The organism is Pseudoalteromonas xiamenensis, from assembly GCF_017638925.1.
GTDB classification, from domain to species: domain Bacteria; phylum Pseudomonadota; class Gammaproteobacteria; order Enterobacterales; family Alteromonadaceae; genus Pseudoalteromonas; species Pseudoalteromonas xiamenensis.
Genome location: NZ_CP072133.1, coordinates 576,712 through 692,054, shown reverse-complemented (window position 1 = coordinate 692,054; position 115,343 = coordinate 576,712). Strand labels below are relative to the sequence as shown.

The 115,343-nt window shown below is 42.3% G+C and carries 102 protein-coding genes, 9 tRNA genes and 11 pseudogenes (2 of these 122 only partly in view); 79 read left to right on the top strand and 43 right to left on the bottom strand.

The features are described 5' to 3' along the window. From J5O05_RS03445 to J5O05_RS03425, 5 genes and pseudogenes are all read right to left on the bottom strand, one after another. A protein-coding gene (locus J5O05_RS03445) for a DUF2069 domain-containing protein (RefSeq protein ID WP_208843608.1) crosses the window boundary here: on the bottom strand, positions 1 to 229 show its 5' portion. The gene continues 212 nt to the left of window position 1, outside the view; the window shows 229 of its 441 coding nt (coding positions 1-229); the start codon lies at positions 227 to 229; its stop codon lies off the left edge, out of view. Beyond that, entirely contained in the window at positions 226 to 777 is a 552-nt protein-coding gene (locus J5O05_RS03440) for an NADPH-dependent FMN reductase family protein (protein ID WP_208843607.1), read from the bottom strand. Before J5O05_RS03440 ends, J5O05_RS03445 begins: the two co-directional genes overlap by 4 nt. A gap of 3 nt (positions 778 to 780) precedes the next feature. Continuing rightward, on the bottom strand, positions 781 to 1,128 hold the full coding sequence (arsC, locus tag J5O05_RS03435) for an arsenate reductase (glutaredoxin) (protein ID WP_208843606.1): 348 nt from the start codon (positions 1,126 to 1,128) through the stop codon (positions 781 to 783). Between the two features lie 58 nt (positions 1,129 to 1,186). After that, positions 1,187 to 2,637 (bottom strand): annotated as a pseudogene (gene bepA, locus J5O05_RS03430) (beta-barrel assembly-enhancing protease). Position 2,638: 1 nt separating this feature from the next. Then, positions 2,639 to 3,304 carry a hypothetical protein gene (locus J5O05_RS03425; RefSeq protein ID WP_208843605.1) on the bottom strand — a complete coding sequence of 222 codons (666 nt, stop codon included), beginning with the start codon at positions 3,302 to 3,304 and terminating at the stop codon, positions 2,639 to 2,641. 91 nt (positions 3,305 to 3,395) lie between these two features. Between J5O05_RS03425 and J5O05_RS03420 the strand changes: the two genes are divergently transcribed. The 7 genes from J5O05_RS03420 (at position 3,396) to tyrA (ending at position 8,332) form a co-directional block, all read left to right on the top strand. Then, complete coding sequence (locus J5O05_RS03420) at positions 3,396 to 3,629, top strand: hypothetical protein (protein WP_208843604.1); 234 nt, start codon at positions 3,396 to 3,398, stop codon at positions 3,627 to 3,629. Beyond that, positions 3,622 to 4,698: an AI-2E family transporter gene (locus J5O05_RS03415; RefSeq protein ID WP_208843603.1), complete on the top strand. Its 1,077-nt coding sequence runs from the start codon at positions 3,622 to 3,624 to the stop codon at positions 4,696 to 4,698. The genes J5O05_RS03420 and J5O05_RS03415 overlap by 8 nt, the downstream gene beginning before the upstream one ends. Before the next feature lie 155 nt (positions 4,699 to 4,853). Beyond that, a complete protein-coding gene (gene rpsP / locus J5O05_RS03410; RefSeq protein ID WP_208843602.1) occupies positions 4,854 to 5,102 on the top strand; it encodes a 30S ribosomal protein S16 in 249 nt (82 codons plus the stop codon). Between the two features lie 17 nt (positions 5,103 to 5,119). After that, positions 5,120 to 5,653, top strand: coding sequence for a ribosome maturation factor RimM (rimM, locus tag J5O05_RS03405; protein WP_208843601.1), 534 nt, complete (start codon positions 5,120 to 5,122; stop codon positions 5,651 to 5,653). Continuing rightward, entirely contained in the window at positions 5,653 to 6,420 is a 768-nt protein-coding gene (trmD, locus tag J5O05_RS03400) for a tRNA (guanosine(37)-N1)-methyltransferase TrmD (protein WP_208843600.1), read from the top strand. The genes rimM and trmD overlap by 1 nt, the downstream gene beginning before the upstream one ends. Positions 6,421 to 6,453: 33 nt before the next feature. Beyond that, complete coding sequence (gene rplS / locus J5O05_RS03395; protein WP_208843599.1) at positions 6,454 to 6,813, top strand: 50S ribosomal protein L19; 360 nt, start codon at positions 6,454 to 6,456, stop codon at positions 6,811 to 6,813. 388 nt (positions 6,814 to 7,201) lie between these two features. Next, positions 7,202 to 8,332: a bifunctional chorismate mutase/prephenate dehydrogenase gene (tyrA, locus tag J5O05_RS03390; protein ID WP_208843598.1), complete on the top strand. Its 1,131-nt coding sequence runs from the start codon at positions 7,202 to 7,204 to the stop codon at positions 8,330 to 8,332. A gap of 27 nt (positions 8,333 to 8,359) precedes the next feature. On the opposite strand, the gene J5O05_RS03385 is transcribed toward tyrA, so the two are convergent. After that, complete coding sequence (locus J5O05_RS03385; RefSeq protein WP_208843597.1) at positions 8,360 to 9,514, bottom strand: chorismate mutase; 1,155 nt, start codon at positions 9,512 to 9,514, stop codon at positions 8,360 to 8,362. A 331-nt stretch (positions 9,515 to 9,845) separates the two neighbouring features. Here J5O05_RS03385 and J5O05_RS03380 point away from each other — a divergent pair, with 331 nt between their 5' ends. Then, the gene (locus tag J5O05_RS03380) at positions 9,846 to 12,818 is read left to right on the top strand and encodes a bifunctional diguanylate cyclase/phosphodiesterase (protein WP_208843596.1); all 2,973 of its coding nucleotides are present in this window, start codon (positions 9,846 to 9,848) and stop codon (positions 12,816 to 12,818) included. Here J5O05_RS03380 and J5O05_RS03375 read toward each other — a convergent pair. After that, on the bottom strand, positions 12,815 to 13,144 hold the full coding sequence (locus J5O05_RS03375; protein ID WP_208843595.1) for an SUI1 family translation initiation factor: 330 nt from the start codon (positions 13,142 to 13,144) through the stop codon (positions 12,815 to 12,817). The two genes, J5O05_RS03380 and J5O05_RS03375, sit on opposite strands and share 4 nt — an antisense overlap. Positions 13,145 to 13,284: 140 nt before the next feature. Here J5O05_RS03375 and J5O05_RS03370 point away from each other — a divergent pair. From J5O05_RS03370 to J5O05_RS03355, 4 genes and pseudogenes are all read left to right on the top strand, one after another. Then, positions 13,285 to 13,591, top strand: a pseudogene (locus J5O05_RS03370) (STAS domain-containing protein). A gap of 2 nt (positions 13,592 to 13,593) precedes the next feature. Further along, positions 13,594 to 15,240: an ATP-binding SpoIIE family protein phosphatase gene (locus J5O05_RS03365; RefSeq protein ID WP_208843594.1), complete on the top strand. Its 1,647-nt coding sequence runs from the start codon at positions 13,594 to 13,596 to the stop codon at positions 15,238 to 15,240. Positions 15,241 to 15,300: 60 nt separating this feature from the next. Then, positions 15,301 to 15,966 carry a GAF domain-containing protein gene (locus J5O05_RS03360; protein ID WP_208843593.1) on the top strand — a complete coding sequence of 222 codons (666 nt, stop codon included), beginning with the start codon at positions 15,301 to 15,303 and terminating at the stop codon, positions 15,964 to 15,966. 70 nt (positions 15,967 to 16,036) lie between these two features. Next, the gene (locus J5O05_RS03355; protein ID WP_208843592.1) at positions 16,037 to 17,227 is read left to right on the top strand and encodes an amino acid aminotransferase; all 1,191 of its coding nucleotides are present in this window, start codon (positions 16,037 to 16,039) and stop codon (positions 17,225 to 17,227) included. Positions 17,228 to 17,496: 269 nt separating this feature from the next. Here J5O05_RS03355 and J5O05_RS03350 read toward each other — a convergent pair whose 3' ends face one another. Continuing rightward, positions 17,497 to 17,790, bottom strand: coding sequence for a YebG family protein (locus J5O05_RS03350; RefSeq protein ID WP_208843591.1), 294 nt, complete (start codon positions 17,788 to 17,790; stop codon positions 17,497 to 17,499). A 182-nt stretch (positions 17,791 to 17,972) separates the two neighbouring features. On the opposite strand from J5O05_RS03350, the gene J5O05_RS03345 reads away from it, so the two are divergent. After that, positions 17,973 to 18,278, top strand: coding sequence for a ComEA family DNA-binding protein (locus J5O05_RS03345; protein ID WP_208843590.1), 306 nt, complete (start codon positions 17,973 to 17,975; stop codon positions 18,276 to 18,278). Positions 18,279 to 18,295: 17 nt separating this feature from the next. Here the strand turns inward: J5O05_RS03345 and J5O05_RS03340 are convergent, their stop codons facing one another. Then, positions 18,296 to 18,592: a DUF6170 family protein gene (locus J5O05_RS03340; protein WP_208843589.1), complete on the bottom strand. Its 297-nt coding sequence runs from the start codon at positions 18,590 to 18,592 to the stop codon at positions 18,296 to 18,298. Further along, the gene (gene dsbB, locus J5O05_RS03335) at positions 18,593 to 19,114 is read right to left on the bottom strand and encodes a disulfide bond formation protein DsbB (protein WP_208843588.1); all 522 of its coding nucleotides are present in this window, start codon (positions 19,112 to 19,114) and stop codon (positions 18,593 to 18,595) included. 216 nt (positions 19,115 to 19,330) lie between these two features. Between dsbB and fadR the strand changes: the two genes are divergently transcribed. Both fadR and J5O05_RS03325 read left to right on the top strand, forming a co-directional pair. Continuing rightward, positions 19,331 to 20,047, top strand: coding sequence for a fatty acid metabolism transcriptional regulator FadR (gene fadR, locus J5O05_RS03330; RefSeq protein ID WP_208843587.1), 717 nt, complete (start codon positions 19,331 to 19,333; stop codon positions 20,045 to 20,047). 293 nt (positions 20,048 to 20,340) lie between these two features. Then, complete coding sequence (locus J5O05_RS03325; protein WP_208843586.1) at positions 20,341 to 20,946, top strand: peroxiredoxin C; 606 nt, start codon at positions 20,341 to 20,343, stop codon at positions 20,944 to 20,946. A 254-nt stretch (positions 20,947 to 21,200) separates the two neighbouring features. On the opposite strand, the gene J5O05_RS03320 is transcribed toward J5O05_RS03325, so the two are convergent. The 3 genes from J5O05_RS03320 to smrB all read right to left on the bottom strand — a co-directional run bounded on the left by J5O05_RS03320 (position 21,201) and on the right by smrB (position 23,111). Further along, a complete protein-coding gene (locus J5O05_RS03320) occupies positions 21,201 to 21,452 on the bottom strand; it encodes a hypothetical protein (RefSeq protein WP_208843585.1) in 252 nt (83 codons plus the stop codon). A gap of 229 nt (positions 21,453 to 21,681) precedes the next feature. Continuing rightward, the gene (locus J5O05_RS03315; protein ID WP_208843584.1) at positions 21,682 to 22,479 is read right to left on the bottom strand and encodes a response regulator; all 798 of its coding nucleotides are present in this window, start codon (positions 22,477 to 22,479) and stop codon (positions 21,682 to 21,684) included. Positions 22,480 to 22,562: 83 nt separating this feature from the next. Further along, complete coding sequence (smrB, locus tag J5O05_RS03310) at positions 22,563 to 23,111, bottom strand: endonuclease SmrB (protein ID WP_208843583.1); 549 nt, start codon at positions 23,109 to 23,111, stop codon at positions 22,563 to 22,565. Positions 23,112 to 23,199: 88 nt separating this feature from the next. Here smrB and prmB point away from each other — a divergent pair, with 88 nt between their 5' ends. The 8 genes from prmB (at position 23,200) to J5O05_RS03270 (ending at position 32,981) form a co-directional block, all read left to right on the top strand. Further along, positions 23,200 to 24,135, top strand: a complete 936-nt coding sequence (gene prmB / locus J5O05_RS03305) for a 50S ribosomal protein L3 N(5)-glutamine methyltransferase (RefSeq protein WP_208843582.1) — start codon at positions 23,200 to 23,202, stop codon at positions 24,133 to 24,135. A 76-nt stretch (positions 24,136 to 24,211) separates the two neighbouring features. Next, the gene (aroC, locus tag J5O05_RS03300; RefSeq protein ID WP_208843581.1) at positions 24,212 to 25,309 is read left to right on the top strand and encodes a chorismate synthase; all 1,098 of its coding nucleotides are present in this window, start codon (positions 24,212 to 24,214) and stop codon (positions 25,307 to 25,309) included. A gap of 307 nt (positions 25,310 to 25,616) precedes the next feature. Then, entirely contained in the window at positions 25,617 to 26,318 is a 702-nt protein-coding gene (locus J5O05_RS03295) for a SapC family protein (protein ID WP_208843580.1), read from the top strand. Between the two features lie 202 nt (positions 26,319 to 26,520). After that, positions 26,521 to 27,540, top strand: a complete 1,020-nt coding sequence (locus J5O05_RS03290) for an isoaspartyl peptidase/L-asparaginase family protein (RefSeq protein ID WP_208843579.1) — start codon at positions 26,521 to 26,523, stop codon at positions 27,538 to 27,540. An 82-nt stretch (positions 27,541 to 27,622) separates the two neighbouring features. After that, entirely contained in the window at positions 27,623 to 28,051 is a 429-nt protein-coding gene (locus J5O05_RS03285; RefSeq protein WP_208843578.1) for a CBS domain-containing protein, read from the top strand. 88 nt (positions 28,052 to 28,139) lie between these two features. Then, a complete protein-coding gene (hrpA, locus tag J5O05_RS03280; protein WP_208843577.1) occupies positions 28,140 to 32,027 on the top strand; it encodes an ATP-dependent RNA helicase HrpA in 3,888 nt (1,295 codons plus the stop codon). A 258-nt stretch (positions 32,028 to 32,285) separates the two neighbouring features. Then, positions 32,286 to 32,681, top strand: coding sequence for a response regulator (locus J5O05_RS03275; RefSeq protein ID WP_372588612.1), 396 nt, complete (start codon positions 32,286 to 32,288; stop codon positions 32,679 to 32,681). A gap of 9 nt (positions 32,682 to 32,690) precedes the next feature. Continuing rightward, complete coding sequence (locus tag J5O05_RS03270; protein ID WP_208843576.1) at positions 32,691 to 32,981, top strand: PilZ domain-containing protein; 291 nt, start codon at positions 32,691 to 32,693, stop codon at positions 32,979 to 32,981. A 50-nt stretch (positions 32,982 to 33,031) separates the two neighbouring features. Here J5O05_RS03270 and J5O05_RS03265 read toward each other — a convergent pair whose 3' ends face one another. Then, positions 33,032 to 34,222: a class I SAM-dependent methyltransferase gene (locus J5O05_RS03265; protein WP_208843575.1), complete on the bottom strand. Its 1,191-nt coding sequence runs from the start codon at positions 34,220 to 34,222 to the stop codon at positions 33,032 to 33,034. A gap of 120 nt (positions 34,223 to 34,342) precedes the next feature. Between J5O05_RS03265 and J5O05_RS03260 the strand changes: the two genes are divergently transcribed. Next, a complete protein-coding gene (locus J5O05_RS03260) occupies positions 34,343 to 34,969 on the top strand; it encodes an HD domain-containing protein (protein WP_208843574.1) in 627 nt (208 codons plus the stop codon). 44 nt (positions 34,970 to 35,013) lie between these two features. Here J5O05_RS03260 and J5O05_RS03255 read toward each other — a convergent pair whose 3' ends face one another. Beyond that, a complete protein-coding gene (locus tag J5O05_RS03255; RefSeq protein ID WP_208843573.1) occupies positions 35,014 to 35,994 on the bottom strand; it encodes an ion channel in 981 nt (326 codons plus the stop codon). An 88-nt stretch (positions 35,995 to 36,082) separates the two neighbouring features. On the opposite strand from J5O05_RS03255, the gene J5O05_RS03250 reads away from it, so the two are divergent. Beyond that, positions 36,083 to 36,742, top strand: a complete 660-nt coding sequence (locus J5O05_RS03250; RefSeq protein WP_208843572.1) for a M48 family metallopeptidase — start codon at positions 36,083 to 36,085, stop codon at positions 36,740 to 36,742. A gap of 44 nt (positions 36,743 to 36,786) precedes the next feature. Here the strand turns inward: J5O05_RS03250 and J5O05_RS03245 are convergent. Continuing rightward, positions 36,787 to 36,871, bottom strand: a tRNA-Tyr gene (locus tag J5O05_RS03245). A 25-nt stretch (positions 36,872 to 36,896) separates the two neighbouring features. Beyond that, a tRNA-Tyr gene (locus J5O05_RS03240) sits at positions 36,897 to 36,981 on the bottom strand. A 112-nt stretch (positions 36,982 to 37,093) separates the two neighbouring features. Here J5O05_RS03240 and J5O05_RS03235 point away from each other — a divergent pair. Next, on the top strand, positions 37,094 to 37,606 hold the full coding sequence (locus J5O05_RS03235) for a VC2046/SO_2500 family protein (RefSeq protein ID WP_208843571.1): 513 nt from the start codon (positions 37,094 to 37,096) through the stop codon (positions 37,604 to 37,606). 280 nt (positions 37,607 to 37,886) lie between these two features. Here J5O05_RS03235 and J5O05_RS03230 read toward each other — a convergent pair whose 3' ends face one another. The 3 genes from J5O05_RS03230 to J5O05_RS03220 form a co-directional block, all read right to left on the bottom strand. Then, complete coding sequence (locus tag J5O05_RS03230; protein WP_208843570.1) at positions 37,887 to 38,339, bottom strand: YchJ family protein; 453 nt, start codon at positions 38,337 to 38,339, stop codon at positions 37,887 to 37,889. Between the two features lies 1 nt (position 38,340). Continuing rightward, positions 38,341 to 38,775 carry a SulA-like leucine-rich domain-containing protein gene (locus J5O05_RS03225; protein ID WP_208843569.1) on the bottom strand — a complete coding sequence of 145 codons (435 nt, stop codon included), beginning with the start codon at positions 38,773 to 38,775 and terminating at the stop codon, positions 38,341 to 38,343. A gap of 121 nt (positions 38,776 to 38,896) precedes the next feature. Next, positions 38,897 to 39,364 (bottom strand): sel1 repeat family protein, encoded by a 468-nt coding sequence (locus J5O05_RS03220; RefSeq protein ID WP_208843568.1) that lies wholly within the window; start codon positions 39,362 to 39,364, stop codon positions 38,897 to 38,899. 120 nt (positions 39,365 to 39,484) lie between these two features. Between J5O05_RS03220 and J5O05_RS03215 the strand changes: the two genes are divergently transcribed. Continuing rightward, positions 39,485 to 40,777 (top strand): NCS2 family permease, encoded by a 1,293-nt coding sequence (locus tag J5O05_RS03215; protein WP_208843567.1) that lies wholly within the window; start codon positions 39,485 to 39,487, stop codon positions 40,775 to 40,777. A 26-nt stretch (positions 40,778 to 40,803) separates the two neighbouring features. On the opposite strand, the pseudogene J5O05_RS03210 reads toward J5O05_RS03215, so the two are convergent. Beyond that, a pseudogene (locus tag J5O05_RS03210) lies at positions 40,804 to 41,561 on the bottom strand (hypothetical protein). Between the two features lie 309 nt (positions 41,562 to 41,870). On the opposite strand from J5O05_RS03210, the gene cysB reads away from it, so the two are divergent. Further along, positions 41,871 to 42,848 (top strand): HTH-type transcriptional regulator CysB, encoded by a 978-nt coding sequence (gene cysB / locus J5O05_RS03205; RefSeq protein ID WP_208843566.1) that lies wholly within the window; start codon positions 41,871 to 41,873, stop codon positions 42,846 to 42,848. Between the two features lie 40 nt (positions 42,849 to 42,888). Here the strand turns inward: cysB and J5O05_RS03200 are convergent, their stop codons facing one another. The 3 genes from J5O05_RS03200 to pabB form a co-directional block, all read right to left on the bottom strand. After that, complete coding sequence (locus J5O05_RS03200; protein ID WP_208843565.1) at positions 42,889 to 44,265, bottom strand: L-serine ammonia-lyase; 1,377 nt, start codon at positions 44,263 to 44,265, stop codon at positions 42,889 to 42,891. Positions 44,266 to 44,344: 79 nt separating this feature from the next. After that, positions 44,345 to 44,908, bottom strand: coding sequence for a CoA pyrophosphatase (locus tag J5O05_RS03195; protein ID WP_208843564.1), 564 nt, complete (start codon positions 44,906 to 44,908; stop codon positions 44,345 to 44,347). A gap of 25 nt (positions 44,909 to 44,933) precedes the next feature. Beyond that, a complete protein-coding gene (pabB, locus tag J5O05_RS03190) occupies positions 44,934 to 46,271 on the bottom strand; it encodes an aminodeoxychorismate synthase component I (RefSeq protein WP_208843563.1) in 1,338 nt (445 codons plus the stop codon). A gap of 165 nt (positions 46,272 to 46,436) precedes the next feature. Here pabB and J5O05_RS03185 point away from each other — a divergent pair, with 165 nt between their 5' ends. The 11 genes from J5O05_RS03185 (at position 46,437) to J5O05_RS03135 (ending at position 56,455) form a co-directional block, all read left to right on the top strand. Continuing rightward, on the top strand, positions 46,437 to 47,963 hold the full coding sequence (locus tag J5O05_RS03185) for a fumarate hydratase (RefSeq protein WP_208843562.1): 1,527 nt from the start codon (positions 46,437 to 46,439) through the stop codon (positions 47,961 to 47,963). 308 nt (positions 47,964 to 48,271) lie between these two features. Further along, complete coding sequence (locus tag J5O05_RS03180) at positions 48,272 to 49,312, top strand: Leu/Phe/Val dehydrogenase (protein ID WP_208843561.1); 1,041 nt, start codon at positions 48,272 to 48,274, stop codon at positions 49,310 to 49,312. A 57-nt stretch (positions 49,313 to 49,369) separates the two neighbouring features. Then, positions 49,370 to 49,597: a CatA-like O-acetyltransferase gene (locus J5O05_RS22835; RefSeq protein WP_425281516.1), complete on the top strand. Its 228-nt coding sequence runs from the start codon at positions 49,370 to 49,372 to the stop codon at positions 49,595 to 49,597. Then, on the top strand, positions 49,581 to 50,021 hold the full coding sequence (locus J5O05_RS03170) for a CatA-like O-acetyltransferase (RefSeq protein ID WP_244369757.1): 441 nt from the start codon (positions 49,581 to 49,583) through the stop codon (positions 50,019 to 50,021). The genes J5O05_RS22835 and J5O05_RS03170 overlap by 17 nt, the downstream gene beginning before the upstream one ends. 414 nt (positions 50,022 to 50,435) lie before the next feature. Continuing rightward, positions 50,436 to 51,206 carry a DUF3450 domain-containing protein gene (locus J5O05_RS03165; RefSeq protein ID WP_208843558.1) on the top strand — a complete coding sequence of 257 codons (771 nt, stop codon included), beginning with the start codon at positions 50,436 to 50,438 and terminating at the stop codon, positions 51,204 to 51,206. Between the two features lie 6 nt (positions 51,207 to 51,212). Further along, positions 51,213 to 52,577 carry a MotA/TolQ/ExbB proton channel family protein gene (locus J5O05_RS03160; protein ID WP_208843557.1) on the top strand — a complete coding sequence of 455 codons (1,365 nt, stop codon included), beginning with the start codon at positions 51,213 to 51,215 and terminating at the stop codon, positions 52,575 to 52,577. Then, entirely contained in the window at positions 52,577 to 53,101 is a 525-nt protein-coding gene (locus tag J5O05_RS03155; protein WP_208843556.1) for a MotA/TolQ/ExbB proton channel family protein, read from the top strand. The genes J5O05_RS03160 and J5O05_RS03155 overlap by 1 nt, the downstream gene beginning before the upstream one ends. A gap of 14 nt (positions 53,102 to 53,115) precedes the next feature. Then, positions 53,116 to 53,520, top strand: a complete 405-nt coding sequence (locus tag J5O05_RS03150) for an ExbD/TolR family protein (protein WP_208843555.1) — start codon at positions 53,116 to 53,118, stop codon at positions 53,518 to 53,520. After that, on the top strand, positions 53,520 to 54,137 hold the full coding sequence (locus tag J5O05_RS03145) for an energy transducer TonB (RefSeq protein WP_208843554.1): 618 nt from the start codon (positions 53,520 to 53,522) through the stop codon (positions 54,135 to 54,137). Before J5O05_RS03150 ends, J5O05_RS03145 begins: the two co-directional genes overlap by 1 nt. A 10-nt stretch (positions 54,138 to 54,147) precedes the next feature. Then, positions 54,148 to 55,413, top strand: coding sequence for a tetratricopeptide repeat protein (locus J5O05_RS03140; protein ID WP_208843553.1), 1,266 nt, complete (start codon positions 54,148 to 54,150; stop codon positions 55,411 to 55,413). A 49-nt stretch (positions 55,414 to 55,462) separates the two neighbouring features. After that, positions 55,463 to 56,455, top strand: a complete 993-nt coding sequence (locus J5O05_RS03135; protein WP_208843552.1) for a hypothetical protein — start codon at positions 55,463 to 55,465, stop codon at positions 56,453 to 56,455. 20 nt (positions 56,456 to 56,475) lie between these two features. Here J5O05_RS03135 and J5O05_RS03130 read toward each other — a convergent pair whose 3' ends face one another. Both J5O05_RS03130 and J5O05_RS03125 read right to left on the bottom strand, forming a co-directional pair. Continuing rightward, positions 56,476 to 56,757 carry a conjugal transfer protein TraR gene (locus J5O05_RS03130; protein ID WP_244369755.1) on the bottom strand — a complete coding sequence of 94 codons (282 nt, stop codon included), beginning with the start codon at positions 56,755 to 56,757 and terminating at the stop codon, positions 56,476 to 56,478. Positions 56,758 to 56,897: 140 nt separating this feature from the next. Further along, entirely contained in the window at positions 56,898 to 57,854 is a 957-nt protein-coding gene (locus J5O05_RS03125; protein ID WP_208843551.1) for a tRNA-dihydrouridine synthase, read from the bottom strand. A gap of 137 nt (positions 57,855 to 57,991) precedes the next feature. Between J5O05_RS03125 and J5O05_RS03120 the strand changes: the two genes are divergently transcribed. From J5O05_RS03120 to adk, 9 genes and pseudogenes are all read left to right on the top strand, one after another. Next, positions 57,992 to 58,516 carry an HvfA family oxazolone/thioamide-modified RiPP metallophore gene (locus tag J5O05_RS03120; RefSeq protein ID WP_208843550.1) on the top strand — a complete coding sequence of 175 codons (525 nt, stop codon included), beginning with the start codon at positions 57,992 to 57,994 and terminating at the stop codon, positions 58,514 to 58,516. Positions 58,517 to 58,637: 121 nt separating this feature from the next. Continuing rightward, positions 58,638 to 59,490: pseudogene (locus tag J5O05_RS03115) on the top strand (HvfB family MNIO-type RiPP peptide maturase). A 21-nt stretch (positions 59,491 to 59,511) separates the two neighbouring features. Continuing rightward, positions 59,512 to 60,234: pseudogene (locus J5O05_RS22985) on the top strand (HvfC family RiPP maturation protein); the annotation flags it as partial. Between the two features lie 344 nt (positions 60,235 to 60,578). Further along, a complete protein-coding gene (gene apt / locus J5O05_RS03105; protein WP_208843549.1) occupies positions 60,579 to 61,124 on the top strand; it encodes an adenine phosphoribosyltransferase in 546 nt (181 codons plus the stop codon). 1 nt (position 61,125) lies between these two features. Further along, the gene (gene dnaX, locus J5O05_RS03100) at positions 61,126 to 63,372 is read left to right on the top strand and encodes a DNA polymerase III subunit gamma/tau (protein WP_208843548.1); all 2,247 of its coding nucleotides are present in this window, start codon (positions 61,126 to 61,128) and stop codon (positions 63,370 to 63,372) included. Positions 63,373 to 63,432: 60 nt separating this feature from the next. Next, on the top strand, positions 63,433 to 63,759 hold the full coding sequence (locus J5O05_RS03095; protein WP_208843547.1) for a YbaB/EbfC family nucleoid-associated protein: 327 nt from the start codon (positions 63,433 to 63,435) through the stop codon (positions 63,757 to 63,759). Positions 63,760 to 63,939: 180 nt separating this feature from the next. Continuing rightward, a complete protein-coding gene (gene recR / locus J5O05_RS03090) occupies positions 63,940 to 64,539 on the top strand; it encodes a recombination mediator RecR (protein ID WP_208843546.1) in 600 nt (199 codons plus the stop codon). A gap of 141 nt (positions 64,540 to 64,680) precedes the next feature. After that, a complete protein-coding gene (gene htpG / locus J5O05_RS03085; protein ID WP_208843545.1) occupies positions 64,681 to 66,594 on the top strand; it encodes a molecular chaperone HtpG in 1,914 nt (637 codons plus the stop codon). A gap of 145 nt (positions 66,595 to 66,739) precedes the next feature. Beyond that, positions 66,740 to 67,384, top strand: coding sequence for an adenylate kinase (adk, locus tag J5O05_RS03080; RefSeq protein WP_208843544.1), 645 nt, complete (start codon positions 66,740 to 66,742; stop codon positions 67,382 to 67,384). Positions 67,385 to 67,506: 122 nt separating this feature from the next. On the opposite strand, the gene tpx is transcribed toward adk, so the two are convergent. Next, complete coding sequence (gene tpx / locus J5O05_RS03075) at positions 67,507 to 68,091, bottom strand: thiol peroxidase (RefSeq protein ID WP_208843543.1); 585 nt, start codon at positions 68,089 to 68,091, stop codon at positions 67,507 to 67,509. A 198-nt stretch (positions 68,092 to 68,289) separates the two neighbouring features. Between tpx and J5O05_RS03070 the strand changes: the two are divergent. Both J5O05_RS03070 and J5O05_RS03065 read left to right on the top strand, forming a co-directional pair. Continuing rightward, positions 68,290 to 69,295, top strand: a pseudogene (locus J5O05_RS03070) (response regulator). 4 nt (positions 69,296 to 69,299) lie between these two features. Next, a complete protein-coding gene (locus J5O05_RS03065) occupies positions 69,300 to 70,280 on the top strand; it encodes a sensor domain-containing diguanylate cyclase (RefSeq protein ID WP_208843542.1) in 981 nt (326 codons plus the stop codon). Between the two features lie 166 nt (positions 70,281 to 70,446). On the opposite strand, the gene J5O05_RS03060 is transcribed toward J5O05_RS03065, so the two are convergent. The 4 genes and pseudogenes from J5O05_RS03060 to J5O05_RS03045 all read right to left on the bottom strand — a co-directional run bounded on the left by J5O05_RS03060 (position 70,447) and on the right by J5O05_RS03045 (position 75,979). Next, positions 70,447 to 71,952, bottom strand: a complete 1,506-nt coding sequence (locus J5O05_RS03060; RefSeq protein ID WP_208843541.1) for a SpoVR family protein — start codon at positions 71,950 to 71,952, stop codon at positions 70,447 to 70,449. An 18-nt stretch (positions 71,953 to 71,970) separates the two neighbouring features. After that, a pseudogene (locus J5O05_RS03055) lies at positions 71,971 to 73,259 on the bottom strand (YeaH/YhbH family protein). Positions 73,260 to 73,288: 29 nt separating this feature from the next. Next, positions 73,289 to 75,212 (bottom strand): annotated as a pseudogene (locus tag J5O05_RS03050) (PrkA family serine protein kinase). Positions 75,213 to 75,397: 185 nt separating this feature from the next. After that, a complete protein-coding gene (locus tag J5O05_RS03045; protein WP_208843540.1) occupies positions 75,398 to 75,979 on the bottom strand; it encodes a Fe-Mn family superoxide dismutase in 582 nt (193 codons plus the stop codon). Positions 75,980 to 76,216: 237 nt separating this feature from the next. On the opposite strand from J5O05_RS03045, the gene J5O05_RS03040 reads away from it, so the two are divergent. The 5 genes from J5O05_RS03040 (at position 76,217) to J5O05_RS03020 (ending at position 85,163) form a co-directional block, all read left to right on the top strand. Beyond that, positions 76,217 to 76,558 carry a Grx4 family monothiol glutaredoxin gene (locus tag J5O05_RS03040; RefSeq protein ID WP_280117689.1) on the top strand — a complete coding sequence of 114 codons (342 nt, stop codon included), beginning with the start codon at positions 76,217 to 76,219 and terminating at the stop codon, positions 76,556 to 76,558. Between the two features lie 620 nt (positions 76,559 to 77,178). Then, positions 77,179 to 81,636, top strand: a complete 4,458-nt coding sequence (gltB, locus tag J5O05_RS03035) for a glutamate synthase large subunit (RefSeq protein WP_208843538.1) — start codon at positions 77,179 to 77,181, stop codon at positions 81,634 to 81,636. Positions 81,637 to 81,644: 8 nt separating this feature from the next. Then, positions 81,645 to 83,060, top strand: a complete 1,416-nt coding sequence (locus J5O05_RS03030; RefSeq protein WP_208843537.1) for an FAD-dependent oxidoreductase — start codon at positions 81,645 to 81,647, stop codon at positions 83,058 to 83,060. Between the two features lie 316 nt (positions 83,061 to 83,376). Beyond that, complete coding sequence (locus J5O05_RS03025; RefSeq protein WP_341874700.1) at positions 83,377 to 84,054, top strand: ABC transporter ATP-binding protein; 678 nt, start codon at positions 83,377 to 83,379, stop codon at positions 84,052 to 84,054. Beyond that, complete coding sequence (locus tag J5O05_RS03020; RefSeq protein ID WP_208843536.1) at positions 84,051 to 85,163, top strand: DUF6136 family protein; 1,113 nt, start codon at positions 84,051 to 84,053, stop codon at positions 85,161 to 85,163. The genes J5O05_RS03025 and J5O05_RS03020 overlap by 4 nt, the downstream gene beginning before the upstream one ends. Positions 85,164 to 85,206: 43 nt before the next feature. Here the strand turns inward: J5O05_RS03020 and fadE are convergent, their stop codons facing one another. Then, positions 85,207 to 87,660, bottom strand: coding sequence for an acyl-CoA dehydrogenase FadE (gene fadE / locus J5O05_RS03015; protein ID WP_208843535.1), 2,454 nt, complete (start codon positions 87,658 to 87,660; stop codon positions 85,207 to 85,209). A gap of 192 nt (positions 87,661 to 87,852) precedes the next feature. Next, the gene (locus J5O05_RS03010; RefSeq protein ID WP_208843534.1) at positions 87,853 to 88,404 is read right to left on the bottom strand and encodes a YkvA family protein; all 552 of its coding nucleotides are present in this window, start codon (positions 88,402 to 88,404) and stop codon (positions 87,853 to 87,855) included. A 267-nt stretch (positions 88,405 to 88,671) separates the two neighbouring features. Between J5O05_RS03010 and J5O05_RS03005 the strand changes: the two genes are divergently transcribed. Beyond that, complete coding sequence (locus J5O05_RS03005) at positions 88,672 to 89,754, top strand: MBL fold metallo-hydrolase (RefSeq protein WP_425281514.1); 1,083 nt, start codon at positions 88,672 to 88,674, stop codon at positions 89,752 to 89,754. A 78-nt stretch (positions 89,755 to 89,832) separates the two neighbouring features. On the opposite strand, the gene J5O05_RS03000 is transcribed toward J5O05_RS03005, so the two are convergent. Together J5O05_RS03000 and J5O05_RS02995 are read right to left on the bottom strand one after the other, a co-directional pair. Next, on the bottom strand, positions 89,833 to 89,979 hold the full coding sequence (locus J5O05_RS03000) for a hypothetical protein (protein WP_208843533.1): 147 nt from the start codon (positions 89,977 to 89,979) through the stop codon (positions 89,833 to 89,835). 140 nt (positions 89,980 to 90,119) lie between these two features. Further along, the gene (locus tag J5O05_RS02995) at positions 90,120 to 90,791 is read right to left on the bottom strand and encodes a glutathione S-transferase (RefSeq protein WP_208843532.1); all 672 of its coding nucleotides are present in this window, start codon (positions 90,789 to 90,791) and stop codon (positions 90,120 to 90,122) included. Positions 90,792 to 90,885: 94 nt separating this feature from the next. Between J5O05_RS02995 and J5O05_RS02990 the strand changes: the two genes are divergently transcribed. From J5O05_RS02990 to J5O05_RS02980, 3 genes and pseudogenes are all read left to right on the top strand, one after another. Then, positions 90,886 to 91,746, top strand: coding sequence for a LysR family transcriptional regulator (locus tag J5O05_RS02990; RefSeq protein WP_208843531.1), 861 nt, complete (start codon positions 90,886 to 90,888; stop codon positions 91,744 to 91,746). 474 nt (positions 91,747 to 92,220) lie between these two features. Further along, positions 92,221 to 92,763 carry a hypothetical protein gene (locus J5O05_RS02985; RefSeq protein ID WP_208843530.1) on the top strand — a complete coding sequence of 181 codons (543 nt, stop codon included), beginning with the start codon at positions 92,221 to 92,223 and terminating at the stop codon, positions 92,761 to 92,763. A gap of 266 nt (positions 92,764 to 93,029) precedes the next feature. After that, positions 93,030 to 93,798 (top strand): annotated as a pseudogene (locus J5O05_RS02980) (class II glutamine amidotransferase). 58 nt (positions 93,799 to 93,856) lie between these two features. On the opposite strand, the gene J5O05_RS02975 reads toward J5O05_RS02980, so the two are convergent. The 3 genes and pseudogenes from J5O05_RS02975 to purM all read right to left on the bottom strand — a co-directional run bounded on the left by J5O05_RS02975 (position 93,857) and on the right by purM (position 96,280). Continuing rightward, complete coding sequence (locus J5O05_RS02975) at positions 93,857 to 94,636, bottom strand: DUF3108 domain-containing protein (protein WP_208843529.1); 780 nt, start codon at positions 94,634 to 94,636, stop codon at positions 93,857 to 93,859. Then, positions 94,584 to 95,228 (bottom strand): annotated as a pseudogene (gene purN / locus J5O05_RS02970) (phosphoribosylglycinamide formyltransferase). The gene J5O05_RS02975 and the pseudogene purN overlap by 53 nt, the downstream one beginning before the upstream one ends. Then, positions 95,228 to 96,280: a phosphoribosylformylglycinamidine cyclo-ligase gene (gene purM, locus J5O05_RS02965; RefSeq protein WP_208843528.1), complete on the bottom strand. Its 1,053-nt coding sequence runs from the start codon at positions 96,278 to 96,280 to the stop codon at positions 95,228 to 95,230. The pseudogene purN and the gene purM overlap by 1 nt, the downstream one beginning before the upstream one ends. A 372-nt stretch (positions 96,281 to 96,652) precedes the next feature. Here purM and J5O05_RS02960 point away from each other — a divergent pair, with 372 nt between their 5' ends. Further along, positions 96,653 to 98,941 (top strand): S8 family serine peptidase, encoded by a 2,289-nt coding sequence (locus J5O05_RS02960; RefSeq protein WP_208843527.1) that lies wholly within the window; start codon positions 96,653 to 96,655, stop codon positions 98,939 to 98,941. Between the two features lie 56 nt (positions 98,942 to 98,997). On the opposite strand, the gene J5O05_RS02955 is transcribed toward J5O05_RS02960, so the two are convergent. From J5O05_RS02955 to cmoA, 3 genes are all read right to left on the bottom strand, one after another. Continuing rightward, positions 98,998 to 99,726: a helix-turn-helix domain-containing protein gene (locus J5O05_RS02955; protein WP_208843526.1), complete on the bottom strand. Its 729-nt coding sequence runs from the start codon at positions 99,724 to 99,726 to the stop codon at positions 98,998 to 99,000. Positions 99,727 to 99,870: 144 nt separating this feature from the next. After that, positions 99,871 to 100,839 (bottom strand): tRNA 5-methoxyuridine(34)/uridine 5-oxyacetic acid(34) synthase CmoB, encoded by a 969-nt coding sequence (cmoB, locus tag J5O05_RS02950; RefSeq protein WP_208843525.1) that lies wholly within the window; start codon positions 100,837 to 100,839, stop codon positions 99,871 to 99,873. Positions 100,840 to 100,854: 15 nt separating this feature from the next. Continuing rightward, complete coding sequence (cmoA, locus tag J5O05_RS02945) at positions 100,855 to 101,580, bottom strand: carboxy-S-adenosyl-L-methionine synthase CmoA (protein ID WP_208843524.1); 726 nt, start codon at positions 101,578 to 101,580, stop codon at positions 100,855 to 100,857. Between the two features lie 113 nt (positions 101,581 to 101,693). Here cmoA and J5O05_RS02940 point away from each other — a divergent pair, with 113 nt between their 5' ends. Beyond that, positions 101,694 to 102,383 (top strand): DUF3334 family protein, encoded by a 690-nt coding sequence (locus J5O05_RS02940; protein ID WP_208843523.1) that lies wholly within the window; start codon positions 101,694 to 101,696, stop codon positions 102,381 to 102,383. Positions 102,384 to 102,493: 110 nt separating this feature from the next. On the opposite strand, the gene J5O05_RS02935 is transcribed toward J5O05_RS02940, so the two are convergent. Together J5O05_RS02935 and J5O05_RS02930 are read right to left on the bottom strand one after the other, a co-directional pair. Beyond that, the gene (locus J5O05_RS02935; protein ID WP_208843522.1) at positions 102,494 to 103,003 is read right to left on the bottom strand and encodes a M48 metallopeptidase family protein; all 510 of its coding nucleotides are present in this window, start codon (positions 103,001 to 103,003) and stop codon (positions 102,494 to 102,496) included. A 79-nt stretch (positions 103,004 to 103,082) separates the two neighbouring features. Further along, positions 103,083 to 103,931 (bottom strand): DUF72 domain-containing protein, encoded by an 849-nt coding sequence (locus J5O05_RS02930; protein ID WP_208843521.1) that lies wholly within the window; start codon positions 103,929 to 103,931, stop codon positions 103,083 to 103,085. Between the two features lie 179 nt (positions 103,932 to 104,110). Between J5O05_RS02930 and aspS the strand changes: the two genes are divergently transcribed. The 18 genes and pseudogenes from aspS to nadA form a co-directional block, all read left to right on the top strand. Further along, entirely contained in the window at positions 104,111 to 105,892 is a 1,782-nt protein-coding gene (aspS, locus tag J5O05_RS02925; protein ID WP_208843520.1) for an aspartate--tRNA ligase, read from the top strand. A 219-nt stretch (positions 105,893 to 106,111) separates the two neighbouring features. After that, entirely contained in the window at positions 106,112 to 106,636 is a 525-nt protein-coding gene (gene ruvC, locus J5O05_RS02920) for a crossover junction endodeoxyribonuclease RuvC (RefSeq protein WP_208843519.1), read from the top strand. 9 nt (positions 106,637 to 106,645) lie between these two features. Next, the gene (gene ruvA, locus J5O05_RS02915) at positions 106,646 to 107,263 is read left to right on the top strand and encodes a Holliday junction branch migration protein RuvA (protein ID WP_208843518.1); all 618 of its coding nucleotides are present in this window, start codon (positions 106,646 to 106,648) and stop codon (positions 107,261 to 107,263) included. 7 nt (positions 107,264 to 107,270) lie between these two features. After that, positions 107,271 to 108,281 carry a Holliday junction branch migration DNA helicase RuvB gene (gene ruvB / locus J5O05_RS02910; RefSeq protein ID WP_208843517.1) on the top strand — a complete coding sequence of 337 codons (1,011 nt, stop codon included), beginning with the start codon at positions 107,271 to 107,273 and terminating at the stop codon, positions 108,279 to 108,281. A 936-nt stretch (positions 108,282 to 109,217) separates the two neighbouring features. Further along, positions 109,218 to 109,922, top strand: a complete 705-nt coding sequence (gene tolQ, locus J5O05_RS02905) for a protein TolQ (RefSeq protein ID WP_208843516.1) — start codon at positions 109,218 to 109,220, stop codon at positions 109,920 to 109,922. After that, a complete protein-coding gene (gene tolR / locus J5O05_RS02900; RefSeq protein ID WP_208843515.1) occupies positions 109,909 to 110,337 on the top strand; it encodes a protein TolR in 429 nt (142 codons plus the stop codon). Before tolQ ends, tolR begins: the two co-directional genes overlap by 14 nt. Before the next feature lie 3 nt (positions 110,338 to 110,340). Next, positions 110,341 to 111,267 (top strand): cell envelope integrity protein TolA, encoded by a 927-nt coding sequence (gene tolA, locus J5O05_RS02895; protein ID WP_208843514.1) that lies wholly within the window; start codon positions 110,341 to 110,343, stop codon positions 111,265 to 111,267. Positions 111,268 to 111,278: 11 nt separating this feature from the next. After that, positions 111,279 to 112,637, top strand: coding sequence for a Tol-Pal system beta propeller repeat protein TolB (tolB, locus tag J5O05_RS02890; protein WP_208843513.1), 1,359 nt, complete (start codon positions 111,279 to 111,281; stop codon positions 112,635 to 112,637). A gap of 40 nt (positions 112,638 to 112,677) precedes the next feature. Continuing rightward, positions 112,678 to 113,214 carry a peptidoglycan-associated lipoprotein Pal gene (pal, locus tag J5O05_RS02885; protein WP_208843512.1) on the top strand — a complete coding sequence of 179 codons (537 nt, stop codon included), beginning with the start codon at positions 112,678 to 112,680 and terminating at the stop codon, positions 113,212 to 113,214. Between the two features lie 19 nt (positions 113,215 to 113,233). Next, positions 113,234 to 113,987: pseudogene (ybgF, locus tag J5O05_RS02880) on the top strand (tol-pal system protein YbgF). 183 nt (positions 113,988 to 114,170) lie between these two features. Beyond that, positions 114,171 to 114,246, top strand: a tRNA-Lys gene (locus J5O05_RS02875). 33 nt (positions 114,247 to 114,279) lie between these two features. Next, positions 114,280 to 114,355: transfer RNA gene (locus tag J5O05_RS02870), tRNA-Lys, on the top strand. Positions 114,356 to 114,381: 26 nt separating this feature from the next. Further along, positions 114,382 to 114,457 (top strand) — tRNA-Lys (locus J5O05_RS02865). Between the two features lie 28 nt (positions 114,458 to 114,485). Next, a tRNA-Lys gene (locus tag J5O05_RS02860) sits at positions 114,486 to 114,561 on the top strand. A gap of 29 nt (positions 114,562 to 114,590) precedes the next feature. Continuing rightward, positions 114,591 to 114,666 (top strand) — tRNA-Lys (locus tag J5O05_RS02855). 25 nt (positions 114,667 to 114,691) lie between these two features. Next, positions 114,692 to 114,767 (top strand) — tRNA-Lys (locus tag J5O05_RS02850). A 55-nt stretch (positions 114,768 to 114,822) separates the two neighbouring features. Then, positions 114,823 to 114,898, top strand: a tRNA-Lys gene (locus J5O05_RS02845). A 116-nt stretch (positions 114,899 to 115,014) separates the two neighbouring features. Beyond that, positions 115,015 to 115,343: the 5' end (the start) of a quinolinate synthase NadA gene (gene nadA / locus J5O05_RS02840; protein ID WP_208843511.1), read on the top strand. 712 nt of this gene lie beyond the right edge of the window; the window shows 329 of its 1,041 coding nt (coding positions 1-329); the start codon lies at positions 115,015 to 115,017; its stop codon lies beyond the right edge, outside the window.

Here is a 115,343-nt window from a genome sequence, read left to right as displayed (position 1 = left end):
CGATAAAATTGGCCCACGCATAAGTGTAAGGTTTATCTTGAATAATCCCTTTCATTGGAAACAGCAGTGGCACAATGTAAACCGCAAATATAAAACCGATGCTATGGTTTTCTCTCGGTTCAAATACAAACATCCACAGTGGCATTAATATAAGTAGGCCAATGTAACCAAAAAGCGCAAAGCGTTGATATCGCTTGGTAATAGGTTGTTTTTCGACAAGGTTTGTCACTGCATTTTTCTCGCAATTGTTACAAGTCGAGCGCCAACCGCCCGACAAATTTGAATTTCTTCAGGTGTAAGTTTGGTTTCGGCTGTCAATCCGGATACATGCGATGCCCCATATGGTGTACCACCTGACTTAGTACTCGACAGCTCCGGAATGTCATAGGGTACACCAAGCAGTAGCATGCCGTGGTGTAGTAGAGGCAAACTTAAATTTAAAAGTGTTGCTTCATTTCCGCCATGCATACTACTGGATGAACAAAAGACTGCTGCAGGCTTATCTATCAGTGTACCTCTAAGCCACAAGTCGCTGGTGGTTTCCCAAAATTGTTTGGCTTGATGTGCCATCATGCCAAAGCGGGTAGGAGAACCAAAAGCCAGAGCGTGGCATTGTTTCAAGTCGTCCAGCGATACAACAATATCGGATTCAAGTTGCTGTGTGAACGTTCTGAGTACGGGTTCAGCCCCTTGAGAAATGATTGCTTCGGCAATGGTCTGGGCCATTGCCCGGACAGAACCTTGGCTGGAGTGGAATAACACCAAAACTTTAATCATAGATTAGAACAGCGCAAGTACAGATTCAGGTGGACGGCCGACAGCGGCTTTACCGTTTGTCACTACGATGGGGCGCTCAATCAGTTTCGGCGCTGCAACCATTGCTGCAATGATATCGTCTTCTGAACTACTCTTTGAAAGGCCATGTTCTTTGTATTCGTCTTCTTTTGTACGCAACAGATCATGTGCAGATCCAAAACCTAATTGCTCAATCAGCGTTTTGATTTCTTCGCTGGACAAAGGCGTTTTTAAATACTCGACTACAATTGGTGTGTGGCCGTGTTGTTCTAGTAGAGCCAGTGTTTCACGAGATTTTGAACAGCGTGGATTGTGGTAGATTGTGACTGACATGGGTAGGTTCCCTTACAAATTAGCAATGCTGCATAGTGTAAGGGAACTCTGAACAGACTTAAAGTTTTGCGAGGGCTTTTTGCATTTGACGATATTGACTTAACAACGCTTTCAAGCGTTGTTGCTTTATCTCTTCAGAGTCCTCTACATGGTTCAAGGCTTTCTGAATTTCATCAGCTGCTTTGGTGTACGCACCGTATTGTGACAATAAATCTGCTTTAGCTTCGTGGAACGCCGCTTTATTGTTTTGTTCCTCATACACTTTAGTAAGTAGTTGCTTAGCTAAATTGTGTTCAGGTTTTTCAAGCGCAAACACTTTAAGCACTTGTAATGCTAATTCAAAGTCTTTCGCTTCAATTGCAGCATTGGCGAGGTTGAGCGTGATCACCTGATTGTTTGGTCTCAGGTCATGAAAGGAAGACAGTAGGGTAACCGCTTCTTTCGCTTGCCCTTTGGCAATCAGTAGGTCGGTTTGAGCGTCTATGTAAAACAAATTGTTTGGATCTTCACTACGCAGTTTTTTAAGAATTGCTTCAGATTCTTTGAGTTTCTTTTGGTCAAGTAGTGAGAGCGCAAGCCCGTATTCTAAATCACGGTTATCTAATGAAGATGAACGCTCCAAATTTGAGCGGAAGAATTGCTCTGCTATTTTGGGTTCATATTGATAGCGAGCAAGAACTCGAGCTTTCGCTAAGGCAAAATTAAGGCTAGAAGGCACATAGACCTTTTCATACTGTTCTGCACGTAGGCGTACATCCGAGATCCGAGTCTCTGGTAGCGGGTGAGTCAGCAAAAATGCAGGCGGCTTATTTTTATAGCGAACTTGTTCTGCGAGTTTGCTAAGGAACTCGCTAGAAGCGTAGGGGTCGAAGCCTGCATTTTTCAGGGTTTTCATACCGAAGCGGTCTGCTTCTTGTTCAGCTTTACGGCTATGACTTAAGTTGTTTAAGGCTGACTGTGTAGAATTAGCGGACAAAATCGCCATTCCTGCATCCGGCGCGACGATAGTGGCGAGAATGCCCGCAATCATACCCGCTACGGTTAAAGCGCTGTTGTCTTTTTGATTCTGTAATCGTCTTGCGATGTGGCGCTGCGTAACGTGAGCTATTTCGTGGCCGAGTACTGAAGCAAATTGACTTTCATTATCCGATTGAGCCAGAAGACCGGTGTGCACACCAACGTGCCCACCGTAAAAAGCAAAAGCGTTGATATCAGGGTTTTTAGCCAGAAAAACTTGAATGGAAAACGGACGTCATCGGCGTTGGCGACCAGTTTATTCCCAAGCGATGAAACGTATTCATCAAGTACCGGATCTTGGATAAACCCAGCACCTGCACGGATCTGCATCATCATGACATCGCCAATGGCTTGTTCTTTTTCAATCGAAAGCGCTTGAGAAGCGGATGTGCCTAAATCTGGGAGATTAAATTCGCTTTGAGCCAAAGCCGAGCCTTGCCATTGTAGTGCGACAGCAGTCAGCAATGACAAGAGCGGGCGTTTATACTGCATATTAGTCCTTTCTTATATCGTCCCCGAGCATAAGTCGCGCTAAGTCAACTTCATCACCGCATGCACGGGCATCTTTTTCACATAACTGATAAAAATCTTTAATTGAGACACCGTCAACCTTAACAATGTTCAATTCTCGAGTTAAAAAAGCAATAATTTTGTGCACTACTTTATGAGCATGAAGAATAAGTGCCTTGTCGGCGATATCGCCTCGTTCAAAGTAAAATGCGATAAACTTATGTAACTGATTAATTCGTATTATGTTTTTCATTGTGTGGGGATCCCAAACACTGAATTCCATCAATCGATTGTCTTTAACATAAGTGTCTATTTGAATGTCTTTCGCATAAGGAAACGCCCACAATTCGAAACCGCGGTCTGTAAAACTTTGATGTAAACCGAGCCGAGGCTTTGAGTCACAGTGTATGAGACCGTGATCATCTTCAAAACCACCGAGTAATTGAATGTTCCAATTGCGTTTATCAATGATGCGTTTAACTGCGTTGTCAAAGCCATGATGGAGCACTCCTTCACTTTCACTCACTGAAGAAGCAACCATGTGGTAAAATGGCGGTAGCTCACCCCAATTGATCTGCTTTTTATACCAGTTGATTTCTTTTAGAGTTGGATTTGCGGGAAGTTGGGCTTTACTATTCGCACCAGCCATTTATTTTTCCTTACTACTTTTCTTGTCTTAAAGGATAAACCAAAGTAAGAATTGAGGCTAGTAACAAAGACTGAATTAATCGAGGTGTTAGTTGTCACAACAGAAACAAATCAATGACTTAAGTTTATTCGATTGTCCTCAGTTGTTTGTACAATTCAAATGGTTACTTAAGGATTTGAATCTTGGTAAAACGGTTGCATTTAGATTCAACGCTGGACAAGATTTAAAAGATGTCCTTCGATATCTTGAGATGAAAAGATTACAGTACAAACGTATCGACAGTAACAACAGTATAACTATCGTCGTGGAGGGAATGAGTGTTTGAATTTATAAAAGCTTGGTATACCCGAAAGTTTTCAGATCCCCATTCTGTCACCTTATTGTTTTTATTACTCTCCTGTGCCGCTTTACTTTATCTATTTGGTGAATTCGTTATTCCCGTGCTTGTTGCATTGGTGATTGCGTATTTGCTTGATTGGCCGGTTACGAAGCTCGAAAAACTGGGTGTCGGACGTTTGCTCGCAACGACCCTCGTCATGTTTGCGTTTATCGGTTTGGTATTTGCCATAACGGTTGGAATTGTACCTACGCTTTGGAAGCAACTTTCAAACTTAGTGCAAGAAGCACCATCAATGGTGGAACAAGGAAAATACTGGCTACTTCATCTGCCAGATAGCTATCCTGCATTAATTAGTGTTGACCAAGTTAAAGTCGTCGTTAATACAGTAGAGAAAAAAGTCATTGAGTTTGGGCAGATGTTGTTATCTCTTTCGCTGACATCGCTAAAAGACGTCATAGCATGGTTAATTTATTTGATCCTCGTACCACTGCTTGTGTTTTTCATGCTAAAAGATAAATCGGAACTTGCTGGTGGTATTGCACAGATGATCCCCAAACAAAGACGACTTATTAGTCAAGTTTGGCATGAAATGGATCAGCAAATCATGAATTATATCCGTGGCAAAGTCATTGAGATTGTCACTGTTGGTGTCAGTTCAGTCGTGGCTTTTTCGCTTATGGATTTGCGCTACGCGGCATTATTGGGCACTTTGGTGGGATTGTCTGTACTTATCCCATTTGTTGGTGCTGCATTAGTCACAATACCAGTTGCCGCTGTGGCAATGTTTCAATTTGGTGTTGAAGCGCAGTTTTGGACGGTGTTAATCGTGTACGGTATAATTCAAGCGCTCGATGGCAATGTCCTTGTTCCGTTGTTATTTTCGGAAGCGGTCGATTTAAATCCTGTCTATATAATAGTGGCCGTTTTATTCTTCGGTGGACTTTGGGGTTTCTGGGGCGTTTTCTTCGCAATTCCCTTGGCGTCGTTAGTCAAAGCACTTTTTAATGCTTGGTCTGGACAGCGCGAAAATATATCTGAAGAAGTAAGTGGTTGATATTTGACCGATGATCACGATTTTACTAACTAAAATCATTGTTTAGATGCAGTTCTTACTTGCATTGTGACAAAAAGTTAGTACAATTCCGCAGCTTCCCATTGTGGGGAGCAAATCCTTATTAATGAAAACAGTCAATCTATATAGAGGACGGTATGGTAACTATTCGTTTGCAACGTGGCGGCGCTAAAAAGCGTCCATTCTATCAAATTGTGGTTGCGGATAGCCGTTTCTCGCGTGACGGTCGCTTCATCGAGAAAGTTGGTTTCTTTAACCCAATCGCTGCTGGTCAAGAAGAGAAAGTGCGTTTGGATCTAGCTCGTGTTGAACACTGGGTAGGTCAAGGTGCAGCTCTTACTGAGCGTGTAGCAAAGTTAGTTAAAGACGCTCGTAAAGCGGCTTAATAGGCGTAAGTGTAACCATGAGTCAAGAAAACACCTCGATTATTGTAGTAGGTAAGCTTGGTGCCCCTTATGGTATTAAGGGCTGGCTTAAGGTGCATTCATTTACGGACGATCCCGAAGGGATCTTCGATTATAGCCCATGGTTAATAGGGCAACAAGGTAAATGGCAAACCTTTGAAGTGGTCGACTGGCGTCGCCACAGCAAGGGCTACATCGCCAAGTTTGCGCAGATTAATGATCGTGATGAAGCATTAGCATTAACTAATGTTGAAATCGCCGTGTATGAAGCGCAGCTTCCAGAACTCCCTGATGGGGAATTCTATTGGCGAGATCTCATCGGCATGTCCGTGGTTACAGACAAAGGCTATGACCTCGGTATTGTTGATGACTTGATGGAGACAGGGTCAAATGACGTTTTGGTTGTGAAAGCAAACAAAAAAGATGCATTTGGCCAATCAGAGCGCTTAATTCCATTTTTACCGGAATCGGTAATTGTGTCAGTTGAGCATGATGAGCGTAAAATTACAGTTGATTGGGATCCTGCATTTTAATGCAAGAGAGCAAAAACCTTTGGGTCGGCGTAGTTACGCTTTTCCCAGAAATGTTTGATGCTATTACCAATCAAGGTGTGACGGGTAGAGCGGTTAAAAACGGCCTTATCGAGTTTCACAGCTGGAATCCTCGAGATTTCACTACCGACAAACATAGAACGGTTGATGATCGTCCTTATGGCGGTGGGCCTGGCATGTTGATGATGGTTGAACCATTAAAACAGGCGATTGTTGCAGCGAAAGCCGCAGCAGGACATGGCGCAAAGGTAATTTACATGTCACCTCAAGGGCGTAAGCTAGATCAACAGGGAGCAGCAGAACTTGCTGCGAACGAAAAATTGATCTTAGTGGCTGGTCGTTATGAAGGTATAGACGAGCGGATCATCGAGTCTTATATAGATGAAGAATGGTCCATTGGTGATTTTATATTGAGTGGTGGTGAACTACCTGCCATGACATTGATTGACGCAGTAGCGCGATTGGTGCCGGGCGTGTTAGGACATAATCAGTCAGCTGAGCAAGATTCGTTTTCGGACGGCTTACTCGATTGCCCTCACTATACTCGGCCAGAAACATTGGATGGAAAGTCGGTTCCTTCAGTTTTACTGAGTGGTAACCACCGAGAGATTGAAAAGTGGCGCTTAAAGCAGAAACTTGGAAGAACTTGGTTAAGACGTCCTGACTTGTTGCAAAACCTAGCTCTGACTGAGGAGCAAGTGAGATTACTCTCTGAGTTTCAGCAAGAGTATCAAAAGACTTGTGGCTAGAAGACAGTTACACCTAGGAAAGTGAGAAATATAATGGCAAAAGTAAACCAAAACATTATCAAAGAGCTTGAAGCTGAACAGCTTAAGCAAGACGTACCTGCATTCGGCGCTGGTGACACAGTAGTTGTTCAAGTACGTATCAAAGAAGGTGACAAAGAGCGTCTACAGGCGTTCGAAGGCGTGGTTATCGCGAAGCGTAACCGTGGTCTACACTCAGCTTTCACTGTGCGTAAAATTTCAAGCGGTGAAGGTGTTGAGCGTGTATTCCAAACGCACAGCCCATTAGTTGAAAGCATTACAGTTAAGCGTCGCGGTGCAGTACGTCGCGCGAAACTTTACTACTTGCGTAAACTATCTGGTAAAGCTGCTCGTATCAAAGAGAAGCTTAACTAAGAGTAAGGCTACCTTACTAAAAAGCGGGTCACTATTTATAGTGGCCCGTTTTAGTTTGTCGATATCCAATTTAAACACGCTCTCAAAATAGTAACACTGTCGTAAATCAAGCCCGCTCGTTTCCCCGGATTTCATCAACATCAACATTTCAATAGTTGTATATTCAATTTCAGCTAATTTCTCTGGTCATATGTGTACGCTCTCATGCAACCTAATTAATGGAACTCTAAAAAGCTGTCTAATTTCCTGCACGAAAGGCAGGTAACGTCTAAGCTTTTTTATAACCATAAAATCCAAATCAGCATCTTGCTTTTACTTTCATCTGTCCCGGTAACTTGATAGACTTACTGTATTAAATAGTTTACTAGGCGTAATAATAAGTTTACACATGAGTTCATTAGACCTTACACCACTAAGAGAAGCAATAGATGCCTGTGACGCTGAATTGGTTCAGCTACTAAGCCGTCGTAAAGCATTAACGGAACAAGTTGGTATTGTTAAACAACAGACCGGGGCGCCACTTTATGCGCCAGACAGAGAAGCACTTCTTATTAAAGCAAGGAGAGAGCAAGCTCGTGAAGCGGGTGTGAATCCTGAGTTAGTTGAAGATATTCTACGACGTATGATGCGTGAAGCGTACGAAAACCAACAAGGTAAACTTGCCTGTGTTGCACCTGAGCTGTCTCCTGTTGTTGTAGTGGGTGGTGATGGTGCAATGGGCCAATTGTTCGTTAAGCAATTTTTACGCTCAGGTTTTGAGGTTCGCGTATTAGACAAAAAGCAGCAAAATGAAACGAATGACATCTTAGCTGGAACTCGAATGGTCTTGCTAAGTGTGCCGATTAATGCTGTAGAGCAGGTGGTTAGTTCATTACCTGAACTTGATGAGAATTGTTTACTGGTCGATGTTACCTCGGTAAAACAAGCGCCCATTCAAGCCATGCTGAAAAAACATAAAGGCCCAGTGCTTGGACTTCATCCAATGTTCGGACCGGATATTTCTCATTGGGTTAAACAAACGATTGTAGCGTGTGAAGGGCGGGCAAGCCCACTGTGCGAATCGCTACTGGAGCAGTTGGCGATTTGGGGCAGCAATTTAGTTCGAATTGATGCTAAGAAGCATGATCAAGCGATGCAGATCATTCAGGTAATGCGGCATCTGACGACGTTTGTATACGGGCAATTTTTGGCAAAGCAGTGCCATACACTCGAAGAGTTACGTAGCTGTTCTTCGCCTATATACCAATTGGAGCTGATGATGGTGGGACGGCTATTTGCTCAATCGCCAGAACTTTATTCAGACATCATGCTTGCGCAATTTTCAGATGTCGAAGGTCTTTTAGCAAGCTACCAAGATACCTTTGCTTTGACATTGGATAAGTTACAACGAGGCGATAAGGCAGGACTAATCGATGCATTTAGCGAAGCGAAACAGTATTTCTCTGATGCTGCTTCACAGTTTTTATCGCAAAGCCGCGGTTTATTAAATAAAGCAAATGACGCCAAAGTGCTAGACTAGCACCTTGGCGCATTAAAAGTTCTTACTTTAAAGAACTTCGACTTGCTTCAGTGATTCACTTTGGTAACAGCCGAGGATACGAACATATTGAGTATGTTCTTTTAACTCTTCTAGTGCTTTTTGCACGTTTGCTTCAGCGATATTCGCTTGTAAATCAACATAGAAAACTTCTTCCCAAGGATTGCCCGGGACAGGGCGTGATTCCAGTTTTACCATGTTTATGTTGTGTTGCTTGAATACCATTAAGGCATCCGCGAGAGAGCCGACTTGGTGTTTTGTCGCCATTATCAGTGTTGTTTTCGTTGGGATCTGAGTCGACACTTGCAGTGACTTTCGAGATACAACAATGAAACGGCTGTGATTTTCAGCTTGGTTTGCGATGCTTGATTTCAATACTTCCAGTCCGACTTTTTTACCGGCTTGCGCAGAGCCAATTGCTGCACTGTGCTCCGTTTCAAGGGCATTTACAAGGGCACTGGAAGTTGAATCGCAGGTTTCATGTTGAACATTACCCAAGCCTTGTAAATAACGACTGCACTGAGCAAATGGCTGCGGGTGTGCATAGATCTTTGTAATGTCTTTAATTGCAGTACCAGGAGACCCAAGTAAACAATGCTCTACAACATGTGTGACCTCTCCAACAATACTGACTTGTGCATGCTGAAGAAGGTCAAACACTTCGTTGATACTGCCAGAGCTCGTGTTTTCAATCGGCAAGAGACCAAAATCAGCTTGTCCTGTTTCGACTTGGCTGGTGATCTGTTCAAAACTGTTGCACCCAATTTCTACAAGTTTCCCTGGACGACGGCTAAAGTATTTATGACACGCGAGTTGGCTATAGGAACCTTGGCCTCCTAAATACGCAACACGGTAGGTGTCGCTTACTGATTCAGGGTTTAAGCTGCGTTGCAGCAAAGCTTGTTGATTGAGAACCGAATCTTCAAGCACAACTTGGAATACGTTATTGATGTAAAAACCATCGAGACCAAGTGACTTTCCATATTGAATCAGTTTTTCAAGCAAGGCTTGCTCTCTTGCTTCATCTCGGATCGGTTTATTGTTAGCAATTTTATATTCTAAAACGCTGTAACTTAAACGGCGACGTTTCGAAAGTAACACCAACAAATCAGAATCGATTTCGTTTATGTCTCTTCGCAGCGCATGCAATGTATCTTCTGTCATAAGGCCTCATTCCCAATGCAAAAAAAAACCTCCCAGTTGGGAGGCTTAGCTATTTGATTTCTGTACGCAAACAGTTAAGCCTCTTCATCGAAAGAAGCTAAAAAAGTAAAAACCGAAGCGAACAGAAGAAAAATTCATTGATATAACTCTATATGTTATTTTTAATTTACGCCTAGAACATACCGTCAATTAACGGGGTAGGTCAACATAATTTAGAATTTTTATTTCTTGAAACTTTGCGAGTAATCGAAAAAACTTATAACTCACTTTAATGTTCTGTTATATTTGCCTTTAAAGCTCGAAAAAATACAATTACTAAAAGGGTTTAACTGTGGGGAATAGACGCCCGCCTTCACGATTTGCGGCCAATTCACTCAGCATGAAGTTGACATTACTTATTTCGGCGATTTGTTTATTCGCGGGATTGTGTGCAGCTGCGTTTATGCTCAAGTCGGAAGAAAAACTCATCGTTTTTGAAGAGTTTAAGTTGTTGAAGCGCAGTAGTGCGCAAATTGTTGATCAGTTTCAATACTATTTGCAAAGTAAGACAAATGTAGCTGAACAAGCGAATGCAGTTGTAACAAAGCAGCTCTTTAGCGACAGCTCAAATCTCGCAAATCACAGTGTATATATTCTCTCAAATACGCCTGAAGGGAAGATAAGCACGTCTCAAAATGGATTGTCTGCGGCATTCGTTCCCCGTGATGTTCCTATTGAAGATGACCATTTGCTGACACAATCGGAGTCATTATGGAATGTGTTAGCCCCCACGTTACTACAAGATTTTGCCAATTTTTATCTTTATACCGAAGACGGCTTTTCTCGTGTTGCACCTCCGAATATTTTATTGCAAGGCGGACAACAACACCGATTTTTACAACATCAAGATTTGAATATTATTAAAGATATAGCCAATCCAACTCGAGAAGCCGTATGGAGTGATGTGCATTTTGACGAGATTTGGAAAAAATGGGTAGTCAGTATTTTGGTTCCAATTTATCTGCAAAATGAGTTTGTAGGAATGACAGGTGCTGATATCGCTCTCGACCAGCTATTAAAGCATCTCCCTCTATCAGGCAATGATTACGGGCTGGTTATTTTTGACAATAATGGGAAAGTACTCGCCTCTCCAGAATTGCACAAATCACTTACTGATACATCGTTGATGACGCAACGTAAACTACCTGCAGAGTTACAAGCACTCGTAATGGAAACCGTTGAAAAGCCTTTGATGGAACGAGAAGCCAATTTTTCAGCCGCAGACGAAGAATACATTATCAATATTCGAATGTTGAAGCAGCTCAATTGGTTTGTTGGCATCTATAAAAAGCGTTCTGCGGTGCTCGCCTCGCTAGACGTCATCAAATACAAATTCTTCGGTTTGTTTATCCTCTATGCGTTATTTGTCGCGATGCTGCTACATCAAACGCTCTATCAGCTCGTGCTGGGCCGCATCAATGCACTTGTTGATGCGATTTCTGGTTTTGGCAAAGGGCAATTCCAAGTGTTGAACAATTTGCCAACCAATGACGATGAAATCGGTATGCTCAACGAGTCCATCAAAGATATGGCGACCGAGATCGGCAAGTTAATTGACGGGTTGAATGTCCGAATTGTCGAGAAAGAAGATGCCGAAAAAGAAGCAAATCGGTTTCTTAAAGCGGTTGCGGCATCGGGTACTGGCGTTGTGCTAACCGATGCACATTTTGACATTAACTACGTTAATCCAAAGATGATGGAAATGACAGGCTTTGAAGCGGAGCACTTTTTGGGTTCGCCGCTTTTGACAATTATTTCTAGAGAAATGGCTATTCTTGTTGACGATATTGATATCGACCTTCGGAGTCGCAACTCATGGAGAGGTGACACGGTTTTACAGGGTAAGGACAATAAACCTATTTGGGTGTCGTTAAGCGTCTCACCAATTCGAGAGGATGGTGGGAAAATTACTAGTTATGTCGCATCTGCTCAAGATATTTCCTTTGTAAAAGAAAGCCAACGTAAAATGGAAGAGCTTGCTTACTTTGATACGTTAACGGGCCTCGCGAATCGAACTTTCTTCAGAATGCAGTTGCGGAAGTCGATGGCACTAGCGCAGCGTGGTCATTATGCTTTTGCTTTGTTTTACTTTGATTTGGACGAGTTTAAGCGGATCAACGATACGCTGGGTCACGACGCAGGTGACAGGTTGCTTATCGAAGTTGCGGATCGTCTAAAACGTAGGTTGAGAGCGGAAGACACGATTGCACGACTCGGAGGCGATGAGTTTGCCGTGCTGTTAAGCGGAATTGAGCAGCGCGACCATGCCATGGATGTTGCACACACTATCCAGCAAACTTTGAGTAAGCCAATTATGCTTGGGAATAATGAAGTGATTGTTAGTGCCAGTATCGGCATTACGATGGCTCCGTTTGACAGTCAGGAAGAAGAGCAACTGTTAAAGCATGCTGACTTGGCGATGTACGAAGCGAAAGCTAAAGGTAAGAATACCTTCCATTTTTACAGTAAAGAGCTAGATGCTGCGGCAAATGAACGTCTTTACATTGAGAATGAGCTGCGAATCGGCATCAAGGAAAAGCAGTTCCATTTGCATTATCAACCGCAAGTTGATTGCCGTACAAATCGTATTGTGGGCTACGAAGCGTTGATACGATGGACGCATCCGGATGAAGGCAACATCCCGCCGGTAAAATTTATACCTATTGCAGAAGCGACGGGTTTAATTGTTGAAATAGGCGCTTGGGTACTTGAAGAGGCCTGTCAATTCGCTAACCGTATGCTGAAATTGGGTCGTGCAGCGAACATTTCGATTAACCTTTCCGCTCGTCAATTCAAAGATGCTCAGCTGATAGAAACACTTGCCGATATTTTGAAACGAACTCAATTACCTGCAGAATATCTGCATCTTGAACTTACAGAAAGTATGTTGATGGGCGATGTTAAAGCCGCAATCAATCAACTTCATCAAATCAAAGAATTGGGTGTCGCTTTGTCAATTGATGACTTTGGTACTGGTTATTCTTCATTGAGCTATTTGAAACGATTCCCCGTTGATATTCTTAAGGTCGACCGCTCTTTTGTAAAAGACATTCCTGAAGACCTTAATGATATGGAAATTACAGCGGCGATTATTGCGATGGCGCAAAAACTTAACTTAAAGGTTGTCGCAGAAGGGGTGGAAACAAAGGCGCAGATGGAATTTTTACAGCGTAACAATTGTTACATTGTGCAAGGTTATTATTACAGTGCGCCTGTAGCGGAACAAGATCTCTCTCTGGTTGAAGATAAATTGGCGGGAGATTAGCCTCCTGCCAGTTTCACTTTGAAACCAAGCCCTTCGAGTAAACCTTTCAGTTTGTCTCGGTCATCGCCCTGAATTTCAATCAGGCCTTCTTTTATGGCGCCGCCTTGGCCCATTTTGCTTTTAAGTGTCTTGGCAATTTGCTTCAAGTCATGTTTGGCAGGATCTATCCCGACGACAAGCATTATTCCTTTACCTTTACGTCCTTTTGTTTGACGTTCAATGCGGATGAACCCATCTTTAAATAGCTTGATCTCAGGTGTGTCAACTTCTTCAGGTTGTTTGATGCGTCCCATATCAGTTGAATAAACGAGGCGAGAGTCAGACATTATTGTCTCCAATCAAATAACGATATCTTTATCATACCAAAATTTAAGAAACTGATTTTTTATTTTTGGCTAAAAGTAAGAAACGAATTATATTTAAGTGAGTTAACGGATTTTAATACATGCTTTAACGGGAGTCTTTAATGAGTTTGAGTACTAGTGCATCGTCGGATGGTAAAACACTGACAATCCAAATTCGCGGTAAATTTGATTTTAATTTGGTGCAATCATTCAGACAGGCCTACGCAGAGCTTCGCTCTGGCACGGAAAAAGGTTGTTATTGATTTGCGTGAAACAGACTATATGGACAGCTCGGCTTTGGGTATGTTGCTCAATATGAAAAAGACATTGGGTGAAAGCGTTTCATCTATCCATATAACAAACTGTCGACCGCAACTTAAGAAAATTCTACAAATATCGCGTTTTGATAAAAAATTCGAAATCGACTGAACATGCGTATTTTAGTGGTTGATGATCAACCGTTAAATTGCACGTTACTTCGCGCAATGTTGGAACAACAACGGTATGACGTTGTTGTTGCGACGAATGGTCGTGAAGCGGTTGAAATTGTCGAAAATGATCAAATTGACATCGTGTTACTAGATGTCATGATGCCAATAATGGACGGTTTTGAAGCTGCACCTCTAATCAAAAAACTGGCAGGCGAAGTTTATCTACCAATCATTTTTATTACAGCACTTGAGGACCACGCTAGTTTTGAGAAATGCCTTGCCGTGGGCGGTGATGATTTTATACATAAGCCATTCGACAGAATTATTCTTAGCGCAAAGATAAAAGCACATGCCCGTACTCGGAAATTAAGCCAAGAAACGAACGAGCAAAAGAAAGTGCTTGAATATCACTATAATCAAGTAGAACGAGAGCATGAAATCGTAGAGCACATTTTTAAGAATGCGCTAAACGAACAGGGTGCTTATCCAGAACACGTTGACTTTCATTTATCTCCAGCCTCAATGTTTAATGGCGACATGTTCTTACTGGCAAAAAGTCCAATGGGTGGGCTTTATTGCATGCTGGGTGACTTCACCGGTCATGGCCTGGCCGCTGCTGTTGGGGCCTTACCTGCATCTCGCGTCTTTTACACCATGGTCAATAAAGGTATGTCGATAAGTGATATCGCATATGAGATGAACGCATTGCTTTATAATCTGTTGCCTGGTCATATGTTTTGCGCCGCAACGATCATTGAATTGAGTGAATCGGGTAAAAGTTTGTCACTGTGGTTAGGTGGATTACCAGATGCTTATTTGATAGAGCACGATGGAACGCTGGTCCGAACTATTGAATCCCAGCATATGGCCATGGGAATTTTAAGTGAAAGTGAATTCGAACGAAACTTGCTTCATTTGGAAGTTTCTCCGTCAATGCGTATTCTCATCGCGACGGACGGTGTAATCGAAACCGAAAACAATGTAGGGGAGTTTTACGGTGATGAACGTTTAAAAGCGCTCATTAAGTCAAAAAACTCTATATCTACAGCGGATATTGTTGATTCGGTAAGAGCGTTTTCCTGTTCGGAATTGCAACAAGATGACTTAAGCATTTCGATATTAAACTGTTTACCTTTCCCAACAAGAGAAGACAGCGAGGTTAACTATTCACAACTGCCATTTAATTTAAGTCTGTCATTAAATGCGGCACAAATGCGAAGCACTGACCCCGTACTTGAGTTAGTTGATATGTTATCTCAAGTCGACGGGCTTGAAGCCCATAGGTCAAATTTCTTTTTGCTACTTTCAGAAGCATACAATAATGCACTTGACCATGGTGTTTTGGGGTTGGATTCATCAATTAAGGACAAAGAAGATGGATTCTGGGAATTCTATAGCCTTAGAGCTGACGCGTTGAAGGATCTTAGCGAAGCAAAAATTGTTATTTCTGTTCGTTACGATCCTGAAAAACTATCCGTTGTTTTTACGCTTTGCGATTCGGGTACTGGCTTTGAGCAAAGTTGCGGCGATATACAGAATATGGGTCGAGAGCACGGTCGAGGAGTAGGCTTGTTAAGGGAAATTGCAGACCAAGTTAACTACAACCAGTCTGGAAACGAAATAGAGATGATATATTCACTGAAATAGGCTTTTCAGCTATTCAATCAAATGCTAGTCTACCTCCAAATTAGCAGTTTGGACGTCCAAATGATTTCAACCTACATAAGTAACGCTAAAATAAATATCGATGTTAAATCTGTTGAACTCGCGCTCGACGCATTAAATCAGTTTCTTGCAGAGCCAAGTAATAATCAAGCACCAGTATGGACTTATCGTATACCTGAATTAGGTGAGGGTGGGGCATGTAGCTTATTTGGTGCATTACAGGATGAACCATTTTCACTTGAGTCAGAGCTTCCAAAGGATAAAGATAACAACGATGCGCTTGCGGACCTTCAAAAGATTGTCTTTTTCATTGAACAAAAAACAAACGTAGATTGGTTTGGAATCTATCAAGCGCGAAGTACATCCGAAGGCCCCCAATTACTTAAATTGGCTTATTTAGGCGCCCCAAGTCGGCCATTATTTCCGCTTACACCTGAATTTGCTCAAATAAGTAATAACGTTCAGGTTGGTTTGAGTGGGAAAGCTCGTATAATCAACGATGTAGCAACCTATGTAGCTTCGGGTGGTGAATATTACACCTGTGACCCTAAAGTCAGTGCTGAAGTATGTTTACCATTATTTAATGAAGAACAACAGTGTATCGGAATTATCGACGCAGAAGCATTTCAAACAGAATTTTTTACTGACGCAATGATGGCATTCTTCGTCGCGGTATGCATTAAAATTCCTCATTATTTACCGCGTTAAAGCTTGTCGAATTAAGAAATTTTTATGTTAAGATTAAACCCGAATTTAACCCCTAAGAAAGAGATTTAGCATGTTCTCAGCACTCAAACCGTTACCGACAGATCCAATCCTCGGCCTTATGGCTGCTTTCAAGCAAGATACTAACCCAAATAAGATTGATTTGGGTGTGGGCGTTTATAAAGATGAACAAGGTAATACGCCAGTATTGAGAGCCGTGAAAAAGGCAGAAGCATTTCGTTTAGAAAATGAAACAACCAAGTCTTACATCGGTCTTGCTGGTAATTTAGATTTTTGTCAAAAAATGGAATCGTTACTGCTAGGTGAACATAAAGCACTACTTGCCAATCGCGTTCGTACAGCTCAAACGCCAGGTGGTACGGGGTCTTTGCGTGTTGCTGCTGAGTTTATTAAACGTTGTAATACCAATGCGACCGTATGGGTGACTACGCCGACTTGGGCAAACCACATCAGTTTGTTCGAAGCTGCAGGTCTTGGTGTTAAAGAATATCCTTATTATGACTATGAAAACAAAGATCTTTTGTTTAATGAAATGATTGATACTTTGAAGTCAGTTTCAAAGGGTGATGTAGTATTGATTCATGCTTGCTGCCACAACCCAAGCGGAATGGATTTGAATGCTGAACAGTGGGAAGTATTTGCGGAGTTAGCTAAAGACGTCGGCTTTACGGTACTTGTTGATATTGCCTATCAAGGTTTTGGTACTAGTTTAGATGCTGATGCCGCAGGCTTGAGATTATTGGCAGACACTGTTGATGAATTAATCATCTGCTCATCTTGTTCAAAGAATTTTGGTTTGTACCGTGAACGCGTTGGTGCATGTTCAATTATCAGTGAAAATGCTGCAACGGCAGATGTTTCTAATTCAGTATTGCTAAGCGTTGTTCGTAGTATTTACTCAATGCCACCTGCGCACGGTGCGGATATTGTTGCGACAATTTTGGGTAGTAACGAACTGACTCAAGAGTGGCATCAGGAGCTAGATGAGATGCGTGGTCGTATCAACGAATTCCGTGGTTTGATTAAAACACGTTTAGCGGAAGCCGGTGTTGAACAAGATTTCTCGTTCATCGAGCGTCAACATGGTATGTTCTCATTCTTAGGTTTGAATAAAGAACAAATTGAAAGATTAAAAACGGAATACGCAATCTATATGGTTGGTTCAAGCCGTGTAAACGTTGCAGGTATTAGCCATGGCAACATGGATTATTTCGTCAATGCAATGGTTAACGTTCTAAAATAGAACGACATTTATCCTGTGAAGGCCGCGCGATTTAGTGCGGCTTTTTTGTTTAGATAGGATGGTAGATTTTTTGTGAAGCATGCTGAATTTACGACGGTATTGGTGTTTAAAAGTTGACACGGGAAACGTAAAAATGCACAAGCTCAATAAGATATAAGAGAGATGCTGGCGCTGCGAAAAAGGTGGTTAAAGGCTTAGCTCAAATGCTTTAGGTAATGACCTCAAACAAGATGCAAAGCCTATCATCGGAAAGATACACCGGAGACGAATTAACCTGCCTGCTTATTCAATTCAGTTACTTTTGCAGAGGATTTCGCTGGTTTTTTCTCTACCGGTACACTGCCTTTAAGCACTGAAGAAAATTCTTCTTTGCGTTTTGCAATTTCGAGGGCAAGTGACTCCACTTGTTGTTCGCTTAAAGGAACGTCTACTTTCTGGAGCAGGGTTTCTAATGACTCAGCAATATCCAACATTTTATCGTAGGCATCAGCCTCTTTTTTGCTGGTGAATGTCATACGTTCTACTCCGTCTCTTTCAACCACATATTTGATTACAACAGCCATAATCGCCCTCAATTGAATACTGTTTTTTTATACAGTAAATCTAACTGTGATTTTTTGCAAGTCCTCATGGTATTTTTTCATCTAAATTTCATCTTTCAGCTTTGACAGAGAGCAAATATTTATCTTTTATTACAAAGCTCAGGAGAGCAATAGTTGGTTTATATACCCAAGGAGGAATAGAAATGAACCTAATTAAAGTTATTTCCCTAATTTTTATACTAAGTGCTTTACAACCTTTGTTTCCTGTAGAAGCGAATGAACAGGAGATGGTTTCGGACTCATCGCAAATGCAGCCGCTCAAAATAAATCTTAATACAGCAGATCTCACCATGTTGACACAGTTGCCGGGTATCGGTGAGAAAAAAGCACAGGCGATTTTGGACAAGCGTCTTGAGCTTGGTGAATTTAATAATTTAGATGATTTACTTTTAGTGAAAGGAATAGGGCCGAAACTGGTCGATAAACTAAGAGGAGTTGTTGAACTGTAAAAAAGCAGAAAAGGGCATTAGCCCTTTTCAAAAATCTCAATGGCTTTATCAAAGTGATTTCGAGCAAACCAAATTTCAATGGGCACAGTCAGAATCGGGTAAAGTAGCCCAGCAACAAGTAAGATAGGTAAAAGTGACCAACCTTGAAAATAGGAGAGGGAGACAAATACTGGTGTAAGCAATAGCAATTTGCACACTCTCATGATCACTTTTTGTTTTACATCCATTACTGACAATGCGATGGATAAAATCGTTTGTCGCTCTGTAACTTTGTAATTTTCGAGTTTTGTAACTCGTTTCAACGTAAATGGCACTCACTTAGCCTTTTTTAGATTAAAAAGATGAAACCCAAGCACAGCAATAAACAGGGCACTGTAGAAAGCAAAAAGGATCTCCATCCAGCCAGGCATGCTCAGACCTACAAACATCCAATCAATGTTTCCGCAATCACCCGTTGCGGCAAAAAAGTTAGGCAGCCATTCATGCAATGGCATGAATTCTGGGAAATTTGGGAATCTGTCACACGTGAATGCAAAAGGGTCGTCTGTGTTTTGCATCGCGATATGCTCACGAGCTATTTGAAAACCCCAAATACTGGAAATACCCCATGTAGCGAACCCGACGATTCTGCAACCTAGGTTATCTGGATTGACTGCGCCAAGTAATCCCGCAGCTAATAAACCCAGTACCGCTGTGCGCTGATAGATACACATAATACAGGGTTCAAGCCCCATTCCATATTGGAAATAGAGTGCACAGCACTCGAGTAAAAATGCCGTTAAAGCGAGTATCAACCAAGCTTTACGTTCGTAGGGAAGGGTTTTTAGCCAAGCCATAAAATCACTCTCATTTTTTGAGGCTTATTATGTGCGATGGACCTAAAAGATAGCAACCCTTTTGAGGCTACTCACCTATATGTCGGTTTTGTTGCAAATATTTGCATAAGTTCTTTATATCTTAATAACTTTGCTTGTTAGTTCAGGATCATCTGGTACAATCAGTGGATTGTAAGTGATCAAATTACACTTTAGTCGCAAGTGAGTGGACGTTAGATGAGAATTTTCAAAGCGAAAAGCCCAGCTGGATTTGCTGAGGAGTATATAGTTGAATCTATCTGGAATGGTGAATTTCCGCCTGGTTCTATTCTACCTGCAGAGCGTGAACTCTCTGAACTTATCGGCGTAACTCGCACGACTTTAAGAGAAGTACTTCAACGTTTGGCACGAGATGGCTGGTTGACTATCCAACATGGAAAACCAACGCGTGTAAATAACTTCTGGGAAACTTCGGGTTTAAACATTCTCGAAACTTTAGCACGTCTAGATGAAGACAGAATGCCAGAACTGACTGATCAGCTACTTTCTGCACGTACCAACATTAGTGCTATTTATACTCGCGCGACGATTAAATTGAATTCGCAAGCAGTAGTTGAAATCTTAGGTAAACATGCTGATGTAGAAGACACTGCAGAGGCGTATGCAGATTTTGACTATCAAGTACACCACAACCTAGCAATCGCAGGTAATAATAAAATCTACGTATTGATTTTAAATGGTTTTAAAGGTCTGTATTCCAAAATTGGTTGTCACTACTTCGCGGATACACGCACGCGCCAACTAGCACGTGAATTCTATACGGATTTAATGGGGCTTGCCGAGCGCGGCGAACATGACGGCGCTATTTCACTGATGCGTAAATACGGTCATCGAAGTGGTGAAATTTGGCAGCAGATCCGCAGTGACTTGCCAAGCGACATCATGGACAATTAATTAAACGGCGCAACTTGCGCCGTTTTTGTTTTAAAACAATGACTTTGATTGTTTTGTTTTCCTATCCATAGCTTGCGTTCTATTTCTTTATTTTGAGTAAGATTCACCCAATTGTTAAGGTCATCGATTTTATCAATTGCAGTCATCGAATAATTCGATTGTTCTTTTAGTAGTTGTCTCAATAAACTAGGCAAAAATTTGTCGTGGCGACTTGAATTTATCTTCAAAGCCACCATATTTCTAACATCGCCATTTTGGCATTTGGATCTAAACCTAACTAATTGGAGAAAACAATGGGTGTATTAGTAGGCCGTCAGGCACCAGATTTTACTGCTGCAGCTGTACTAGGTAACGGCGAAATCGTAGATAGCTACAACCTTCACGCAAATATCAAAGGTAAGAAAGCGGTTATTTTCTTCTACCCACTTGATTTCACTTTCGTTTGTCCTTCTGAACTTATTGCTTTTGATAAGCGTTACGAAGAGTTCCAAAAACGTGGTGTTGAAGTAATCGGTGTTTCAATCGATTCTCAATTCTCTCACAACGCATGGCGTAACACTCCAGTAAACGAAGGCGGTATCGGTCCAGTTAAATACGCTCTAGTTGCTGACGTTAAACACGAAATCTGTAAAGCATACGACGTTGAGCACCCAGAAGCTGGTGTTGCTTTCCGTGGTTCTTTCCTAATTGATGAAGAAGGTAACGTACGTCACCAAGTAGTTAACGACCTTCCATTAGGCCGTAACATTGACGAAATGCTACGTATGGTTGATGCACTTGCATTCCACAGCGAGCACGGTGAAGTTTGCCCAGCTGGTTGGACTGAAGGTAAAGCAGGTATGGATGCAAGCCCAGCGGGTGTTGCTAAGTTCCTATCTGAAAATACAGATCAGCTATAATTCAGTTTTCCTAAGAGTGCGCTTGCGCTCTTTGCTAAGCTAAATAAGAAGCCCGTGCACGTTGAGTTCGCGGGTTTTTTTATTTCATGCCCGTACAGTTTTGTTTTCTGTGTAATCGAATTTAGGTGCAGTGGTGGCAACAACTTAACTCCACCACTGACTCAACGATTTCAATCCTACAATCCCAAAGTAAACACTGAACATACTGACGATCGGCAATGCTAGGATACTGAGTAAAATGAGTTCGTTATCCATTACTTTTGCTCTCCCTTTGCATCTTCTTTCAACTGTTCAACATGGCTTGAAGCTTGTTGAATTTGTTGTTCAACGGCTTTTTGCAAGTTCGCTTTTGCTTCGATGCTTATATGTTGAATGTTTTCCTGTATCGAACTAACTAATAAACTACTTAAGTCAGAGAGTAGTTCTGTACTGGCCGTATTCGCTTGCGCACTGACACTCATGCCAAATAAACAACTTGCTGCGATTAATTTAGTTACTGGGTTCATGATGATCTCCTTGGTTTAATCATTTAGTCGCAGTAACTATTACAAAGGTTGTGCCAAGCTTTTAAAAAAATTTAACTGCATGAAATATAAAGATAAAAAAATTAATGAAGGAATGGGAAAATGAACACGTGGTGAATTTGACGAATTGTTTTTAATTATTTGACTAAAAAGTGGTTTTTTTAAAAGTTGATGAGTTGCTCATGCAAAAACACGAGCAACGTTGAGTTTTTTACTGTTCAAGCAATTGAAATAAGAGTCTTTTTACAGTTTCAGGTTCAAAAGGCTTGTCACACAATGCATTGACTCCTGATTGTGAAACTGTAGCAAGATGCGCATCGTTGGCCTCAGACGTCACCATCATCACTGGGATATGGCTATGCCTATCACTTGCTCGAATTCTTTCCGTGAGTTCTTGTCCGTTGACTTCCGGCATATTGAAATCGGTAACGATTAAATCAAAAAGCTGTTCTTCAAGAATAGCGAGCGCCTCAGCGCCATCCTCAGCTTCAGTGATATATTGAGCACCTAAATTTGTTAAAACGCGTCGAATGTGATTACGAGCTAAACGTGAGTCATCTACGAGCAATATTCGAATATCTTGGACATCATACAGCTCAAGTTGAAGCTCTTGAGGCGCGAGTATATCTAGAGTGGCATTTATCGCTTTACCCAAATGCGCTTTTGTAAATGGCTTTGGTAAAATTGCAACAACACCAGATTGTTTAAATATTTCCAGTTGTTCTCGGCGCGTTTCACTTGAAACCAACATGAACGGGATCTGATGCCATAGCTCATGAGCTTTAAGTGTTGATAGCAATTCTGTTGCTGAACCATCAGGCATGTGCAAGCTACTAACGATCAAATCAGGTGTACGTTGTTCAAGAGCTTCCAATGTAGATGCGATGCTGTCTGCGAAGTCAATGTTGAAAATGCCTTCACCATTGAGTTCTTTAACGATAACTTTACGCTGAGTGAGAGAAGGTTCGATAAGCAATAAAAAGAGATCTTCGGGTGAGATGTGATCCATAGCAATCCTGAACAACAAGGGTAAATTTTCGGGCGCAATATATACAAAATTGCAGGAATGCGCCACTACTCGTTTACAATTCGTTATCTAAACGGGGGTTGTTCAGGCAAGTCGATAAGGATCAGAACCGCACCTCGGCCACCGTACTCGAGCGGAGCTTGGTGCATGGCTAGGACGTCGGGATGTTGGACCAAATATTGCGGAACTTTATGTTTTAAGACGCGTTCCCCAATGCCGTGTACGATACAAGCACAATAATAGTGATGACGTTTGCAGGCATGTATTAGTGCGGCAAGCTCACGTTTTGCTGATTCTTTATTCAGACCATGTAAATCTAAAATCAGTTCGGGCGCAATATCACCACGACGCAACTGTTTTGCGAGATATCGGTCCGCACCTTCTCTGACAAAGTTAATGGTGGCGTTGGTATCGATGTCTGGGATGTAATCATCAGAAAAATAGAACTCAGCGGCATGCTGGCGTTCTTGTTCTTCAACAACGTTGCCTTGAAATCGGACTGCATTACGTTTGAATTGCACCGTATCTTGCTTGATTTTCTTAACGCCATCTACGGCATCGCGAAAAAGCGAAAATTCGTCTTCAAACTCAGGGGATAAATCTTTCTCATTCATGTCGTCATTGTAATGAAAAAAACCGTAAAAACCTAGCGCAAAACGCGATACACTATAGGTAATAATGAAAAGCAAATCGAGGACCGCTATGAGCGAATTCCAATTAAATGAAGCTCAAGAGCAAGAAGCGCTGACTGAATTACTGACAATTCAAGATTGGCTGCGCTGGACAGCATCTCAATTTACCAGCCATGGTATTTTTTTCGGTCATGGTACTGACAATGCGTGGGATGAGGCGGTGAGCCTTGTATTACCCATTTTAAACTTACCCATTGATGCACCAAAAGAGATAACCTCAGCACGTATTACAACGACAGAGAAACAGCGTTTATTGTCTTATATCCGTGAGCGTATCGAAAATCGCACACCGGTCGCCTATTTAACAAACCAAGCGTGGTTTGCAGGATTACCTTTTTACGTTGATGAGCGCGTGCTAGTACCGCGTTCACCTTTTGCAGAATTGATCGATAAGAAATTCAGTCCATGGTTAGAAGCGCCTCAGAGTGTCACACGAGTTCTCGATATGTGTACGGGCTCTGGTTGCATCGCTATTGCACTGGCCCATGCTTTCCCTGAAGCGCAAGTCGACGCTGTAGACATTTCATTTGAAGCGCTTGCGGTTGCGGAAACGAACATCAATGAATATTTGATGCTTGATCGTGTTTATGCGATTCAATCGGATGTCTTTAGTGGACTACCTGGTCAAAAGTACGATTTAATCGTCGCGAACCCGCCGTATGTAGATGAAGAAGATATCGCTGACATGCCTGAAGAGTTCCATCATGAGCCAATGCTCGGACTTGCTTCAGGTTCAGACGGTCTTGATGTAACCCGCAAAATACTCCAAGAAGCCGCGCTTCATTTGAATGACGGCGGTTTACTGTTTGTCGAAGTGGGTAATTCTATGATACATATGGAGGAAGAATTCCCAGGAGCGCCGTTCAGTTGGATTGAATTTGAACGAGGCGGCCTAGGTGTGTTCGTGATAACAAAAGAAGACTTATTGTCTTATTTTAACGACTAATCTCCATCGCCATGTAATCCATTTGCGGGTGATTGAGACCAGTCACTCGCAATCAGATAGTGGAATGAGGATAACGATGGCGGGCAACAGTATCGGTCAACTTTTTAAAGTGACCACATTCGGAGAAAGTCATGGTGTGGCTCTGGGTGGCGTCGTTGATGGCGTACCTGCAGGCTTAACTATTTCTGAGTCCGATCTTCAAATTGACTTGGATAGACGAAAACCAGGTCAAAGTCGATATACCACTCAACGCCGAGAAGGCGATGAAGTCAAAATTCTTTCTGGTGTTTTTGAAGGAAAAACCACTGGTACATCAATTGGTTTATTGATTGAAAACACAGATCAGCGTTCTCAAGATTATTCGCAAATCAAAGAAGTGTTTAGACCAGGGCATGGTGACTACGCCTATTGGCATAAATACGGTCATCGTGATTACCGAGGTGGTGGTCGCAGCTCTGCTCGTGAAACGGCAATTCGTGTTGCCGCGGGCGCAATCGCTAAGAAATACCTTAAAGATACCCATGGTATTGAAATCCATGGTTGTTTATCACAACTTGGTCCGATTAAAGCAGAAGTGTTTGATTGGAGTTTGGTTGAAACCAATCCCTTTTTCTTTCCTGATGCATCGAAATTAGATGCGCTTGATGAATATATGCGAGATCTCAAGAAACAAGGCGACTCCGTTGGAGCAAAAGTTACTGTTGTAGCAAAAGGGGTTCCAGTTGGATTAGGTGAACCTGTGTTTGATCGCCTAGACGCGGAACTTGCTCATAGCCTAATGAGCATCAATGCAGTTAAAGGCGTTGAAATTGGCGACGGTTTTGATGTGGTAACTCAAAATGGTTCGACGCATCGAGATGAACTGACGCCTGAAGGGTTTACATCTAATCATGCAGGCGGCATTTTAGCCGGTATTTCAACAGGCCAAGACATTATTGCGAGTATTGCGTTGAAGCCAACATCGAGCATCACTATTTCTGGTAAAAGTATCAACATCCACAATGAAGCTGTGGATATGATAACAAAAGGGCGGCATGACCCGTGTGTAGGGATTAGGGCCGTGCCAATTGCCGAAGCGATGATGGCAATTACCTTGATGGATCACTTGTTGCGTCAACGTGGGCAAAATCCGCATGTTGATGTTCCTGCGCCGCCGATTGCTGCGACACGATAATTAGAATAGGCGCGTAGAATCGACCCAAATTGGATTATGGCGGTGTAGGTTCGCAACCGAGTCGAATTTTTACTCGCAGTATGGTGAGGTTTTAGCCACTATTTTCGTGCTGATTTACAAAAATGCCCGTAGTTTAGCGGGCATTTTGTATTTCGATGTAGAATTCGCTGTCATTTAGGGTCACGTTTCAGCAACTTAAGGGCTTCAAGCCGATTGTAAGAAAATTTTCCCTTTCTTTTTTATATCAAAACCGATAGCCTTAGGGCCACATAAGTAATAAACACGTAAAAATAAATGGAGTAGTACCATGGCGGAGCAACAAGTGCAGCCTTTACAAGCCCAAAAGCATGCCAACATCAAAATCAAGAACGGCATCAATATCGAATTCTTAAAGAGCCAACACATCGTTCCTGTTGTTGCACATGAATTCGCTCGCGCGGCTAACGAATTTCCACTGGCTTTTGTTAAAAATAACGAAAATGGTCAATTCCAAGCAGTAGCACTATTCGGCCTAGAGCCAGGTGAAAACCTATTTGTTGCTGAAGACAAATGGACTGCGGGTTATGTACCAATGGCACTAACTCGTTACCCATTAGGTCTAGTTAAACACCCAGAAGAAGATTCATTTGGCGTTGTAATCGACGAAGCGAGCAGCCTAGTTAACGAAGAAGAAGGCAACGCGCTGTTCGAAAATGGTGCAGAGACAGAATACCTAACTCGCCGCAAAGAAGGTCTTGTATCTTATGTTGAGTTTGGTCGCGTAACAGAAGCATTCACAGCTTACCTAGCAGAGAAAGAATTGCTTTCACAGCAAACGTTAACTGTTGAGATCAACGGCGAAAAACGCGATATCAACGGTATCTACCTAATTGACGAGCGTAAAATTGCAGAGCTTAGCGATGCAGATTTCCTAGAGTTACGTAAACGTGGCTACCTAGCGCCAATTTACGCGTTCTTAACGTCAACACACCAAGTTGCTCGTTTAGCACGTTTGAAAGCTCAAAAGTAATCACTTTTTAGCATTAAGAAGCCTCGATTTTATCGGGGCTTTTTTGTTTCTATAAACAGATAATTCGTAAGTTCGTTTTTTCCTGTCCTCAGTGCTTGTTTATCGCAATCGCTTGCCTTTTTGATAACGAGTTGTCACTTTGATCTCGCAAATTCAATGTATCAGTCGCATATATTTTGACTCGGATAAAATTGGGGAACTCATGAAAAAAATAATTGGCGTGCTTTGTACACTCTTTATGCCTTTATCAGCTTTGGCGCAAACGCCAATAGCTATCGCCATTCACGGTGGGGCGGGAACAATAGAAAGGGCTAAATTTACCGAAGAGCAAGAACTTGCCTATCGAAAAACGCTCACTCAAGCGGTTGAAAAAGGCTATCAAATACTGGACGCAGGTGGCGAAAGTCTCGATGCAATTTCGGCTGCCATCATGGTTCTAGAGGAGTCTCCTTACTTTAATGCCGGTAAAGGAGCTGTGTACACCTTTGATGGTGAACATGAACTGGATGCCTCTATCATGGATGGACGTACACGTGAAGCTGGCGCCGTTGCTGGAGTCAAACATATCGAACATCCTATTCAACTTGCACGAAAAGTAATGTCGGAATCAGTGCACGTTATGTTGAGCGGCGAAGGTGCAGAGCAATTCGCTAAAGCACACGGATTTGAATTGATAGACAACAAAGTATTTGATACCGAGTCGAGGTACAAAGCACTTTTAAAAGCAAAAGAATCGTTGGAGAAAGCGAAGTCAGACGTTAAATCTTATCAAGCCGCGCATCAAGCTTTGCCTATAGCTTACAAAATGGGTACGGTCGGTGCGGTTGCGTTGGATAAATTTGGCAACTTAGCTGCGGGCACATCCACTGGTGGAATGACAGCGAAGCGGTTTGGTCGCATTGGCGACTCGCCGGTGATTGGTGCGGGTACTTTTGCCGATAACCATTCTTGTGCGGTGTCTGCAACGGGTCATGGTGAGTATTTCATTCGCTACAGTGTTGCTTCCGATATTTGTGCACGAGTTGCATATCAAAAGAAATCAATCGAACAAGCCGGAAATGAAGTCATTCACGATGTTTTAGCACCAATTGGTGGAACAGGGGGAGTCATTATCGTTGACCCACAAGGCAACATAAGCATGCCCTTTAATACACCCGGTATGTACCGAGCAAGTAAAAGCAGTCAATCACCAACTTATGTCGCGATTTTTAAAGACGAATAGCTCGAAAAATGCGCAAACTTTAAGGTTGCCAGCTACTATTTAAGAGAATAGCGCTGGCAAACAACAAAAAGGAGCGACAGCTATGCAATCGATCAAGGTAAAAGATTATCTTAATCATCGCCCTGTGACTTTTACTGATGGTATGCGAATTGAACAAGCGGTAGAGAAGTTACTGCAAAGTGGGCAGTCAGGGGGGCCTGTAGTGGATTCTGCTCATAAAGTCATTGGGTTCCTATCTGAGCAAGACTGTATCAAAAAAATGCTTGAGGCGACCTATCAAAATGAGTCACATAGCATGGTGAGTGATGTCATGACCAAAAACCCACTGTGTGTTCGACCAGACGAAAGTGTATTACTTGTTGCTGAGCGCATGACGTCGGAAAAACCGAAGCTCTATCCAGTTGTTGACGACGATGGACGTCTACTGGGGGTCTTGAGTCGCGCTAATGTCCTTCGTGCAATAGATAAACATTTACATTGTAACTATGAGTCTGGACACCGTTTTGTTTAGCGGTTGTTAAGTTTTACGATAACGTATGATTAATTGAGACAGTTTGCTAAAATAGCAGGAATTTTTGACTTTCCTTAGAGGGTGAGTGGTGAGCGGAGTTTCGCTAAAAAGAGCAGTAGCAAGCTGTCTAAACAAGGATAAATTCATTTTCAAGAAGCGCATTCAAGGTGCAGAGCGCATTGAAGATGAAGCCAAACGCAAAAATGTATTGGAAAAAATAGAATTAGACATTCTTAAAAGCCAAGAAGTGTGTGCTGCCAGACGCGCTGCCTTACCTAAAATTACCTACCCCGAAGCATTACCGGTCAGTCAAAAGAAAGATGACATAAAAGAGGCGATTGCAAACCATCAAGTGGTTATTGTTGCTGGCGAAACTGGTTCAGGTAAAACCACGCAGCTGCCCAAAATCTGTCTCGAACTTGGGCGTGGAGTCAATGGTTATATTGGTCATACTCAGCCTCGTCGACTCGCGGCAAGAAGTGTTGCGCAACGTATTGCTGAAGAATTAGAGTGCGAATTGGGGCAAAGCGTCGGTTTTAAAATTCGCTTTAGCGACAACGTTTCAGATACGACACATGTTAAGTTGATGACAGATGGTATTTTACTTGCTGAAATTCAACAAGACCGTTTTCTTAATCAATACGATACAATCATAATCGATGAAGCGCACGAACGCAGTCTAAACATCGACTTTATACTTGGTTATCTGAAAAACTTACTGCCAAAGCGTCCGGATTTAAAAGTGATCATCACGTCTGCGACGATTGACCCTGAACGCTTTTCTAAACACTTTAATAATGCGCCTATTATTGAGGTTTCAGGGCGTACATATCCTGTGGATGTACGTTACCGACCTCTTACCGATATCGACACGACAAGCGCAGATTCGGAAAATGACTTGCTACAAGGCATTTTTGACGCGGTAGATGAATTGTGTGCGGAAGGACCGGGCGACATTCTTATCTTCATGAACGGTGAGCGTGAGATTCGAGATACGGCAGACGCGCTGAGTAAACGCAATTTGAAAGGTGTTGAAATACTTCCTTTGTATGCTCGGCTTTCTAATAGTGAACAGAATCGAATCTTTGCTGCCCATAGTCAGCGTCGTATCGTTTTGTCAACGAACGTAGCTGAAACATCGTTGACGGTGCCGGGGATCCGTTATGTAATTGACCCTGGTACCGCACGTATTAGCCGATATAGTTATCGCACAAAGGTGCAGAGGCTTCCTATCGAAGCCATTTCTAGAGCAAGTGCGGACCAACGAAAGGGGCGCTGTGGTCGTGTCGCGGCGGGTGTATGCATTCGCTTATATTCTGAAGACGATTTCAATGGCCGGCCACAGTTTACAGACCCAGAAATTCTGCGTACCAATCTTGCCTCTGTTATTTTGCAAATGTTGTCGCTGGGACTTGGTGAATTAACCAAGTTTCCATTTGTGCAAGCGCCAGATAGCCGTAACATTACCGATGGTATGTTGCTCCTTGAAGAACTTGAAGCGATTAAGCAGGGTAAAGACAAATTCTCGGTTTCTTTAACCGATATGGGTCGCTCATTAAGTCGTTTGCCTATTGACCCTCGTTTAGCACGTATGGTGTTAAGTGCGAACACGCTTGGCGTGCTTAAAGAGGTCATAGTGATTGTTGCGGCTCTGTCTATCCAAGACCCAAGAGAACGCCCCCAAGAAAGACAGGGAGCTGCAACAGAAAAGCATGCGCGATTTGACGATCCAGATTCAGATTTTATTGCGTTTCTAAATCTGTGGAGCTACTTAGAATCCCAGCAAGAAGCCCTAACGCGCAACCAGTTTAGAAAAATGTGTCAACAGGATTTTCTGGCGTATATGCGTGTTCGTGAGTGGCAAGATATCGTATATCAAGTCTCGACCATCTGTGAAGAAATGGGGTTCAAGCTTAATGAGCAACCTGCTGATTACCAACGAATTCACCAAGCCTTACTAAGTGGCCTGTTAACGCAAGTTGGTTTCAAAGATGAAAAACAACATTATAAAGGCACTCGAAATAGCCAGTTTCATATTTTCCCAGGCTCCAGCTTATTTAAGAAGTCACCTAAATGGGTGATGTCTGCGGAGCTGGTTGAAACGAGTAAATTGTATGCTCGAATGAATGCGCGTATTAATGTTGAATGGATAGTGCCACTTGCACAACATTTAGTTAAAAAAAGCTATAGCGAACCACATTGGGAAAAGAAACAAGGCGCGGTTATAGCGTTTGAACAGCAAACGCTATTTGGCTTGATCCTCGTTGCAAGAAAAAGAACCGTATACAGTCAAATCGATGTAACACTTTGTCGAGAACTATTTATCCGTGAGGCTCTGGTTAATCAAGAGTTGGGGTCAAATGAAGACTTTCTAGCTCATAATCAAAACTTAGTAGAAGAAATCCACAAGTTAGAAAATAAAGCCCGTCGCCGCGATATTTTGGTAGACGAGGATGAACTCTTTACTTTCTACGATGAACGTATACCAGCTGATGTGAATACACGAGTCGCGTTCATTAAATGGTATAAAGGTGTTAAACAAAAGCAGCCCAATCTACTGAAAATGGACCTCGCAATGCTCATGCAGCACGGCGCAGAAGATATAACGGCTTTGTCTTACCCTGATGTGTGGCAGCAAGGTAATTTAATGTTGCCGCTTCAATATCATTTTGAACCGGGTAAAGCACTTGATGGGGTGGCTGTATCTATACCTATCGCACTTTTGAATCAGGTAGAAGACATAGGCTTCGATTGGCACATTCCTGCACTTCGACATGAACTCGTGTGTGCATTGATTAAATCGTTGCCAAAATCGTTACGTCGTAATTTTGTACCTGCACCGAATTATGCGGACGCCGTGTTGGCGTCGATAACACCTATGCAAGGTAAATTTATCGACGCAATTACCACGCGATTGCATCGAATGACTGGAGTTACAGTGCCTGAAGATGCATGGGATCTAGGTACGTTGGATGCTCATCTACGTATTCAATTTGAAGTTGTTGATGAAAAAGGTACCGTGCTTGCGCATGGAAATGATATTGCAGGCCTTAAAAATAAATTACAGCATAAAGTAAGTGACACGCTATCTCGTGTGGCGGAACCGGGTATTGAAAAGCAGGGGATCACCGATTGGCAGTTTGGTGAAATACCTGCTGAATACAGCCAAAAGCAGGGCTTGTATGAGGTTAAAGCTTATGTCGCGTTAGTGGATAAAAAAGATTCAGCGGCAATAGAGCTATTTGATAATCCGCTTAAAGCAGGGCAGGCGCATCGTTTAGGGCTTCGTCGTCTTGTGCTTTTAAATATTCCATCGCCAATAAAGTACTTACAACAACATCTACCGAATAAAGCAAAGCTTGGTCTGTATTTTAATCCGTTTGGCAAAGTACAAGATCTAATCGATGACTGCATCGCCGCAGGGGTAGATAAATTGCTATCCAAATATGACGAGATCAGAGACGAGTCGACGTTCAACCAAGCTAAAGAGCAGATCCGTGGTGAATTAGGTGATGTTGTGGTTGATGTCGCAATGAAAGTTGAGCAAGTGCTGAGTATTGCCCATGCAATCAACAAACGTATGAAAGGCAAAGTAGATTTAACAATGATCACGGCGCATGGTGACATCAAATCTCAGTTGGAGCGCTTGATATTTAAGGGATTTGTAAGTGCTCATGGTGCGGATAAACTTACGGACTTGCTGAGATATTTTAAAGCTATTGAAAAGCGATTAGAGAAACTGCCTGTCGACCCTAATAAAGATAGATTGTGTGTTTTGGAATTGGATAAGGTCGCTGAGGGCTATAAAGCACTAATCGCCAAGTTGCCGCCTGGAATGCCTATACCTGAATCAGTCTCAGAGATATTTTGGATGCAAGAGGAATTAAGGGTGTCACTATTTGCACAAACTTTGGGGACAGCGTACCCTATATCAGCAAAACGGATCCAAAATGCCATCAAAGATGTGGTGATTTAACCCTTGAATAGTGATGTGAACTTCCGCGATTTGTTGAGTGTCATACAGCAATATTAGGTTCACAATTCAAGGTGGTTTGACTTCGGATGCGTCTTTTGCTGGCGGGGATTTTCGCAGTTTAGTAAAAGGACCGCATGGGCAAGATTGTTTTTAAAAGGAATTTAGTTGGCGGAACATTTTTGGCTAAAAAATGTGCTTGCTTTTTAGGCTCAGACCTATAATTTATTAATGAGGATGAAATTGGGATTGGAAAAGGAAATGGCAACAGCTATGCCGTCGCAGAAATCAAAAGGAAAAGTGCCACACATTTTGGTCGTTGATGATGAGTACTTCAATTTTGAAATGTTATCAGCTGCGTTGGCGGACGGTTTTGAGTTAAGTTATGCAAATTCGGGTAAAAGTTGCCTTTCAAGTGCAATTGCAAATCCACCCGATGCGATTCTGCTTGACGTGTGTATGCCTGGATTAGATGGTTATGACACCTGCCGTATGCTAAAAAACACGCCAGAAACTAAAGACATTCCAGTCGTAATGGTTTCAGGACTCGAATCAGAACAAGAACAACGTGCTGGATTTGAAGCTGGATGCGATGCCTATGTGGTAAAACCCTTCTCGATGCAATCTTTATTAGAAAAAATTAAAAAGGTCGTATAGGAGTGAGCCATGATACACGAAGACAAACGCCGCTTTATGCGCATGAACGTTAATACGCAAGCGACGATTACGGTACTTGACACAGGACAAAAGCTTCAAGCGCATTGTCAGGATTTAAGTGCGACAGGTATGTCGCTCTTAGTCTCAGACCCCGTTGAAGTAAATGCAATGCTCGAGGTGTATATTGACTCATCAGGTAGCACAACACCGCCACTAAGTGCTCACGCAAGAGTTTTGAGAGTAACACAAGAAGGTGATGGGGAATATATTGTGGGTGTTGAAATCACCAAGTTCAATTAAGTATCGCCATCGTAATTCAAGTAAATAAAAAAGGAGCCGTAGCTCCTTTTTTAATAGACTTTACAAATCAGTCCTTTTAAATAGAACCCTTCAGGGTAGTTACCTGCAATCGGATGGTCCGCAGCTTGGTTTAAACGTTCCATTATCAATAACTCTTTCCCCGCATCAAGCGCTGCATCCGCTACTACTTTCTGGAATAGGTTTTGGTCCATCAATCCAGAGCATGAGAACGTTAGTAACGTGCCCCCTGGCTTCAAAATTTGCATTGCAACCATATTAATGTCTTTGTAGCCGCGACACGCGCCGGTTAACTGGGCTTTACTCTCCGCAAACTTTGGCGGGTCCATAACAATCGTATCGAACAAACGGCCTTCCTCGCGATATTGACGTAATAACTTAAAGACGTCTTGCTTGACAAAATCGACTCGGCTGAGGTCAAGGTTATTATGTTCTACGTTACGTTTCGCAATAGCTAGCGCTTGTTCTGAAACGTCAACATTCGTTACGTGCTTGCAACCACCTCTAAGCGCATAGAGTGAAAAAGTGCCCGTATAACAAAAGCAATTTAAAACGTCTTTGTCTTTTGAAAAACGTTCCAGTGCAGCGCGACTGTCACGTTGATCTAAATAAAAGCCCGTTTTGTGGCCGTTTTCGATATCGACCTCAATGTTCAATCCGTTCTCTTGAATTATGATAGGCGCTGAAGGTAAGCTGCCGTGTAATGGTCCTGTTACTTTGTCTAAACCTTCCTTTTTACGGACGTCGACGTCAGAGCGCTCGTATACAACACAATCTGGAAATATACGTCTTAATGCTTCAACGATGTTTGCTTTGAAACGTTCCGCACCTGCACTCAATAATTGACAAACGATGACATTCTGGAACTTATCGATTGTGATACCAGGTAAACCATCGGACTCTGCAGCACTGAGACGAAATCCTGTTAAGCCACCTTCTTCTATGACATATTGACGCGCATCAAGAGCTTGCTTGAATTTTCGTTCGAAGAAATCGGTATCAATAGATTCGTTTTGGTTAAACGTCCAGATCCTTGCACGGATTTGAGACTCTGGGCTATAAGCCGCAGTCGCAAGGTATTGTCCATCGTTACTATAGATTTCTACGGTGTCACCAATGCCTGGTTTACCTTTCACTTTTTTTATCGCTTTTGAGAACACCCATGGATGTTTGCGTTTGAGTGATTTTTCACGGCCAGGTTCAAGATAAATAGCGTAAGACATAGATACACCTAAAGAATAAAATTGCACGCATTGTAGTTAAGGTTGGCCCAACATACAAATCTACCTTGAGTTTCAAAGTAGGGATCGGTAGATTGTAAATGTAACTGATTGAGGAAAGTGATGGAAAGTTTAGAACAAGCCTGTAAATCGTTTATTTTGGGGACTGCTATTGCGGATACTGCTCACGACATCACGCATATTGAGCGGGTTGTTGCGGTGGCCAAAAAATTAGCATTAGCAGAAAATGCAGATCTTGATGTTGTCATTCCTGCGGCATGGTTACATGACTGTGTGGCCGTGCCTAAAAATCACCCTAATCGCGCAATTGCATCAAGGTTAGCAGCAGACAAGGCGACCGATTTTTTACAACAATTTGGTTATGATGAATCTAAACTCCCAGCGATTCACCACGCAATTGTCGCACATAGTTTTAGTGCCAATGTAGTACCAGAATCCCTAGAAGCTCAGATTGTGCAAGATGCAGATAGAATGGATGCACTTGGCGCAATAGGGATCAGCCGCTGTATGAAAGTTGGAGGTGCTATTGCCCGTCATGTGTATCATCCTAAAGACCCTTTTTGCGAGACTCGAGAACCAGACGACAAACTTTATACATTAGACCATTTTTTTGTCAAACTGCTTAAAATTCAAAATAGTATGCATACTAACGCAGCGAAAGAAGAAGCGCAGCGTCGTACACAATACATGCATGCTTTCCTAGAACAGCTCGCGTCGGAGATTAGCTAAAAGTGACACTCATTGGTCATGTGTGAAATCATGACCAAGGCAATTCATCGAGTCATGCGTTTTACAAACACCACAACGAACAGTGCTAATGTAAAGCTGCCTGTAAACGCCTCGACCGCGGCGATAAAGCGAGATACGCCGACTGGCGTAATATCTCCATACCCAAGGGTTGTAAAAGTCACGACGCTAAAATAAAAACTGTTTAGTAGGGCGTTTAAGTTATGTTGCCACGTTTGTGCAGCATCAAAAACAATGATCTCGCTTTGAAAGCTGACGCCTAACATGAAATAACACAGCGCACAAAAAAAGATCATACCTAGAGAGAAGCGGATTACATTTTCGGGCTTTTCGCCATAACCGCAGAAGAAATCGCTAAAACTAGAAAATAGCCATTTTTTTGAGCCGACTGGGTATTGCTCGTGCCGCATCTGTAGCTCTCGGTACAAGTAGTTACCAGCCATCTCAAACAATCCTTGTTGTTCAGCCCCTTTCCTCAAAATTCGATAGATTTCTTCTGATTGCTGATACATGTCCAACGATTCGGCTAAGTTGCCTTGTTCTTTGGCGGATTTGCCATGTTTCTCTTGGATAAGAGCATGCCCTAAATCGATGTTATCGATTCTCGTATTATCAAGCTTAATGCCAAGTAAATTTGTGTCTTTTAAATCAGTGCAATGTAGATTGGCTTCACGTAGATCCGCTTTCATGAGTGAGGCATGTCGAATTGTATTATTAAAAAGATGTGCTCCGCGTAGGTTGGCGCGATAAAAATTGCTATACGAGAGGTCATATCCAACATTTTTGTCGATGTTGATTAGATTTAATCCCTCAAGATTAACGCGTTTCAATTCTAAACCATGGAGTAAGCCGCCACGTTTGGCATAGCGTTCAAGTTTATGTGTTAACTCAAGCCCGCTTTTATCAAACTTATTGTCATGCCAAAAACAAAAACCTGACCCCATATCGATTTCACTGCAGGTGTGACCATCGGGTGATACATATCGGCATTGCGGTTTATTTTCCATTTAAACAACCTAATAAATATCGTTGTCTTATAAGGTTAGCAGTAATTTTATGAGGTAGAATGCGATTCAACGTATTTTTGGAGTTGAAATGTCGTTTTCATATCAATTAAAACTCAGCAGTCGTCGTAAATCTGTTGCGATAAAAATTGTAAAAGGTCAGGTCAATGTTTACGCACCTAAGAATGTAGACCAGCAATTTCTTGTTGCTTGGTTAGATTCAAAGGCGAGCTGGGTTATAGAAAAGCAGCGAGAATCTGAGCGACTATTTCAAGCCGAATTGCGTCAAAAATCGGAGTCTTTCTATTTGAACGGCACTCGGTATAGCATCGTGATGGCCAGTTCATGCCGTACACCGTGTTTATGTCCTGAGACTGGTGTTTTGAGGGTTTCAGAAAATGACATGTTGAATCTCAATACACAGCTTGAAAAAATCTACTGTGAATCGCTTTCACGTATTCTTGATTCAAGATTGAAGTACTGGGCTTCACGAATGAATACTCATTTTCAGAGTGTGAAAATTAGATACTATAAGTCTCGTTGGGGAAGTTGTGACAGTAAAGGTCGCTTAACATTTAACTCAAAGCTTGCCTGCTTACCAGAGTCTTTAATTGACTATGTCGTTGTCCACGAACTTGCACATCGCACTTATATGAACCACAGTAAGGCTTTTTGGACTTTAGTAAGTCAATATTATCCAGAACATGAGAAAGCAAAACAAGAAATAAGACGTTGGGCTAGATTAGTTTGATATTGAAGGAGATTTACTTTTTTGAACCCTCTTAGAGAGGGGGGTGGTGGAGGGGGACGGATTCGAACCATCGAAGGCAGTGCCGTCAGATTTACAGTCTGATCCCTTTGGCCGCTCGGGAACCCCTCCATATTGTGTGTCGCTGTGAGGATGTTGGTGGAGGGGGACGGATTCGAACCATCGAAGGCAGTGCCGTCAGATTTACAGTCTGATCCCTTTGGCCGCTCGGGAACCCCTCCTCAGCAACGGGATGCATAGTATCAAAAACTTTATTTATGTAAAGAAAAAAACTAAAGAAAAATGAAAAAAAGCCGATAAATTCTATGTTGTTGAAATAAATGATTACTAACTATGCAAATCGAACAAGGTTTAATCAGAGAAACCCAATTAGACTCGGCACTTAATCACTCGGTCCATCAGGGTCGTCGTAGTGATTTTGCTATGATGCTGTCTATGCTATCTCAAGATGCCTTAGATTTTGGTCAATTTCATCTTCCGACAAGCGAAGTAGAAGCAAACGACAAAAGTGAAGCAGCGCTTAAAAAAGAATTGCAAATCGGTCCTCAGAAGCCTCTCGCACCTGAAACGTTTGATATGTTAGTTAGTGAAGAAAATGCTTTCATCGTTCAGCACTTTGGTATGACTGCAATGCAGTTGAAAGAGTGTCTAATGCCAGAGCCTTTAGCTGTAAGAGATGACAAAAAACATATCCCACTTAATGTACTGGATAACTGTGAATTAGCAGTTAGAAGAAAAATTCAAAAAACAGCAGCGTATAAAAATGCGATTCCAATGGATGCCGCGGGTTTTTACGACCAACTCGCGACCGGTGAACACGAAGCAATGTTAAATGCAGTAGCTTAGTAATTACATAAGCAAAGAAGCGTACTTTACATATTGTTATGCGAGTAGCCTAGACTCTTAAGCCTTGCCTTTATTATCACTAAACAACGGATCCCAACCACAAAGGGACAATTTAGCTTCAATGTACGTGAAGCGAGGTTTCTTATGGGGAAAAATGAGCGGGTAATTAGGTAGAGACTTTATAGTGCTCGTCCACAGGTCATGTTGGAAGAGCAGCTCATTGTGTGTTTAAGTTTCAAGTTGCCTAAAATTGAATAACTTTCTTAACAATATACAGCAGTTATTTTAAATGGCATTGCTTGTACTTCTTACCGCTTTCGCACGGGCAAGGGTCATTTCGAGCAATTTTAACCTCTGCATGAGGAAATAACTCCCCATCACGGTATTTCCAGCGACCATCTTCCTGTACAAAATTAGAACGTTCGTGCAGTGCCCCTAATTTTCCATCGAGCAAGTAATAGGCCTTAAACTCAACTTGGTCACTCGTCGGGCAGCTAATAATCTCTAATCGTACAAACTGGCAGCTATTAGCAAACTCAGAGATATCTTTAATGCTGTGGTTTTCCTGCTCTTTTGCAGTATAAGTATCTAGTATGTAGTCAGCTAAACCAAGCGCATACGCTGCATAACGTGACCTCATCAATTGCTCGGGCGTATCTGGTATGTCTTCTCTTCGGTGAAAACGACCACAACAAATGTCATAGTTTTTGTTTGAACAACAGTTACATTTCATATTAACACATAATAAGCGGTTTCAATTCTTCTTGCTGCGCCTCTCTAGAGAAGCAATACAGCTGAGTTTTATTACTAGGGGAGATATGTAATGTTTCTAACTCACTTGGTTTTAAAATATCAGTCCAAGTGATCACCGCAGCAAAGTTACCGTTATGAAGAGCTGAATTAAGAACGTAAGGTAAGTCTACCAAATGCTTTTGCCTGATCACCAGTAGTTTACTTGAATCAATAGAGCATGATTGCAGCATCATCTTATTTGGCACGTTGTCTGGCGCAATGAGCAATGTCCAACCGTGCTTTTGGTTACACGTGTGTAGTACTTTTAGCAATTCTAAACTAGCTGAAATTTCATCTTCGGTGTAGATGATTTGTACAGGGTTTTCGTTCTCAGAACGGTAGCTTTTTACTTGTGTAATTGAAATTGGTTGAAGCATGTTCTACTCACTGGGTTTTTATACAGTATTAGTATACAGTAGTTTATACAGTTATTTTAGGCAAGTAGTATTTTACAAATTTTAACCAATCTAATGTCGATAAGTTTATAACATATTGAATTTAAACTTCTTCATTGTCTTTTAGCATGCCGAAAAAATGTAACTGATGGATTTGTTCATACAGTGAAGCAGCATAGCATTCGGCTTCTTTGAAACGTCGAGTTGTTATGTAGGTTTTCAGATCGTGTAATATTGGTTTTGCTGCATCATACCCCTGGCTTTTTGCCAAACTTAGCCAAGCTACGGCATGATATACGCTTTGTGGTACACCCTGACCTTTAACGAAAAGCAACCCCATATAAAATTGTGCTTTATTATCACCCGACATTGCTGCATATCTCAGCCACTTTGCTGCTTGCGGGAATTGCTTTTGCTGGAGAAAGTAAAGGCCCTTATTTAACGGTGTTTGTTCGGTAAACTGTGCATCGTTGGCGCTAGGCTCTTGTCCTGTAACGACAAAGGATAAGACATTATTTAATTGTTGCTCTAAGTCCGCGCTATTGCTGCTTTCAAAAGGGTTGTTGTGCATAGTAATTCTTCACCATTAACTCTGTAGATAGTTTAGTCGATTTTTACTGTTTTTGTCCTATTTAAAATTCGATTTATGTTAAAATCCAAACACTTGTTTCTAATTTATAGGCTGATTTCGATGCTCGAACGCGTGTTCTCCATAAAAGCTCAAGGTTCCACTGTGAAAACCGAGGTAATTGCCGGCTTAACTACATTTATTACAATGGTTTATATCGTCTTTGTTAATCCAGCAATGTTAGCGGAAGCAGGCATGGATCACGGTGCGGCATTTGTTGCGACGTGTTTGGCCGCTGCGATTGGCTGTTTTATTATGGGGATTTGGGCGAATTACCCTTTAGCTTTAGCACCTGGCATGGGCCTAAATGCATTTTTTACTTATGGCGTTGTAATGGGCATGGGGTACACATGGCAAGCGGCATTGGGGGCTGTGTTCGTATCTGGTTGTTTATTCCTTATTTTAAGTCTGTTTAAAATACGAGAATGGGTTATTCAAGCCATACCGCTTGTGCTCAAGCAAGCTATTGCCACCGGTATCGGTGCGTTTCTGGCGCTAATTGCATTGAAAAATGCTGGGATTATTGTCTCAAATCCCGCCACGTTCGTTCAGCTTGGTAATATTACTGAGGCTGGTCCCTTGCTCGCCATTCTAAGCTTCTTCTTTATTGCGGGACTAATGTTTCGTGATGTGAAAAGTGGTGTACTTATCAGCATTTTCCTTGTCACCTTAATTGCTCTGAGTTTAGGCCTTGTCGAATACAAAGGGGTCTTTGATATGCCACCTTCGCTTGCGCCTACGTTTCTTCAAATGGACCTTGCTGCTGCACTGGAAGTATCCATGTTAAGTGTGGTTTTCGCATTCCTATTTGTTGACTTGTTTGATACTTCAGGGACGCTAGTTGCGGTGTCTCAAAAAGCGGGGTTAGCGGACAGTGAAGGGCATATGCCAAGACTTGGTCGTGCTTTGTCAGCAGACAGCACGGCAACAATTGCGGGTGCTGCGTTAGGTACTTCTACAACGACATCTTACATTGAATCGGTAGCAGGTGTGTCTGTGGGTGGAAAGACAGGACTTACTGCTGTAGTTGTTGGTGTGTGTTTTCTTGCGATGATGTTTTTTGCACCATTAGCCTACATGGTTCCTGCCTATGCTACTGCCGGCGCGATTTTGTATGTGGCCGTTTTGATGCTGCAGAACTTAAAATTTGTTAATTGGGATGACATGACAGATGCAATACCAGTCAGTGTTGTACTGCTGATGACACCTCTAACGTTTTCAATAGCACATGGTATTGCTCTTGGGTTTATCTCTTATACGGCTATTAAAGTTTTGTGTAAGCGCGCGAATGAGGTGAGTGTTAGCGTGTGGATTTTGTCGATATTGTTTATCGTGAAGTTCGCTTTAACGATGTAATCAATTTGAAGGAGAAAAAGTGGTTTCTACCACTTTTTCTTCGGTGCAAACAAGACATCTAAATCATCGCGTTCTTGTTCTGCTTTTTTCTTAACAGACGAAGCGTTAGATGCTTTTAATTCAACACTAATTTCTTCTAAATATTTTTCCAATTCAGCGCGTTTTTCGGAAACGTATTCGTCGTTGTAAGTGACGCTACAAATTGTGGCATACGCTTTCTCGAAATACTGTCGTGCAGAACCAACCATATTGGCAGCACGAGCTGAGCGACCGCGCTTGATTTGCGATTCAACATTGATACGAAGTTGTAATTTCTCTAATCGTTTGTCTTCCATTACGAATACTTGAGTATCAACTTTTCCTTTCGAATGTTCCGAACGCAGGATTTGTCGCAATTTCTTGATGCCTTGCACAAGCGCAATAATTTGCTTGTCATTGTCAGGCATCACTAATCGTTCAGCGTCTGCGCCATCAATACTGCTAGAAATACGCTCTTTTGACTCATGTAATCGGTTTTTTAATTCTCTAGATGTCGGCGACAGCTCAACCATGACTGCAAGTGCGTCATGGACTCTTCTTTGAATTATACGGACTATCGTTTCAGACATCGGAATATTGCTGGCATTCAGGATGACATCTTCAGACTCTTCGATTACTTTTTTTGTTTTGCGAGTTCTTTTCGGCGCTCAGCTTCTTGTTTCTCTTTGTGTTGTTGAATCGCACTGACCCAAACAGCAATCACAATGAGTGCAACAATCAGCATAATGATGACCGTAACAATCATAACCCAATCTCTTTATTAACAACTTCGTGGTATGTTTTCATCTTACATGAATAAATGCGTTTGTGGACATAATTCCGATATAAGTCCAAAAATACCAAACAATTTCATCATTTTTTATTATAGCTGATAGTTTATTTTTAGCGCTAAATGAGGGAGTAGACAGCTATCTGTTCGATAGGAATTGTGCTAGCCTTACTACCTCTGTGCTCATTACTAAGCTAGCTTTACATTGTAACGCGGCTTAGAACATTTCGTTGCAGCGGTGATGTACCACCTTGGCAATAGTAATAATAAAAAAGACTATAAACTATGAAATTACAACAACTTAAATATATAGTTGAAGTATTGAACCACAATCTCAACGTCTCTGCAACGGCGGAAAGTTTATACACCTCTCAGCCAGGTATTTCCAAGCAAGTTCGTATGTTAGAAGATGAACTTGGCGTGCAAATTTTTGGCCGCAGTGGTAAACATTTAACCCACGTAACGGGGGCGGGCAATGAGATCATCAATATTGCACGTCAAATCCTTTCCAAAGTTGAAAGCATTAAAGCTGTGGCAAATGAACATACCTTGCCTGATCAAGGCAAACTTAATGTCGCAACCACACACACTCAAGCACGCTATGCATTACCTACGGTCATAAAAGGGTTCATGAAGAAGTACCCTAAAGTGTCGTTACATATGCATCAAGGTACGCCACAGCAGATTTCAGATGCTGCCGCGCGTGGAGATGCTGATTTCGCCATTGCGACAGAAGCTTTGCATTTGTACAGTGATCTAATTATGTTGCCGTGTTACCACTGGAATCGCAGCATCGTTGTCACGAAAGACCATCCGTTGGCGCAAAAAGGTAAGAATATCTCTGTACCAGATGTGGCTGCATTTCCATTAATAACTTATGTGTTTGGTTTTACAGGTCGTTCTGAACTTGATAAAGCATTTAACGCACATGGGTTAGAGCCGCATATCGTATTTACTGCGACGGATGCGGATGTCATCAAAACCTATGTTCGTTTAGGATTGGGGGTGGGTGTACTTGCTTCCATGGCGGTAGATAAAGAAAAAGACAGCGACCTTGTATGTATTGACGCGAGCCACTTGTTTGAAGCGAGCACGACCAAAATTGGATTCAGAAAAGGTAGCTTCTTACGCGGGTATATGTATGACTTTATTGAGCGTTTCGCGCCGCATCTAACAAAAGATGTGGTCGAAAGAGCGAGTCTAATGCGTAGCCAAGAAGACGTCGACAATCTTTTTAAAGACGTTGAGTTACCACTAAAATAAAAAAAGCTGGCTTAGCCAGCTTTTTTTATCATTTCAAGAATTAACATTCGATAATGTTAACAGCAAGCCCACCGCGTGCAGTCTCTTTGTACTTCGTCTTCATATCATTGCCCGTGTCGAGCATTGTTTTGATAACTTTGTCTAAAGATACTTTTTGTTCACCACTGCCGCGCATTGCCAAACGTGACGCATTAATGGCTTTTACTGCCCCCATTGCATTACGTTCAATGCAGGGGACTTGAACGAGGCCACCAACAGGGTCGCAGGTTAAGCCAAGGTTATGTTCCATGCCTATTTCGGCGGCGTTTTCTACCTGAGTTGCATTGCCACCCATAATTTCAGTCAGTGCACCTGCGGCCATAGAGCACGCTACGCCAACTTCACCCTGACAACCTACTTCAGCACCAGAGATGGACGCATTTTTTTTATAAAGAATACCAATTGCAGCAGCTGACAGAAGGTAACGAGTCGCAATTTCGCGGTCCACTTCTTTAATAAATGTATGGTAATACATCAATACAGCTGGAAGGATACCCGCAGCGCCATTCGTTGGTGCCGTTACAACACGACCACCTGCGGCATTTTCCTCATTAACTGCTAGGGCAAATAGATCAACCCAATCCATTGCTCTTAACGGATCGTTTGAATTTTCAACGTTAAGTTTTAAATACAAACTAGGTGCACGACGTTTTACTTTTAAGCCACCCGGTAAAATGCCTTCTGTTCGGATCCCGCGCTCAATACACGCTTTCATTACTTGCCAAATGTTAAATAACTCTTCTTTAATATCAGCTTCTTTGCGCAAGGTTTTTTCGTTTTGCATCATCAGTGAAGAAACACTCAAACCAGACTCTTTGCACAGAGAAAGTAATTCGGTAGCGTTGTTAAATGGGAACGGTGCCGGATTCTCTTCACGGACGTCTAATGCAGCTTTCTTTTCTTGTTCAAAGTCTTGGTCGCGCACGATAAAGCCGCCACCAATAGAATAGTATATTTGGCTATGAACCATTTCTTCGCCAACAAAAGCTTGTAGTTCCATTGCGTTCGAGTGCTTAGGGAGCGTTTTTCGACGGTGGAAAACAATTGCACCTTGCTTTGGAAAATCAACCGCATTGGTTTGATCTAAGTAGATCATTTGTTCGCGTTCAATTCTATCAAGAATATCTGGGACGGCGTCTGCATCGATAGATTCAGGATCGAAGCCAGCCAAACCTAGAATGACCGCTTTACCTGAACCGTGGCCAATACCAGTTTGTCCAAGTGAACCAAACAGTTCAACTCGTACAGACGTTACTTTATCAAACAATTCAGATGCTTGAAGATCTTTTACAAACAAACGAGATGCACGCATTGGCCCTACTGTATGTGACGAGGACGGCCCAATGCCGATACTGAACATGTCGAATGCGCTGATCATAAATATTACTCAACATTGCCTAAGAACGGGGGCACATCATAACGTGTATACAATCTGTTGTAACTAGCTGTAGGGGTAATTAGCTTATGCGCTCAAATAAGTTGTGCATTATTTTGGCGGTCGCTCCCCACAGAAGTCCCTGCTCAGTCATCTTGCCATTTACGGTGATTGTGCGATGCTTAACAGGCACTTTAATCTGAGACCAATTAGATGGCTTCATTGCTTCTTCTAAAGAAATCAAGAAGGTAGCTTCAACTTCACCAGGGTTAGGCTTAATGGATAGTGGCCAATTCAATGTGGCAATGATAGGGCTGATAGAGAAACCCGTGGTCGTATCTATGGGTTCGATTTGGCCCAGAATCGTTACATTTTCTACTGGTATGTCCAGTTCTTCATGACATTCTCTAAGCGCAGTGTGCACAACTGACCGATCATCAGGGTCAACTTTCCCTCCCGGAAAACAAATTTGGCCGGGGTGGTGTTTAAGATAAGTAGGGCGTTTGCAAAGCAGTAAATGGGCTTGGTCGTCTATATTTACGACAGGCACTAAAACGGCGCTTTGACGAAGCTTCATGGGCGAATAGGTATTTACTCCACTTTGTGTGTAGAGCATAAATCGAGACACAAATTCTGCAAATCGCAATCGCTTCTCCTGTTATATTCGCACTTTACTCTAGTACAGGTAAGATTTTATTGACCTTATGTAACGTTTCTTCGTACTCGCTTTGGCAAACGGAATCAGCAACAATACCTCCGCCAGCCCAACAATATAGTTTATCGTGAGTAGCGATAAGCGTGCGAATTGTAATTGACGTATCCATCCTTCCGCAGGCGCTGACATAACCGATTGAACCACAATAAATGCTACGACGATGTGGCTCAAGCTCTTCAATGATTTCCATTGCTCTAATTTTTGGAGCACCTGTAATCGAACCACCTGGAAATGCAGCGAACAATTGATCAATAGGAGTAAAACCCTCAGCAAGCTCCGAAGTAACTGTACTGACTAAATGATGTACAGCGGGAAAACTTTCAATAGCAAACAAACTCGGCACTTCAACGCTACCGGGTTTGGCAACTTTACCTAAATCGTTTCTCAACAAGTCGACTATCATGACATTCTCTGCTTGGTCTTTTGGCGAATGTCGTAATTGCTCTGCGAGTGCTCTGTCATCTTGAAGCGTTTTACCGCGTGGCAAAGTGCCTTTAATGGGTTTAGTTTCGACTTTTCTATCTTCAACTTTGATAAATCGCTCAGGTGAAACAGATAATACGCAACCGTTAGGGTGATTTATAAAGGCAGAAAATGGCGCTTGATTTGACGCCCGCAATGTCTGATAAGCAATCCAAGGTGAGCCGGTAAAATTAGCACTGAAACGCTGTGCTAAATTAATTTGATAACAATCGCCGCTGCGTAAGTACGCTTGTATTGCCTCGAATCGTGCTTGGTAGTCACTGAATTGCAGGTTAGACGTCCATGACGACGAAAGTTGGAATGACGCGAGGTTTGTTTCAATACGTAACTGTGCCATAAAACGAGCGAGGCGATTTGTAGCGGGCTGATGCACATAAAACCATTGCTGGTCACGATGGCTAAAAACTAACGCGTCCGGATAAAGACCCACAGACATATCTGGGAAATCAATATCGTGTTTTGCATGCTCCGGCATTTTTTCGAGATATCGACCTAGGTCGTAACAAAAATGACCAACCCAGCCACCTCCGAATGGTAAAGAAGTGCGATTGCTCGAACAATAGCTTGAAAGTAACTCGTTCATTTCTGAACGAACGTCCACTATTTCTTGTTCGTCTCTAAAGAACTTGCCCTGGTTGGCTTTTATAATGTGTTCCGGCCACGATACGATGATGTCAAATTGACTATTTGAGTGTGACGCACCGGCTGAATCGAGTAATACAGCGTAGGGAAGCGCGGCAAAATGGCCAAAACAATCGTCCGTAGATAGCGAAATGTCTAATGGGATTACTTGGATTTGCTCATTTATCATTTACTTCAACCCGAAAACTAGCTCGAAACGGGCGAGGAGGGTATCATAAATACACCGTTTACCATAGTGGTGACAGTTATCTGTTCAATTCGCTACTGTGGAAGTTTAACTCAAGCGTCATTGGTGCAAGTTATTTGACCAAATGTCGACAATTAAGGAATCGATATGAGCGTTATTCGTCAGCAAGATTTTATCGACAGCATTGAAGATGCACTTCAGTACATCTCATACTATCACCCTCTCGACTTTGTCCAAGCGTTAGAAAAAGCATACAACAAAGAACAAAGCAAAGCGGCAAAAGACGCAATTGCCCAAATTTTGATTAACTCGCGTATGTCTGCCGAAGGACGTCGCCCACTTTGCCAAGATACAGGTATTGTGACGTGTTTCGTGAAAATCGGTATGGACGTAAAGTGGGATAAAACAGATCTTACCGTTCAACAAATGGTTGATGAAGGTACTCGCCGCGCATATCTAAATCCAAACAACCCTCTGCGTGCATCTATTGTTGCCGATCCTGCAGGTAGCCGTAAAAACACGAAAGACAATACGCCTTCAGTTGTGCACATCGATATGGTGCCAGGTGCAGAAGTAGAAGTGATGATTGCAGCGAAAGGCGGTGGTTCTGAAAACAAAACTAAAATGGTTATGCTTAACCCTTCTGATGATGTTGCCGAGTGGGTTGAAAAAACATTGCCATTAATGGGCGCGGGCTGGTGTCCTCCGGGTATGCTAGGCATAGGTATCGGTGGTACAGCAGAAAAAGCTGCGGTACTTGCTAAAGAGTCTTTAATGGACCCTGTCGATATCCATGAGTTGATGGAACGAGGTGCTGAGACAGCAGAAGAAAAGCTTCGCCTTGAAATTTATGAGCGTGCAAACAAGTTAGGCATTGGTGCTCAAGGCCTTGGTGGTTTAACGACGGTCGTTGACGTAAAAATTAAAACAGCGCCTACACACGCGGCTTCTAAGCCAGTTGTGATGATCCCGAACTGTGCTGCAACTCGCCACGTTCACTTCACGCTTGATGGCTCAGGTCCTGCGAACCTAGAAGCACCAAAAGTTGAGGATTGGCCAGAGCTCACTTTTGAAGTGGGTGCAGATACACGCCGTGTGAATCTAGATACACTAACAAAAGAAGATACGCTCGATTGGAAAATGGGTGAGACGGTACTTCTTACAGGTAAAATCCTAACGGGTCGTGACGCTGCGCATAAACGTCTTCAAGATATGATTAACTCAGGTCAAGGGTTACCTGAAGGTGTCGATTTCGACAACAAGTTTATCTATTACGTAGGACCAGTTGACGCAGTAGGAAATGAAGCTGTCGGTCCGGCAGGTCCAACAACAGCGACTCGTATGGACAAGTTCACCGACATGATGCTTGAAAAAACGGGCATCATCGGCATGATAGGTAAAGCAGAACGCGGCCCAGCAACAGTAGAATCGATTAAACAAAACAAATCTATCTACCTTATGGCTGTAGGTGGTGCGGCTTATCTCGTATCTAAAGCTATCAAAAAAGCGCGTGTTGTGGCTTTTGAAGATTTAGGTATGGAAGCAATCTACGAATTTGAAGTAGAAGATATGCCAGTGACGGTTGCTGTAGACAGTGATGGTAACAACGCTCACACAGCAGGCCCTGCAATTTGGAAAGCGAAAATCGAAGAATTAGACGAAAAACTTCGCTAATTAACGGTTTAGATCAGCGCGGCAATGTCCGCGCTTTTTTGTACAAATAATCTTACAAAGCACTGTTCGTTTACGTAAACGTAAACAAGTCATACCTGAACGCTAAATTTCTTAGTTAAAAATCTCTTTTGAAATAATCAATAAAGACTAGTTAATTTGCAATATTTAAAAAGATTGCATTAATAATTTCATTTTTCTTTTTCACGAGGTTTTATCATCTCATTTTGTGGCGAGAGAGAACAGTTAATGTTAGAGTCATCGGAATTTCAGCGCTACCCTCAGGGTATTACATTTCGGAGAACAAGAAAGTGGCTGTATTTAACCAAGTTGAATTTGATAATCATGAACAAGTCGTGTTTTGTAGCGACGAACAATCAGGCTTAAAAGCTATTATCGCAGTACACAGTACGGCTTTAGGTCCAGCAGTAGGTGGATGTCGCTTGTGGAACTACGCAACAGATGATGAAGCGATTGTCGACGTTCTTCGTTTATCAAAAGGCATGACCTACAAGAATGCAGTTGCTCGTTTACCGTTTGGTGGTGGCAAGTCGGTTATTATCGGTGACGCAAAGTCGATTAAATCCGAAGAGCTGTTCCGTGCATTCGGTCGTCACCTTGAGCGCTTGGGTGGTTCTTACTATTCTGCTGAAGACGTAAACATCACCACAGGTGATGTGATGATGATGCACAAAGAAACGAATTATGTACTAGGTCTTGAAGGTAAAAGTGGCAACCCATCACCTTATACCGCATTAGGCACTTTTTTGGGTATTAAAGCAGCGCTTCAACATAAACGCGGTAATCAAGACATTAAAGGTCTGAAAGTGGCGGTGCAAGGTCTAGGTGCAGTTGCATACGGTTTGTGTAAACATTTACATGAAGCAGGTGCGGAACTGTTTGTTACTGATATCAATCAAGCTTCGATTGACCGTGTAGTAACAGAATTCGGCGCGACAGCGGTTGGTATCGATGAAATCTATGATTTAGATGTCGATGTATATGCACCTTGTGCATTGGGTGCAACACTCAATGATAATACTATCCCACGCATAAAAGCTAAAATCATCGCGGGTTGTGCAAATAACCAGTTGGCGGCTTCTCGTCATGGCGATATTCTGCGCGACAACAATGTTCTATACGCACCAGATTACGTCATCAATGCGGGTGGAATCATTAACGTATATTATGAAACAAACCCAGAAGGCTACAATGAGGCGAAGTCAATCAAGCACGTAGAAGGTATTTACGACACGTTACTTGAGATCTTCAAACGCGCAGATGAAGAGAATAAGTCGACGCACCATATTGCGGACGAACTAGCGCGTGAAATCATCGCAAACGGTTTATAAAATTCCAAAATAAACGTTATTCTTTGGGCACTGTATGTGCCCATTTTTATTTTTACAATGTCTCAACTCACCGAAATTGACCTAAACAGTTGGTCCAGAAAAGAACACTTCAACTTTTTTAATGAATTTGCACAGCCATACTTTAATGTGTGTGTTTCTCTAAATATGAAACTGCCGTATCAGTATTGTAAGTCTCATTCAATTTCTTTCAGTTCTGCCTACGTTCACGCACTCGGTCTGGCGATTAATGACTATGAGCTCCATGCGAATGCGGATCAAAGATAATAAGCCCGTTATTTGTGAAACAGTAGAGCAGAGCATTGTTACACTCGCTGATGACGAAACCTTTCGTTTTGTGACCCTATCAACGGAAATGACTTTGGAAGATTTTGACAAAATGCTTAAAATTCAGAAGTCGGTCGTTCATAACGAAGCACTGTTCAGCGAACGGGTAAGAACAAATGAAAAGCGTCTTGATGTAAGCCATGTATCTATTTTGCCATGGTTAAATTTTAGTGCTTTCTCTCACGCAACCAATTTTGGAAAGTCGACAGGTATCCCAAAATGCGTATTTGGCCGATACAATGCCGAAACTGGTCTAACCCCTTTGTCAATCGATGTTCATCATGCATTAATGGATGGGCTTCATGTTGCAAATTTTGTCGATAAATTGCAGAAAAAACTGGATGAAATACGGGTAAATGACTAAAACTATGGATTCTTAGGTTAAATATTAAACGAAATAGCTTGTTGCAATATCTTATATAAATAAAAAAAATAAAATTAAGATAGTCATATAAAACATAAGGTTACTGAGGCTTGTTTAGATTTAATGTTTAAGTTACATCAGTAGTGTAATTTGTAATTAAATGTAAATAATAGAGGTAAAAGGTACGTCACTAGTGGGGTTGTTAAGATTCTAGCTGTGTTATAATGTTAATATAATGTTTTTTTTGAATTTAATACAGAAACTTGCCATAAAATTGTTTCGCAGGTTAAGTTGACACGGGCTAAGCCTTTTAGCATTATTGGAGGGTTGATATCTCCCAAAAGATATCAGGGTTGCCCCTAGATAAGGGGTGATAAAATTATAAAAGTAACATTACTTAATTGGTTGGGAACTATGTCTGTTAAAATCAGAAAGAGTCTTGTAGCTTCTGCGTTGGTTGGCGCATTTGCACTTGCAAGCAGCAATGTGATGGCAGATCCGTTGAAAGACGTACAAAACGTAGGTCAGCAAATTCAAGCGGACGCTAAAAAATCTCAAGAAAAAGTTGATAACTTATACGGTCAATCTCAAGAGCTAGTCGCTGAATACCGTGCGACAATTGACGAGACTGAACTTTTAAAAGTTTACAATGACCACGTAGCTCGTTTGGTAGCTGACCAAAACGCAGGTATCGAGTCTTTTGATCGTCAAATCGCTGAAGTAGACAAGACTAAACAAAATGTTGTGCCTTTGATGTATCGCATGATTGATACTCTCGAGCAATTCATCAAAGCGGACATTCCGTTTGACACTGACGTTCGCCTTGGCCGCGTAGAAAAGTTACGTGAGTTAATGGTTAACTCAAAAGTAACAACGTCTGAAAAGTACCGTCAAGTACTTGAAGCGTACACAATCGAAACTTCTTACGGTTCTGCGATTGCTCCATCACAAGGTTCATTACAAATCGATGGTAAGAACATCAACGTTGACTTCGCACGTTTAGGCCGTGTTGCTTACGTTGCACAGTCTTTCGACTTAAAACACGCTTGGGTTTGGAACAACAAAACTAAGACGTGGGACGCGTTAAGTGATGAGTACCTTAAGCCTATCAAAGATATGATCCGTATTGCTCGTAACCAAGCAGCACCTGATCTTGTTAAACTACCTGTCTTTGGCGCGGAGTAATCAATAATGAAGAAACTATTTAAAGGCTTTGCTGTTGCTGCAGCGCTTTCTGTTTCAGCTGGCGCCGCGTTAAACGCACACGCTAATACACAAGAGCTTGACAAGATTTTAGAACAAGTTAAGCAACAACGTATCTCTGAAGGCAAGCTTAACAAAGCTCGTGAGCAAGAGTTCCTATCAGCTAAAGCTGACAAACAAGCACTTTACAACAAAGCAAAACGTGATTTTGCAGCTGAGCAAGCTCGTGGTGAAGCACTTAAAAAGCAATTCGCACAAAACGAAATCACACTAGCAGAAAAAGAAACTGCACTAGAGAACGCTAAAGGTACTCTTGGTGAAATGTTCGGTGTTGTTCGTCGTTCAGCTTCTGAAGCAATCGGTTCAATCGAAGCTTCAATCGTAAGTGCTGAAAAACCAGGACGCGCTGAAGTACTTCGTTCACTTGCGGCAGCTAAAGAGCTACCAACTGTTCGTGAACTTGAAGAGCTTTGGATTGCATTCCAAACTGAAATGACTGAATCAGCTAAGGTATCTAAATTCCAAGCGGAAGTTGCAGAGCTTAGCGGTGAAGTAAAAACTAAAGAAATTACACGTGTTGGTAACTTCAACCTAGTGACTAAAGATGGCTACGTTTACTACTCAGCAGAAACTAAGTCAATCCAACCACTTGGTAAACAACCAGATGGTTACGTACTAGACACAGTAACAGCTCTAATCAATGCACCAGCAGGTCAAGTAACACCTTTCTACTTAGACCCTACACGTGGCGCAATCTTACGTCTTAACACTCAACGTGCTACGACTGAAGAGCGTTGGCACCAAGGTGACACGGTTGGTTACATCATCACAGCATTGCTAGTAGTTGGTGCACTAATCGCGTTAGTACGTTTCCTAGACCTAATGTTAGTTACGGCGAAAATCCGTTCTCAAATGAAGAACATCAACACGCCAAACACAAACAACCCACTTGGTCGTATCTTGAAAGTGTACCATGACAACAAGAATCAAGACGTTGAAAACCTTGAGCTTAAGCTTGACGAAGCAATCCTACGTGAAACTCCACGTATCGATGCTGGTATCAACATCATCAAGATCCTTGCTGCTATCGCACCATTACTAGGTCTTCTAGGTACGGTTGTTGGTATGATCATGACGTTCGAATCAATCACACTATTCGGTACGGGTGATCCGAAGATCATGGCAGGTAACATCTCTCTAGCACTTGTTACGACAGCTCTAGGTCTAATCGCAGCACTACCACTAATCCTACTACACGCTATCGTTTCTGGCCGTAGTAAAGCAGTTCTACACATCCTAGATGAGCAAAGCGCTGGTATCATCGCATCTCACGCGGAGAAGGAGAGAGCATAATGTTAGTCCTGATGGAGATTTGGGAATCTATCAGGGATTTTGTTGCTACAGGCGGCGATGTTTTATACGTAGTCGCGATAGCACTCTTTCTAATGTGGGTATTAATGATTGAGCGCTATTGGTTCTTACTAGGCGAATTTCCAAAAATGCAAAAGGAAATAGTCGCCAAGTGGGACGCCCGCCAAGACACTACGTCTTGGTACGCACACAGAATCCGCGAAGCATGGATTTCTGAAGCGTCTGAAAAATTAGATGAGCGTATGTTGATTATCAAAACATTGGTTGCAATGTGTCCACTAATCGGCTTACTAGGTACAGTAACGGGTATGATCACAGTTTTCGAAACTATGGCTACTCAAGGTACAGGTAACGCACGTATGATGGCATCAGGCATTTCAATGGCAACGGTACCAACAATGGCTGGAATGGTTGCGGCACTATCTGGTGTTTTCTTTAGCACGCGTCTTGAAGCAAGAGCGAAAATGGCTAAAGAAAAACTAGTAGATAGCTTGCCACATCACTAGAGAGAGATAATTTTATGGCACGTAAACAACGTTTTCGTGAAGCAGAAGAAGCAGCAGTTGATATGACGCCGATGCTTGACATCGTATTCATCATGCTAATTTTCTTTATCGTAACTACATCGTTCGTTAAAGAAGCTGGTATTGAAGTGAATAAGCCGAAAGCTGCTCAAGCACAAAACACTAAAAACGCAAACATCTTTATCGCGATTCGCGGTAATGGTGAAATCTGGATGGATAAGCGCCAAGTTGATGTTGAGCGTGTTAGTGCAAACTTGGAAAGTATCCTTGCTGAACAACCAACTGAAACAGTTATTATCCAAGCGGATAAAGATGCTAAACACGGTGTGGTTGTGAAAGTAATGGATCAGATTAAAGCTACAGGCGACAATCTCAAGATTTCAATCGCTGGAGATAAGTAATGATTCGTTTTCTGTTTTCACTTTTAACAGGTGGGGCAGTTACTTTCGGCTTGTTCTTCTTTATGGCGTACCTAATCTCCGGTGGAGCTGACCGTGCGCAAGATACTAAAGAACAGATTGTAGTCGAAATTTTGACGAATCCGCCTGAATCACAGGTGCAGGAGCGGAAGCGGGTACCACCGCCGCCGCCACCTCCACCAAAACAGCCGCCTAAACCGCAGCCACCACAACCAGATAATGCTGACCCGACGCCAGGTGCACTGACGTTCAATATGGGTTCAATCAATATCGGCGGTAGTGCTGGTGGTATCAGTGGACCTGGAGCCTTTGGACGTGACGGTGATGCAACACCTATCGTACGTATTGAGCCGAAGTATCCAATTGAAGCTGCGCGTGATGGTAAAGAAGGTTGGGTACAACTTTCATTTACTATCAACGAACTAGGTGGCGTAGACGATGTTGAAGTAATCAACGCCGAACCTAAGCGTATTTTCGACCGTGAAGCGATTCGTGCGCTTCGCAAATGGAAATATAGACCGAAGGTTGAAGATGGTAAGCCAGTGAAACAATTTGGCATCCAAGTTCAACTAGACTTTAAACTTAACCAAGGCAACTAAGGAGGCAGGTATGAAGCAATTTTCTAAAGCAACCGCACTTGCACTTCTTCTATCGATCTCTGGTTCAGTTGTTTCGACAGCTGTACTTGCTGAGCCTGATTACGCGAAAATTGAAGAGCGTAAGAAAGCAAAGACTAAGATCATGGGCGAACGCGTTGGTAAGAAAGTCGTTAAGGCGTTTGAGCTTTACAACGAAGACAAAATCGACGAAGCAATTGCCCTATTGCGTGATATCGAAGCTTCTGACGATTACGACAAAGCGACGGTTGACCGTTATTTAGGTCAGTTATTAGCTCAAAAAGAGCAAATGTCAGACGCGGCGAAGTACATCGCTCAAGCTATTAAGCCTGAAGCGCTGAACTTCAAAGACCAAGCAGATACAATGAAGCTTTACGGCGATTTGTTGATGGGCTTAGAGCGCTACGATGAAGCGATCAAGGCTTACAATGCTTGGATGGACTATTCAGGTGATCAAGACCCGAAAGTTTTCGCACTGGTAGCTCAAGCTTATTTTCAGTTGAAAAACTACAACTCAGTAGTTAAGAACGCTGATAAAGCAATTGAGCTGAGCAAAGAAAAGCCTGTTAAAGACTTTTACCAGCTGAAAGTTGGTGCATACTTTGAACTTAAACAATACAAAAACCTTGTTGAAGTAGCTGAGACAATGGTTAAAGTATTCCCTACAGATGCAAAAGTATGGACTAACCTTGGTCGTTTCTACATGCAAACTGAAGAGTTCCAAAAGGGCTTAACAGTGATGCAAGTAGCATACAACAAAGGTTACATCGAGACAGAAACAGACTACAAAGTTTTGGCGAGTTATTACTCATTAGTGGACATCCCTTGGAAGGCTGCTAAATACTACGAACAATTTATCAATGAAGGTAAAGTAAAACGTACGAAGCCAAACGTGTCAGCATTAGCAAGCTACTATCATGCTGCAAAGCATATTAAAGAAGCTGCTAAATACTATGAAGAAGCTGCTAAGTTCGATAACGACTCAGAGCTTTACCGTAGAGCTGGTGCACTACTTGTTGAGCTGCAAAGTTATCCTGCTGCAATTGAGCGCTTAAACAAAGCTTTAGAATTAGGTTCGACTAAGAAAGGATCTATCTATAGCTCGTTAGCAGAAGCTTACTTATACCAAGATAAGTACAAGCAAGCTTATGAAGCGATCTTAAAAGCACAAGATGACCCGTCAACGGTGAAATTTGCTAAGAGCTGGGCTGGCTTTATTAAAGATAAAGCGCGACGTAAAGGCGTTTCCTTAAAGTAATTTAAGGTCAGAAAAAAGCCCCGAAAGGGGCTTTTTTGTTAGGATTTACATGAAAAGATTGAGTTTATTTACTGCAGTTTGTTTCGGTTTGTTCTTAACAGCTTGCACACAAGAGCAAGTAGTTATATCTAAAGATGATTTAAGGAAAGAGTTTGTTTCATTAAATCAGGCACTACGCAGTCTAGACACGTCAGAACCATCGCTTGCTGAAATTCCATTTGGCGAAAACTATTTGAAGTCTCGTCACCAATTATTAAAGCGTGGAATGGCGCAAATGGAAGATTCAGAGCTTAATTACCTTATGATCTCTGAGCGATTTCCCGAACGTTACCTACCTTGGCCAATCCAAAGTGACTTAGATAGCGTTGTTGTATCCTGGCCTGAGTCAAAACAGAATGAATGGTTTACGTTTGTATTGGCGAGACTTAAAAATGCACAAGAAAGTAAAATCCGCTTGTCGTCATTAGAACAGCGTTACCTTGTTCAGTTTTTATCGAAATGGTCCTTAGCGAGTGTGGAAAAAGTAGAGCTCTTGAATTACCTCAATGACTATAAACCGCGTACTCGCCTTGGTATGGACCAGCTCCCAAACGGCAGTGAATGGTATCAAAGTAAACTGAACTACTTTGGCGGAAGTGTTGAAAAGCCATTGAATTGGATGCAACTTTTAACTATTAAACTCGGCGAGTCTGACGAGGTGAAAGCGATTGCTCTCGACTATCAAAATATTAAAACATCGCTTACAGAACAATTTTTAGCATTGCGATGCAAACCACAGGATGGAGTTGATTGGCAATACCACTACGTTCATCTCGTTAATACTGCGACTAATTGCAGTTTCGAAATGACGAAAGTTGAGCGTCAATATTGGCTTACGCTCATGTTACTCGATGTCGGCATGCATTATCAGGGGTGGACAACCCAATTGGCGGAACAATATTTACGTTCAAGAATTGATGGTGATGATGAAATTATTGAGGCGATTTTACAGCACGTATCTGTGTATCCCGCGAGTGTTTTTGTATTTTGGGGTAGTTTATAAAGAAGAACAAAAAAGCCAGCTTAGCTGGCTTTTTTGGTGCTACAGCTCATACATCGTTGGCTCGCTGCATCGTGCTCTAATAATGATTGATCAATAGCTTGCTCACAGTCACAACAATAACCAAATTGCCCGATGTCTATTTGGCAAAGTGCGGCTTCAAGTTGCACCAATCGGTTGTAACGTGGAAGATGTTCAGGACTTAACTGATTCGCAGCTAAGTCGAGCCACTCCGTCGGGGATGCGTTTTCAAGTGAATGAACAAGCGTGGACATAAATTCGTTTTCTGAATTTTTGAGACTCATTCAAAAACGCGTTACGCAAGGAGTCTAACTCCAGCTCCAGCTTGCGTTTAAATATTAAAGTCTGATTATCTTTCATGTTAGCTCTCCTGTGAGCTTTCATTATGAAAGATCTTTATTCCCTCGCTATGATTTGAATCAACTCATTGTCTACTTAGTTGAGATTCCAACGCTTCGATTACCTCATCTTTTCGGTGCATTAGACGTATCTGAGTAAAGAGTTCAGAGGCTTCAGGATATTGTCGCTTTAAATACACCAACCATTGTTTTATTCGAGATGAAAAATAGTGTGGGGTGTGATGCGGTAATAATTCTCTCGATGACTCAAGAATGAGGTGCAATACGTCTGCCCAAACAATTGGTTGATACGGTTGATTATTTAGCGTAGCTTTAATCTCTGCAGCAAGGTCTGGTCGAGCAAGTGCTCCGCGACCTATCATGATATCTTCGCAGCTACTTCGCGCTTGACAGGCGAATGCATCTTCCACGGTCCATATCTCGCCATTTGCAATGACAGGCATAGAAAGATTGGTTTTCAGAGGCGGGATCTTTTCCCAATACGCTGGAGGACTGTAACCGTCGCGTTTAGTCCTTGCATGGATCACAAGAGAAGAAGCGCCTGCTTTTTGCACGGCATCGACAATCGCTTGGCTATTGCTGTCATCATCGTAACCCAAGCGTATCTTTGCACTGACTTCATGCTCCGATGGAACATTGTCACGAACCGCTTTCACAATTTCGTATATTTGGTCTGGTTCTTTAAGTAAAACCGCGCCGCCTTTATTCTTGTTTACTGTTTTTGCAGGACAGCCAAAATTCAAATCAACGCCATGTGAGCCTAATAACACTGCTTTTCGCGCATTCGCCGCAAGTACTGAGGGATTCTGCCCCAATAATTGTATTCTAACTGGTGTTCCTGAAGAGGTGTATCCACCGTCAGCGAGTTCGGGGCAATTGCTCAAAAATTTTTTTCTGGGGAATGTAATATCAACTACGCGCAAAAATTCTGTCACGCATAAGTCATATCCACCTAGTTTTGTGAGTAATTTTCTCATTTGGAAGTCGACCACGCCTTCCATCGGTGCTAGTGTTATTTTCATTGCCGCTAAGGAAAATTCAAAGGGTGCGTAGTTTAACCGACCAAAGAATTTATTAGTTAGCAATTTTTTTTGAAAGTAGTTTTAAAGTCCCAAGGTCTATTAAACGAATCGTTATTACATTGACAGAGAGAGTCACTATGAACAGCTTAAAGAAAAATTCTATCGCATTAACACTTGGCGCAGTAGTTATAGGTACAGCGGGCTTAACAAGCCTAGAAGCACAAGCGAATCCATTTTCTATGGAGATGCTTACCGCAGGATATCAACTAGATGCTGGTGAAGGTAAATGTGGTGAGGGTAAGTGCGGAGAAAATAAAGGCGAACACAAAGGTGATGAGCAGGGCAAGCATAAAGGCGAAGAGAAAGGAAAGAAAGAAGGCAAATGTGGCGAAGGCAAATGCGGTGGCGACAAAGCTAAAAAAGAAGGCAAATGTGGCGAAGGCAAATGCGGTGGTGACAAAGCTAAAAAAGAAGGCAAATGTGGCGAAGGCAAGTGCGGTGGCGACAAAGCTAAAAAAGAAGGTAAATGTGGCGAAGGCAAATGCGGTGGCGACAAAGTAAAAAAAGAAGGCAAATGTGGTGAAGGTAAGTGCGGCGGTGACAAAGCTAAAACTAAAAAAGAAGGCAAATGCGGCGAAGGTAAATGCGGCGGTAGTCACTAGTTTTTAATGAAGACATTTTGTTTCATCATTAAAGTTCTTGCGGCGCGACTAAAAGCGCCGCAATGCGTTTTAATGAAGTTCCACATTTTAAAATAGGTAAATCAGGGGGTTGGGGGGAACTATGACAACAGGTTTTGGTCAAGTTGGATTGGGTTTTAGACGCGATATGCTTGATGAACTCGACGGCGGTGTACCTGATGAAATTGACTTCTTTGAGATAGCACCAGAAAACTGGATGACGCTGGGTGGGCGGTTTTCAAAACAACTTGCTGAATTTACCAGTCACAAGCCATTTCTTTGTCACGGGCTGTCGCTCAGTATTGGAAGCTATGACCCGCTCGATATGACTTTTTTGAAAAAGCTTAAAACGTTTTTAAAAGACTACAATATCCGTCTTTACAGTGAGCATCTTAGTTATTGTTCTGCTGACGGGCATATGTACGATTTAATGCCTATTCCTTTTACGGAAGACGCTATTAAACATACGGTTGCTCGTATAAAACGAGTACAAGATGTATTGGAGCAGCCTCTTGTTTTGGAGAATGTATCCTATTACTGCGCCCCCGGCCAGACACTGACTGAACAAGAATTCACGCTTGCGATTCTTGAGGAGTCAGGCTGCCAACTCCTTTTGGATGTCAATAATATCTACGTTAATTCCGTAAACCACAAATATGATGCGGAAGCTTTTTTAAAAGCGATGCCGACGGGAAAAAATCGTCTATGGACACATTGCAGGGCATTACGTCGAGGCGGAAGATTTGATAGTAGACACGCATGGGAGTGCTGTGGCTAGCCCCGTTTGGGCATTGCTTGAGAAAGCTTACGAGATACATGGTGTTTTCCCAACGCTGCTAGAGCGAGATTTTAATATTCCGCAAATGGGTGAGTTAATTACTGAACTAAAAGATATTAAACGAATTCAACGTGCCACGGCTCGACAACCAAGCGGGGTGAAGACCAATGCACTTTAACGAGATCCAAAAAAATTTGCGCAAGCGATAAGAAAACCGGAAACAAGTAAACAGCTTTTTCCTCAGATTGAGCAGCGAAGACTTAAAGTTTACCAAGAATTGTTCTTCAATAATGTTGCCGGCTTTGTATCGTCTGGATTTCCGGTATTAAAAAGTCTCTATCAGGATGAAGTGTGGGATGCGTTGGTACGGAAATTTTTTACCGAGCATCAATGCCATACACCATACTTTTTGGAGATTGCGGAAGAATTTTTGACTTACTTATCGACGGCTTATGAACTGAATGAACACGACCCTGTTTTTATGCTTGAGTTGGCTCATTATGAATGGATGGAATTGGTACTTTCAATTCGCCAAGAGGACCGGACAGAGAAAACGATAGTCCAAGAACAATTGCACGAAGAGAATCTTTATGTATCGTCTAAAGCGGCAGTTGTGAGTTACGCCTATCCGGTTCACCAGATCTCAACCTCATTCCAACCTGATGTGGTTGATGGTGAGCGACATTATTTCGTTGTTTTTAGAAATACAAACGATGACGTTCAGTTTGTAGAAATTAATGCGCTCACAGCAATGTTGCTTGAAGCCATTCGTATGCAGGAAGGAATTAAGTTCGAATCTTTGCTTGGTATTTTGTGTCAAAACTTGCCTCAACTCACTCAAGAGCAACTAAGTGTTGGTGCTCAGCAAATTTTAGGAAACTTTATCCAGCTAGGTATTGTTGTGTCAAAAAATGCACAATAAAAAACTTTGATCTAGATCATGTTTGCATTATTATACGCGCCACAATTCGTCGTGCTTATTTTTAAAAGGTAGTATCTACTATGGCAAACAATGGTGATTTCAAAGATCCGTTCAACGCAAAATACTTTTTAGGTTTCCTAGCGGTGTTTGCAGTTGTTGGTTGCTTAAATGCAATTTTAGGCTGAGGCTCACGTACTAGCTGCATAATAGTAGGCTGCGATGCAGCCTTTTTTGTGTCTAAAATGTAATCATTCTCACCATTTAATTTTCTAATTGCGTTTTAACTTCGTCCTTTCTTGTTATAATCTCTGTCTTTGAAAAATTAATTAAATGGTTAAACCATTATGACAGATTCAACAATGTCGTTGATTAAAGACAGTATTGCGACGGTTCCAGATTATCCAAAAGCGGGCATTATGTTCCGTGACGTTACTTCTTTATTGGCAAATCCAGCGGCCTTTCAAGCAACGATTGAAGCGTTTATCAATGCCTATAAAGATAAAGGTTTCACGAAGGTTATTGGTACGGAGTCGCGTGGTTTTATTTTCGGCGCGCCCCTTGCTTACGAACTAGGCTTACCTTTTATTCCAGTGCGTAAACCAGGTAAATTACCACGAGAAACGATTAGTCAGTCGTATCAACTTGAGTACGGTCAAGACACGCTTGAATTGCACACAGATGCGATTGTTGCGGGTGATAAAGTGCTACTTGTTGACGATTTATTAGCAACCGGCGGGACGATTGAAGCGACCGCGAAATTGGTTGAGCGTCTAGGTGGTCATGCAACTGATGCTGCATTTGTCGTTTCATTACCTGAACTTGGTGGCGAAAAACGCGTAGCGGATTTGGGCATCAAAGTATTAAAACTTGTAGAATTCGAAGGCGAATAATATGAGTTATCAAGTCCTAGCACGCAAATGGCGTCCACAAAACTTTCATGAGCTAGTGGGGCAAGAGCATGTTAAGCAGGCATTAGTTAATGCGTTGAATGATCAGCGTTTGCATCATGCCTATTTGTTTACTGGGACTCGAGGTGTAGGGAAAACGACAATTGCGCGTATTTTTTCAAAAAGCCTCAATTGTGAAGTTGGTATTACTTCTACACCGTGTGGTAAGTGCAGTGCTTGCCAAGACATTGAAGCCGGTCGATTTATTGATTTAATTGAAATCGATGCGGCTTCCAGAACAAAAGTTGAGGATACCCGAGAGATCCTCGACAACGTGCAGTACGCACCAACGCGTGGGCGGTATAAAGTTTATCTAATTGATGAAGTGCACATGCTGTCAAAGCACAGCTTCAACGCATTACTTAAAACATTAGAAGAGCCGCCGACACACGTTAAATTTTTATTGGCGACAACCGATCCTCAAAAACTCCCCGTCACCATTTTATCTCGTTGTTTGCAGTTCAATTTATCCGCTTTATCAAAAGGGGAAATAACGGCACAACTCACTTCCATCCTAAATGCTGAGGGTTTGAAATATGAACCTCAAGCTTTGGATGTGTTAGCGAAGGCAGCAGATGGAAGTATGCGTGATGCCCTCAGTCTAACCGATCAAGCGATTGCGCAAACCAACGGTAACTTAGAGTTACTTGCTGTCCAATCGATGCTTGGTTTGATGGATTCAGCCTATGCGGCAGGCTTACTAAGTGCTGTGCTTGTTCAAGATGGTGCAGCGTTAATGGCCGAAATTGAACGAGTGGGGACGCGTGCTCCAAGTTATAAAGCATTGGTAGATGACATGCTAGCCCTGACTCATGCTATACAACTTGCGCAGCTGGTTCCAGAATCAGTGAATGTCGCTGAGTATGACAAAGAAGAGATAATGTCATTCGCCTCGAATACGACTGCAATTCAAATTCAATCGATTTATCAGTTACTTCTGAATGGCAAAAAAGATTTGCAATGGGCTCCCGAACCGAAGTTAGGGTTTGAGATGCTCATGTTGAGAGTACTCGCATTTGAACAGTCTGGGATTGGGCGAGGGCAAAATACACACATGCCACAGGCAACCTCGACCAGTGTCGGTGAGTCTAAAGCAAGTGCACTTCGAGCAATTTTAGGCCGTAATAAAGCTAATGCAGCTCAGCAACCTCAATCAAAATCGGCTCCATCAATGGCCGCAAATTTAAACGAGACAGAATCCAAAGCGATTGAAAAAAATGCGGAAGCACAAGCTGAAGGCCTTCCGATTAATCAGACTATGACTCCAAATCAGAGCCAAGCAGAAACAGTTGGCGAAAGTTTGACAACGGATTTGAGCTGTGCTGAAAGCTTGGACGCAGATGATGAAGGCGTGATGTCTTATCAACAACAAGAACAATACGAAAGTTTAATGGCTCAAGCAAGTGAGCAAGGATTCACCGCAGACAACACGCCCATAGAGGTTCAATCTTCAGTGGCTCAGGCGTCAGCGAGTCCTTCAATGGCGGAGACGTTACAGCAAAAATCTCAGCAAACGCAGTCTGCGATAGCGAGGATTCTGCAGAACAGACAAATACAAGGTGCGGAAAAATTAAAGCCAGAGGCAACACCAACAAAAAAGTCTGAAACGGTTGGTGAGCCAACCGATACAACGGCTCAAGCCAAAGTTAAGAAAGTCGATTTCAGAGAACGACATCGAGTCGATGAAAGTAAGCTTGCTCCTGAGCTGCTCGTGCAGTTAAGTGGCGAAAAAGCGCCGCAACTTGAAGAGCAAGAGCAAGTAATCCCTGTACCAGAGAATTTTGAGAGTCCAATTAGTGATATTCGATTCGCCCATCAACAAGACCGTTGGGCAGAGTTAATCGAGCTGATGGGGTTGGGTGGTCGTTCTCGTCAATTTGCATTGCACTCTATTTTCAATCAGCAAGGAAACCGAATTGAGTTGCAGGTGGATAGCACACAACAACATCTTGATGGCACAATGCTACGTACAAGGTTGGCTGATAATTTGTCACGCGTGTTGAATACGAACATTGAACTCGAGGTGAGTTTTGCTCCGGGTATTATGGAGTCACCTTATTTGATCCAACAAAAGATTGATGCAGGTCGCCTCGCACAAGCGGTAGAAGTGATAGCAAACGATCAAAACATCGTCACGTTCACACAAGAATTTGGCGCGGTCGTCGATGAGAATAGTATTCGGGCATTGTAATTGGTTACAATAGTCCCTATCTTTTAAAAATATTTCTAATTTAGTCGTAGAGAGCAAATTATGTTTAAAGGTGGAATGGGCAATATCATGAAGCAAGCGCAAATGATGCAAGATCGTTTGCAAAAAGCCCAAGAAGAAATTAAAACGCTTGAAGTTACAGGCGAAGCTGGCGCAGGCCTTGTTAAGGTTACGATGCTGGGTAGCCACAACGTACGTCGTGTAGAAATCGATGAGAGTCTACTTGAAGACGACAAAGAGATGATTGAAGATTTGCTAGCCGCAGCGGTAAATGACGCAGTTCGCCGTGTAGCAGACGAATCGCAAAAGCGTATGGAAGCGGTGACTGGTGGTATGGCAATGCCGCCAGGCTTCAAAATGCCGTTCTAATATAGAATCCTTTAAAAATAGCGCCTGCAGGCGCTATTTTTTTGTCTATGCTACAAGAAAGTAAATCTACGCGGTATGTGTCATATCAAGCATAACGGAGGCAGACTCAATGTGAGTAATGTACTCAACGTTTAGGTTATGATATTTTGCCGAACAGAGTTCTTAGAGACGTTTGAAATTATGCAGTTATCACCGAGTTTATCTCAATTAATCGAAGCACTACGTTGTTTACCGGGAATTGGCCCGAAATCGGCTCAACGCATTGCGTTTCATCTGTTAGAGCGTGATCGCGATGGTGGTACGCAGTTAGGTAAAGCGTTGACCAAAGCAATGAGCCAAATCGGTCACTGTGAGACGTGTCGTACTTTTAGTGAAGTCTCCGTGTGCGATATTTGTCTCAGCGTTAAACGTCAAGACAGCCGCACATTGTGCGTTGTTGAATCACCCACTGATGTGCTCGCAATTGAGCAAACGGGGCAATATCAAGGACTATATTTTGTGCTGATGGGGCATTTGTCGCCATTGGATGGAATTGGACCTCGTGAAATCGGTCTAGATCTACTTGAACGACGATTAAGTGAAGGGAATCTAGATGAAGTGATTCTTGCAACAAATCCCACAGTCGAAGGGGAAACAACTGCACACTTTATTGCTGAACTTTGTCATAAGTACCATGTTTCTCCAACTCGTATAGCGCATGGCATGCCTGTCGGTGGGGAATTAGATCTCGTTGACGGTCAAACATTAATGCATGCCTTTTCTGGGCGTCGCTCTATCTAATTTTTGGTACGTTGAATTGAGTCGGATAACTACAGGTTGTCCGACCAATGGCAGTATTTACAAAAAAATCCTTGAAGATTCGTTTTTACACCCCATATACAGTGCATATTCGCAGACAATGCTTTTGTAATGGAGAAAACGATGACTGCAGCAGAAAAGCAAACATTAGGCTTTCAAACAGAAGTCAAACAACTATTAAACCTAATGATCCACTCTTTGTATTCAAACAAAGAGATTTTCTTACGTGAATTAGTTTCAAACTCGTCAGATGCCGCTGACAAACTTCGCTTCCTTGCGTTATCTAACACTGAATTGTATGACGGTGATGCTAACTTACGTGTACGTATTAGCACGGATAAAGATGCAAAGACGCTTACAATTTCAGATAACGGTATTGGTATGAACCGTGAAGATGTGATCAGTGCCTTAGGCACAATTGCAAAATCAGGTACAGCCGAGTTTTTCAAAAACCTAACAGGTGACCAAGCTAAAGATTCAAAATTGATTGGTCAATTTGGTGTCGGATTTTACTCCGCGTTTATTGTGGCAGATAAAGTAACAGTTCGCACCCGTAAAGCGGGTGAAGCTCAAGGCGTTGAGTGGGAATCGCACGGCGAAGGTGAATTTACGATTGCCGACATTGAAAAAGCGGATAGAGGCACAGAAATAACTCTTCATCTGCGCGATGATGAAAATGAGTTCTTAGATGAATATCGTTTACGTGGCATTGTCACTAAATATTCTGATCACATTTCAATTCCGGTTGAAATGTTCAAGCCAGAAGTACCAGCATCAGAAGGTGAAGATGGCGAGAAAATTGAAGGCACTCCTGCTGAATGGGAAGCCATCAATAAAGCGACAGCACTGTGGACACGCGACAAATCTGATATTTCAGAGGAAGAATACAAAGAATTCTATAAACATGTAGGGCATGATTGGGAAGAGCCACTGACATGGGCACACAACAAGGTCGAAGGGAAGACTGAATACACAAGCTTACTTTATGTTCCGAAGCGTGCGCCATTTGATATGTGGAATCGTGAACGTCGTTCAGGTCTTAAGCTGTATGTTCAACGCGTCTTTATAATGGATGACGCAGAGCAGTTTATGCCAAGCTATTTACGTTTCGTGAAAGGTCTTTTGGATTCTAACGATTTGCCACTTAACGTTTCGCGTGAAATTCTTCAAGATAACAAAATTACACAAGCGATTAGAAAGGGCTGTACAAGCCGTGTGTTAAAAATGCTTGATCGTCTTGGTAAAAATGACGTTGAAAACTATCAAACATTCTGGAATGAATTTGGCCAAGTACTAAAAGAAGGACCGGCAGAAGATTCAGCGCACAAAGAAGATATTGCTAAATTGCTACGTTTTGCGTCTACACATAGCGATGAGAAAACGCAAAATGTATCGCTTGAGCAGTACATCGAACGTATGAAAGAAGGTCAAGATAAGATCTATTATGTGGTTGCAGATAGCTTTGAAGCTGCTAAAAATTCACCTCATCTCGAGATTTTCCGTAAGAAAGGCATAGAAGTTTTATTGATGTCAGACCGCGTTGATGAATGGATGATGAGCTATCTCACCGAGTTCTCAGAGAAGCAATTCCAATCAGTTACGCGTGGAGACTTAGATTTAGGTAATCTTGACGACGAAGAAACGAAAAAAGCGCAAGAAGAGACTGAGAAAGAAGTATCAGGCCTAGTTGAGCGTATGAAAACAGTTTTAGGTGAGAAAGTGAAAGAAGTTCGCTTTACGCATCGTTTAACTGATTCTCCAGCCTGTGTTGTGACGGATGATCATGACATGAGTTCGCAAATGCAGAAACTTATGGCTTCGATAGGACAAGAAGTACCAGATAGTAAACCTATCTTTGAAATCAATCCAGAACACCAATTGGTGAAACATCTGAATGAATTGCAAGATGAAGACAAATTCGCTCAATGGTCCGAAGTTTTATTAGATCAAGCGTTGCTTGCAGAAAGAGGCAGTTTGAAAGATCCTGCGGGCTTTGTGGCTCGTTTAAATAAATTGATGCTCGAATTAAGTAAGTAATCTTCTCCAGAGGGGCTTCGGCCCCTTTCTTTTTGCCTATTTTTTAGCTGTCTGCTTATCAATTAGTATAAGTTGCTTGAGTATCGCGCATAGCTATGAAAAAATTCAGTCGTTAATGATAATCCGAGACACGAGGAACAGAAATATGCGCATCATTCTTTTAGGCGCTCCAGGTGCAGGTAAAGGCACGCAAGCTCAATTCTTAATGGACAAGTATGGCATTCCACAAATTTCTACTGGTGATATGCTACGTGCGGCGATCAAAGAAGGTACGCCACTTGGTCTTGAAGCGAAAAAAGTAATGGATGCAGGGCAGTTAGTGTCTGACGAAATTATTATTGGTCTTGTGAAAGAGCGTATCGCTAAAGCAGATTGTGAGAAAGGCTTCCTTTTAGATGGTTTCCCACGCACAATCCCTCAAGCAGATGCAATGAAAGACAATGGCATTCAAATTGATCACGTGATTGAATTTGATGTTGCTGATGAAATTATTGTTGAGCGTATGGCCGGTCGTCGAGTTCATCCAGGTTCTGGCCGTGTATATCATGTGGTTTACAATCCACCAAAGGAAGAAGGTAAAGACGACGTAACAGGCGAAGAACTTGTTATTCGTGCCGATGATGTAGAAGAAACGGTACGTAAGCGCCTAGGTATATACCACGACCAAACGAAACCTTTGGTGGATTACTACCGAGCAGAAGCTGATGCAGGCAATACTCAATATCATAAACTTGATGGTACTCAAGCAGTTGATGCGGTTAGTGCACAACTAGCAGGTTTACTTGGTTAAGCATCAAAAATAAAAAAACCGCCACTTGGCGGTTTTTTTATATGTCTAAAAAGTGGTCAGTCGATTTGCTGGAGATTGCTCTCTCAAATCTCTCACTAGAAATTGGAAGATGTTGCACCGTGTTAATTGAGCGCTTTTAATGCGGTAACGGCTGCTTCATAATTTGGTTCGCTAGATAGTTTGGGAACAAGCTCTTTGTAAACGACCTTATGGGTTTCATCCAGAATGAACACCGCACGACTTAAAAGTCCCATATCTTTTATAATCAAACCATAATTCTCACCAAAATTGTGCCATACTGAATCTGAAAGTGTCTGGATTTTGTCGATATTTTCAGTTTTGCAAAATCGTTTCTGCGCGAATGGTAAATCCGCGCTGATTGTGAGCATAGCGACATTAGGAAATTGCTCCGCGACCTTTTCGTTAAAGTGTTTTGTTTGAATACTGCAAACACCAGTATCCAAACTGGGTACGATGCTTAGCAAAACAGGCTGGTTTTTAAATTTATCTAGCGTAACGGGTGTAAAAGAGCTATCAACAACCTTAAAGTTTGGTGCTTCTTGGCCGATACTTACTCCTGTGCCTAACAACGTCACTGGTTTGTTTTGCGCTAAAACCTTACCTTGGTCTATTTTGTTTTCTGGAATTTCAAAGCTAAATGCTTGCCCAGCACACAACAAAAGAGGTAAAACGAGTAATCTCAGCATAAAGTATTCCTTTTGGAGTTATCTTAATCGTTTGTAGTGTATTATACTGACAACGACAGACCAAGATTTGCGACTAAATTAAAATTGTAAATACCTTTTACATTGATTAACATGTGTCGCAAAAATGAGCTTAATTAAATAATTATAAAAATGTAACACGCGCAAGTTCAGAGCGTAGTGCTGGTTTAGAGAGCGTCTATGACAACATCCGTACTAATTTGTGATGACTCGAAGTTGGCTCGCCGTCAGTTGGCGCGCTCGTTGCCTGAGGATTGGGAAACGAGAATCGAGTTTGCTGAGAATGGACTTGATTGCATTACAAAAATTAAAGCGCTTAATCCAGAAATCCTCTTTCTGGATTTAAATATGCCACAAATGGACGGGTATGAAGTACTCGAAGCCATCAATGAACAAGGTCTCGAGGTACTCACTGTCGTCGTATCTGGTGACATACAACCTAATGCACATGAGCGTGTGCGTACGCTTGGTGCAATAGACTTCATCAAAAAACCCTGCGATGCGAAAAAACTTTCCGAGATTATTGAGCATCACGGCATAAAAGACCGAGCCTCGTCGCAAGAATATCGTTCATAAATTAGGTGAACAACTCGATTCTGAGCTACGTGATATTTACCAAGAAATTACAAACGTTGCGATGGGACAGGCGGGCGATTTACTCGCGCGTCTTCTAAATGTCTTTGTAAAGTTACCAATCCCGAATGTAAATGTGCTTGAAGTCAGTGAACTACATATGGCACTGCAGTCCATCGACTCGAATGTGAGTACCTCTGGTGTATGCCAGGGCTTCATTGGTGGAGGCGTGTCGGGCGAGGCTTTACTTATCATCAATGATTCAAGCTTTAAAGAAATTGCTTCACTCATGAATTATACCGGTGAGTTGAATGACAAAGTTGAATTAGAACTGTTAATGGATGTCAGCAACATTCTCATTGGGGCGATTTTGACCGGTTTATCTCGGCAATTGGATATGCCTTTTAGCCAAGGTCATCCTGTGGTACTAGGACAACATGGCGACGTGGCAGAGCTGGTAAAAGCAAATAAAGATCGCTGGCAGAGAACGCTTGCCATTGAAATAAGTTATGGTATCGAACATCACAATATAAATTGTGATTTGATGTTATTGTTTACAGAAGACTCGCTTAAGACCCTGAAATACAAAGTGGCCTATTTACTAGAAGATTAAAACTATGCCTTCAGCCGATTTTGATATGAATGAGATCCACTGGTTAATGGATATGTTTAATACCGTTGACGTAGGGCTTGTGGTACTAGACAGGGAGTATCGAGTCTGTGTTTGGAATGGTTTCATGGAAAACCATTCTGGGTTACTTCCAAGCGCAGTCAAAGACAAAGACATTTTTGATCTCTTTCCGAGCATTGATGAGAAATGGTTTCGTGGTAAAACCGAATCAGTATTCGTCTTGAAAAATCGCTCTTTTACGATTTGGGAGCAGCAACCTTACATTTTCCGCTTTAAGAATTATCGACCTATTACCGGTAAAGCGGAGCATATGTTCCAGAACTCAACCATCATACCGCTCACGACGACCACTGGTGAAGTAGGGCATGTTTGCATCATCATTTACGATGTAACGGATGAGGCAATGAACAAAATTGAACTTGAAGTGGCTAATAAACAGCTAGAACAGCTAAGTCGTACTGACAGCCTAACCAAATTATCCAATAGGGGGTTTTGGGAAGAGAACTTACGTAAAGAGTTCAAACGGTTGAAGCGCAATCAGGGCTGTAGTGCGTTGTTAATGTTTGATATTGACCACTTCAAGCGCATCAATGACGAACATGGTCATAGTGGCGGCGACATGGCGATACGTCATGTAGCAGACTTACTACGAAAAACACTTCGAGAAACAGATACCGCTGGTCGGTATGGTGGTGAAGAGTTTGCAGTGACCTTAATTGATACGGATACAGAAGGCGCCACAATATTTGCCGAGCGGCTTAGAACGCTGATTGAAAAATCGGTCATTTTCTACGATGAAGAAAAAATAAGCATTACCGTCAGTGTCGGGATCGCCTGTTTTGATGACTCGTTTGAAAAACATGAGCAATGGATAGAAGCTACGGATATTGCGCTTTATTACTCTAAAGAACATGGTCGAAACTGCGTCACAAGTTACACGCCAGAGCTTAAAAAGGCAGCGAAGTAATAGCTAGGTCTAGTGAGAGTTTATGAGCTTGACGCCAGAAATTACACACGAGCAGTAGCTTAGTGAGGTCTTTTAAGAGAACAGTAATTAATAACAGATAATACAAAAGGCGTGTCGATGAACACGCCTTTTAACTATCAATCTTTTTATCAACACTTACGACAAGCTACAACTCATCTTCAGACATAGGGCATTGCGTCAGTAGCTCGATGTTTCCATCCTCATTTTCTTGCTCAAGCCGCACGGTAAAACCCCAAAGACGATACAGGTGTTTGAGTACTTCTTTGCGTGAATCGGCAAGCGGTATCCCATTGTGTGGCACATAGCGAAGGGTTAATGACCGATCTCCGCGCACATCGACACTGTATACTTGAATGTTCGGCTCGTGATTACTTAAGTTATACTGGGCCGAAAGGGATTGTCTAACTTCTTGGTATCCACTGTCATCGTGAATTGCACCAACTTCTAAGTTAGGTGACTTTTGTTTATCAATTATGGTGAAGAGCTTGAAATCTCGCATGACTTTGGGAGACAAGAATTGGCTAATAAAGCTTTCATCTTTGAAATTTTCCATAGCAAAGTGAAGCGTATCAAGCCAATTGCTTCCTGCAAACTCAGGAAACCACCTTTTATCTTCATCTGTTGGGTGTTCACAAATTCGGCGTATGTCACACATCATGTTGAAGCCTAATGCGTAAGGGTTTATACCTGAATAGTACTTACTATTATAAGGCGGTTGGTAAACTACATTCGTATGACTTTGCAGAAACTCCAGCATGAACGCATCCGATAATTTTCCTTCGTCATAGAGATGATTTAGGATGGTGTAATGCCAAAACGTTGCCCAACCTTCATTCATGACTTGAGTTTGCTTTTGAGGGTAGAAGTACTGCGAAATCTTGCGAACAATACGAATTATCTCACGTTGCCAAGACTCCAATAAAGGTGCATGTTTTTCAAGAAAATACAAAATGTTTTCTTGCGGCTCAGATGGAAAACGAATCTTTTTCTGTTTTTGTTCCTGTTGATTTGCCGGGATGGTCCGCCAAAGCTCGTTGATTTGAGATTGAAGATAATCTTCTCGTTCTTTTTGACGCTTTTGTTCTTGCTCCATAGATATACGCTGTGGGCGTTTGTATCTGTCCACGCCATAATTCATCAGCGCATGGCAAGAGTCGAGTAAATTTTCAACTTCATCAATACCATACTTTTGCTCACAAGAGGCGATGTAGTTCTTTGCGAAGACTAAATAGTCAATGATGGAAGATGCATCTGTCCATGTCTTGAACAAATAGTTATTTTTGAAAAATGAATTGTGACCATAACACGCATGCGCCATTACTAATGCTTGCATAGGCATGGTGTTTTCTTCCATTAAATAAGCAATACAGGGGTCTGAATTGATCACAATTTCATAAGCAAGACCCATTTGGCCACGCTTATAGTGTTGCTCCGTTTGAATAAACTTTTTACCAAATGACCAATGATTGTAACCTATAGGCATGCCTACACTGGAGTAGGCATCCATCATTTGTTCTGCGGTAATGATTTCTATTTGGTTAGGGTAGGTCGAAAGTCGGTAATGTTCGGCTACCCTTGCAATTTCTTTATGATATTCGTCCAGTAACTCGAACGTCCAATCTGGCCCGTCATTTATTGGGTTATAACTCATATCGCTCCCTCCCGAAATTTATGCTGCACCTAGTTGCTGGCGGTTTTTCTTGAAGAGCCTCCCTAAAGATTGGATAGATATCCTCAACACCTCGAATGTGTTGGATTGCAAAGTTTTCGTTTTGCGCTGCAATTGCTTGATATTCCCGCCATAGACTCTGATGTGCACGAGTTGTAATTTCGATATAGGCGTAATATCTCACCTGTTTGAGAATACGACTGCGTAAGATCTCACTACAATGTGGCGAATCATCCGCCCAATTGTCGCCGTCGGAAGCTTGTGCCGCATAGATATTCCAGTCACCTTGAGCATAACGTTCACGGATAATATCATCCATCAGTTTTAGTGCACTGGATACAATGGTGCCACCAGTTTCTTGAGAGTAAAAAAACTCTTGCTCATCCACTTCTTTCGCTTGAGTATGATGGCGAATATAAACGACCTCGATATTTTTGTATGTCCGGGTTAAGAATTGGTAAAGCAAAATGTAAAAGCGCTTCGCCATATCTTTGGTTGCTTGATCCATTGAGCCTGAGACATCCATTAGGCAAAACATGACTGCTTTGCTAGTAGGATGAGGCCGCTTTTCATAGTTTCTAAAACGAAGGTCGTAATTATCAATAAAAGGAACTGCTGCAATTCGGCCTTTCAAAAATGCGATTTCGTCTTCAATTTCTTGAATTCGCTGTTGCTGTGGAACAGGTTCCACAAGAAGTTCAGCAAGTAGCTCTTCGAGGCTCTTTAACGCGTCTGCGTTTTGATGCACTCATCGCAACGCGACGAGCCAGCGAACCTCGAAGAGACCGAACGATGTCGAGGTTACTCGGCATACCGTCATTACAGAAGCCAGCTCGATGTGTTTTCATTTGTACCAATTTGTCGAGTTGGTTTTCCTTTAAATTAGGTAGCTCTAAATCCTCAAAAAGTAGGTCTAAATATTCATCTTTAGAAATAGAAAATACAAAGTCATCAGTGCCTTCACCTTGGTTACTTGCTTCACCCTCTCCACTACCTGAGCCAGACCCTCCTTGCGGAGGGCGCTTAATTTGATCACCAGTTGAAAACTGATCATTACCAGGATGCACTCGTTCTCGATTGCCTCCTTGTCCTTGGTGAAATATTGGCTCGCTGATGTCTCTTTGCGGAATCGAGATGTTTTCACCACTCGAAATATCCGTCACACTACGTTTATTTATCGCATTAGAAACAGCTTCTTTAATCTGCTTCTTATAGCGCCTGATAAAGCGTTGTCGATTTAACGTGCTTTTGTTTTTACCGTTCAGGCGACGGTCTATAAAATGCGCCATAATTCACCCTCTCAGTACAAGCCAATGTTTTACTGCGATTTTCTTACACGTAAATACCATTCAGAGAGCAATCGGACTTGTTTTTGGGTATATCCTTTTTCCACCATACGGTTAACAAAGTCTTCGTGTTTTTTCTGATCTTCCGCTGATGTTTTCGCATTAAAGCTAATGACAGGTAAAAGATCTTCGGTATTTGAGAACATTTTCTTCTCAATAACCGTACGAAGCTTCTCGTAACTCGTCCAAACCGGATTGGCGCCGCCATGGTGTGCACGGACTCTTAAAACGAAGTTGACTATTTCATTACGGAAATCTTTCGGGTTTGAGATGCCGGCCGGTTTTTCAATTTTTTCCAGTTCAGCGTTAAGCGCGGCTCGGTCAAATAGTTGGCCTGTGTCTGGGTCTCGGTACTCCTGATCTTGAATCCAGAAATCGGCATAGGTGACATAGCGGTCAAAAATGTTTTGTCCGTATTCAGAATAAGATTCTAAATACGCCGTTTGAAGCTCCTTACCGATAAACTCGACATACTGCGGGATCAAATAGCCTTTTAAGTGGCTTAGGTAACGTTCTTGAACCTCCGGCGAAAATTGTTCACGCTCAATTTGTTGTTCAAGGACGTAGAATAAGTGGACAGGGTTCGCGGCTACTTCTGAGTGGTCGAAGTTGAAGACACGAGAAAGTATCTTGAACGCAAATCGAGTCGAAATGCCGTTCATGCCTTCATCTACGCCTGCATAATCACGGTACTCCTGATACGATTTAGCCTTTGGATCGGTGTCTTTTAGACTTTCCCCATCATACACGCGCATCTTTGAGTAGATGCTTGAATTTTCGGAGCTCTTTAATACGAGAAAGCGTTGTAAACTTCGCGAGAGTCTCAAGAGTTCCTGGTGCACATGGAGCAGATGAAAGTTCACTATTCTCAATCAATTTACGATAGATCTTAACTTCTTCAGAAACACGTAAACAATAAGGTACTTTCACGATATAAACACGATCGAGGAAAGCTTCGTTGTTCTTGTTGTTTTTGAACGTTTGCCACTCCGACTCATTGGAGTGAGCTAAGATAATGCCATTGAACGGCAACGCGGAGATGCCTTCAGTACCGTTGTAATTCCCTTCTTGAGTTGCAGTTAAAAGTGGGTGTAGCACCTTAATCGGCGCTTTAAACATTTCCACAAATTCCATTAATCCTTGGTTAGCAAGACAAAGCGCACCAGAATAAGCATATGCGTCCGGATCGTTTTGGGCAAAATGCTCCAACTTCCGAATATCGACTTTACCCACTAACGCAGATATGTCTTGATTGTTCTCATCACCAGGCTCTGTTTTCGCGATGGCAATTTGATTAAGAATAGAAGGATAGCGCTTAACCACTTTAAATTGGCTGATGTCACCGTTGAATTCGTGCAGCCGTTTGGTTGCCCAAGGTGACATGATTGTCTTCAAGTAACGTGATTTTATCCCGTATTCTTTCTCAAGCAGCGCACCGTCTTCAAGTGGATTGAACAGTGCAAGAGGGTGGTCGTTTACTGGAGAACCTTTCAGTGCGTAGACCGGTACTTTCTGCATAAGGTACTTGAGCTTTTCGGCAATGGATGATTTACCACCACCAACAGGCCCCAATAGATAAAGAACTTGTTTGCATTCTTCGAGTCCTTGCGCAGCATGTTTCAGATAAGAAACAATCTGTTCAATCGCATCTTCCATCCCATAAAATTCACTAAAAGCGGGATAACGAGCGATAACTCGGTTCGAAAAAAGGCGGCTAAGTCTAGGATCAGACGCCGTATCGACCATTTCGGGTTCGCCAATGGCCATCAGCAATCGTTCCGCTGAACTGGCGTAGGCGGATTTGTCGGTCTTACAAATCTCAAGAAACTCGGCAATACTATATTCTTCTTCTTGAGATGCTTCGTATCTAGCTTGATAGTGATCAAATATAGTCATAAAGACCTCCAGTAACCTGCGTAGTGAGAAAAGGCTCGAAAGTAGAAAGCTCGGTTACTTAAAGCTTAGACAGGGAATTGATAATTTGCCTAAAAATTCCAACTATTTAATTTATTTTGATCACGCTAAGTGGAAAGAAAAAAGGGCACCGAAGTGCCCTTTTTTGCAATTATACTGTTAACAGATTAAGCAAGGTTTGTGTTTGCGAAATCCCAGTTAACAAGTGCCCAGAAGCCTTTTAGGTATTCTGGACGCACATTGCGGTAGTCGATGTAATAAGCGTGTTCCCACAAGTCAACAGTCAATACTGGAGTAACACCTTCTTGAGTAAGAGGTGTCGCTGCATTAGACGTGTTGATAATGTCTAGAGAACCGTCAGCAAGTTGAACTAACCAAGTCCAGCTTGAACCAAAGTTGTTTACTGCTTTGTCATTGAACGCGTCTTGGAATGCTGCGAAAGAACCCCATTTTGCATTGATAAGTTCAGCAACTTTACCAGAAGGCTCACCGCCACCATTTGGAGAAAGGCTGTTCCAGAAGAACGTGTGGTTCCAAATTTGCGCCGCATTGTTGAATACGCCACCTTCAGAAGAACAAATGATTTCTTCAAGTGTTTTGCCTTCAAATTGCGTTCCTGGGATAAGACCGTTTAACTTAACAACGTAAGTGTTGTGGTGTTTACCGTGGTGGAACTCAAGCGTTTCTTGAGACATGTGTGGTTCTAATGCATTAATTGCGTATGGTAATGACGGTAGTTCAAATGCCATGATAATCTCCATTTTTATTAATTTCGTCGAAGCAGTTCGAAACATAGCCTACTAGCAAGTAGTTTTCTATACGAATCGACGTTATAGTGATACTATAATTCCCGAGTATTTTACTCAAGTTTTGGCAAACAGCAATGCCAAAGCGGATGACAATTTTTTGAACGCGGTGGATAAACCCATAATCGGGGTCAAAAGTATTTTATCGGTCGCAAAATCATCGTCAATTTGAGGTTAATGATGGAAACCATTGAAAAGATCAAACAGCAGATCGCTGAAAATCCAATTATTTTATACATGAAAGGCTCTCCAAAGCTTCCAAACTGTGGTTTTTCTGCACAAGCAGCGCAAGCGATGATGTCTTGTGGTGAGCAATTTGCTTATGTTGATATTCTTTTGAATCCAGACATTCGCGCTGAATTACCTCACTACGCAAACTGGCCAACGTTCCCGCAACTTTGGGTCGAAGGTGAGTTGATTGGTGGTTGTGACATTATTCTTGAAATGTTCCAACGTGGTGAGCTACAACCACTAATTAAAGAAACAGCCGCAAAATATAAAGAAGAAGCACAGGGCGAGTAAAGCTTGTGCGTAGTGCAGCTAGCGATAGCTGCACAAATCGGCGTGCAATGTAAAAATCTTTTTTCCTAACTCAATCCTATTCCTAAGCTTAATCTTAATCTCTTCTACATTAAAACACCGAGTAGCTAAACTAGTCGCCATGGTTTACGTATACGTTAACCTGCATGCAAGCTTTATTCAGCTTCCTTTCATTCTATTCATATCTTGTTTACTTTCAAAACCTCCTAGTTTCACGTCAAAGCAGCGAGTTCTATACTCAGTATTCAAAAAATAAATGGGTTAAAATGAATATATATTCACGCAATAATGCTTTACGTTTACGTAAGCTTCGCTTTGGTTTACGCCTAAAAAAACAAAATGGTTAATATGACACTGGTGTCATATTGCAAAATGGTAATTATTTTCTAGATTGGTGTGCAAAGCGTCTTGTTGTGTTAACGTCTAGATTGTTGAGAAATATTCATCATAATGAATATATATTCATTTTGTTATTGACGAAAGGGTTGGAAGTCGATAGCTTTGATGATCTGCCAGTTCCGTCGAACCGCTTGTCCTATGACAGTGCTGTGACGCAGTGTCCAAAGTGTATTTGCTGGTAGTTGTAGCAAGGGGAGGAGTTCATGTTATATGACTCAGCATTAGAAAAAGATAATTGTGGTTTTGGTCTGATAGCACAAGTCAATGGCCAAGCCAGTCATAAGTTAATTAGAACAGCGATTCAAGGTCTTGACCGAATGCAGCATCGAGGTGGTATTGCTGCAGACGGAAAAACTGGGGATGGTTGTGGTTTACTATTGCAAAAACCAGACACCTTTTTTAGAGCCATTGCGGCAGAAAATGAATGGCGTCTTGGTAAAAACTATGCAGTAGGAATGCTGTTTTTGAACGAAAACGCGGATCTAGCCGAAGCTTCACGTCGGGTGATTAACGAAGAATTAGAAAAAGAAACACTAACCATCGTGGGCTGGCGAGAAGTACCAACGGACCCAAGTATGTTAGGTCCTCTTGCTATAAAACAGCTGCCCCGTTTTGAACAAGTATTTGTCAGCGCACCTGAAGGTTGGCGACCAAAAGACCTTGAACGTCGCTTATATGTAGCTCGACGTCGGGCAGAGAAACGCTTGGAACAAGATGAGCAATTCTATATATCAAGCCTTTCTGGTGTTGTGATCGTTTACAAAGGCTTAATGATGCCTGCTGATTTGCCGAAGTTTTATCGCGATCTATCCGATATGCGAATGACTTCTGCAATTTGTGTGTTCCATCAGCGATTCTCAACGAATACACAACCAAAGTGGCCGCTCGCTCAGCCATTTCGATTCTTAGCCCACAATGGTGAAATTAATACTATTACAGGCAACCGACAATGGACTCGAGCTCGAGCTTACAAGTTTGCATCGCCATTAATTCCAGATCTTCAATCAGCAGCTCCTTTTGTGAATGAAACAGGCTCTGATTCATCAAGTCTGGACAATATGTTGGAGTTGTTTCTAGCTGGTGGCATGGACTTATTCCGTGCAATGCGAATGCTCGTTCCGCCAGCATGGCAGAAAAATCGTGCGATGGATGACGATTTGCGGGCCTTTTACGATTTCAATTCAATGCATATGGAACCATGGGATGGACCTGCTGGTATCGTGATGTCTGATGGTCGATTTGCAGCGTGTAACCTCGATCGAAACGGTTTACGTCCAGCACGGTATGTGATTACACAGGATGGTTTCATTACACTCGCATCGGAAGTCGGTATTTGGGACTATGCACCCGATGAGGTCATTGAAAAGGGGCGTGTTGGCCCTGGAGAATTGCTCGTTGTTGATACGCTTCACGGGAAAATTTGGCAGTCCGATGAAATAGACCAAGACCTAAAATCCAGACACCCATACAAAGCATGGCTTGAGCAAAACGTGAAGCGACTTGTTCCGTTTGAACAATTGGATGACAGTCAATCTGGTAACCGTGATTTACACGATAAAGCGCTCCTGACATATCAAAAACTGTTTGGATACAGTAATGAGGAACTCGACCAAGTTATTCGAATTATGGGTGAGAATGGTCAAGAGGCGACGGGGTCCATGGGCGATGACACGCCTTTCGCGGTGTTATCTCAAGGCACACGCTCCCTATTTGATTATTTCCGTCAAAAATTTGCTCAAGTCACGAACCCTCCAATCGACCCATTGCGTGAAAATCACGTAATGTCACTGGCAACGTGTATTGGAAGTGAACAGAACGTCTTTAACGAAACGACGGGTCACGCGAAGCGGTTGCAGTTTGAATCACCGATTTTGATGTATTCGGATATGCAACAGCTATTGAGTGCTGATGGGGCGTTTTATTCTCATAGCCGAATCGATATTAACTACAGTGAAGAAGAAGGTTTAGAAGCCGCAATCAAACGGATTTGTGATGAAGCTCAGGAGAAAGCGCGAGCAGGGACTGTGTTATTGGTTCTGTCAGACCGTGATATCTCGAGTGATAAACTGCCGATCCCCGCAGCGATGGCGGTGGGTGCTGTGCAGCAGCGTTTGGTCAATACGAACTTGCGATGCGAATCTAATATTATCATTGAGACGGGAGCAGCACGCGACTCGCACCATTTTGCCGTGTTGCTTGGATTTGGAGCAACAGCAATTTACCCTTATCTTGCTTATGAATCTTTAGTTGCGATGTGTGACAACAAAGTGATTAGTAAGTCGTATCGCAACGTTACGATGTCATACCGAAACGCCATCAATAAAGGTTTGTATAAAATCATGAGTAAGATGGGCATAAGTACGGTCGCATCTTATCGTTGTTCGATGCTTTTTGAAGCTGTTGGTTTAGCAGACGATGTAGTTGATCTATGTTTCAAAGGCGTATCAAATCGCATTAAGGGAGCAGGCTTTGAAGAGTTTGAAGGTGAGCAAAAGCTATTGCGCCAACTCGCCTATAGCCCACGTAAACTACTTTCTCATGGTGGATTGCTAAAATACGTTCACGGTGGGGAGTATCACGCCTATAACCCTGATGTTGTTCAATCACTGCAAGTGGCTGTGCGCTCGGGCAATTACAGTGATTATAAGAAATACGCTGAGCTTGTGAACAACCGTCCGGTCACCACGATACGTGACATGTTCAAACTGAACACGGAACAGCAAGCGATTTCAATTGATGAGGTTGAACCCGCCGAGGCCCTATATAAGCGTTTTGATTCTGCGGCTATGAGTATCGGCGCTTTATCGCCAGAGGCGCACGAAGCACTTGCAATCGCGATGAACCGACTAGGGGGTTATTCAAACTCGGGAGAGGGCGGAGAAGATCAGGCCCGTTTTGGCACGGAAAAGAATTCCAGAATCAAGCAGGTTGCGTCGGGCCGTTTTGGAGTAACACCTCACTACCTAAGAAGCGCAGATGTAATCCAAATTAAAGTCGCGCAAGGTGCGAAGCCTGGGGAAGGGGGGCAATTACCGGGTGAAAAGGTGACGCCGTACATTGCGAAATTGCGCTATTCAGTGCCTGGCGTGACGTTAATTTCACCACCACCGCATCACGATATCTATTCTATAGAAGATTTGGCTCAGTTGATTTTCGACTTAAAGCAAGTTAACCCAAATGCCATGATCTCGGTAAAATTAGTCTCAGAGCCTGGAGTCGGCACAATAGCAACGGGCGTTGCAAAAACCTATGCAGATCTCATTACGATTGCAGGATATGACGGTGGAACGGGGGCCAGCCCGCTTACGTCTGTTAAATATGCAGGCAGTCCTTGGGAGTTAGGCCTTGCAGAAACGCAGCAAGCGCTGGTGGAGAATGGGTTGCGTCACCGTATTCGACTACAAACAGATGGCGGCTTAAAAACAGGTTTGGACATCATCAAGGCAGCTATTCTAGGCGCTGAGAGTTTCGGCTTTGGTACCGGGCCTATGGTTGCGCTTGGTTGTAAATATCTCCGTATCTGTCACTTGAATAATTGTGCTACCGGTGTTGCCACTCAGGACGAAACGTTACGACAGAAGCACTACCACGGTCTTCCAGAAATGGCGATGAACTATTTCCGTTTTATTGCACAAGAGGCTCGTGAAATCATGGCAAGTCTTGGCATTTCAAAGCTGACGGATCTGATCGGTCGAACTGATTTACTCGACGTTATAGAAGGTCAAACCGCGAAGCAGAAGAAGCTAGACCTGTCGGCTATTTTGGCGAAGCCAAATAATCCATCAGGTGAATCATTATATTGCTCGGCATCAAATGCATCGCATTACACTGGTGAACTAAACGATAAATTACTAACAAAAACGCAAGCTGCAATTGAAAGCAAGTCACGCGCACATGTGGTATCACGCATTCAAAACACGGACCGTTCCGTTGGCGCCTCAATGTCTGGTTTTATTGCCTCATTGCATGGTAACCAAGGGATGGCAGCAGACCCAATCAGCATTGAATTGCATGGTACGGCAGGCCAATCATTTGGCGTGTGGAATGCGGGTGGTTTAGAAATGACGCTTGTGGGTGACGCAAATGATTATGTAGGTAAAGGGATGGCTGGTGGCAAGCTTGCAATCCGTCCACCACTTGGGTCTAGCTTCGCAAGTCATCAAGCAACGATCATAGGTAATACCTGTCTTTACGGCGCAACAGGTGGAAAATTGTTTGCTGCAGGTAAGGCTGGCGAGCGTTTTGCCGTTCGAAACTCGGGCGTGCTCGCAGTAGTTGAAGGTTTAGGTGATAACGGATGTGAATACATGACTGGCGGGGTTGTCTGTGTACTTGGTCAAGTTGGTGTTAACTTTGGCGCCGGCATGACAGGCGGCTTTGCCTACGTATTGGATGAAGAAAATGATTTTCATAAACGCTACAACGCCGAGTTAGTGGAAGTCGTTGAAGTTGATTCTTTACCTAGTCATCAAGAGCATTTGCGTGGACTTATTGCTGAACACTTAGAACAAACTGGTTCATCACGTGCTGAACAAATTTTGGCAAATTTTGATTTGTATATGCCTATGTTCAGACTCGTAAAACCCAAGTCGAGTGATGTAAAAAGTTTGTTAGGTCATCGTGCTCGTAGTAGCGCGGAACTTCGCGTTCAAGCACAGTAGGAGGCAGTATGAGCGAAAACGTTTATCAGTTTATTGATGTGCAACGAGTTGATCCTCGCAAGAAGCCCATCTCGACGCGAAAACAATCGTTTGTTGAAATTTACGAGCCATTCTCAGATAACCAAGTGAATTCTCAGGCTGACCGATGCCTAGACTGCGGTAATCCTTATTGCGAATGGAAATGTCCTGTTCACAATTTTATACCGCAGTGGTTGAAGTTAGTGAGAACAGGAAGACTATTTGAAGCTGCAGAACTGTCACATCGTACAAATAGCTTGCCAGAAGTATGTGGTCGAGTTTGTCCTCAAGATAGATTGTGTGAAGGCTCTTGTACACTTAATGAAGAGTTTGGTGCAGTAACTATTGGTAATATTGAGAAATACATAACCGATACTGCATTTGCAGCAGGGTGGAAGCCAGACTTAAGCTATGTCGTATGGACGGACAAAAAGGTCGCGATTATCGGTGCGGGACCGGCGGGACTTGGTTGTGCAGATATCTTGGTTCGAAATGGCGTGAAACCTGTTGTGTTCGATCGCAACCCTGAAATTGGAGGATTGCTCACATTTGGTATTCCAGCCTTTAAACTAGAGAAGTCAGTCATGGCGAAGCGTCGTGAAATATTCACTGAGATGGGTGTGGAGTTTAAACTGAATACTGAAGTCGGCAAAGATATCGCTATGGATCAGCTTCTTACAGAATACGATGCTGTGTTTGTCGGTGTTGGCACATACAAATCAATGCGCGGCGGATTGGAAAATGAAGGGGCTGAAGGTGTGTATGACGCGTTGCCTTTTCTCATAGGTAATACAAATCACCTTATGGGTTATAACATGGCAGATAACCCGTATATCAATGTTGCGAATAAACGCGTGGTGGTATTAGGTGGAGGCGATACGGCAATGGATTGTGTTCGAACGTCAATACGTCAAGGCGCAGCCAATGTAATCTGTGCTTATCGTCGGGATGAAGCGAATATGCCTGGTTCTCAGCGAGAAGTGAAAAATGCCAAAGAAGAGGGGGTTGATTTTCAGTTTAACCTTCAACCTAAAGGTGTTGTATTAGACGAACAAGGTAAGGTATCTGGCGTGAAAATGGTTCGTACACAACTGGGTACACCGGATTCAAAAGGTCGCCAGCGAGCTGAAGAAGTACCAAATTCCGAGTACGTTGTACCGGCAGATGTGGTCATTATGGCATTTGGTTTTCAGCCACATGATTTGTCTTGGTTACAAAAATACGATGTTACGGTGAACGAATGGGGCGGAATAATCGCACCAGAACGCGGTACTTATACACACCAAACCAGCAACCCTAAAATCTTTGCTGGAGGCGATGCGGTAAGAGGATCTGATTTGGTAGTAACGGCTATTTTTGAGGGACGTAATGCGGCAGAAGGGATACTTGAGTACTTACATGTTTAATTAGAGTCTTCCTAACGACTCGTAAGCCCAGCATTGCTGGGCTTTTTTTTAAAAGGCTGGATGTAAGTGAGGTTTATAGCCTGATAGGCTATTGCGTAACGGCATCATTTTCGTTAAATGAAGCAAGTAATTAGTGTCCATTCAAACTCTGTTTTTGATAATTGTTCAGATTCCACTTCCAAATAACCACACGTTATCTAATAGTTAATTCGACACCGAAAAATGATCAACTCGATTTGTGGAAATCTATCATTCTTTAAAAATCAGAGTATTATCTAGAGCAATTATTGAACTTTGGGTTAACTAATGTGTCTGAATGGGTACGCTGGTAAGTGACCTGAACACGTTATGTAAGTCCCAATCTAACTGGCAGGATGGTGTCAAAGGCCAATCAAACGAAAGAGGAAGTATGATAGAGATCCAAGGACTGTTTAAACAATATGGAAAGGAACCCGTTTTTAGCAATTTTAATTTATCCCTTTCACCCCGCAAGGTGTGTATTCAAGCACCCAATGGTCGCGGTAAATCCACACTTTTTCGTCTAATTGCAGGCGTTGAAGAAGGTTTTAGCGGCCAAATCAAATTTAAGGTGAAAAGTGGCGATAGACGTGACAATGTCGCTTTGGCCTCAGATGGGCTAGGGTTTCCCCCATTTCTAACCGCAAAACAAGTACTCGAGCTGACTCAATTCAATTGGCAGTGCAACTGGCCTGTTGAGTTAATTAAGCTGTTTAACTTTGCTGCATTTCTTGAGCATAAAGTCTCAACGTTGTCTTCGGGTAATCAAAAGAAGTTACAGCTGATCAACGCGATGATGCGTAACACACCGATTCTAATTTTAGATGAGCCAAGTGCCGCTTTAGATGCTCAAGGACTCTTATCATTGTTAGATTGGTGTCGAGAATTTAAGGGACAACTCATCATTAGCAGTCATGAACCTTCGCCATTTATCGATATTGGTTTTAGCCTACAACCTCTAGATGGTGAGAAATGAAGGGCTTAACTTTATTTTTCAATTACCGTTTTGATGCTTATTGTATCGGAATGCGCGAGTTATTTGAGCAAATCAAACAGTTTAGCGTGATGATTGTACTGCTCTTCTATACGGCGACACCTGGATTATTGGCGCTCATTTTTCTTTGGATGGGTAAAGTGGTGCAGGAACAGGTAGGGCAAGATGGTAGCCAAATTCATGCATGGGCGTTACTCGTGCTGCAGTCGGTGCTATTTCTTGTTATACGACCGGTCGTGTTGAACTCTGCAAACTTAACGTTCCAACGCTCTCTATTTTCCAACCTTTGGCCGTTGAGGGTGATGGATGGGGTACTGATGACGATTTCAAATGTGCCTTTTTGGATTGCGGTACTTTTAGCATCGCAAATGGGCTGGAGTAAGGTTGCTTTGGCACCACATTTTAGCTTGTTTATCGTTGCTCAGTTAATTTTTGGATTGATTAGTCTATACCGTCCTACTGCTGTTTTCATCAGTCTAGTTTCTGCATTTCTGCTGGTAGGGTGGTTTTCCACGTTGTTTTTGTGGTTAAGCTTCATCATTATATGGCTAATATGCTTAACACTTTTACCACTCGACAAATACTTAAACGTTGCCAGTGTTTCCAATTTTAAAGCGAATAGCCAAATGTCTTTTTGGCTGATTTGGGTTAAGGAACACGCTTCTTCTGTGTTATGGCGTTTCGGTGTAATGTTCGTTTTACTCTTTACTTCAGATTACGTGCTCACTTTAAGACCAGACTTAATTGAAGTAATAGGAGCGTTTTGTATCGCGTTGAGCTTGCTGCTTTGGGGAAGCTTTATCTTCGCAACGAAGCCATTGCTTAAGCAATATCTAGGATTTTGGCGTAGCCTTAAATTAGAAAAGAAGATTTATCGGCAATTTTTTGGACTGCATTTATGCGTACTTTTCTTTGTTTGGGGAGGGCTATACGTCTGGTTTGGAATGCATTCTCTGATGCTTTTCTTTATTCCCTGTATTCCACTATATGTATGGTTAGCATGGTTATCAGCTCAACTCTTTTCAGTCATGTGGTGCAGTTCCGTTTTTATCATTTTCTTGATTTACGAATTACTTTATTTGTCCGCATAAAAAAAGCCAGAGACATGCTCTGGCTTTGACTCCACTTTTTTATTTAGGCTGTCGTCGCTTCGCTTGAGACAGCTCTTGCTGCGTTACCAGCAAGCAGATCCTTCGGATCAAAATCATCAACATTGATTACAGCTAAACGCTTTTCTTCCACCGCTGCTAATTTTTCAGCTTCAGCTTCAGTTAAAATACCTGCTTCTAAGCCCATTTGTGCCACTTTATCTAATTGCATAAATGGCAGCTTTTCGCCTTTGGCACGACATACTTTGTCGAATAAAGGCTCAACAGCAAGGATGTCCTTCAATGTTTGCTCTTGTTTACCAATTAAGTTCAACGGTTCATCTTTTACGTAGATGAAGTTGGCTAGACGGTCACGTGACGCGTTAGGCACTTGAAGCATATGCGCTAATTTGTGCTCAAGCGTATCTGTTGGTTTACGAACAGGACGACCAAATGGGAATAGCATGACTTTAAGCGCGCCACGAAGCACTGCTGAAGGCATATTATTGATAAGGTCAGCCAATGCACGTTGACACAGATACAAGTGCTCTTGACAGCTCCACTGTACAAACGGCAGATCTTCTTTTTGACGACCTTCATCGTCATAACGTTTAAGCGTGGCTGAAACTAAATACAGGTAGCTCAGAAGATCACCTAAGCGCGCAGAAATACGCTCTTTACGTTTAAGTGAACCACCGAAGACAGCCATACAAATATCAGACATCAATGCAAGTGATGCACTGTAACGAGCTGCATTGCGATAGAACACCGCTGTTTCGTCATTAAATGGCACTTTCGTAAAACGCGCACCTGTTAATGCTAACCATTTAGTGCGCACTAAGTTTGAAATCGTAAAACCGATGTGACCCATTAATGATTTATCAAAGCTTTCAAGGGCTGCTTGTTTATCTGTCATCGTTGTTGCATTTAGTTCAGCAAGAACAAACGGATGGCAGCGGATAGCACCTTGACCATAGATAATCATGTTACGAGTTAGGATGTTCGCGCCTTCAACGGTAATCGCAATTGGCGCGCCTTGGTAACCTCGGCCTAAGTAATTATTTGGACCTAGGCAGATACCTTTACCGCCATGGATGTCCATAGCATGAATGGTTGAATTACGCATTTGCTCAGTTAAATGGTATTTCAAAATAGCTGAAATAACCGATGGCTTTTCACCCAAATCAACTGCGCCGGTAGACATACATACTGCAGCATCACTGCTGTATGCGTATCCAGCAAGCTTGGCAAGTGCTTCTTCAATCCCTTCCATCTGACCGATAGGTAAGCGGAACTGACGACGAATACGGCTATAAGCACCACTTGCAAGTGCAAGTGTTTTGATGCCACCGGTCGAATTTGATGGCAGTGTAATTGCACGACCAACAGACAAACACTCAACCAGCATGCGCCAACCTTGACCTGCCATTTTTGGACCGCCGATAATGAAGTCTAATGGTACGAAGACGTTATTACCTTGTGTTGGACCATTTTGGAAAGGCACGTTAAGCGGGAAATGGCGACGGCCGATTTTTACACCTGGCGTTGATGTTGGAATAAGCGCGCACGTGATGCCTAATTCTTCTTTGTCACTCAAAAGACCTTCAGGGTCACGAAGCTTAAATGCAAGACCAAGTACAGTAGCCACTGGTGCCAGAGTAATATAACGTTTGTTCCACGTCAGACTAATACCAAGAGTTTCTTTACCTTCCCATTCACCTTTACACACAATACCAAAATCAGGAATTGAAGAGGCATCTGAACCAGCTTCTGGTGAGGTAAGTGCAAAGCAAGGGATTTCGTCGCCTTTTGCAAGGCGTGGCAAATAATGGTCTTTTTGTTCTTTAGTGCCGTAGTGTTGTAGAAGTTCACCTGGGCCTAATGAGTTAGGTACACCAACAATTGAAGACAGTAGCGTCGATTTACTCGTTAGTTTTTGTAAAACGCATGATTGCGCGTAAGCAGAAAACTCAAGACCACCATATTGCTTTTTAATGATCATCGCAAAGAACTTATTGTCTTTGAGGTATTGCCATACTTCAGGCGGAAGATCCGTTAGTTCGTGTGTTGCTTTCCAATCGTCTAGCATTGCGCAAACGGTTTCAACTGGACCGTCTAAAAATGCTTGTTCTTCTAAAGAAAGGCGAGGTTTCGGATATTGGTGCAGTTTTTTCCAATCTGGGTTTCCACAGAAAAGGTCTGCTTCCCACCAAGTCGTACCCGCGTCAATTGCCGACTTCTCAGTTTCTGACATTGTCGGAGTGATTTTTTTAAAGGTCTTGAAAAGAGGAGCAACAATATACTGTTGACGAATATTTGTTAGAGAAAGTGGTAGCACAATCGCTAAAAATAGAAGCCAAGAAAAAGTACCGAATGCGCCAGCAATACTCCCTACAATGAGTGTTGCAGCCGCAATACCTACGCTGGTATTCCAGCTAGCGCGGTTATAGCTTGCGATAGCAAGCATTGCTATCAAAGCTAAAGTGAATAAGAGTGTCATTTCGTTCTTCCTTATAAGAGGTCTGACCACCTTGCTTAGACTAGCGATAACCTGTGTTTATTTCAAGTTAAAAATGTGCAACGTGGTTGGTTCAAGGACGATTGGGATCTAAAGTATAGCCAAACTTAGCTTGGTGTGAGGACAAAGACACCACCGTCAATTTGAGTCAGCGGCGTCTTTGTAAAAAGGAGATTACATTATACGAGAGAAGAAAGACGGTCGCTTAGCACCTGAACGGTTACGGCGCATTGATGAGCGGATTTGCGCTCGCGTACCAGCTAGCCAGTTCTCACGATTTACATTTGCAGCTTCACCTCTGCGAGCTTCTTCTGTCGCTCGGAAACCACAGAACTCACGGTAGGCTTTTAAATCCAAAGATAGGTTTTGCAGTACAAGTTCAATCATGATTGCATCGTCAAGGTAGCCAATGACAGGCACGTGATCAGGGACAATGTCTTCTGGTTCACTAAAATACGCTAACGAGGTCATGATTTCTTTCTTTTCATCTTCCGGCATTTGCCATTCTTCATCTTGAACCGCATTGATTAATGCACTTAACGACATTAAACGGGACTGAACAAATTCAGGAAGTGGAGCGCTTTCCATTTTCTCAACCAATGCCTTTGCACGAGAAATAATTTCCTCATTTGAGAGCTGTTCAGATTTTGCAATTGCCGCATCCATTAAATGACGGAAGTGAGCTAAATCAGCATCAGTTAGTTCTAAATTAATTTCTAAAGACATGTATTACTCCCTGAAAAATGATCATAAATTGTTGTTTTTCTTTTTTAAGTTAGGCATGTACCTATGACTCTATCTTGCCAGAACTTACCCAAAAGTGTAAGTCACACTATAGTCGGGATTTTCCAAAAAGACTAATGACAATACCCGATAATTGGTCTGAAATTTCACGTAGTAATTACCAACAAAATTCGGCCGCTTTACCATAGTCGTAGCAATTGCTAGGTCGCTTTGATTTAATGATTAAAAATTAACAATAGAGAAATCTTGTTGAAATTTCATCACTTTATGATTTTCGCCTTATTGGCGGGTTGTGCGAGCCAACACCGAGTTACCGTAATTAATAATGAGAATTATCCTGTAAAGTACGCAGAAAGTGGGCAAAGCGAAGCAATATTTAGTAACGCTTATCCGGGTAAAAAAACGTATCCAGTGACTTGTGAAAAGAGCTGCTATCCAGCGCATCCCGATTTAATTTGTGAAGAACCGGACGATAGATGTCATTACATTGGCAAGCAAATATCGCCTGTCTTGCAAACTCAATTTACCGTTCAATGGCTGGGACATGCTAGTTTTCTTATTAAAACACCAGACGAACAAACTTGGCTTTTAGACCCTGTAAGCGGTCAGTTTGATTGGCCTGTGAATTGGGCATTTGTGGTGAGTGGAGGGAGAAATAGAAATACACCTAATTGGCCTACTGCTGCGGAACTTGAAGCTGTAAATGCCGTTTTTTACTCACATATTCATTATGACCATTTTAATAAATCGGATATTCAAGCAATAGGCGCTAAACCTAACTATTTCGTCCCACTTGAATTTTCAGATTATTTTCCATCTGGAAACTACAACATCACCGAGATGTCTTGGTATGCACAGACCAAACTAGGCGAAGTTAACATTCACTTTGTACCCGCCAACCACTTTAGCAACCGAATGTGGGTACCGTTTTTATATAGTGACTATGGAAAGACACTCTGGGGTGGATGGGTATTTGAGCATCAAGGGAAAACACTTTACTTCGCAGGCGACACCGGCTATTCAAAACATTTCAAGGACATTCAAGAAAAGTATGGAGAAATTGACATTTGTTTGCTGCCCATAGCGTCTTATTATCATCCAGAAGAAGGGAATTGGTTTCGGTATGTTCACACTACCCCCGAAGATGCGCTTGTCGCGGCACAAGAATTAGGCTGTAAAGTAATGATCCCCTGGGGTTATGGAAATAAGAGTTGGGGCATGGGAGACGTAAGTGCTCATGCTCCATTAAAACGACTACTTTACATGAAAGAACGATTAAACAGTAAAGTACCTGCTTACATATTGAATGAGGGCGAATCGATTTCGTTGTAGCGTGTGAATTTAACTTAAAATTTTAAAGATTGCGCAAAGAGGGGCTGATAGCCCCTCTTAATCTGCGTTGTTCGGACTTTACTTTGTTTGGATAGTACTGCAGTTGCCATCTATTGAAATATCTGTCCCACCACCTATCGCTGCTGTTTGTTTAATTGGTAGTGCTTTTTTGTTACCTAAAAGATTTTTGACGTTTTTTTTGTTTAATTTTAAACGTAGTAACATTTTTATCTCCTTATTAATCACTAGTTAGTCATCGCTGTATTGAGTGATATTTATTCAACCAGCTATTCGTACCATATAGAGAATAAAGCGAAACTGCAAACTTCGACCATTAAGTTCATAGCTATAATGTAAGGCAATGACTATGAATCTTGTTGAATAACACGCAGCACATACTCTTCCCCTGCTTCATCTTCTGGAACAATGTCGGTTTCTTCAAGAGCGGCATCAATCCATCGTTTGAGCGTTGGGCAGCCTAGTACATGGTTGCAATATTGCTGTGCTTGAGGACTTAGGTACACACCATATGTTTTAAAGCGCAACACAACAGGGGCATACATGGCATCAACGATTGACCAATTACCAAATAACCATCCTCCTTCGTAATTACTGTGTTGGCTGAATATTTCGTTGATTCTCGATATGTCTTTTTGCACCGCGACGGTAATGTCGACTCGACGATTTGCTCGGATATTCATCGGCATCGCAGTTCTAAGTGCCGTAAAACTACTTACCATTTCAGCGCTCAGCGCACGAGCTTTCGCTCTTTCCGCTACAGTACTTGGCCATCCTGCGCCTGAGCAATAAGCTTCACTTATATATTCACCGATTGCAAGAGATTCACATACGGTGAGTTCACCATCTTGTATGGCTGGGACTTTTGAGTTTGCGGCGATACCTTGAAGCGATTGATAAAATGCTTTGGTGAAAAGCTTCAACATTATCTCTTCGTGTTTAATATCCAATTTATTGAGAATTAACCAGGCTCTTAACGACCAACTCGAGTAGTTTTTATTGGCGATAAAAAGTTTCATTTTCAGTTCCTTGTTGTAGAAAGTGATCCTACTTTACTTATAATGGTGAAGAACAACTATCTGATTAAAGTTATGCAACGTATTAGAGTTACTTATGGATATTGAATCATTACGTTCTTTACTCGCTTTTGTTGAAACGGGCAGTATCACACGAGCGGCAAAACAAGCGTTTCGCACGCAAGCTGCTATTAGCATGCAGATGAAAAAGCTTGAGATGGAACTCGGTAAACCGATTTTCGTGAAAAATGGGCGCAATTTAAACTTAACCGCGGAAGGCCAGCAATTGGCACGGTACGCTCGACGTTTAGTCAGCTTACATGATGAAACGCTGTTGGCAGTTAAAAATAAATCAATCAAGCATGTTGTTCGAGTAGGCTGCCCAGATGATTATGTCGATGCGGTTTTACCAAAACTAGTCAACGTTCTAAACGATACTTTCGATGAGATAGAAATACAGGTCGTTTGCGGGCCGAGCTATCAATTGAGAATAATGTTGGATTCTGGCCAGCTTGACCTTGCGATCGTAAGCCGAGTACCAGCCTCAGAAGAAGGATTCTTGTTACTTAGAGGGCAGGGAATTTGGGCGGGACTAAAAAATTCGATACTGGTTGAACGTGACGTGATTCCAATCACCGTATTTGAAAAAGACTGCAAATTTCACCAAGCGGCCATTGAAGGATTAATAAAGCTGGCAACCCCTTTCAATATTGTTGTAATGAGTCAGAGCTTCAGTGCACAAAAGTCTGTCATTTTAGGAAACCAAGCAATTGGCGCGATGGCGGACATTAGCTGCGAATCTCCGCTCGTTAAAGTTGAACACGCTAAATTACCCTCGCTGCCAGTGGTTGAGCTTGCACTTATCATTGCAAACATTCCAAACGCGTTTATTACAAATGACTTGGCGTTTACTTTAGCAAGAAAATTTGAGCACGCGAACTTACACGAAGAGGAATAATCTAGAGGCGTGAAGTTCGTAACCGTACTGATTAATTTTAAACTGAGGTAAACCATATTTAGAGGTTGTGTCCACAAAATAGGTGGTGAGAGGCAGTTTCCTTTCTTATATAAATTGCATGGATTGATTTCAGGATAATAATTCAAAGCAAAAAATTAACACTGCGCAACCTAAGTTTCTATATAGGGCGTTGAAAATAATAAAAATATGAAAGCATAGTGTATTAGGGATGTAAGAAATGGTTTTTGTTGTTAATATGGAACCATAAAATTAACATATCCCGTTTCTTTGCCAAAACGCAGGTGTGTAACATGCGTAGTAGAGCAGTTTGCAATGAGTGAGGTGCGTTGTGACCTCGACGTCACTTTTCCATTAGTAGCTTCGCGAAATGAGAAAGTTGATGGCATTAGCCAATCTGCGTTGAGAGTTTGGAAGTCGTAGGCGGAGTTAAACAAGTAGTATAGGAATACCGCGATGTTCAATAACATGTTAGCCGTGCTGGGTAGGTTAATTACTGTCTTGGAGCTAGTCGCCTACGTGGCGTTGGTAGCTTTGAGCTATCACAGTTTTAAAGTACTTTATTTTGCTGGCAAAAACATAATTCAGACTCGCTCAGATACACTACTACATAGCTGCTTTATCGTTGCGGTATGCGTCGCTATTTTTCCGATTTCGAGTGACATAGTTAGAGACTATATTCTTGCTCTGGATATGGAAAAGATGGCGTTAAGGCAGCTGTTCTATTTATCAATGTTTGTCATGGAATGTGGATTTATGTTTGCACTCGTCGCGTTCCATTGGATTGGTGGTTGTGCGTTATCTCCGCTTGCGCGGGTGAATTTGGTGTTGTCAGTATTGATTTGTTCTGTTGAAGCAACGCAGTTTGTAGCTCGAGGAATTTACGGTTTTGATGGATTAATGCCTTTTTATAAAACAACAGTGCTCACACTCCATGCTGCGACACTGTTCTCAACCAGTGCTTATCCGTTCGCACATTTCTGGCGCTACAATCGCTAAGTGTAGGATGCTTCAACGAGTGTCGTGTGCACGGCCGTTTTGTCGGCCTAAACCTTGATGGCTCACCAACCAAACTAAATTTAGAAATCGTTGCTCATTACTGGTTAAATTATCAGTGCTTGTCAGGGTTACAATCAAGTTAAAATTAAGCTTATATCAAGCAGGGTAATCAATACGGTTAATGACTGGGAGTGAATGTGTGACCAGGATCGTTTTTGGATCTCTCGAGCTGTTTTAACCTATTAATTTAAAAGAGTAATATAGCATTGTGTGAATTGTTAGGGATGTCGGCTAATGTGCCTACTGATATCTGTTTTAGCTTCTCTGGTCTACTTGAACGTGGCGGGAATACGAGTCTCACACCGTGATGGCTGGGGGATTACGTTTTATGAAGGCAAAGGGTGTCGCACGTTTAAAGACCCAGAACCCAGTTGCTCATCTGAAATAGCGAAACTTGTTAAAGCCTATCCGATCAAAAGTGTATCGGTGATAAGTCATATTCGTCAAGGTAACCGAGGCCGAGTTTGTTTAGAAAATACGCACCCTTTTACTCGTGAGTTGTGGGGCAGGGAAATTACGTTTGCTCATAACGGACAGTTATCAAATTATCAAGATTTACTGACTGATTGGTATAAGCCAGTAGGAAACACGGACAGCGAACTGGCCTTCTGCTGGATTTTAGATCAAATTAGGGAGAAATACCCGAAGCGACCAACAAACATGCTTAGCGTTTTTAAATATGCAGCAAAACTTGCAAATAGATTGCGTGATAAAGGTGTGTTCAATATGTTGTTCACCGATGGTGTTTACGTGCTTGCCTTTTGCAGCAATAACTTACATTGGATCACACGTAGAGCACCTTTTGGCAAAGCAACATTGATTGATGCTGATGTCGTGATTGATTTTCAAAAAGAGACAACGCCAAATGATATTGTAACGGTGATTGCAACTCGACCCCTTACGAACGATGAAGCATGGCAAAAGATGTCACCAGGTGAAGCCGTGATCTTTAAGTTGGGTGAAAAAGTATTTTGACGATTACCGAATTTAGATAGTAATGGAAAGAGGCCAAGTTTACCTTGGCCTCTTTCATTTAAATGTTTACCGATTCGTTGTTGAAGTGTTTCAGTTGAATTTGGAATTGTTCAACCCCATCCTTGCCTTTGAATAGCTGAACCAACATATGATCTAGGCTTGGAGCGAACCAAACATAAACTTGTCGTTTATCGTTATCATAAACACGTTTAACTTTGATCGTTTCAAAATTGCCGATAGGTAGCGTAATCGTTTCTGTGCCCACGACTTCGAATTCGTAATTCTTTTCGTCGCCTTCTTTTCCAATGATCGGATAACTGACTTTTGTTTTACCCGCTTTTACATCAAGACGAAGCTGCGTTTGATAGCTTAATAAGTCTTGCCAGTCCTCTCGCCAATCGACTTTTAATGGAAATTTTTTGTCACTGTGGGTAATTGATTTTTCATTTCGGTTGAAGTCTATTTTATACGACTTGTCAGGACCTGTACCCTCCCGCACCATCGAATAGCTCGTTGGATGGACCATATCATTTTGAAAGAGGAAAGTGGTCTCTTCTTTACGCTCATCGGAAAAGATCATCCATTCAATATTGCTAGAATATTTCAGTACGTAGGTTTGCTCCGATGCTTTTTCTAGTTCTCTTTTTGCTTCGCCATGAATTTTACCTTTGCGCATAATATTGTAATCAGCTTTATAAGGCTGAAGTTCAGAAGCGCTTAGCGTGAAAGGCAAAGAAGAGAAGAAAAGCGCGCCTAAGCTTAAAGCCAAGACGCGTTGTTTATTTTTATGGGTAGTTAACGCCTTGTGCTGGTACAACTTGGTTATCAAGAACTGCATGTTCTGCTTCCATTGTTAGTCTATGTTCACTGAACCACTGGACCACCAAAGGATAAATGACATGTTCTTGAACATGTACTTTTTCAGCAAGGCTTTGTGCTGTTTCATTAGATTCTATGGCTACTTTGGCCTGTACGATTACAGGTCCGCCATCTAATTCTTCAGTTACAAAGTGTACGCTAACGCCGTGTTCAGCGTCATTTGCGTCAATTGCCCTTTGGTGGGTATTCAGCCCCTGATACTTAGGCAACAAAGATGGATGAATGTTCAACATTTTTCCTTTAAATTTTTGCACTAAGTCAGGTGTTAGAATACGCATAAATCCGGCTAATACAACCAGATCAGGGGAAAATTGATTAATAACGTCTGCAAGGGCATTGTCGTATGCGTCACGTGAAGCGAATGCTTTATGATCCAATACTTCTGTATGAATATCTGCTAGCTTTGCACGTGTCAGGCCATAGGCGTCTGCTTTGTTACTGATAACGGCAGCGATGCTGCCGTTAATTTAGCCAGATTTGCAGCCATCAATGATGGCTTGCAAATTGGAACCGCTACCCGAGATCAATACAACGATTCGGATTGGGGTCATTATTGAGCACCACCGTGAATTTCAACTTGCTCTTCGTCGCCGTTGCGCGTTTGAATTTCACCAATATGCCAAGCGGTTTCTCCTTGTGCTTGCAAAATCTCAAGCGATTGCGCAAGTTTATCAGCAGGTACAGCTAAAATCATACCTACACCGCAGTTAAACGTACGATACATCTCATGCGTTGTGATGTTGCCATTCTCTTGTAACCAGTTGAAAATAACCGGCCAATTCCAGCTTGCACCATTTACAACGGCTTTAGCTGTTTCTGGTAATACACGAGGAATATTTTCCCAGAAACCACCACCTGTAATATGTGAAAGTGCATGAACATCAACGTCTTTCAACAGCTCAAGTACAGATTTCACATAGATGCGAGTAGGCTCAAGTAGGTGTGCAGAGAGGGCTTTGCCTTCAAGTTCGCTGTTTGTATCAGCACCTGAAACTTCTAATACTTTACGGATCAGTGAATAGCCGTTTGAATGTGGGCCACTTGATGCAAGCGCGATAAGCTGGTCTCCAGCATTAACTTTTGAACCGTCAATGATTTTAGATTTTTCAACTACACCAGTACAGAAACCAGCGATATCATAGTCATCGCCTTCGTACATGCCTGGCATCTCAGCCGTTTCGCCGCCAATCAATGAACAGCCTGCTAATTCGCAGCCTTTACCAATACCTGCAACGACGTCAGCTGCTGTATCCACATCTAACTTACCAGTTGCATAGTAATCAAGGAAGAAGAGGGGTTCTGCACCTTGAACGATTAGGTCGTTTACACACATAGCAACTAGGTCGATACCGACTGTGTCGTGCTTTTTAAGATCAAGAGCTAAACGCAATTTAGTACCAACACCGTCAGTGCCAGCTACTAAAACAGGTTCTTGATAGCCTTTTGGAATTTCACAAAGAGCACCAAAACCGCCAATACCGCCAAGCACTTCAGGGCGACGTGTGCGTTTTACTACACCTTTAATTCGCTCAACCAATGCGTTACCAGCATCGATATCTACACCGGCGTCTTTGTAGCTAAGAGACTGTTTTTGTTCGCTCACAGGTTTTCCTCAAAAATTAATGGGGTTGCTTAGAAACGCGGGCATTTTACTACAGTTGCGAGGCAGGGGCTAGTTGATTTCATAGTGTGTGATGTGCAAACAAGGATATATGTCCGCAATTTGTTAATAAAAATTGTTAAGATTTTACAAATCTACAGAAGTGATATTTAAAAATGAGAATTAGTGAAAAAATTTAAAGTATAAATTCTAAATATATCTATATGAATATTATAGTTTTATGTTCATTTTGTTAAGTTTAAATGTAAGTTCTGTTGACAATTATTTACAAAATCACTGTTGTCGAGATGTTAATTTTGTTTTGGTTCTGATAGTTTTCTGTTCGAACGCAATAACAAGTTGGAAATGTTCATTATGATGACTAAGAAAAATAACAAACACGTACTATTCGCAGTTACAGCACTTTCTATGGCTGTTTCAGCGTCAATTCAAGCACAAACAAATGGTGAATTTGTAAAAGAGAACCTAACCGTTGCGACTGTTAAATCTCCTTTACCAAAGCGCTACATTGTTAAATACAAAGACCAAGTGTCTTCACTAGGTAAAAATGCGCAAGGAGCGATGGCAAAGGTAGCTGATTTAAAAATGGCAACTCTTGGCATCAAAAATGGACATTTCAAATCAGACTTAAACCTATTTGTTGCAGAGCTTGATTCAACTCAACTGTCAAAATTACAAAACGACAGTGCGGTTGAGTACGTAGAAGAAGATTTACCACGCCGCCTAATGGCACAAAGCCAACCGTACGGCATCGGCATGGTTCAAGCGGATCAAGTAGATGATAGCGTTGCTTCAGCTGCAGCAGGCGGTAAGAAAATTTGTATCATCGATTCAGGCTTAGATCTTCCGCATGAAGATATGGGCGCAAAAGGCGGTACAATCTCTGGTACTAACGATAGCGGTACTGGTAACTGGTATGATAACGGTGGCCCTCACGGTACGCACGTTGCTGGTACAATTGCAGCATTGAACAACGGCATTGGTGTACGCGGTGTAATCGGTACAGACCCGTCAATGCATATCATTAAAGTATTTAATGCGGAAGGTTGGGGTTACTCATCTGATTTAGTTTCTGCAATCAACAAGTGTAAAGCGGCTGGTGCTGATGTGGTTAACATGAGCCTTGGTGGTGAAGGTTCAAGTACTACAGAGAAAAACGGTATTCAAGCGGCGGCTGATGCAGGAATGTTATTAATCGCTGCTGCAGGTAACGATGGCGACGCGACGAAAACAACTGATGTAATGAGTTACCCAGCATCATACGATTCAGTTATGTCTGTTGCGGCTATTGATAGCAACAAAGAACTAGCAGACTTCTCTCAAAAGAACTCACAAGTTGAAATCGCAGCACCTGGTGTTGATGTATATTCAACCTACCCAGAAGGCGATGGCTCTGTTGTTGAACTGAAAGTCGGTTCATCTTCATTTGAATCAAATGCGATGGAAAACCAAGGTTCTGCAATGGCAGCACTATACAACTTCGCAACAGGTGAATCGGTTGACGGTGGCGCAAGCGGCAAAATCTGTTTAATTCAACGTGGTAACATTTCATTCCACGACAAAGTTAAAAATTGTCAAGACAGCGGTGGTGTTGGTGCGGTCATCTATAACAACGCAGCGGGTAGCTTCGGCGGTACATTAGGTGATACGAACGCAACATCTATTCCTGCAGTAACTGTTTCTGACGCAGATGGCGCAACAATGCTTGGCCAAATCGGTATGTCAGCAACGTTAAATATTGGCCCTGGTAACTACGGTAAAATGAGCGGTACATCGATGGCATCTCCGCACGTTGCGGGTGTTGCAGCACTTGTGTGGAGTCACCACCCAAGCTGTACAGCATCAGAAATCCGTACGGTACTAACTGCGACGGCACAAGATTTAGGCGCAGCAGGTCGTGATGTTAAATTTGGTTATGGTTTAGTACAAACTAAAGCGGCTATTGATTACATCACAGCTAATGGCTGTTCTGGTGATGTTACACCTCCACCAACAACAGGTTCTGAACTTGAAAATGGCGTTGCTAAATCAGGTCTTGCTGGTGCGAAAAACGAAGAACTACTCTTCACGTTTACAGTACCTCAAGGTGCAACTAATGTGAAAGTAGCAATGTCAGGTGGCACAGGTGACGCGGATCTTTATGTTAAATTTGGTTCTGCACCGACAACATCTAGCTACGATTGTCGTCCATACGAAACTGGTAACAACGAGTCATGTTCACTGACTCAGTCAGGTGGTGTTTACCACGTGATGTTGAAAGGCTACAGTGCATTTGCTGGTATTAATCTAGTTGCAAGTTATGATGAAGACTCAGGCACTAACCCAGGTACAGCTCAACCAATTAACGAAACAATTAGCGATGTAACTGTAAGTCGTCGCGCTTGGAAACGTTACACTGTTGACCTAGTAGATGGTTACGCTGACCTTAACATCGCAATGTCAGGTGGTACAGGCGACGCGGATCTTTATGTAACTCACGGTGCACAATCTACAACGTCTAACTACGACTGTCGTCCATACAAAAACGGCAACGCAGAGTCTTGTAGCTTCACTAACCCACAATCAGGTACTTGGTACATTGATATCTATGGTTACAGCGCTTCAAGTGGTATTACACTTAACGTGACTGCAACACCAAAATAATGAAATAAATTTGTTTTGTGATACAAATTAGAAGGGAACTCGATGAGTCCGCTTTTTTATGGTTTAAACCAAGCCCGTTGCAGTGAACCCATAGTGACGCCTGCTATCAAGGAAAACACACCCAAAAATTGCATCCAAGCGTTTTCAGAGCGAATCACTTGTTTGCGCTTGTTTGTTTCCTCCTCATAGAAACGTCGACCTTGAGCATCGGTTTCGACAAAACTTTCACCCCGGTAGGTGAACAGCAGTTTTGATTTGGGATCACGGCGCTGTGCGAATTGTTTGTAATACTGATTTACTTTGTCTCTGACGTCTTGTTCTTCGAAAGGCACGGCAAGCGTTGCCCAGTTGGCAAATACTTGCAATGGTTCGCCATCAAGTAACACCCCCGCAGAGACATATTCATACTGCGTTTCGGGGAAAAATATCTTTTCATGACCGCTAAACAACAAGGCACCACCAAACGAAATGGAAATAATTGCAGCACTGAGCCACTGTTTTCTTGAAAGCTGCTGTTTATTTGAGTGAGCACGTGACCACATCTCAATATCTGGGATTTGTCGCAGCTCGTGTCGCATACCACTGCTTTTTATTCCTTGCATAAATGCGGCGATGTCCATGTCTAATGCCGCGAGGAGCTTGCGAAAAACATCATTGGATGGAACGGATTTATCGTTTTCTAACTTTGATAAATAACTTTGTTCAACATTCATTTTAAGCGCGAGTTCTGGTTGGCTGTATGCTTTGTCAGTTCTTAGTTGTTTTATATATTGGCCGAAGGTCATAGGTTTTCCTTATTGCTGTTATTTTTCCCTTAGTCTTGGCTAGTCATGCATAAATACCAACATGAATATATTGGAATATTTAGGAATATCATGAGATTACGAAATAAATCGAAAGGCCGCAATGGTTGCGGCCCATTTTGATGTTTACGCCTCTGCGATAAATACTGCACGAAGTGGAGCAGGGTAACCTTCGATGGTTTTAGTGTGATCATCTGGGTCGAGGAAGTCTTTGAGGGATTCGGTTTGCATCCAATCGGTGCTGCGTTGTTCGTCCAAAGACGTAACATCTTTATTGACGACGCGAACATTTTTGAAACCAACACGCTCTAACCACAATTTCAACGCATCGCAACTTGGGATGTACCAAACGTTTCGCATTTTTGCATAACGATCAGTTGGGACCAATGCGGTGTGAACATCGCCTTCTACTACTAAGGTTTCAAGCACCAATTCGCCACCTTTTCTTAGCTGAGCTTTTAATTGTGCTAAAAAGTCGATTGGAGAGCGACGATGGTACAGCACACCCATTGAGAATACTGTGTCAAAAGCTTTAAGTTCAGGTAATTGTTCTACACCAAGTGGCAAGAAGTGAACTTGAGGGTCTGGATTAAAGTGTTTAACCGTTTGGAACTGCGCTAAAAATAAATCAGACGGATCGATACCGACGACGAGTTCAGCGCCTTCTCCACGCATACGCCATAGGTGATAACCAGAGCCGCAACCAATATCCAATACTTGACGACCTTTGAGTGGGCTAATGTGCGGTAATACGCGATCCCATTTCCAATCGCTGCGCCATTCAGTATCAATATGAATACCGTGCAAAAAGAAAGGCCCCTTGCGCCATGGCATTAAACGTGTCAATAAATGCGTGAGTTGCTTTTGTTGCCCGTCAGAAATTTCTTTGGCAAGGCCAATCTCAACTTTATCGTTCACGTTGACATGCTGCGTGTTTGTCACTGGTAGATTTTTAAGCACTTTTTCCCATTGTGGCCATTCGCCATGTTGGGCTTCATTTTTCCAGTGGGTCAACTGGCTAGGTAACGTGTTTAGCCAATGCGATAATGATGTTTTTGCGATTGCAGAATAAAAGTCGTTAAACCAATCTTGCATGTTTTATTACCTATATTACTTTACTGCAACTAACGAGCAGAAATTAAAGCATTGATACCAAACTTGAACTTGTTTAAAGCCAATCGAGTTCAGTCGCTCGTGGTGTGCACTGAGTTTATCCGTGATCATCACATTTTCAATCGCGGTTCGTTTTTGGCTAATTTCTAGTTCTGAATAGCCATTAGCACGTTTGAAATCATGGTGTAAGTCAATGAGCAAATTGTCATTAAAATCGTCTTCACCACGAACCTTCTCACTCAGCAATAACACACCGCCTGGCTTTAATGCGCTGTAGATTTTTTTGAGTAGCGCAACACGTTGCTCGGGGGAAATAAATTGCAGCGTAAAGTTCATTGCAACCACGCTGGCATTACTTAATGCAACGTCATTTATATCGCCAAGCTCAACTTGAACCGGAACATCTGAACGAAAACCCTGCAAATGGAGTTTACATCGTTCAACCATTGCTTCTGAGTTGTCAATTGCAATAATCTTGCAATTTTCTTTTGCAATATTGCGTCGCATACTCAACGTGACTGCACCAAGCGAACACCCTAGGTCGTAAAGATTGGAGTTACTTTGGGCGTAAATACCCGCAAGTTTGCCCATCGTACTGACAATCGTTGCATAGCCAGGCACGGAACGTTGGATCATATCTGGGAACACTTCAACGACGTGTTGGTCGAAAGTGAAGTCTTTTACAGTCTGCTCGTGGGCATAAATACTGTCTTTGCCGGTCACAATGCATCTCTCTTTGTAAATAATCGCGTTATTTTAGCATTTTATTCTGGATAGTCAGTGATAAATTGATAAGCTTGGCTAGTATTAACAATAAGATCAAAAAGAGATAACAGATGTCGAGAAGCAAAGTGATCACTACAGAAGATATTCTTTCAACTTTATGCCACTCAGTGACTGAGGTTTTGTCCTCTGCATCCGGTAATTCGATTAGCTACTCAGCGATGGTTCAGAAAATCACTCGCACATGTATGCGTCCAGATATCGGTTGCTTTGTATTATTCGACGGTGGTTTTACGGGACTCGTTGTAACAAACTTTACTGCTCAAGCTGCAATGGAGATTTATCAGGATTACATGCGCAGCATGGGTATGCCAGAGGAAGAAATTGCACAAAGCCATTTGTCAGACGATGTGTCTAACGTGATGGGCGAGTTGATGAACCAAATTGTCGGTGATTTTACAAATAAAGTGCGCGAACAGTTACATACGTCTATTACGCAAAACCAACCGAAAATGATGGCGATAACAAAACAAGTCCAGATTTCGGTTGATACAACTATGGACAGACCGCAAGCACGCCGCGTGACGTTTACTACGCAAAACCAAAACATTTTCTATTTAGAACTTGCAATGGATAAAACGGAGTTTATAAAACTACATGATTTTGACATTGCCGAATCGGTAGACCCAGATACTATCATCGCGAATCAAGCGAAAAAGAATCAAGATAAAAAGTCAAAAGCGGCAAGCAATGACGTGGAAGATTCCGCTGATGATGACTTTATGGCAGAACTTGGGCTGTAAAGTCTCTCAGAAAGAAAAGAGCGTTTATCGCTCTTTTTTTTATGCATATATTGCGGTTGCCAAACAGACCTAGGCTTTATTTAGAACAGTTTGAAGCTAATTTTGTATTGTTATTCGTAAAAACTCAGTTGTTTTTGCTCAAGGACTAGAAACAACCGAAGGTCGAGTTCAAGTTGGTGATAGTCCGGTGCCATGTGGCAACAGAGTTGGTAAAACGCTTTATTGTGGTCAAGCTCTTTAAAGTGCGCCAACTCATGAACCACTAAACAGCGTAATAAAGCTTCGGGGGCAGTACGAAGTTGACCTGCAATAGCGATATGGTGTTTAGCTTTAAGTTTCCCGCCATGTTGTTGGCGTTTAAAGGTGTGTGTCCCTAGCGCATTTTTAACTAAATCTGATTGTTTTTTATACGCAACAGAATCCATTCGCGGTGTATTTTTTAGAAATCGCTGTTTGAAGTCGTACGAATAATCAAACAACAACTTATCGCTTTTAATTTCGTGAGCTTTCGGGTATTTGTTTTGAAAGTAATTTACAAGACTCTCATCATGTTCAATTAATTGAAGAATTTGCGTCTGCAGAGATTCAGGATAGTGTAAAAAGTACTGCTTGAAAGACATAGTTAAACCTTGTGAACATAAAATAGCGGGATCCCGACCTTCTGAATTGCTTGTTATTCTAACCTAAGTTCATAGGGTTCTAAAACAACGAGTCCTGCCGTATCTCTTTTTCTGCGGGAAAGGGTGATAACACCTGATGTTCTACGCCCAAATCTTGAATGAACTGGCGTGCCAGAAATGGAGAATCGATGTTATCGGTCGTATGAAAGAATACATACGGTGACTTTCCTTGTTGTAGCCACACCCTAATTTTATCAAGCCACGGCGCATAGAATGCGCGATTATCGATTCGAGTATCACAGCCCACAAATCGCACTATTGGTGAAGTTGACGTGGCTATCACGTTTACAGGTAGACGCGGTTTTTTTCGTTGTGCGTCGATTATTGCCGGAGTGCAAGGCGCTTCACTAAACAATGGCCTTGTATCCATAATGATGCGATTAATTTGTCGGTCAATCAGTAATCGATTTAGCTTCCGCTCCTCTTCACCCTTTTTAAAAAAGAGCGGGTGCCTGACTTCAAGTGCCATAGGAAACTCATCCGGAATAAGTTTGATAAATTGAAAAAGTAAATCTACATGTTGAGGACCAACACTAGCTGGTAGTTGCAACATGACTTGTCCAAGTTTTGGCAAGAGCGGAGCCATGAGTTTAAACCAATCAAGTAGCGCGTGTTTATCGGGTCGCAGGCCTGATTCATGGCTGAAACGCTTTGGCAGTTTAAAAGTAAAGCGAAAATCGTCAGGGACAGAGTCATACCAGTTTTGAATAGTACTCGATTGTGGGTCCGCGTAAAACGTAGTATTTCCTTCAACGGAATTGAAGACTTGCGCATACTCGTGCAACATGTCCTTTGCTTTAACGTGTTGACTAAAACAGTTTCCTTTCCAGTGATTACTGCTCCACTGTGGGCAGCCTAAATACAACATAGCGCGTCTAAACAATCGATTTTCAGAAAGGTTAACAAAATTCGCAATTATGTTCGCGTTTTTTCGCTTTCTTATGGGCAATTAAGATGACTTTACTAACCAGTTTTATATAATTGGCGGATATTTTTATTTGATAATGTCCAAGCATTTGAACTTGGGGACAGTTGAACAGGAAGATTATGCGCTCTATATACTGCGGAAAACTTAATAAATCGCATGTAGACCAACAGGTTGAATTATGTGGTTGGATCAACAAACGTCGTGACCTTGGTGGTCTTATCTTCGTAGACCTTCGCGATCGTGAAGGAATCGTGCAAGTTGTTTTCGATCCAGAAGTTGAAGGATTGATGGATAAAGCAAATGCGCTTCGTCAAGAGTTCTGTGTTCAAATTAAAGGCGTAGTCCGCGCGCGTCCAGATAGCCAAGTGAACAAAGACATGGCGACAGGCGAGGTGGAAATCCTTGGTACTGATTTAACAATCGTGAACCGCTCAGAGCCATTACCGCTTGATTTTAACCAGCAAAACTCAGAAGAGCGTCGCTTAACATATCGCTATTTAGACCTTCGTCGCCCAGAAATGAGCGATCGCATCAAATTGCGTGCGAAAGCGAGCAGCTTCGTGCGTCGCTATCTTGATTCGAACGAGTTTCTAGATATTGAAACGCCGGTACTTACGAAAGCAACACCAGAAGGTGCGCGTGATTACTTGGTACCAAGTCGTGTTCACAAAGGTAGCTTTTACGCGTTGCCACAATCACCTCAGCTATTTAAGCAATTGCTGATGATGTCTGGTTTCGACCGTTATTACCAAATCGTAAAATGTTTCCGTGATGAAGATTTGCGTGCTGACCGTCAACCAGAGTTCACTCAGATCGATATCGAAACGTCATTTTTGACGTCTGATCAAGTGCGTGCAATTACGGAAAAAATGATCCGTGAAATGTGGCTTGAATTCAAAAACGTTGATCTTGGTCAGTTCCCAGTGATGCCATACAGCGAAGCGATGAGCCGATTTGGTTCAGACAAGCCGGACCTACGTAACCCATTAGAAATTGTGGATGTCGCAGATTTAGTTAAAGACGTTGAGTTTAAAGTGCTTTCAGCGCCTGCAAATGACGAGAAGGGTCGCGTTGCTGTGATTAAAGTGCCGGGCGGCGCAGTCATGTCACGTAAACAAATCGACGACTACACAAAGTTTGTTGGTATTTACGGTGCGAAAGGTCTAGCGTGGTTAAAAGTGAACGACCTCGCACAGGGTGTTGAAGGTATTCAATCGCCAATCGCTAAATTCTTAACGGAAGATGTCATCAACGGGTTGCTTGAGCGTACTAACGCGCAAACGGGTGATATTTTGTTATTTGGCGCAGATAAGCGTAACGTTGTGAACGAAGCGTTAGGCGCATTGCGTATCAAGCTTGGCCTTGATTTTGAACTAACACGTTTGGACCAGTGGGCACCGCTTTGGGTTGTTGATTTCCCAATGTTTGAGGAAGACGACGAAGGTAACTTGCACGCTGTACACCACCCATTTACAGCGCCAAAAGGCATCACAGCCGAAGAGTTAGAAGCGAATCCTGCAAACCAGCTGTCAGACGCGTACGACATGGTGTTGAATGGTTACGAAGTGGGCGGTGGTTCTGTCCGTATCCATAACAACAAAATGCAACAGGCCGTATTCCGTATTTTGGGCATTAACGAGCAAGAACAACAAGATAAGTTTGGGTTCTTACTTGAGGCGCTGAAATATGGTACTCCACCACATGCAGGCTTAGCATTCGGTCTTGACCGTCTAGTTATGCTACTTTGTGGAACAGATAATATTCGTGATGTGATAGCGTTTCCAAAAACCACGCAAGCTTCTTGTTTGATGACAAACGCACCTAGTGTCGCAAACCCAGAAGCGTTAAAAGAATTAGCAATTGCAGTTGCGATTGCGAGTTCAGAAGACGCTGCAGAGTAATCGAGCTAATTTCGAATAAAAAGGCGACGTTTAGGTCGCCTTTTTTGTGTCTGTGGCAAAGTTACTGGTAATTCATACAGTATTGCGGCATTATGTTTGCGAATCTTTTTAGAAGAACAACAACAAACTCGGCATGTACAATAGGTGTTTTGTCTACAATGAAATTGGCGCATTTAGAGTCCGTTTTAGAAATACGGTATGTCGAGGTGAGAGGGTAATGTGGCTATTGTACTTGGAATTGACCCAGGCTCGAGATTAACAGGTTACGGTGTAGTGTCTTATCAAGGTAATAAGTTTCAGTATCTTGGAAGTGGCTGTATCAAAGTAGGCGAGTTTGACTTTCCGACGCGTCTCAAGATGATTTATCAGGGAATCAGTCAACTCATAGAACAGTTTTCCCCTGATTCTTTCGCAATTGAACAGGTGTTCTTAGCAAGGAATCCAGATTCGGCATTGAAGCTCGGACAGGCAAGGGGAGCCGCGATAGTGGCAGCGACAGTACAAGATCTTCCAGTGTATGAATATTCGGCTCGTCAGATAAAGCAGGCGGTTGTCGGGACCGGTGCAGCAAAGAAAGAACAAGTACAACACATGGTAAAACAGCTTTTGAAATTACCAGGTACACCCCAAGCTGATGCTGCTGATGCGCTAGCCGTTGCGATATGCCATGCGCATTCAGAGCAAAGTTTGATCCGTTTGGCCGGTAGTGCCACAAAAACGGTTCGAGGCAGATTAAGACAATAAAGGTGACACATGATTGGACGTTTGAGCGGAACATTATTAGAAAAGCAACCGCCAGAAATCTTGATTGACGTTAATGGCGTCGGCTACGAAGTATCCTTACCAATGACCTGTTTTTATGAATTACCAAAATTAGGTGAGGTAGTTGCGGTTTATACCCATTTTGTTGTTCGAGAAGACGCGCAATTGCTTTTTGGTTTTGTTACTAAAGAGCGGCGTTCGTTGTTTCGTGAGTTGATTAAAGCAAATGGTGTCGGACCCAAGTTAGCGCTTGCGATATTATCGGGCATGTCAGCCCAGCAGTTTGTCCAATGTGTACATAATGAAGATGCGTCAACGTTGGTTAAGATCCCTGGTGTAGGAAAGAAAACAGCAGAGCGTCTTGTACTCGAAATGAAAGATAAGCTCAAAGATTGGGGTAATGACCTACTGACGCCATTCAGTGATGATTCGATACTGCAACCACTCGAAGATCCAACGGTTGCAAATTTACCAGAAGACGATGCAGTTGCCGCGTTGGTGGCGTTAGGTTATAAACTTACTCATGCACAAAACGCAGTGAAAAAAGTCGCTGTAAGTGGAATGAGTACAGAAGCGATAATTAAAGACGCGTTAAAGTCGATGATGTGAGAAAAAAATGATTGAAGCAGATCGTCTTATTGATGCCTCGATAAAAGGCCAAGAAGATATTGTAGACCGAGCGATTCGGCCCAAATTATTGAGCGATTATACCGGTCAACCCCATGTTAAAAAGCAAATGGAAATCTTCATTGAAGCCGCAAAAAGTCGCGGAGAAGCGCTCGATCACTTGCTCATTTTTGGCCCGCCGGGATTGGGAAAGACGACACTTGCAAACATTGTAGCGAACGAGCTTGAGGTGAATATCAAAACAACCTCTGGACCTGTGCTTGAAAAGGCGGGGGATTTGGCGGCGTTACTAACGAATTTAGAAGAAGGGGATGTACTTTTTATCGACGAAATTCATCGCCTTAGTCCACAAGTTGAAGAAATTTTATATCCTGCGATGGAAGATTACCAACTTGACATCATGATCGGCGAAGGCCCTGCTGCGCGCTCGATAAAGTTAGATCTTCCTCCTTTTACGCTTGTTGGCGCGACAACTCGAGCAGGTTCTCTTACTTCACCACTTCGTGACCGTTTCGGTATCGTTCAACGTCTAGAGTTTTATAATGTGGCGGATCTTACGCAAATTGTCAGCCGTTCAGCCCATTTTTTAGCATTGGAGATGAATTTAGGCGGAGCTGAAGAGGTCGCAAAACGGTCTCGTGGCACCCCACGAATTGCAAATCGCTTGCTCCGCCGTGTACGAGACTATGCTCAAGTAAAAGGCGATGGCAGTGTGACACAAGAAATTGCACACGCCGCTCTGGATATGGTGGATGTGGATCGCTGTGGATTCGATTATATGGATAGAAAGTATCTTCTTGCCATTATTGAGAAATTTATGGGTGGTCCTGTTGGCCTTGATAACCTAGCCGCCGCAATAGGTGAAGAGCGAGAGACGATTGAAGATGTCATCGAGTCCTTCCTGATTCAACAAGGTTTTATTCAAAGAACGCCAAGGGGTCGTATTGTGTCCGATAGGGCGTATTTGCATTTTGATCTGCAAAAACCTGAATCCAATTAGCTGTATTTAGTATGAAGTAGCGCGTTTTTTCAGTGCGCTACATTCATTTCTCTTAATGCGCTAGTGCTAGTTTCAAATACAAAATCACTCAATGCGATTAATGAAAGATAAACCGTTAAAATTGCGAATACGCTTTATCGTTTAAAAAATCCTCTTACCTGCTTGCTTTAGCCATGCTCTTCTTCAAATTCTTTATTTATTATAACAAACAAGAATGTTTCAAACGCTATTGAATCCAAGCTGAGCAATGGACACAAAGCAAAAAGGAAGAAAACGCGAGTTGGATTAATTTGGGCAAAAAAAAGCCCGCAAAAAATGCGGGCAAAACAACAAGTTGAAGGAAGTAATCCAGGGAACGAGTCAAGTTATTTTTGGTTTTATCCAAACGTAGCTCAACTCAACAATACGACAAATCAGTAATCATATTGCTAACAACTGTGCTTAGCATCAATGATGCTTGCTGCTCAGTACAGGGTGTATATTACGCATCATTTTCGTATTGTTCAAACTAGAAAAATTTCTATTTCGAATTAAAAAAACTAATATCAAAAATAATGACTAATTTGCAACTGTGAGTAAATAATAAACAGAAACAGCATTAAGACCTTGTAAATAAACGAAATTAACATTTGCTTAAATTTTACTCTGGATTAAAATTATTGTTGGAAAATGGTCTGACCAAAGCGAGATGTGGTAAAATATTCAGAATGAATGCATAAAAGTAGAGTTTTATACAGATTCAGTGAATAAATAAAAGATCGAAAACACCGTGGAGAAATATCGGCTTTTTATTCGGCGGTTGGTCGCTAAATGTTTGGAATTCACGGTATTGGCGTTGTAACGATGAGTTTGGCTGGGTAAACTAAGTGAACCTTTCATAAAGCGTTCAGTCTATTGGTTTAATATATGCCAATCAGCCTAGTAGGAGAATTATAAGTGGAATCTGGACTTAACTTTATCGACCTTATTCTTAAAGCCAGTTTTTTAGTACAACTCGTTATGTTGACTTTGGTCGGTCTGTCCATTGCATCTTGGGCGATTATCTTTCAAAGAAAGTCAGTTATTGGTAACGCACTAGGCAACGCAAAAAAATTCGAACAACGTTTTTGGTCAGGCATGGAGCTAAGTAAACTTTATAACGAAGTAACGGCTCGCGATGGTCAACAAGAGGGATTAGAAGCCTTGTTCGTTGCAGGCTTTAAAGAATTCGCACGCCATCAAAAAAACAGCATCAATGCAGCAGGCCTTATTATTGAAGGTACAAACCGTTCAATGCGTGTTGCCCTTTCAAGAGAAATTGAAAAACTAGAATCGAGTCTTTCATTCCTCGCAACGGTCGGTTCTATAAGCCCTTATATCGGTCTTTTTGGCACGGTTTGGGGGATTATGAATGCGTTTATCGCGCTCGGTCAGGTTAAACAAGCAACCCTTCAAATGGTCGCTCCGGGTATTGCAGAAGCGCTTATCGCAACAGCAATGGGTTTGTTTGCGGCGATTCCTGCAGTGATGGCCTACAACCGCTATGCAAAAAATGTAGAAAAGCTTGAAAATCTTTACGTCAATTTCATGGAAGAATTTGCCAACATTCTACACCGCCAAGCAGCAGCTCAAGCAGAGGCTAAGCAAAATGTACCTGCGTAAAAGAAGAAAACAAGTTGCGGAGATAAATGTCGTACCTTACATCGATGTTATGCTGGTATTGCTTATTATCTTTATGGCAACTGCGCCACTTATCACGCATGGTGTGAAAGTTGACTTACCAAAAATGGAAGAGTCTGACTTGGTTGACACCAAAGATTCGCCGCCGATTATTGCTTCGATTGATGCTCAAGGGCGCTACTACGTCAGTGTAGGAACCGACCCTGAAAAACCAATGGATGCGGTTGAAGTTGCTGCCATCATTAAATTGAAGTTGCAACAAAACCCAGATACACCGGTCATGATAAAAGGCGATGGGAAGGTTTCATATCAAGAAGTTTTGTTATTGATGGACTTTTTGAAAAATGCAGGTGTTCCTTCTGTGGGTCTCATGACAAAGTCGTTTGACGAGGAGTAGTGGGTGCAAAGCAGTGTTTTAAAATCAGTTGGTCTTCACGGTGCGCTTGCTGCATTGCTCTTTGTTACGGCAGATTTTCATGCACCTACACCTACTGTCATGGAAGTCGTGTTGAATCCTAATTTGCCTGAAGAAGAAAAAGTAGTAGAAGCCGTTTCGGTGGACCAAAAAGCGGTTGAAAAGAAAATTGCAGAATTAAAAGCCGAAGAACAACAGAAGAAACGGCAAGAAGAGGCGCGCATACGTGAACTCGAGCGCAGAGCTAAAGAAGCGCGAGACACTCGAGAATCTGAAGCTCGCACTATTAAAAAGTTAGAACAAGAACGCAAAGAAAAAGAAGCCGAGCGTAAAAAAGCGGAAGCTGAAGCTAAAAAAGCTAAGGCAATTGAGAAAAGACGCCGCGAAGAGGCTCTAAAGGCACAAAAAGAAAAGGACGAGGCTGAAAAAGCAGCGAAGGTCGCGGCGGATAAACGTAAACGTGAAGAAGAAGCCTTGAAAAAAGCGGAAGATTTACGCAAACAAAAAGCGGCCGAAGAAAAGCGTAAAGCAGAAGAAGCTGAACGTCGTCGTCAACAAGCATTAGAAGAACAAATGTTGCAAGAGCAACTTGCAAGAGAAGCAGCTTCTAGAGCTAAGGTTCGTCAGCAACAAGTGTTGTCTGAAGTAGATAAATACAAAGCGTTAATCATGCAACGCATACAACAAAACCTGTTAATTGATGAAAATATGAAAGGCAAAGAATGTCGATTAAATCTTCGTCTCGCGTTTAACGGGTTAGTCACTCAAGCACAGCCGTTAGGTGGGGAGACACTGGTATGTGATGCGGCGCTACGGGCAATTCGCATCGCAGAAACGTTGCCAGTTTCATCTGACAGAGACGTGTACGAGCAATTGAAGAATATTAACTTAACGATCAGACCAAGTTTTTAGATAGGGTGTGTATGTTTAAAAGAATAAAAGTCTTTTTACTCGCGTTTGTTGCGCTAGTTCAATGGAATGCGAACGCCGCGCTTGAAATTGTGATTACCGAAGGGGTCGATGGTGCAAGACCTATCGCAGTTGTACCTTTTCAATATCAAGGCAATGGTGTACTTCCGATGCAACCTGCCGATGTGATCGCTGCTGATTTAATGCGTAGTGGTAAATTCAAGCCGATTGCCGTTGCGGATATGCCTGAGCAGCCAAGCGCTGACGATCCTATCAATTTTGATGCATGGGTTAGTAAAGGTGTCGAAGCCATTGTAGTGGGTTCAGTATCACCGCAGCCAGGTGGTCGTTATCTTGTGAAGTACGAATTGATAGACGTCATTCGTGGACAAATTACAGGAGGTGCAACTCGTATGATGTCAAATGGCAAGTTAATGAAAAGCCAAGACCATATACAAGAAGCACGCCAAAGTATTATTGAAGCAAATGGTTTTAGACGTTACGCCCATCGTATTAGTGATGTGGTTTATAAAGCGTTGACTGGTGAGCGTGGGGCATTCTTAACTAAAATCGCCTACGTTATTGTACGTGACCAAGACGACAAACCATATCAATTGGTTGTAGCGGATTACGATGGCTATAACGAGCAAGTCTTACTGCGCTCAAAGGAACCATTGATGTCGCCAGCATGGTCACCTGATGGACAAAAGTTGGCGTACGTAACATTTGAAAATCGTCAAAGCCAAATTTATATCCAAGATCTCTACACTGGGAAACGCCAACTGATAGCCTCATATCCTGGTATTAATGGCGCACCACAGTTCTCACCCGATGGTAAGCAGCTATTACTGGTATTATCAAAAGATGGTGATGGTGCAACGGAAATTTACTTGCTTGACCTTGCGACAAAGCAGGAACGTCGTTTAACACGACACAGAAGTATTGATACAGAACCAACATGGCATCCAAATGGTAAAGATGTTGTGTTTACGTCGGAAAGGGGTGGTAATGCCCAGATTTATCAGTTAAATTTACAAACTGGTAGGTCAAAGCGTCTGACCTTTGATGGTGATATGAACTTAGCGGGTTCAGTGACACCAGACGGTAAACAGTTGGTTATGGTAAACCGAACTTTAGGTAAGTACCACATCGCTAAAAAAGGCCTTGAAAACGGTATTTTCCAAGTATTGACTCGTACTCGACTGGATGAGTCTCCAAGTATTGCCCCCAACGGTTCAATGATCATCTACAGTACTTTGCACGAAAACAAACAGGTTTTAGCGCTGGTGTCTATGGATGGTCGTTTCAAGGCCCGTTTGCCGGTTTTGGATGGTCAAGTTAAAGCGCCTGCTTGGTCACCATTTTTAGATTAAACTTTGCTGGTTAGATTTATAAGAAATAGGAATATACTCGATGCAACTTAACAAACTTTTAAAAGGTCTTTTGATCGCTGTACCTGTCATGACATTAGCTGCTTGTAGTTCTTCTTCAAGCGTAGATGATTCAGCTGCTAACCAGAGCAATCAAGCAACTAGCCAGACTTCAGGTGATGGTGTAGAAGTTAGCACAATTAACCGCGAAAAAACGGCAGAAGAAAAGCTACGTGAAAAATACGAAGCGCTTCGTCAAGAGCAAATCATTTACTTCGACTTTGATAAATCAACGATTCAAAGCCAATTCACTGAGTTACTGCAAGCACACGCTGATTTCTTAGTTAAGAATCCATCAGTCAAAGTGCTTATCGAAGGTCACGCCGATGAGCGTGGTACACCTGAGTACAACATTGCACTTGGTGAAAGCCGTGCTAAATCTATCGCAAAATACCTACAAAGCCTTGGTGTTTCAGACAGCCAAATTTCAGTAGTTAGCTACGGTGAAGAAAAACCAATGATTAAATCACGTACGGAAGAAGCGTTTGCTAAAAACCGTCGCGCTGTTTTAGTGTACTAATAAATAGATAAGAGAAGTTATGAAGCCGAAATACGTTTTGGCAGCCATACTTTTAGTGAGCGGGAGCGCCCAAGTCTGGGCTGCTCCCGCTCCTGTTTCTGAGGCTGCAAGTTCACCTAATAGTATAGAGGGAAGACTGTCTACCCTTGAAAAACTCATGCAATCACGAAATATCATGCAAGCAGATTATGCAGCAGCAACTTGAAGTGTTGCAAGATGAAGTGAGTCAAATTCGCGGTGTTACAGAAGAAACGAGTTATAAACTTGAAAAAGTACTTCAGCGTCAGCGTGAGCTTTATCAAGAAATTGAAAATCGAGTAGCTCGCGTAACGAATCAGCCGGAGCCTCAAGCAGTCGTTCCGACCATCGCGGCTGAAGCGCCAGCAATGAGTGCGAATTTATCGGAAAATGAAGCGTACGACCGAGCTGTTGCGCTGATTATGAAAGACAAACGTTACGAAGCTGCAATTCCTGAATTTGAAGCATTTTTGAAAAACTTTCCAAATTCGGTTTATGAATCGAATGCGCATTATTGGCTTGGGCAGTTACTGTCGATAAAAAATGATGATGTAAATGCAATAAACCACTTCAATATCGTTGTTGAAAACCATCAAGACTCAAATAAACGCCCCGATGCTATGTTGAAACTTGGCGCTCTTTATGAAAAGCAGGGAAAAAAGGACGTAGCGAAACAAATTTTGAATAAATTGGTTCAGCAATACCCAAGTACAACTGCTGCAAAATTAGCAACTGAGCGTTTATCGAAGCTATAGTTCCTAGTAGAAATGTTGAGATGCCTAATCGAATTGACCATATTAGTAACAATTTGGTTTAAAATTAGGCATCTAGCAGTAAAAATTGAAAAAAATGCGGTTTTCAGTTGCACTCCTTTTTTAAATAAGTATTATAAGCGCCCGCAGCAGGCGATTGAAGCAATCAAAACAGCTGCGTCGAGTGGGTCATTAGCTCAGTTGGTAGAGCAGTGGACTTTTAATCCATTGGTCGATGGTTCAAGTCCATCATGACCCACCACTTAGTTTGTTAACTATATCGATTTCTTTGAGCGGGTCATTAGCTCAGTTGGTAGAGCAGTGGACTTTTAATCCATTGGTCGATGGTTCAAGTCCATCATGACCCACCACTTAAAGTTAAATCGAAATCCCGAGCGGGTCATTAGCTCAGTTGGTAGAGCAGTGGACTTTTAATCCATTGGTCGATGGTTCAAGTCCATCATGACCCACCACTACTAGTTAACATTCGACTTTATGAGCGGGTCATTAGCTCAGTTGGTAGAGCAGTGGACTTTTAATCCATTGGTCGATGGTTCAAGTCCATCATGACCCACCACATAAAGTACCTGATCGATTTCTATGAGCGGGTCATTAGCTCAGTTGGTAGAGCAGTGGACTTTTAATCCATTGGTCGATGGTTCAAGTCCATCATGACCCACCACATAGAACCTGTCGATTTCATGAGCGGGTCATTAGCTCAGTTGGTAGAGCAGTGGACTTTTAATCCATTGGTCGATGGTTCAAGTCCATCATGACCCACCATTCATGCGTTTTATCCTTTCGTTATTGCATCTCCTTTCGGAGTTAGCACTAGAGCGGGTCATTAGCTCAGTTGGTAGAGCAGTGGACTTTTAATCCATTGGTCGATGGTTCAAGTCCATCATGACCCACCATTATCTTCATTTCTTCTTAATTATTCCTTCTTAAAATTGTCACCCTCTAGGATTGTTCCTTCACTTTGCGTATAATTCGCGCCTAATCGAGCAATGTAGACACTGTGGTCAATTTTATGAGTCTAGCTGAACAAATCATGCCGGAAGACTATATCTTCCCTCCTAAGCCAGCGCCGTTAACTTCAGAGCAAAAGGCTGAATATAAAAGTCGTATAAAGACGCTTTTAAAAGAAAAAAACGCGGTTTTAGTTGCCCATTATTACACGGATCCGGAAATTCAAGCATTGGCTGAAGAAACCGGTGGATGTGTAGCGGATTCTCTTGAGATGGCGCGTTTTGGTGCTAAACACGATGCTGATATGATCATCGTAGCAGGCGTGCGTTTCATGGGCGAAACAGCAAAGATCCTAACACCTGAAAAGACGATAGTCATGCCGACGTTGCA

What these genes read in the sequence shown, in the direction of transcription:
- J5O05_RS03440 (WP_208843607.1), bottom strand. Translation starts at nt 777, where the DNA reads ATGATTAAAGTTTTGGTGTTATTCCACTCCAGCCAAGGTTCTGTCCGG.
- arsC (WP_208843606.1), bottom strand. Translation starts at nt 1,128, where the DNA reads ATGTCAGTCACAATCTACCACAATCCACGCTGTTCAAAATCTCGTGAA.
- J5O05_RS03425 (WP_208843605.1), bottom strand. Translation starts at nt 3,304, where the DNA reads ATGGCTGGTGCGAATAGTAAAGCCCAACTTCCCGCAAATCCAACTCTA.
- rpsP (WP_208843602.1), top strand. Translation starts at nt 4,854, where the DNA reads ATGGTAACTATTCGTTTGCAACGTGGCGGCGCTAAAAAGCGTCCATTC.
- rimM (WP_208843601.1), top strand. Translation starts at nt 5,120, where the DNA reads ATGAGTCAAGAAAACACCTCGATTATTGTAGTAGGTAAGCTTGGTGCC.
- trmD (WP_208843600.1), top strand. Translation starts at nt 5,653, where the DNA reads ATGCAAGAGAGCAAAAACCTTTGGGTCGGCGTAGTTACGCTTTTCCCA.
- rplS (WP_208843599.1), top strand. Translation starts at nt 6,454, where the DNA reads ATGGCAAAAGTAAACCAAAACATTATCAAAGAGCTTGAAGCTGAACAG.
- tyrA (WP_208843598.1), top strand. Translation starts at nt 7,202, where the DNA reads ATGAGTTCATTAGACCTTACACCACTAAGAGAAGCAATAGATGCCTGT.
- J5O05_RS03385 (WP_208843597.1), bottom strand. Translation starts at nt 9,514, where the DNA reads ATGACAGAAGATACATTGCATGCGCTGCGAAGAGACATAAACGAAATC.
- J5O05_RS03375 (WP_208843595.1), bottom strand. Translation starts at nt 13,144, where the DNA reads ATGTCTGACTCTCGCCTCGTTTATTCAACTGATATGGGACGCATCAAA.
- J5O05_RS03365 (WP_208843594.1), top strand. Translation starts at nt 13,594, where the DNA reads ATGCGTATTTTAGTGGTTGATGATCAACCGTTAAATTGCACGTTACTT.
- J5O05_RS03360 (WP_208843593.1), top strand. Translation starts at nt 15,301, where the DNA reads ATGATTTCAACCTACATAAGTAACGCTAAAATAAATATCGATGTTAAA.
- J5O05_RS03355 (WP_208843592.1), top strand. Translation starts at nt 16,037, where the DNA reads ATGTTCTCAGCACTCAAACCGTTACCGACAGATCCAATCCTCGGCCTT.
- J5O05_RS03350 (WP_208843591.1), bottom strand. Translation starts at nt 17,790, where the DNA reads ATGGCTGTTGTAATCAAATATGTGGTTGAAAGAGACGGAGTAGAACGT.
- J5O05_RS03345 (WP_208843590.1), top strand. Translation starts at nt 17,973, where the DNA reads ATGAACCTAATTAAAGTTATTTCCCTAATTTTTATACTAAGTGCTTTA.
- dsbB (WP_208843588.1), bottom strand. Translation starts at nt 19,114, where the DNA reads ATGGCTTGGCTAAAAACCCTTCCCTACGAACGTAAAGCTTGGTTGATA.
- fadR (WP_208843587.1), top strand. Translation starts at nt 19,331, where the DNA reads ATGAGAATTTTCAAAGCGAAAAGCCCAGCTGGATTTGCTGAGGAGTAT.
- J5O05_RS03325 (WP_208843586.1), top strand. Translation starts at nt 20,341, where the DNA reads ATGGGTGTATTAGTAGGCCGTCAGGCACCAGATTTTACTGCTGCAGCT.
- J5O05_RS03320 (WP_208843585.1), bottom strand. Translation starts at nt 21,452, where the DNA reads ATGAACCCAGTAACTAAATTAATCGCAGCAAGTTGTTTATTTGGCATG.
- J5O05_RS03315 (WP_208843584.1), bottom strand. Translation starts at nt 22,479, where the DNA reads ATGGATCACATCTCACCCGAAGATCTCTTTTTATTGCTTATCGAACCT.
- smrB (WP_208843583.1), bottom strand. Translation starts at nt 23,111, where the DNA reads ATGAATGAGAAAGATTTATCCCCTGAGTTTGAAGACGAATTTTCGCTT.
- prmB (WP_208843582.1), top strand. Translation starts at nt 23,200, where the DNA reads ATGAGCGAATTCCAATTAAATGAAGCTCAAGAGCAAGAAGCGCTGACT.
- aroC (WP_208843581.1), top strand. Translation starts at nt 24,212, where the DNA reads ATGGCGGGCAACAGTATCGGTCAACTTTTTAAAGTGACCACATTCGGA.
- J5O05_RS03295 (WP_208843580.1), top strand. Translation starts at nt 25,617, where the DNA reads ATGGCGGAGCAACAAGTGCAGCCTTTACAAGCCCAAAAGCATGCCAAC.
- J5O05_RS03290 (WP_208843579.1), top strand. Translation starts at nt 26,521, where the DNA reads ATGAAAAAAATAATTGGCGTGCTTTGTACACTCTTTATGCCTTTATCA.
- J5O05_RS03285 (WP_208843578.1), top strand. Translation starts at nt 27,623, where the DNA reads ATGCAATCGATCAAGGTAAAAGATTATCTTAATCATCGCCCTGTGACT.
- J5O05_RS03275 (WP_372588612.1), top strand. Translation starts at nt 32,286, where the DNA reads ATGGCAACAGCTATGCCGTCGCAGAAATCAAAAGGAAAAGTGCCACAC.
- J5O05_RS03270 (WP_208843576.1), top strand. Translation starts at nt 32,691, where the DNA reads ATGATACACGAAGACAAACGCCGCTTTATGCGCATGAACGTTAATACG.
- J5O05_RS03265 (WP_208843575.1), bottom strand. Translation starts at nt 34,222, where the DNA reads ATGTCTTACGCTATTTATCTTGAACCTGGCCGTGAAAAATCACTCAAA.
- J5O05_RS03260 (WP_208843574.1), top strand. Translation starts at nt 34,343, where the DNA reads ATGGAAAGTTTAGAACAAGCCTGTAAATCGTTTATTTTGGGGACTGCT.
- J5O05_RS03255 (WP_208843573.1), bottom strand. Translation starts at nt 35,994, where the DNA reads ATGGAAAATAAACCGCAATGCCGATATGTATCACCCGATGGTCACACC.
- J5O05_RS03250 (WP_208843572.1), top strand. Translation starts at nt 36,083, where the DNA reads ATGTCGTTTTCATATCAATTAAAACTCAGCAGTCGTCGTAAATCTGTT.
- J5O05_RS03235 (WP_208843571.1), top strand. Translation starts at nt 37,094, where the DNA reads ATGCAAATCGAACAAGGTTTAATCAGAGAAACCCAATTAGACTCGGCA.
- J5O05_RS03230 (WP_208843570.1), bottom strand. Translation starts at nt 38,339, where the DNA reads ATGAAATGTAACTGTTGTTCAAACAAAAACTATGACATTTGTTGTGGT.
- J5O05_RS03225 (WP_208843569.1), bottom strand. Translation starts at nt 38,775, where the DNA reads ATGCTTCAACCAATTTCAATTACACAAGTAAAAAGCTACCGTTCTGAG.
- J5O05_RS03220 (WP_208843568.1), bottom strand. Translation starts at nt 39,364, where the DNA reads ATGCACAACAACCCTTTTGAAAGCAGCAATAGCGCGGACTTAGAGCAA.
- J5O05_RS03215 (WP_208843567.1), top strand. Translation starts at nt 39,485, where the DNA reads ATGCTCGAACGCGTGTTCTCCATAAAAGCTCAAGGTTCCACTGTGAAA.
- cysB (WP_208843566.1), top strand. Translation starts at nt 41,871, where the DNA reads ATGAAATTACAACAACTTAAATATATAGTTGAAGTATTGAACCACAAT.
- J5O05_RS03200 (WP_208843565.1), bottom strand. Translation starts at nt 44,265, where the DNA reads ATGATCAGCGCATTCGACATGTTCAGTATCGGCATTGGGCCGTCCTCG.
- pabB (WP_208843563.1), bottom strand. Translation starts at nt 46,271, where the DNA reads ATGATAAATGAGCAAATCCAAGTAATCCCATTAGACATTTCGCTATCT.
- J5O05_RS03185 (WP_208843562.1), top strand. Translation starts at nt 46,437, where the DNA reads ATGAGCGTTATTCGTCAGCAAGATTTTATCGACAGCATTGAAGATGCA.
- J5O05_RS22835 (WP_425281516.1), top strand. Translation starts at nt 49,370, where the DNA reads ATGTCTCAACTCACCGAAATTGACCTAAACAGTTGGTCCAGAAAAGAA.
- J5O05_RS03170 (WP_244369757.1), top strand. Translation starts at nt 49,581, where the DNA reads ATGCGGATCAAAGATAATAAGCCCGTTATTTGTGAAACAGTAGAGCAG.
- J5O05_RS03165 (WP_208843558.1), top strand. Translation starts at nt 50,436, where the DNA reads ATGTCTGTTAAAATCAGAAAGAGTCTTGTAGCTTCTGCGTTGGTTGGC.
- J5O05_RS03160 (WP_208843557.1), top strand. Translation starts at nt 51,213, where the DNA reads ATGAAGAAACTATTTAAAGGCTTTGCTGTTGCTGCAGCGCTTTCTGTT.
- J5O05_RS03155 (WP_208843556.1), top strand. Translation starts at nt 52,577, where the DNA reads ATGTTAGTCCTGATGGAGATTTGGGAATCTATCAGGGATTTTGTTGCT.
- J5O05_RS03150 (WP_208843555.1), top strand. Translation starts at nt 53,116, where the DNA reads ATGGCACGTAAACAACGTTTTCGTGAAGCAGAAGAAGCAGCAGTTGAT.
- J5O05_RS03145 (WP_208843554.1), top strand. Translation starts at nt 53,520, where the DNA reads ATGATTCGTTTTCTGTTTTCACTTTTAACAGGTGGGGCAGTTACTTTC.
- J5O05_RS03140 (WP_208843553.1), top strand. Translation starts at nt 54,148, where the DNA reads ATGAAGCAATTTTCTAAAGCAACCGCACTTGCACTTCTTCTATCGATC.
- J5O05_RS03135 (WP_208843552.1), top strand. Translation starts at nt 55,463, where the DNA reads ATGAAAAGATTGAGTTTATTTACTGCAGTTTGTTTCGGTTTGTTCTTA.
- J5O05_RS03130 (WP_244369755.1), bottom strand. Translation starts at nt 56,757, where the DNA reads ATGAGTCTCAAAAATTCAGAAAACGAATTTATGTCCACGCTTGTTCAT.
- J5O05_RS03125 (WP_208843551.1), bottom strand. Translation starts at nt 57,854, where the DNA reads ATGAAAATAACACTAGCACCGATGGAAGGCGTGGTCGACTTCCAAATG.
- J5O05_RS03120 (WP_208843550.1), top strand. Translation starts at nt 57,992, where the DNA reads ATGAACAGCTTAAAGAAAAATTCTATCGCATTAACACTTGGCGCAGTA.
- apt (WP_208843549.1), top strand. Translation starts at nt 60,579, where the DNA reads ATGACAGATTCAACAATGTCGTTGATTAAAGACAGTATTGCGACGGTT.
- dnaX (WP_208843548.1), top strand. Translation starts at nt 61,126, where the DNA reads ATGAGTTATCAAGTCCTAGCACGCAAATGGCGTCCACAAAACTTTCAT.
- J5O05_RS03095 (WP_208843547.1), top strand. Translation starts at nt 63,433, where the DNA reads ATGTTTAAAGGTGGAATGGGCAATATCATGAAGCAAGCGCAAATGATG.
- recR (WP_208843546.1), top strand. Translation starts at nt 63,940, where the DNA reads ATGCAGTTATCACCGAGTTTATCTCAATTAATCGAAGCACTACGTTGT.
- htpG (WP_208843545.1), top strand. Translation starts at nt 64,681, where the DNA reads ATGACTGCAGCAGAAAAGCAAACATTAGGCTTTCAAACAGAAGTCAAA.
- adk (WP_208843544.1), top strand. Translation starts at nt 66,740, where the DNA reads ATGCGCATCATTCTTTTAGGCGCTCCAGGTGCAGGTAAAGGCACGCAA.
- tpx (WP_208843543.1), bottom strand. Translation starts at nt 68,091, where the DNA reads ATGCTGAGATTACTCGTTTTACCTCTTTTGTTGTGTGCTGGGCAAGCA.
- J5O05_RS03065 (WP_208843542.1), top strand. Translation starts at nt 69,300, where the DNA reads ATGCCTTCAGCCGATTTTGATATGAATGAGATCCACTGGTTAATGGAT.
- J5O05_RS03060 (WP_208843541.1), bottom strand. Translation starts at nt 71,952, where the DNA reads ATGAGTTATAACCCAATAAATGACGGGCCAGATTGGACGTTCGAGTTA.
- J5O05_RS03045 (WP_208843540.1), bottom strand. Translation starts at nt 75,979, where the DNA reads ATGGCATTTGAACTACCGTCATTACCATACGCAATTAATGCATTAGAA.
- J5O05_RS03040 (WP_280117689.1), top strand. Translation starts at nt 76,217, where the DNA reads ATGGAAACCATTGAAAAGATCAAACAGCAGATCGCTGAAAATCCAATT.
- gltB (WP_208843538.1), top strand. Translation starts at nt 77,179, where the DNA reads ATGTTATATGACTCAGCATTAGAAAAAGATAATTGTGGTTTTGGTCTG.
- J5O05_RS03030 (WP_208843537.1), top strand. Translation starts at nt 81,645, where the DNA reads ATGAGCGAAAACGTTTATCAGTTTATTGATGTGCAACGAGTTGATCCT.
- J5O05_RS03025 (WP_341874700.1), top strand. Translation starts at nt 83,377, where the DNA reads ATGGGTACGCTGGTAAGTGACCTGAACACGTTATGTAAGTCCCAATCT.
- J5O05_RS03020 (WP_208843536.1), top strand. Translation starts at nt 84,051, where the DNA reads ATGAAGGGCTTAACTTTATTTTTCAATTACCGTTTTGATGCTTATTGT.
- fadE (WP_208843535.1), bottom strand. Translation starts at nt 87,660, where the DNA reads ATGACACTCTTATTCACTTTAGCTTTGATAGCAATGCTTGCTATCGCA.
- J5O05_RS03010 (WP_208843534.1), bottom strand. Translation starts at nt 88,404, where the DNA reads ATGTCTTTAGAAATTAATTTAGAACTAACTGATGCTGATTTAGCTCAC.
- J5O05_RS03000 (WP_208843533.1), bottom strand. Translation starts at nt 89,979, where the DNA reads ATGTTACTACGTTTAAAATTAAACAAAAAAAACGTCAAAAATCTTTTA.
- J5O05_RS02995 (WP_208843532.1), bottom strand. Translation starts at nt 90,791, where the DNA reads ATGAAACTTTTTATCGCCAATAAAAACTACTCGAGTTGGTCGTTAAGA.
- J5O05_RS02990 (WP_208843531.1), top strand. Translation starts at nt 90,886, where the DNA reads ATGGATATTGAATCATTACGTTCTTTACTCGCTTTTGTTGAAACGGGC.
- J5O05_RS02985 (WP_208843530.1), top strand. Translation starts at nt 92,221, where the DNA reads ATGTTCAATAACATGTTAGCCGTGCTGGGTAGGTTAATTACTGTCTTG.
- J5O05_RS02975 (WP_208843529.1), bottom strand. Translation starts at nt 94,636, where the DNA reads ATGCAGTTCTTGATAACCAAGTTGTACCAGCACAAGGCGTTAACTACC.
- J5O05_RS02960 (WP_208843527.1), top strand. Translation starts at nt 96,653, where the DNA reads ATGATGACTAAGAAAAATAACAAACACGTACTATTCGCAGTTACAGCA.
- J5O05_RS02955 (WP_208843526.1), bottom strand. Translation starts at nt 99,726, where the DNA reads ATGACCTTCGGCCAATATATAAAACAACTAAGAACTGACAAAGCATAC.
- cmoB (WP_208843525.1), bottom strand. Translation starts at nt 100,839, where the DNA reads ATGCAAGATTGGTTTAACGACTTTTATTCTGCAATCGCAAAAACATCA.
- J5O05_RS02940 (WP_208843523.1), top strand. Translation starts at nt 101,694, where the DNA reads ATGTCGAGAAGCAAAGTGATCACTACAGAAGATATTCTTTCAACTTTA.
- J5O05_RS02935 (WP_208843522.1), bottom strand. Translation starts at nt 103,003, where the DNA reads ATGTCTTTCAAGCAGTACTTTTTACACTATCCTGAATCTCTGCAGACG.
- J5O05_RS02930 (WP_208843521.1), bottom strand. Translation starts at nt 103,931, where the DNA reads ATGTTGTATTTAGGCTGCCCACAGTGGAGCAGTAATCACTGGAAAGGA.
- aspS (WP_208843520.1), top strand. Translation starts at nt 104,111, where the DNA reads ATGCGCTCTATATACTGCGGAAAACTTAATAAATCGCATGTAGACCAA.
- ruvA (WP_208843518.1), top strand. Translation starts at nt 106,646, where the DNA reads ATGATTGGACGTTTGAGCGGAACATTATTAGAAAAGCAACCGCCAGAA.
- ruvB (WP_208843517.1), top strand. Translation starts at nt 107,271, where the DNA reads ATGATTGAAGCAGATCGTCTTATTGATGCCTCGATAAAAGGCCAAGAA.
- tolR (WP_208843515.1), top strand. Translation starts at nt 109,909, where the DNA reads ATGTACCTGCGTAAAAGAAGAAAACAAGTTGCGGAGATAAATGTCGTA.
- tolB (WP_208843513.1), top strand. Translation starts at nt 111,279, where the DNA reads ATGTTTAAAAGAATAAAAGTCTTTTTACTCGCGTTTGTTGCGCTAGTT.
- pal (WP_208843512.1), top strand. Translation starts at nt 112,678, where the DNA reads ATGCAACTTAACAAACTTTTAAAAGGTCTTTTGATCGCTGTACCTGTC.